Raw genomic sequence first — 114,351 nt, 5'->3', positions numbered from 1 at the left:
CTGGAACGCCGCCGCGGGCTGCCCGTGAGCCTGTCGATCCTCTATGTCGCGGCGGCGCGGCGGCTGGGCTGGAGCGCCGACGTGCTCGACGTGCCCGGCCATGTGCTGGTGCTGATCGAGGCCGAGAGCGAGCCGGTGATCGTCGATCCCTTCGCGGGCGGCGCGCGCGTCGGCGCGGAGCGACTGTCGGCGCTGCTGGAGGCGGCGCGGCCGGGGCAGGCGGTGACGCATGTCGCGGCGATGCCCAATCGCGCGGTGCTGGTGCGGCTGGTGCAGAACCAGGCGGCGCGCGCCGAGCTGGCGGGCAAGGGGCGGCGAGCGCTCGAACTCTATGGCCGGATGACGCGGTTCGCGCCCGACCAGCCGCACGGCTGGTGGGAGCGCGCGCGGCTCGAGCTGGTCGATGGCGACCATGCCGCCGCGCGCCGCAGCCTGGGCGCGATCCTGGAGATCACGCGCGAGCCCGAGCTGCGCGCGCGCGTCACCGACCTGCTGGAGCAGCTCAACGCGGCATAGCGACGGGGCTGTCCTGCCGGCGGGGCCGGATGGGGAGGCGCGGGTGCCCCCATTCCTCCCGTCTCGCCGTGCCGGGCTATGGCCATTCGTACAGCTTCCGCTCGCCGCATGCCGCTCCGTCTCCCGGGCTTGGCTCCGGATCCATGGTGCCGCGTCCGCGTGAGCCACTGTTCTCCCGGAACCATGGGTCCGGACCCATGAGGTTCATTGTCGCGGAAGCGGCTTACGTCCGTCATCCCGGGCTCGACCCGGGATCCATGGTGCCGCGAGGGCCGCCGGCGTTGCTCTCGCGGAGGAATGGATCCCGGCGCGAGGCCGGGATGACGATGAGGGAAGAGAAAGCGACCTCCCTCATCACAGCGTCTACCGTGAAAAGCAGCGGGAGATCAGACGCGCAAGGTGCAAGCCGCCTTTTTGGGTCCGGATCCATGGATCCCGGACCCAGTCCGGGATGACGGCGGTATGTGCACCGCCCGGTGCGCCTTGCCGTCGTACGCGATCGCCCTCCCCGCGCCGGGGAGGGGTGAGGCGCGCCCGGACCGGCGGGCCTTCGCGTCCGCGCCGCGCCCGATCCGCGCTTCCCGAGCGCGCGCCGCGGCGATAGGGCACGCCTCCCGCGCTTTCCGGAGACACGCATGACCGCGCTCGGCCTCGACTTCGGCACCACCAACACCGTCGCCGCGCGCGCCCGCGTCGGCGCCGCGCCCGAGCTGCTCGCGCTCGCGGGTGACGCGCCCGTGTTCCGCACCGCTCTGTGCTTCTGGCACGACGCCGCCGCGCGCGGTGGGCTGGCGGCCGCGGCGGGGCCGGCGGCGATCCGCGAATATCTCGAGTTCCCCGCGGACAGCCGCTTCCTCCAGTCGTTCAAGTCGGTCGCCGCCAGCGCTGCGTTCGACAGCGCGCCGGTGTTCGAGAAGCGCTTCACCTTCGAGGAGCTCGGCCGCCTGTTCCTCGACGCGCTCGCGCGCGATGCCGCGGGCGGGTTCGCGGGGCTCGACCGGCTGGTGGTGGGGCGCCCCGTCACCTTCGCCGGCGCGCGCCCCGATCCCGCGCTGGCGCGGCGCCGCTACGACGCGATGTTCGCGGGGACCGCGCGCGCGATCCACTATGTCTACGAACCGCTCGCCGCCGCTTATGCCGACGCCAGCACGCTGGACCGCGCGGCGACGCTGCTGGTCGCGGACTTCGGCGGCGGCACCAGCGACTTCTCGGTGGTGCGCGTCGCCGAGCCGGGCGCGGCGCGGCGCTGCGTCCCGCTCGGCCACGCCGGGATCGGCATCGCGGGTGACCGGTTCGACGCGCGGATCGTCGACCGGCTGGTGCTGCCGCTCATCGGCAAGGGCGGGCGCTATCGCTCCTTCGACAAACTGCTCGACATCCCCGACGGCTGGTTCGCCGAGTTCGCCGACTGGTCGCGGCTGGCGCTGATGCGCAACCGCCGCACGCTCGCCGAGCTCGACCGGCTGCGGCGCAGCGCGGTGGATCCCGAGGCGATCGCGCGGATGATCGCGCTGATCGAGCATGAACAGGGCTATGCGCTCTACGACGCGGTGGCGCAGCTCAAGCGCGCGCTGAGCGGCGCCGAGCGCGCGCGCTTCCGCTTCGCGGGCGAGGGCGTCACGATCGACCGCGAGGTCGCGCGCGCCGAGTTCGAGGCGTGGATCGCGGACGATCTCGCGCGGATCGCGGCGACGCTCGACCGCGCGCTGGCGCAGGCGGGGGTGGCGGCGGCGGACATCGACCGCGTGTTCCTGACCGGGGGCAGCTCTTTGGTGCCCGCGGTGCGCGCGCTGTTCGCGGCGCGCTTCGGCGCGGCGCGGATCGCGGCGGGCGGCGAGCTCACCTCGATCGCGCACGGGCTCGCGCTGATCGCGCAGGAGGACGACGTCGCGGCCTGGGCGGCGGAATAGTCGCGCTCATTCGCCCGGATGATAGCGCCGCTCGACATGATCCTTCAGCTCGTCCGGGTAGAAATAGACCGGGCGCAGCGCGCCGTCGGCGTAGCGCGAGATCTGGTCGGCGAAGTGGCGCGACGCCGGGTCGCCGCTCTGCCCGCCCGCCATCACCGCGCGCGCGCGCACCCGCGGCCCGAACTCCACCACCGCGACGAAGCTGTTGCCGCTCGTCCCGTAATAGCGCTTGGTCCCGGGCCAGCGGCGCGCGCCGAACGAGGCCAGGCTGCCCCATTGCGCCGAGGTGAAGGGTACCGCCACCGAGTCGCGCCCATCGTCGAAGTGCGGCACGATCGCGCCGTCGAGCCGCTGGAAGCGGTTGATCCGCCCCCAGGGCGTGCGCCAGTCGCCATGGTCGCGTCCGAGCCGCTCCACCGCCGCCGCCAGCGCGGCGAGCTGCGCCGCGGCGGGCACGCGCGCGGCGATGTAATCGGGCACCGACAGCCGCGCCTGCCGCGCCGCCGCGCCGACCTCGCCCCACAAGTGATCGCCCCAATAGACCGCGACGCTGGTCGCGACCGAATCGGCGCCCCAGCGATGGTCCCACCCCGCCAGCACCGCCACCGGCGCGGCCAGCGCGGCGCGGCGCGGATCGTCCGCGGGCAGCGCGCGCCACGCCGCCACCAGCCCCGGCAACAGCCGCGCGAAGGCGGGCAGATAGGGATCGAAGGCGGCGTCGCGCAGCCGCTCGGGCGTCCAGCCGCTGCGCCCCGCGAGCAGCAGGTCGGCATGCTCGCCGCGCGCGTTGGCGCCCTCCTGATCCATGTAGCGCGGGTAATCCGCGGCGCGCGGGCTGTCCGCCCCCGCCGCGCTCCACGGCCAGTCGTTGGTATTGTGGACCCAGCCGGTGCGCGGGTTGAGCACGCTCGGCAAGGTCGGCAAGGGGTGGAGCCCGTGCCAGTCGGCGCGCGGGTCGCTGCCGTCGACCGGACGGGTGTAATCGAAGCGGTCGTCGCGCCGCGGCATGAATTGCGGCATCAGGAACGCGATCTCGCCCTTGTCGTCGGCGAAGAGCGTGTCGTTGGATGAATTGGCCTTGCGCTCGGCGACGCGCAGATAGGCCGCCAGATCGGTCGCGCGGGTGCGCAGCCAGCTCTGCTCCAGCGCGGCGCGCGGCCGCCACATCAGCGCGGTGGCGATCCAGCGCCCGTCCTGCGCCGCGGTGACCGGGCCGTGATGCGTGCGATAGACGGTGAAGGCGCGCGTCGCCATCGTGCCGTCGTCGCGACGGACGCGCAGCGTGACCCGGCGCGTCGTCACCGCGCGCCACGCCGCGCCGTGGCGATAGGCCCAGCCCGTGCCGCGGCGCTCGACCCGCTCGGCGAACTCGTCGACATTGTCCGCGGTGGACGAGGTGTGCATCCAGCCCGCGTGCGCGTTGAACCCCTGGTAGACGAAGAACTGCCCCCAGGTGCTGGCGCCATAGACGTCGAGGCCGGTGTCGCTGCTCAGCTGCGCTTCCGAGCGGAAGTAGAAGCTGGTGTGCGGGTTGATGAGCAACAGCGCATGGCCGTCGCGCGTCAGCCGCGGCGCGATCGCGATGCCGTTCGATCCGGTCGGCTCGCGCGGGACACTGCCGCGCTCGACCGGGCTGGGCGGGGTCGGCCGGTCGTAGAAGCTCTGCAGCGCGCTCAGCGGGATGCGCTCGATGTCGCCGCCGATGCTGCCCTCGGAGAAGCTGAACGCCATCCAGGGTTCGTAGCGGCGCAGCACGCGCGGGCGCACCTGCGGATGCGTGGCGAGATAATGGTTGAGCCCGTCGGCCCAGGCCTGGGTGAGGTCGCGCAGCCAGCGCGGGCTCGCGGCATAGTCGGCGCGCAGCGCGGCCTCGTCGACGAACAGCCGCTGGCGCAGGTCGGCCCAGAGCGCGCCGTCACCCTCGGCCTCGGCGGTGCGGCCCAGCGCGGCGAGGTAATTGGCCTCGATCCGCGGCAGATCGTCCTCGGCCTGCGCGTAGCTCAGCCCGAACACCGCATCGGCGTCGCTGTGCCCGCGCACGTGCGGGATACCCCAATCGTCGCGGGTGATCGTCACCGCCGCGGCGTGCGCCCGCCAGCGCGCGCGCTCCCGCGCGGCGGGATCGGGGGCAGCGGCGGCGGGCGCGGCGAGCGCGGTCGCGCCCCAGGCCAGCAGGATCAGCGCGCGACGCGCGGGCGGCGGGGTGGTCGACATCGGCGCAGCCTAGGCCGCGGCGGCGCATCTTTGAAGGCGGCGCCGCCCCGATCCGGCGCCCGCCATCAGGCGGCGCGGTGGAGCAGCGGGGGCAGCGACGCCGCCGGCACCGCGGCGGAGAACAGGAAGCCCTGCAACTCGTTGCAGCCCGCATGTTCGAGGAAGGCGCGCTGCTCGCGCGTCTCGACGCCCTCGGCGCTGACCGACAGCCCCATCGCATGGCCCAGCCGCACCACCGCCTGGATGATCGCGGCGGCGTCGTCGCTCTCGCCCAGCCGGCGCGTGAAGCTCTGGTCGATCTTGATCTTGTCCACCTCGAACTTGCTGAGATAGCCGAGGCTGGAATAGCCGGTGCCGAAATCGTCGAGCGCGATGCGGAAGCCCGCGCCGCGCAGCTCGGCCAGCGCGCCGCGTACCGCGACATCGTCGTCGAGCAGGATGCTCTCCGTCACCTCCAGCTCGAACTGTTGCGGGCTTACCCCCGCCTGGCGCACCAGCGCGATCAGCTCGGCCGCCATGCCGCGCGCGCGAAACTGCACCGGCGACAGGTTGACCGCGATCGACAGCGCGGGCCAGGCGCGCGCCACCGCGCAGGCGTCGCGCACCACCCAGCTGCCCAGCGCGCCGATCAGCCCGGTCTCCTCCGCCACCGCGATGAAGGCGTCGGGCGCGAGCAGCCCGCGCGTGGGGTGATGCCAGCGCACCAGCGCCTCCAGCCCGATCACGCGGGCGCCCGCGGCGTCCATCCGCGGCTGGTAATGGACGGTCAGCTCGCGCCGCGCGGCGATGGCGGCGCGCAGGTCGCGCTCGATCGCGCGCCGCGTCTTGACGCTCTCGTCCATGTCGGCGGTGAAGAAGCGATAGGCGTCGCGCCCCTCCGCCTTGGCGCGGTACATCGCGATATCGGCCATGCGCATCAGCTCGGCGCGGTCGCCGCTGCACCGCGGGTGCGGCGCGATGCCGATGCTGGCGCCGACGAACACCTGCGTGCCCAGCACGCTGAACGGCTCGCGCATCGCCGCCACCATCGCGCCCGCGACCGCGCCGACCGCGCGCTCGTCGACGCGATCGGCGAGCAGCACCGCGAATTCGTCGCCACCGAGCCGCGCCACCACGTCGCCGCTCTCGACGCAGGATTGCAGCCGCGCCGCGACGAGCTGGATCAACTGGTCGCCGCCGAGATGGCCGAGCGTGTCGTTGACCTGCTTGAACCGGTCGAGATCGATCAGCAGCACCGCGCGCGCGCCGCCGCGATCCGCCGCGGCGGCGAGCGCCTGATCGGCGAGCGAGTTGAACAGCGCGCGATTGGGCAGCGCGGTGAGCGTGTCGTGATAAGCGAGATGATGCGCCTGCGCTTCCTTGGCCTGGAGCGCGAGATGCGCCGCGTTGAGCCGCGCCAGCGAGCGCGCGTCGCTGCGCACCAGCTTGGCGACGCTCGCGATCAACGCCGCCAGCGCGGCGAGCAAGGCGGCCAGCGCCGCCGCGGCGCTGGGCAGCATCATGTGCCAGACCGAGCGACCGGGCAGATCGGGGCGCCAGATCAGATAGCCCGCGCGCGTGCCGCGGCTCGACACCAGCGGCATCACCTGCTCGCCCGGCCGTGCCTCGGCGCGCGCGGCGATGCGTGCGTCCGCGACCAGCTGCACCCGCGCGAGTCGCCGCGCGAAGTCGCCGTCGAGGTAGCGCAGGCTGACCAGCAGCGGCCCGCGCGTCTGGCGCGCGGGCATCGCGCTCCCCTCGGGGATGATCCGCATCACGCTCATGATCGCGGGGCGCGCGCCGACGGTGACGAGGTCGGTGGCATGAACCGCGCGCGGCGAGGTGCGCGCGGTGGCGTGCGGGTGCGCCCGCCGTCCGGCGAGCCGCTCGTGCGGGTTGGGCAGGTCGGCGGCGAGCCCGCGCGCGGCAAGGATCAGCGGGCGCGCCGCGGCGGCATAATCGGCGTAGCGCGCGGGCGCGGCGCGCACGCCGTCGCGCATCACATAGCGTGGCGCGCCGTCGGTGCCGAGGATCGCGTCCATGTCGTGCGCGAAGGTGGCGTTGAGCCAGGTCCCGACATTGTCGTCGACCCAGGTCCAGTCGGGCGCGGGCTGGCGCAGCTGACGGTCGAGCAGGTTCCAGATCGCGACCCCGGCCTGGCTGAGCGCCAGCTCGTCCAGCGCGGCATCGAGCGCGAGCCGCACCTCGCGCGCCTGCCGCTCGGTGGAGACGCGATCGGCCTGATGCGCGGCGGTGCGCAGCGCGGACACGGCGAAGCCGGTCAGCCCCAGCGCGAGCAGCAGCACGGGCGCGACCACCGCCGCGATGAAGCGCGCGCCGAACCGCCTGTCAGTGGAAAAATCGCGAGATAGCAAAAGCCTGCTCCTGATCCTCCCATAAAGGCGGGAGGTCGCCAAAGCGTTAACCGACCGGCGTTCCGGTGGGCGCGAGCGCGGCGCGGGAACGCGCGCGGTCGCGCGCCGTTGGCGCGGCGTGAGCGAAAGGATCGACATGAACGCGAGCGCCCGGCTGACCACCCTCACGCGCATCGGCTTCGCGGTGCGCGGCCTGCTGTATCTCGTGATCGCCTTCCTGATCCTGCGCACCGGTCGCGCCGAGGATCCGGCGGGCGCGATCGCCTATCTGGGCGAGGGCGGCGGCCAGCTGCTGCTCGGCGCGATGGCGGCGGGGCTGGTCGGCTATGGCGTGTGGCGGCTCGCCGACGCCGCGCTCGACATCGAGCGCCACGGCGACGATCGCTCGGGCGTCGCCGAGCGCGTCGGCGCGGCGGCGAGCGGCACGATCCATCTGTTCCTCGCCTGGCAGGCGGTGCGGCTGATCCAGGGCGCGGCGCAGGCGGGCAATGGCGCGCAGGACGGCGCGCGCGCGGCGCTGGAACTGCCGGGCGGACCGGCGCTGGTGATGATCGGCGGCGCGGTGATCGCGCTCGTCGGCGTGGTGCAGCTGGTCAAGGCGGTGAAGGGCACCTTCCTGCGCTATCTCGATCCGGCGGTGGCGCGGCAGCCCTGGGCGCAGTGGAGCGGGCGCGCGGGCTATGCGGCGCGCGGCGCGGTGTTCCTGGTCAGCGCCTATTTCCTGCTGCGCGCGGGCGTCGCGTCGCGCGCGAGCGAGGCCGGCGGCATGGCGGAGGTGCTCGCCTGGCTGGAGAGCCCGCTCGACGTGCTGGTGGCGCTGGGGCTGGCCGCCTTCGGCCTGTTCGGGCTGATCGAGGCGCGCTTCCGCCGCCTCCACGACGTGCCCGTCGACGGGCTGGTGCGTCGCGTCACGATGGGGTGAGGTGCGGTGCGCGTCTACCCCAAGCCGCGCAACGTCGCGTCGAGCAGCTCGACGCCGCGCCGCGCCCGCGCCAGCTTCGCCTCCAGCTCGCGCTCATAGGCCGCCAGCTCGCGCACCGAGCGGCGGTCGTGCAGCATCGTCGCGACGCGGCGCACGCGACGCAGCTCGCGGTCGAGCAGCGCGCTCGCCGCGACGGCGTCGCCGGGGGAGGGGGATAGGGCAAGCGCGCGCACGTCGGTTCCTCGCATCGGGAGAGCGCCTTCTGCCGCGCGGATGATGCGCGCGGATGGCGGCATGTTTCAGCTTTGTCGCGCGCGTGTCGCAGCCGACCCGTTGCGGTGATCCGCCGCCCCCGCCATCATGCGCGCTCGGGCGACAGCGGCGGGAGCAGAAGCGATGGAAACGATCGGGCGCGACCTGCGCGAGATGCAGCGCGTGCCGCTCCACCCCGAGCATGTCGCCGCGATCCGTGCCGCGGGCACCGAGCGGCATTATCCCGCCGGCACCTTCCTCGTCCGCCCCGGCGACGCGGTGGAGAGCTTCGTCTATGTCGAGGACGGCGAGATCGAGGTGGTCAACAGCTTCACCGGCGAGCGCCACGTCCCCTCCACGCTGGGGCCGACCCAGTTCATGGCGGAGATCGGCTTCCTCAGCGGCGGCAGCTGGTCGATGGCGATGCGCGCCGCCCGCGACACGCGCGTGGTCGAGGTGGAGCGCGCGCGCATGCTCGAGATGATGGCGCACGTGCCCGAGATGTCGGACATCATCATCACCGTGCTGGCGGCGCGGCGCCGGCGCCAGCTCGAGTCACACGACAGTTCGCTGGTGCTGCTCGGCGAGGAGCAGGATCGCGGGGTGCGCCGCGTCGCCGATTTCGCCGCGCGCAACCGCATCCCCTACAGCAGCTATGCGCTCGGCACCGAGGAGGCGGCGGCGGTGGCGACGAGCTGCGCGGTGGACGCGGGCCGCGCCGCGGTGATCTTCGGCCGCGACCGCGTGGTCGAGGATCCCACGCCCGAGACGGTGGCGCGGCTGCTGGGCCTCAGCCGCGAGTTCGTCGACGACGAGGCGGTCGACGTGCTGGTGGTCGGCGCCGGACCGGCCGGCACCGCGGCGGGGGTCTATGCCGGCGCCGAGGGGTTGGGCGCGCTGGTGGTGGAGGACACCGCGATCGGCGGACAGGCGGGCACGTCGAGCCGGATCGAGAATTACATGGGCTTCCCCACCGGCATCTCGGGCGCGGACCTGGTGTGGCGCGGCGAGGTGCAGGCGATGAAGTTCGGCACGCGCTTCGCGATGCCGCTGCGCGTCGCCGCGCTGGACCGGCTCGACGACGGCCAGTTCTGCGCCACCTTCGACACCGGCCAGCGCGTCCGCGCGCGCGCGGTGGTGGTGGCGACCGGGGTGCAATATCGCCGGCTGCCGATCGAGCGGCTCGGCGATTTCGAGGGCAGCGGCATCTATTACGCCGCGACCGAGAATGAGGCGCGCTTCTGCCGCGACGCCGAGGCGATCGTGATCGGCGGGGGCAATTCGGCGGGGCAGGCGGCGATGTACCTCAGCCGGGTGGCGCGGCACGTGCGGCTGCTGGTGCGCGGCCGCTCGCTCGCCACCTCCATGTCCAACTATCTCACCAGCCGGCTCGAGGCCGATCCCGCGATCTCGATCGACTATGGCGCGGAGATGGTCGCGGTCCATGGCGGCGACGCGCTCGAGGCGGTGACGATCCGCCAGGACGGCGCCGAGCGTGTGGTGGAGACCTGCGCTACCTTCGTGATGGTGGGCGCGGCGCCCAACACCGCGTGGCTGGCGGATCGCGTGGCGCTCGACGACAAGGGCTTCGTGCTGACCGGGCGCGCGGCGGGCGGCGCCTCCTCTTACGCGACGTCGTGTCCGGGGGTGTTCGCGGTGGGTGACGTGCGTGCCGGATCGGTCAAGCGCGTCGCCTCGTCGGTGGGCGAGGGATCGGTGGTGATCTCGCAGGTGTGGTCCTATTTGAACGAGTGAGGAAGCGCGGTGCGCGCGAGCTTGTGCCCCGGCGGAGGCCGGGGCCCAGGTGGGAAGGTCGTCGTGGGACTCATTGTCCTCGCCGGACTTGGCCCCGGCCTACGCCGGGGCACGGGCGGTGGGGCCATCGTGCGATGGCACCAACCCGTTCACCCGGCCGCGCCGTCGTCCCGCAGGCAGGCGCGTAGCTGCTCGACGCGGTCGCCGCCGGCACCGCGGGTGAGCACCGACAGCGCGCGGCAGGTGCGCGCGCCGTCCGGTTCGGCCGCGCCCGCGACCACGAAGCCGCGCTCGCCGTCGGCGCGCTGCCACTCGGTCATCTCGCCCGTGCGCAGCGCCGCGGCCACCGCCGCCGCGCGCGTCGCCGGGCCGGGGAGCACCATCGCCGCCTCGGTGGCGTCGGTGGCGTCGGTCGCGCTGGGTGACGGGGCAGGGGTGACGCGGCGCGCGGCGCGCGGGGTCGGTGTCGTCGCGGGCGCGGGGGCGGCGACGCGCTCGGGCACCGGCACGCTGACCGAATAGGGCGCGCGCGGCGGCAGCTTGGTCGCGGCCACCGCGAGCCCGCCGACGCTGGTCGCGGCCACGACCGCGAGCAGCGCCGGCCAGCGGCGTCGCCGCGGCCGCACCAGCGCGGGCAGCCGCGCCGGCAGCGTGGTGACGGTATATTCGCGCGTGATCCGCAGCGGGCCGAGCTCGACCGTGGTGCGCCGCACCAGCGCGGTCGTCGTCGTCGCGTAGCGCCAGTCGGTATCGCCCCTCATCGCGCCACCATCGCGCGGTGCCGGCGCGCTGGCAAGCCGGCGCGCGCGGATCGGCGCGCCGGCGGCGTCCCGGCGCGGTTCAGCCGCGCCGCGCGCGATAGCCCTTGTACCACTCCACCCACAAAGGGATGCCGACCGCGATCGGCGTGGTCGGGCGGAAGCCGAGATCGTCGCGGATCGCGGTGAGGTCGGCGTAGGTGGCGGGGACGTCGCCGGGCTGCATCCCCTTGTCAATGCGGATCGCTTTCTGCCCGCACGCCTGCTCGATCAGCCCGATCAGCGTCTCCAGCTCCTCGGCCTTGTTGTTGCCGATGTTGTAGAGGCGGTGCGGCGAGACGCTGCCGCCGGCCTTGACCTGGCCGTCGTCGGCGGGCGGGTTGTCGAGCGCGGCGACGATGCCGGTGACGATGTCGTCGATATAGGTGAAGTCGCGGCGCATGTTGCCGCCGTTATAGACCTCGATCGGCTGCCCGGAGAGGATCTTGTCGGTGAAGCCCCATACCGCCATGTCGGGGCGGCCCCACGGCCCGTAGACGGTGAAGAAGCGCAGCCCCGTCTGCGGGATGCGATACAGATGCGCGTAGGTCTCGCTCATCAGCTCGTCCGCCTTCTTGGTGGCGGCGTAGAGCGAGATCGGGAAGTCGACGCGCTGCTCGACGCGGAACGGCAGGTCGGGGCTGGTGCCGTAGACCGAGGAGGAGGAAGCGTAGACCATCTGGTCGACGCGCCGCGCGCGCGCCAGCTCGAGCATGTTGACATGGCCCGCGAGATTGGACGCGACATAGGCGCGCGGGTTGGTCAGCGAGTAGCGGACCCCCGCCTGCGCGCCGAGATGGACGATCCGCTCGATCTCGGTCGCGCCGAGCGCGGCGTCGATCGCCTCATGGTCGCTGAAGTCGAGCTCGTGGAAGGTGAAGCGCTCCGCGCCGCCGTCGGCGACGATCGCCTCGAGCCGGTCGCGCTTGAGCTGGACCGGGTTGTAGTCGTTGAGATTGTCGATCCCGACGACGGTGTCGCCGCGCGCGAGCAACCGCCGCGCGACATGGCTGCCGATGAAACCGGCGACGCCGGTGACCAGAACCTGCATGATCGTCCCCTGCTAGACGATCCTGCCATCCCCGATAACGCAAATTGCTGCAAGTGCTCAGTAAGCCCGCGCGCGGCGGGGCGGGTGCGGGGGGCGCCGGGCCGCGGCGCCGTGCCGCCGCCCCGCGCCCCCCGCGCGGCTCACACGAAGTGAAAGCCGGTGTCGGTCTTGAGCAGGTGCGCCAGATCGAGCCCCTCGAGCAGCACCGAGCTGCCCGCGTCGATCGTCACCAGCACGCCGTCATGCTCCTGCGCGACGGTGGCGACCTTGTTGCCCTTGAGCAGCCCGGCGAGGTCGAGCACGTCGCCGGCGCCGAAGTCGGTGATGGTGGCATGGCCCGCCTTGGTGAAGACGAACGTGTCGCTGCCGCCCCCGCCGGTCAGCACGTCATTGCCGCCCATGCCGTTGAGGACATTGTCGCCCGCGTTGCCGATCAGCGTGTTGGCCTGGCTGTTGCCGGTGGCGCTGATGTTGCCGGTGCCGGTCAGCACCAGCGTCTCGACGAAGGTGGCGGCGAGATTGTAGCTGACCGAGGCATAGACGGTGTCATTGCCCTGCGCCTTGCCCTGGAGCTCGATCACCTTGTCGCCGACATGGTCGACATAATAGACGTCGTCGCCGGCGCCGCCGGTCATCACGTCCGCACCGCCGCGCCCGTCGAGCACGTTGTTGCCGGCATTGCCGAACAAGGCGTTGGCATCGTCGTTGCCGAAGGCGGAGAGATGCGCGTTGCCGGTGAGGCGCAGCGTCTCGACCGAGGTGCCCGCCAGGTCGAACGAGACCGAGGCATGAACGGTGTCGTTGCCCTGGCCGGCGAGCTCGATGACCTTGTCGCCGACATGGTCGACATAATAAGTGTCGTCGCCGCGGCCCCCCGCCATCGTGTCGGCGCCGCCGCGCCCGTCGATCAGGTTGTTGCCGTCGTTCCCCGTGATCGTGTCGGCGTCGGCGCTGCCATAGGCCTTGAGGTTGGCGGTGCCGGTGAGCCGGAGCGCCTCGACGTTGAGCCCGGCCATGTCGAAGTCGATCGAGGATTCCACCGTGTCATAGCCCTCGCCGGGCTTCTCGACCACCGTGTCGCCGACATGATCGACGCGATAGGTGTCGTCGCCGGTCCCGCCGATCATCATGTCCGCGCCGGTGCCGCCGTCGAGCAGGTCGTTGCCCGCGCCGCCGTCGAGCCAGTCGTTGCCGGCGCGGCCGTGCAGGAAGTCATTGCCCGCGCCACCCGAGAGCGTGTCGTTGCCGGCGTGGCCGATCAGCATGTCGACGCCGCTGCCGCCGCTGCGGTTCACCACCTTGGTGTCGTTGGCGAAGGGATCGATGCCCTGGCCGAAGATCGCCTGGAACACCTTGCCCGCGTTGGGATATTGCCCGTCCGACAGGCGCCCCTCGAAGTCGGCGTTGGAGTTCCAGTAATTCTGGTAGGTGACGTTGTGGTCCTCGAACCACTGCGCCGCCATCTCGATGAAGGCGCCCGCGGTGTCGGAATTGACGCCCCACTCGCCGACCGCGGTCGGCTTGCCGTGCGCGGCGGCGAAATCCTGCTGCCATTGCAGCCCGAACGGCTGGTTGACGAAATAGTTGAACGCCGCGACCGGGTCCTTGGGATCCCATTTCGTGTTGTAATAGAAGTCGAGCCCGATCACGTCGACATAAGCGTCGCCGGGATAGGTGCTGGCCGGGTCCATGCCCTGGCTGCCGATGTTCGGGGTCCACTCGAAGACGAACTTGTCCGACACCGAGCGGAAGGTGTCGACGAACTGCTGAAACGCGCCGACATAGGCCTTCTCATGGCCGTTGGCGGACCAGGGGAACCAGCCGTTGCCGTTCATCTCCCAACCGAGCCGGACATAGATCTTGTCGTCGCCGCCCGCCATGGCGACCATGTCCTTGGCGAGGCCGAGATACTTGTCGTTATACTGGCCCTTGGCGGCATTCTCGAGCGTGGCGCCCCAGGGAATCAGGCCGATCGACCATTTGATGTCGAGATCGGCGCCCGCGACCTGCTGCGCGATCCACTTGGGCGATTCGTTGAAGTCCCACCAGCTGCCGAACCCGCCGACGAGCTGGATCGCGTCGAGCTTGTTGTTCAGCCAGACCGCATTCTGCACGACAGATTTCATGCTGTTGTCGATATACACGGAGTTCTGCATTGCCGCCGTCCAATACGAGAGAGATTCGATTGGACGTCTATTACCGGGCAAGCGTAGAAAGCTTCGTCACCGAACGCAGTTAAGTGCGGATTATTGATGAACACGCGTCAACCATTTCCGCGGCATTCGTGACGTTAGCGGAATAAGGCGGCGATGGCCAGCGATGTTTGCCGATCGCGCGGGTGTGGACCCAAGATGTTCAATGTCGCGGAAGCGGATCACCCCGTCATCCCGGGCTCGACCCGGGATCCATGGTGCCGCGGGAGCGGGAGACGTTGCTCTCCCGGAAGGATGGATCCCGGCTCAAGGCCGGGATGACGGGGGTGGACCGGGATGATCGGGCTGGACGAACAAGCGGCCTGCCTCGTGGCAGCGCATCACGCGCGTGGGAAGCAGCGGCAGATCAGACGGCCGACGGTTCAATCCCTATCCGAGTCCGCACCCGTCGAGCCTCAGCCCGCCAGCTGCACCGGGAAGGGCCGCGGCGCGCGGCCGTGGGTCTCGATCAGCGTCACCTCGGCGCCGTCGAACACCGCCGCGGTGAGTCGCCCGCTCAGGTAGCTGCCGCTGTCGAGACAGAGCCGCCCCGGGCCGGCATAGGCCTCTTCCTTCGGGGTATGGCCGTGGACCACCAGCCAGCCGTCGCTCCGCTCGGCCTGGAGGAATTCGCGGCGGATCCACAGGAGATCGCGCTTGTCCTGCTGCTCCAGCGCCACGCCCGGACGGATCCCGGCATGAACGAACAGCAGCCGATCCTGCACCACCGACAGCTCGAGCCGCTCGAGGAAGGCGCGATGCGCCGGCGGCACCGCGGCGCGGAAGGCGTCGCGCCGCGCCGCCCAGGCGGTGCGCGATTCCTCCGCAGGCGGGGTCACGCCATAGGAGCGCAACGTGGTGTCGCCGCCGTGTTTGCTCCACCCCAATCCGCTGATCCGCCCGTCGAGATAGTCGAGCATCGCGTCCTCGTGGTTGCCCAGCAGGAAGCGACTCTCGAACGCGGGGTCCTCGGCGAAGGCGATGAGCTGGTCGATCACCTCGCGCGAGCGCGGCCCGCGGTCGACGTAATCGCCGAGGAACACCATCAGCGCGCGCCCCGGCACCGCGCGCGCGGCGCGATCGGCGCGCACCTGGTCGAGCAGCCGGGCGAGCAGATCGGCGCGGCCGTGGATGTCGCCCACGGCATAGGTCAGCCGGTCGGTCAGTGGCGGCATCGCGGTCACGCCGTCGCCGGGGTCGCGGCGGCCGCCGCACCGCTGCGCGCGCGGCGCGCCGGCGCGGGCGTGTCGCGCAGGATGAACATCGACGACATCATCACCAGCGCGATCGGGTTGAGCGGGGTCAGCAGCGTGCCTTCGAACGAATACCACAGGATCAGGATGATCGCGAAGGGCCGGCTGGGGGTGCGGTCGAACATCGAGAAGAGCAGGAAGGCATAGAGCAGCAGCCCCTGGATCAGCCCGTATTCCACCACCGCCTTGACGATCGGCCACCAGAAGGTGTTGCCGCCGCGCTCGATCTGCCCCGGGCCGACGCCCGAGAAGATCGCCGACGGTTCCAGCAGCGCGCGACGGACGCGGTCGAGCGGCTCGACGAAGCGCGAGCTGCCGCTGGTGCCCTGTTTCTGGAACTCGCCCATGCGGTTCGCCACCATGTCGAACCATTGCAGCTGGAGCGCGACGAACAGCGCGATGAAGGCGGTGGCGAGCACGGTGACGAAGGTGCGGATGTTCATCCGCGTGAACACGATCGGCAGCGCCACCAGCAACAGCGCCAGCCCGGTGCCCGCGAAGGTGGCGAACAGCGTCGCGCCGAGGAACACCGCGCGCATCATGCGGTGGAGGAACAGCAGCTCGATGATCAGCGCCAGCGTGATGAACTGCGAGATGAACGACACCTCGAGGAAGGTGATCCCCGACGGCTTCATATATTTCATGCCGAACTGGATCGGCTGGATATAGAGGAACTCGGGCACCAGATAGGCGCTGGGCACCAGCTCGTCGAGGTCGGGCCAATATTGCCAGCCGATCGTGAACTGAATCGCATGCTGGATCCACACGATCACCGCGAAGCCGAGCATCAGGTTGCTGAACAGCATGAGGCAGCGGCGATAGGTCTCCTGGGTCGTGTCGAACGCCACCAGGAAGGGCAGGTACAGCAGGAAATAGAGGCCGATGCTGCTGATCGAGAAGGTGCGGGTGAACAGCACGGTGCTGAGCGCCGAGGTGACCACGACGGCGAGGTACAGGATCGCGCGCTCGGGGCGGAAGACCGGCCGCGCGAACAGCACGCCCACCGCCAGCGCCACCAGCGCGATCGGCAGGATCACCGGGATGATCGCGCCGTCGGGGCCATAGCCGATCTTCTGCAGCACGGTGATGCCGACCAGCATCGCCGCGAAGACGCCGAAGACGACCTTCTGTTGCGTCGCTTCCTGCTCGCGCGTGTCGGGCTCGTCCGCCGCGCCGCCGCGACCGCTGCCACCACTGCCGTCCGTGCCGCTGCCGCTGCCGCTGCGCCGCACGCGGCGGCGCTGGGGCGCGGCGCCGCCCTTGATCGGCATGCCGAATTGGTCGAGCGCCGGTGGCGCGCGGCGGCCGTCGTCGGAACCCTCACTCACCGCCACCGCCCTCCATGACTGGCTAAGCTTTCCGATACACGGAAGTTTCCGATCGTGTCCATCGGCGCCCCACCGCGCGCACTGTCCCGTCCCGGCTCAGCGCCGGTGCATCCGCTCGACCGCGCTCGCGGCGGTGCGCTCGGCGAGGCGCGCGCGATAGCCGGCGCGATAATCGGGCGCGTCGGCGAGCTCGGCGGGCAGCGCGAGCGGGGCGAAGCTGGTGCTCGGCACCACGGTCGCGCCGCGCGCGCCCGCGTCCTGCACCAGCATCGTCAGCTCGTTGAGGTGCAGGAGGAAATCCGGCCCCATCAGCTGCGGGCGCCCTTCCGCCAGCGCCTTGCCCATCTCGGCGATGCCGAGGATCTTGTCCTGCGCGTAGACCTCGCGGCGGCGCAGCCAGCTCACCAATTTGTGCTTGGGCGAGTTGCCGACGCCGCGCTCGGCCTCGACCGCGTGCGACTTCCAGCGCCGCACCAGCGCCAGACGCCGTCCCTTGATGCCGAAGCGCCGCCCGATCGCTGGCTGGCTGCGCGCGCTATACGCCTTGCGCGCGCTGAGGCTGACGCGCGAGAAGCGCTCGAGGAAGACCGGCGACTGGTCGTGGAAGACGTTGTCGACGCTGATCTCACCCGCCTCGCCGATGACCCGCATCTGGTGGTCGCGCGGTGCTACCCAGCTGCACGTCACGCGCGCGGCGACGCCGCCATCGAAAGCGAGGCACGCCACGGAGAGGTCGGGCGTGGTGGCGGGGTGGAGCGGCTCGGGCGTGTTCTTGTCGGGAACGAGGCAGGTCGAGAAAGCGGTCACCGCGCGCACCGGGCCGAACAGCGCGCACAGCCAGGCGAGGTGATAGCCGATATGCTCGACGGTGCAGCCCTCCTGCAGCTCCTCGGCATAAGGGAAAGGCGCGCCGGTCGGGCTCGTCACCGTGTCGAGCCGCATCAGGTGTGCGGGATTGTCGTCGAGCTCGGCATAGACCAGCACGGGGCGGCCGATCGCGCCGTCGGCGATCGCCTTCCACAGCGTCATCACCGCGTCGGAATAGAGGTTGCACGGCGCGGCGGCGAGCACGCGGCCCCTGGCCTCGGCCAGCTCGAACAGGGCGCGGGTGCGCGCCGGCTCGGTGGTGATCGGCTTCTCGGTATAGACGTGCTTGCCCGCCTCGAGCGCGCGGCGGGTCACCTCCTCGTGCGAGGCGATGCTGGTGAGATTGATCACCACCTCGACCCGCGCGTCCGCCAGCAGCGCCTCGAGCGAGGGATAGAGCGCGAAGCCGTAGTGATCGTGCACCACCTGCGCGCGCGCGGCGTCGCGGTCGTAGACGCCGCAGATCTCGATCTCGGGATAGGCCCAGCGCGTGCGCATGTAGATGTCGAAGACATAGCCGCAGCCGACGAACGCGATCTTCATGCTTCTGTCCTTCCCGTCGATGCCGCCGTGGGACGTTCGAACCGTTCTATCCCGTTCGTCATCCCGGCCTTGAGCCGGGATCCAGGGTGCCGCGTACACACCGGCCGAGGCGCCCGGGGCACGATGGATGCCGGGTCGAGCCCGGCATGACGAGGTGGGGTCGTCTCGATGTTACCGCCCCTCGCCGATCGCCGCCGCCAGCGCGCGCACGCGCTCGGGCTGGCGCGAGCCGATCAGCGTGGTGGCGACCAGCGGCGACGCGTGCGCGCGCCGCACCGCCGCCGCGGCGTCGACGCCGGGCTGGAAACGCAGCACCTCGCGCGCGATCACCGGGATGCCGCGCGCGCGGATCGCCGCGCCGCGCGCGTCCTCGGCGATCGCCGCGATCACGTCCCACGGCAGTTCGAGCACCTCGGTCACCCCGCTCGCCAGCGCGGCGTCGAGCCCGGCGAGGTCGTCGCAGGCGATGCCGACCAGCCGCGCGCGCCCCGATGTCTTGGCCTCGGCGAGCGCACCCACCGCCTCGCCGCGCGCGATCGTCGCGGCGTCGGGGCTGTGGAGCAGGAAGGCGTCGACGTGATCGCTGCGCAGCCGGCGCAGCGAGCCGTCGAGCTCGCGCAGCAGCCCGGCGTGGCTCCAGTCGGTGCGCATCGCGCCGGCGCGCTGCGCGGTCACCGCCGCGCCCATCTGGCGCCGCGCCAGCACCGCGCGCAGCAGCGGCTTGAGCGGGCGCATCAGCCGCATCTTGGCGGAGAAAGCGTTGCCCGCCTTGGTGACGACCTGCGCGCGGTGGCGCTGGCCGCGCAGCGCGCGCCCGATCGCGCGCTCGCTGTCGCCCTGGCCGTAGATGTTGGCGGTGTCGAGCAGGGTCACGCCCAAGTCGAGCGCGAGTTGGATCAGCGCGACGCTGTCGGCGAGCGTGCTGGGATTGTTGAACGACCCCATCTTGGCACAGCCGAGGCCGAGCGGCGGGAACGCGGGCGCGGTCATCGGCGGGTCTCCGGGTGAGTGACGTCAGGTCCTCCCCCGGAGGGGGAGGGGGACCAGCCGCAGGCTGGTGGAGGGGTGTCGCGGATGGCGATGGCGTGCGCGCTCGCCGGCCGGGTCACCCCTCCGTCAGCGCTCCGCGCTGCCACCTCCCCTTGCAGGGGAGGATCAGTATGACCCCTCACCGCCACAGATGCCCCCCGCAGTCGCGGATATAGCGTCGCGCCGCCTTGCCGATCGGCGCGCGCGCCGGGCGGTCGCGGCGGCGCAGCCACGTCACGAACTGGCGCATCGCGCGCACCACGTCCATCTCGCCGCGCGCGAAGGCATAGGCATAGGGCGGGAAGGCGATCAAATTCACCCACACGTACGGCGAGGGCATGCGCAGATAGCTGATGATGAACTTGTTGGTCAGCCGGTCCGACTGCACCAGCCGTTTGGGCTTGCGCCCGGCGGGATGCTCCAGCTCCTCGCACACCACGTCGGGCTGGTAGCGGATCGTCCAGCCGCGATCGATGATGCGGTAGGAGAGCTCGATCTCCTCCAGCCCGTAGAAGAAATCGGGGAGGAAGCCGCCGGTCTCCGCGATCGTCGCGGCGCGGAACGCCACGCAGCCGCCGACGAAGCGGAAGGTGTCGAACGGCCGGGTCAGGTCGATCGACTTGTCGGTGTGCGGGATCAGGTCGGGGCGGGGGCGGGTCTCGCCGCGGACGTGCTTGCGGATCGTCACCGCGCCGAGCCGCGGCGTCGCGTCGAACAGCGCCCCGAAACGGTCGAGGAAGTCGGGCGTCTCGACGAACACGTCGTCGTCGAGCAGCACGACGACCTCGCCGCGCGCGCGCTCGAACGCGAGGTTGCGCGCGACCACGCCCTTGTTGACGCCGTCCCACAGGTGCACCGCATGCGCGAACGGGGCGAGCTGCGCGGTGCGATCGATCCGCTCGACATTGTTGTCGATCACGATCAGCTCATAATCGGCGCGCCCGGCGAGATGCCGGGCGAGCCGCTCGATCACCTCGGCGAGGATCGGCTCGCGCGCGTAGGTGAGGATCGCGATCGAGTAGCGGATATCGGTCATGCCAAGGTCTCTCGCGCGTGGCGCGCCTCGGCGGCGCGCAGCAGCAGCAGGTTGATCGCCTGGGTCACGGCGAAGGCGAGCGCCATGCCGGCGACGCCGTGGCGCCCGCCGAACCACAGGCCGAGGATGGTCAGCGCCGCGGTGACGCAGCGGATCGCCAGCATCGTCCGCCCGGCGCGACGCACGATCAGCAGCGTCTCCGACGGCAGGTTGAGCCCGAACAGAAAGAAGCCGAGCGCGAGCAGCCGCACGTTGGCGGCCGAGCCGTCATATTGCCCGTGGAACACCAGGGCGACCAGCGGCGCGGCGAACAGCGCGACCAGCGCGAGATACAGGCCGGTCGCCAGCGCGATGGTGAGCCGCGAGCGGCGCACCACGCGCGCAAGCCCGGGAAGTCCCTCGGCGGCGAACGCACGCGCGGCGCGCGGCTTGTCGATCGAGTCGATCGCCGAGACGATGCTCATCGCCGGGTTGGTCAGCGTCCGCGCCGCGGTGAACAGCGCGGCGGCGACGGGTCCGACGAGCACGCCGATCACCACCACGATCGAGGCGGTGCTGTAGACCGAATAGGGGAGGTTGGTCGCCGCGAGCCAGCTCGACTCGGCGCGGTGGCGACGCACCAAGGCGCGCACCCCGGCGCGGTCGGCGCGCGCGGGCGCGAGCCCCGGCAGCGCCAGCGCGAGCGCGGCGAGGCTGGCGAGCACCCAGGCCAGCGCGCCGCCGGGCGCGCCCAGGCCCAGCCGACCCGCCATCAGCGCGGCGAGCGCGAGCATGAAGAAATAAGCGGTCGCGCACAGCGCCACCATGTCGGCGCGGTCGATCTTGTAGAGCCAGCGCCGCGCGAACTCCCACGCCAGCATCGCGGGCGAGATCAGCGCGGTGAGCAGCAGCGGCTCGACCGCCCAGCCGCACTCGGGCCAGCGCCGCGCCGCCAGCGCGACCGCGCCGCCGACCAGCGCGGTCGCCGCCGAGAGCGCCAGCGCGAGCACGAGCGCGATCCACCACCAGTCGCTGTTCTCGGCGTGCGCGGCGCGCGGGTCGTGGTCGGCGCGGTGGTCGGTGGTGAAGGGCAGCACCGCGGCGGAGCGGTGAAAGCCCGAGATGACGTAGTGGAGCCCGATCATCATGCCGACCGAACCGAAGTCGGTCACCGCCAGCGCGCGGCCGAGCAGCGCGAAGGCGATGATGTTGCCGAGCCCCGACGTGCCCTGGTCGACCAGCGCGTAGAGCCGCGGCGCCGCGGCGGCCCCGACGCGGCGCTCGAGCGGCGCGGCCAGCGTGCGCATCGCGCGTTCGAGGCGTTGCGCCGGGATGGTCGGTCCTCCTCGTCGGGGCGGTGGTGATGGGGAAACGTTCCCCGGAAAAATGAACGGGAATTGCTTTCTTCGTCATCCCGGACCTGTTCCGGGATCCACCGTCCCGCAAACGCTTCAAGCGCGAAGTGCGCGGCGGGATGGACGGAACACGTCCGGGGTGACGTGGAAGGGCAACGCTCCGTCTCTCTCGACGGCGATCCCGAAACGAGTTCGGGATGACGACGCGCGGCGCCGGCCTGCGCCGGCGCCGCGGCGTCGTCAGTTGCTGACGTAATATTCCTTCATGTCGGTGTAGTAGTACGACGCGTCGCCATAGCCCGACTGCGCCTGCGTCTTCAGGTTGACCATCGTCATCGCCACGCCCGCGACCGAGCCGCCGACCGTCTCGATCTGGTGGAGCGCGGCGCGCACCGCCTTCACCGGGGTGCGGCGCCAGTGCGTCAGCAGCGCGAGCGAGTCGAGCTGCGGGATCATCGTGCGCGTGTCCACCACCGCGAGCACCGGCGCGGTGTCGATCAGGATCACCTCGAACTCGCGCCGCAGCGTGGCGAGCATGTCCTTGAACGCCTCGGTCTCGAAGATGCGCTGGCTCTTCTCCGCGCCCGGCGTGATCGGCAGGATCACCGCGCCGGTCTGGTCGGTGACCATCACGTCGCGCAGCGTCGCCTCGCCGTTGAGCGCGTTGGTCCAGCCGATCGCGGCGTCAGGGCACATCGCCTGGGTCACCGAGCGGCGCCGCAGGTCGGCGTCGATGATCGCGACCTTGGTCGAGGCCATCGCCAGCACGCGCGCCATCGAGGTGGTGGTGGTCGTCTTGCCCTCGCGCGGCAGCGCGGAGGTGACGCCGATCACGCGCCCGCCCTCGGTCTGCGCCTCGCGCGCGTCGAAGATCAGCGTGGTCGCGAGGCTGCGGAACGCCTCGGCATAGGACGACATCGGGTGCAGGATCACCGCCTCGGCCGCGTCTTTGGTGCGCGGCTTGTCGATCGCCGAGGTGAGCGTCGGGATCGAGTTGAGGAAGTCGACGCCGAGCAGGCGCTGGATGTCGTCGATCGTGTTGATCGTCTGCGACCAGCGCTCGCGCAGATAGGCCAGTGCCAGCGCGATCGCGATGCCCACCGCGAAGCCGACCAGCAGGTTGATCGCGAGCCGCGGCGACGACGGGGCGATCGGCGGCACCGCGGCCACCATGATCTGCGCGTCGGGCTGGACGATCGCGAGGTTGGTGTTCTGCTGGCCGACCGTGGCGAGCAGGTTCGTGTAGAGCTGGCGCGACGCGTCCGCCTTGCGCTGCAGCTCGGCGAGCTCGACGCCCGCGCGGACGTTCGAGGCGAGCCGGCCCTGCGTCTGCGCGAGGCTGCTCGCGATCGACGCGGCGCGGGCGCTGGCGGCGTCGGACTCGGCGCGGACGCTGCGCGACACGCTCGCCATCTCGCGCTCGACCGACTTGTCGAGCTCGGACACGCGCTGGCGCGCGTCGATCACCTGCGGGTTGCGGTCGCCGTAGCGCGCGCTCAGCCCGGCCAGGTCGCGCGCCGCCTCGGCGCGCTGCTGGCGCAGGCTCGACAGCGCGGTGGTGTCGACCCCGCCCGAGATCACGGTGCTGCCGCTCGCCGCCCCGCGCGCCGCGGCCTGCGCCGCCTCGCCGCGGGCGCCCGCCAGCTCGCTGTTGATCGTGTTGAGGTCGATCCCCGCGTTGACCGCGTTGGGATCGGTGACGATGTTGTTGCGCAGGCGATAGGCCGCCACCGCCGCATCGGCGTCACGCGTGCGCTGCGCGAGCAGCTCGAGCTGCTTGCTGGCGTCGGTCTTGCCGCCGTCCTCGGTCCCGGCCTTCTGCTGCGCCTGGACGACGAGATAGGCACGCGAGAAAGCGTTCGCGATGCGCGCCGCGTCGAGCGGGTTGCTGTCGGTGTAGTTGATCGTGAACAGCGGCGTCTGGCCGACGCGCGCGGTGGACACGTTGGCGAGCAGCGCGGAGGCGAGCGCGTCGACCGACTGGCCCGTCGGGTCCATCGACTTGGCGATCTCGCGCAGGCGCGCGTTGTTGGCGACCGCCTTGTCCTGCAGCACCTGCTTGGCCACCGGCAGCGAGCTGACGATCTGGAGCTGCGAGCTGATCGCGGCCTCGCGCTCCTGGTCACCCTGGGAGCGCGTGCCGCCCGTGCCCGCGTCGCGTGCCAGCGTCTCGCTCGGCGCATATTGCAGCTGCGCCGTGGCGGTATATTTCGGGGTCATCGCCTTGGTGCCGACATAGGCCAGCACCAGCATCGCCGCGACGATCGCGATGCTGATCGGCAGGTGCCGCTTCAGCCGCGAGAACAGCCCGGCGAGATCCTGCTGCCCAGGGTCACGGATAGTCTCCTGATTCATTACCTACCTGCGCTTGCTGGGACCGATGATGGCATCGCCCTGGGTCAAATCCTGAACTTCATGCTCGTGAGCGCGCGGAACTCGTTGATTCCCGGCCCGCGCTGCGTTCCCGAGCTCTGGCGCGAGCTGTACGTGGAATCGAGGCTGAGCACCCACCGCCGATTGAGCGTATATTCGAACCCGCCGGTGGCGATCACGCCCCGGTCGTTACGGTCGATGATCTTGAAGTCGCCCGTGAAGTAATCGAAGCCGAGATAGGGGACGAGGCTGCGCAGCAGCTCGTGGTTCACCCGGATCCCGCCGCGCGTCGCGATATAGCCCGGCGAGCCGCGGATCGCGGCCTCCTCGGGCTGGCGCGACACCACTGCCGAGATGGTCGTGATCGGCGACAGATAATAATCGGCGCGCAGGTCGATCGCGAGGCCGCCGATCGGCACGAACACCGGGCTGGCATAGGTGCGACGGAAATAGCCGAGGCCGCCCGCGATGCGCAGCAGGTCGGTCACGTCGGCGATCGCGCCGACGCCGCCGCGCCACTCGTCGCTGGTGCGATCGTCGAGCGGGTTGGTGGTGACATAGTCGGTCTTGCGATAGGTGCCCTGCGCGAAGATCGAATTGTCGGGGCTCAGCTGATATTCCGCGCGCACCGTGCCGCGGTACACGTCGCGGTCGCGGAACGAGAGGTTGAGCCGCGCGCCCGTCGTGCTGACCGTGTCATTGTAGCGGAAGCTGTTGAAGTCGCCGTTGAACGTCCAGCGCAACCGGTTGGTGACCACCGCCGCGCGCAGCATGCCGCGCGCCTGGTCCACCGCCACCGAGCCCGCACCGTTGACCGGGAAGTTGGCTTCCTGCTGGCTCTCATAAGTGCGGCGATAGGAGGTGGCCCCGCTGATCTGCGTGTCGCCGACCACGTCGAGCCGGCCGCTCAGCTCCGCGAGGAAGCCGTCCTCGTCGCGCGGCGACGTCCAGCGATAGCGCACGCCGCTGTAGTTGACGACGCCGCGCAGCGAGTGCCGGCCCCAGTCGCTCTGGATCGCGACCTGCGGCGAGATCGCGGCATAGGTGTCGGACCGCGCGTCCTCGGTGGCACCGACCACGTTGGTGGTGATGCCGACGCCGCCGGTGACGTCGGGATAGATGCGGAAGCTGCCGAGCGGCAGTCCGATCGGCGCGAGCTCGGGCTTGGCGCGATCGAGCACGCCCTGGTTGCGCCCGGTCTGGGTGGTCAGCGGGATCTCGGAGTCGAGCAGCTGGCCGAACACCTGCGCGCCCGCGATCCCCGGCCAGGCGATGCCCGCGGCGAGCAGCGCCACTGCGGCGGCATGGCGCGGGCGGGGCGCGCGCTGGATGTCGCGGCGCATCAGAAGTAGCGCTCGCCGACTCTGATCGTGTCGCCCGGCTGGATCAGCAGGTCGTTGGTGACCTTGACGTGATATTCGCGCGAGTCACCCTCGCGCTTGACGAACACCTCGCCCTTCTTCGCGCGATAGGTGAAGCCGCCGGCGCGTGCCACCGCGGACAGCACCGTCATGCCCTGCGCATATTCATACTGGCCGGGCGTGTTGACCTCGCCCAGGATGTAGAAGGGGCGATAGGCGACGATCGTCACCGCGACGCTGGGATTCTGCACGAACCCGTCCGCCAGCCGCGCGCGAATGTCCTCGGACACCTGGTTGACCGAACGACCCTTGGCGATCACGCGGCCGATCAGCGGCAGCGTCACGCTGCCGTCCGGTCCGACCAGCTGCTCGCCGGTGAGCTCCTGCTCGCCGTAGACCGCGATCTGCACTTTGTCGCCCGGGCCTAACAGATAGGCCGGCGACGCCGCCGAAGCGACCGGCGCAGGCGCCGTGGCCGGCCCGGTCTGCGCCGAGACGACTCCCGCATTGGCAAGCAGGATCAAACCCCACAAGGCTGTGATACGCACCGACACTGCTCCCCGTTAACGGCGCGGATACCTATCAGTGATGGTCGCGGCTCGTCAATATGGTGCGGTGCAGCACGATGTCCTGTTCTGATATGGTAAGTCTTGGTTTTTCCGTTGCATCGGGGGGGCTCTGGTCACAATCTGCGCGCCACGGACCAGTGTATGCGGTCACTTAGTCGGGGCGGCTTCCAATAGTTACGTCAATCGTTCTCGCCATGGTGGGGACCGCGGTGCTGTTGGCGTGCGCGGTGCATCCACTGCTGACCTATCCGCTCAGCCTGCGCCTGTTCGTGCGCGCGCGGCCGGCGGCCCCGGTGGCGACGCTGTCGTCGCCGCCGCCCTCGCTCGCGATCTGCATGAGCGCGTACAACGAGCAGGACGTGATCGCCGCCAAGGTGGAGCGGCTGATCGAGGTGGCGCAGGCCTATGGCCCCGCCACGATCCACGTCTATGCCGACGCGCCGCAGGACGACACGGTCGCGATCCTCGAGCGCTACGCCGATCGCATCGACCTGGTGGTGGGCGCCGAGCGCGCGGGCAAGACCTTCGGGATGAACCTGCTCGTCGCGCGCAGCCGCAGCGACTATATCCTGTTCACCGACGCCAACGTGGAGAGCCAGGTCGACGTCGCGACGCGGCTGGCGCGCTGGCTCGCCGACCCCAGCGTCGGCTGCGCCACCGCGCGACTGATCTACTCCAATTCGGACGAGACTGCGACCGCGGCGCTGGGCTCGGGCTATTGGCAGCGCGAGGAGCAGATCAAGCGCATCGAGAGCGATCGCATGGGCCTGATCGGCTGCGACGGCGCGATGTTTATGATGCGCCGCGCGCTGCACCGTCCGCCGCCGCCGCACCTGATCGACGATTTGTTCCTCAGCCTCACCATCCTGATCGCGGGCAAGCGAATCGTCAGCGCCGACGACGTCGAGGTATATGAGCGCAGCGCCACCGGCGCGAACGAGGAGAAACGGCGCAAGCAGCGGATCGCGTGCCAGGCGCTCAACGTCCACCGCGCGATGTGGCCGCAGCTGCGCCGCATGCGCTTCCTGCCGCTCTACGCTTATGTGTCGCACCGGCCGATGAAATGGCTGATGCCTTTCTTCGTCGCGGGCGCGGCGCTGTGTGCGGCATTGGGGGTGGCGGCGGCGTTCGGCTGGGCGATCGCGGGCGGGCTGGTGCTGCTCGGCGCGCTGCTGCTGGTGATCGGCGAGGTCAGCCAGGCCAAGCCGCTGTCGCTCGCCTCCTCGGCGGTGCTCAGCCTCTACGGCGTCGCCATCGGGGTGATCGAATCGGTGTTCCTGAAGAAGACCTACACCGTGTGGGATCCCGCGCTGTCGGTGCGGCTCGACCCGCAGCCGACCGCGCGCTGACGCCGTGACCCCGTGACCGAAGCGAGAGACGATATGGATCGGCCACCCCTGACCGACGCGATGCCCGACGCCGCGCCCGCCGCGGCCGCGCTGTCGCGCGCGCTGCCCGCCGAGCTGGCGATCGTCGTGCCGGTCTACAATGAATCGCGCAACGTGCCGCTGCTGGTCGCGGCGCTCGACGCCGCGCTGGCGGGGGTGCGCTGGGAGGTCGTGTTCGTCGACGACAATTCGCCCGACCGCACCGCCGACGAGGCGCGCGCGCTCGCGCTGGGCGACCCGCGCGTGCGCGTGGTGCAGCGCTTCGGCCGGCGCGGCCTGTCCTCGGCGTGCATCGAGGGGATCCTGGCCACCGCCGCGCCCTATGTCGCGGTGATGGACGGCGACATGCAGCACGACGAGCGCGTGCTCGCCGACATGCTGCGGCGGATCGCGCAGGGTGACGTCGACGTGGTGGTGGGCAGCCGCTACGTCGCGGGGGGCGGGGTGGGCGAGTGGGACCGCCGCCGCGCCGCGATGAGCCGATTCGCGACGCGGCTGGCGGGGCGGCTGACGCGCGCGCCGATCAGCGACCCGATGAGCGGCTTCTTCATGCTCCGGCGCGACGCCTTCATGGCCGCGCTGCCCAATCTGTCCACGGTCGGGTTCAAGATCCTGCTCGACATCGCCGCGTCCGCGCCCGAGCCGCTGCGCGTCGCCGAGGTGCCCTACACCTTCCGCACGCGCCAGCACGGCGAGAGCAAGCTGGATAGTCTGGTGCTGTGGGAATATCTCCAGCTCCTGCTCGACAAGTCGTTCGGCCGCTACGTGCCGGTGCGCTTCATCAGCTTCGCGATGGTCGGCGGGTCGGGCGTGTTCGTCCACTTCCTGGTGCTCTCGATCGTGCTCGAATCGCTGCTGCTGTTCGGCGACGGCGCGGCGCATCAGGGGCGCTCGTTCGCGATCGCGCAGGGTGCGGCCACGCTGGTCGCCACCACCAGCAACTTCCTGCTCAACAACCTGCTGACCTATCGCGACCAGCGCCTCACCGGGCGGCGGCTGTGGTGGGGCTGGCTGAGCTTCAACCTGGTGTGCGGCATCGGCTTCCTCGCGAATGTCGGGATCGCGCATTACCTGTACCAGCGGCAGAACTATCTGGTGGTGTCGGCGCTCGCCGGGATCGCGGTGACCACGGTGTGGAACTACGCGATGTCGTCGATCTTCACCTGGCGCAAGCGCGGCTGAGCGCGACAGGCGGCGGCGCGGGAGGGGGCAGATGGAGCCGATCGATCGGGCACGGCCTCGCCCGCCTTCCTGGCCCGACGCGCGCGGCGGTGCGGCCGCGCTCGCCGCCGCCGTGCTGGTGGCGGCGGCGATCCGGCTCGCGCTCGCCGATTATTCGCTGTGGTTCGACGAGCTCGCCTCGGTCTTCTTCGCGTCGCAGCCGCTCCACCGTCTGTGGGGCGCGTGGATGCTGCGCGAGACCAATCCGCCGCTGTTCTACACGCTGCTGCGCTGGTGGATCGACGCCGCGGGGCTGAGCGACGCGGGGCTGCGCGTGCCGGGGATCGTCGCCAGCCTCGCCGCGATGGCGGTGATCTATGTCGCGGTGGCGCGCCGCTTCGGGCGCCGCGCCGCGATCGCCGCGGCGCTGATCCTCGCGCTGTCGCCGCAGCAGCTGTATTTCTCGCACCAGGTGCGCGCCTATATCGTCCTGTACCTCGCGATCGCCGTGTCGTTCGCGGGGCTGCTCCAGGTCGCGTGCGCCACCGCGCCGCGCGCGCGCGCCTGGGGGTGGGCCGTCTATGTCGCCGGCGCGGTGGCCGGCATCTACTGCCACACCACGGGAGTGATCTGGCCCGCCACCGCGACGCTGGCGCTGATGCTGGTCGACCCGCGCTTCCGCCCGCTGCGCGGCGAGCATTGGGTCGCGCTGCTGCTCGCCGGGGTGGCGATCGCGCTGGCCGCGTCGTGGTGGCTGTGGATGACCTTCCTCCAGCTCACCAATCCCAACGGCAATCTCGGCTGGATCAAGGGGCTGGGGCTGACGAAGAGCGTCCTGATCTACGTCGCCACGCTGCTCCAGTCGCGCCAGGTCAGCCTGCTGCAACTGCCCGCGCCGCTGCTCGTCGCGGGCTTCGCCGCGCTGGGCGCGTGGCGCGGGCGCGGCGACCGCGCCACGCGGCTGACGCTCGCCTGCCTGCTGGTCGGCACCGCGCTGTTCCTGCTGCTCAACCTCAAGCAGCCGATCTTCCTCGACCGCACCATCCTGTGGCTGTCGCTGTTCCCGCTGGTGCTCGCCGCGAGCGGGGTGGGGGGGCTGCGCGGTCGCGGCTATGCCGCCGCGCTCATCGCGCTGGCGCTGGCCCTGGGGGTGAGCGTCGCGCTGACACGGCCGCATCTGGCGCGCGAGGACTGGCGCGCGGTGGTGACGCGCACCGCCGCCGATCCGCGCGCCGCGCTGCTGGTCGACGGCGAGGCGATGGCGATCGCGACGCAGATGGCGTGCCGCGTCGAGCTCGCGCGCGCCGCCTGTCCCTTCGCGGTGGTGCCGCTGGTGGCGCCCGGGCCGCAGCTCGACGGCTGGGGGCGCGGGCTCGCCGCGTCGGTCGGCGCGCGCGGCGAGCGGCTCGCGCTGGCGACCGACGCGCGCGCCTATCTGTTGCGCCGGCCGTTCCACGACGTGCTGCGCGACGTCCAGCGCGCCGGGCTGCTGCGCGACGCGCGCGCGGTCGAGCCGGAAGCGCCGGTGGTGGCGGGCCCTTACCCGCCGGCGCTGATCGACGCGCTGGCGCGGCGGACGCGCGTGGTCGACGGCGTGGTGCAGGTCGCGCGCTGAGCGCGCCGACGCGTCAGGCGGCGTCGCGCGCCTGACGTGCGATCCGGGCGGGATTGCCGACCGCGGTGGCGCCCGCGGGCACGTCCGCGAACACGATCGATCCCGCGCCGACGCGCGCGCCCGCGCCGACGGTGATCGAGCCGAACACCACTGCGTTGGGGTATAAGGTCGCGCCGTCGCCGATCACCGGATAATCGTCGCGCCGCGTCCGCCCGACCGTGACCGACTGATAAAAGGTCGCGCCCGCGCCGACGCGCACGCCCTGGCCGATCACGATCGCGACCGGGTGGGGCAGGTACAGGCCCGGACCGATCTCGCTCTCGAGGTGGAAGTGACAGCCGCTGCGCCGCGTGTTCCACGCCCAGATCAGCACGCCGATCTTGTCGACCGGCGTACCGACCAGCGCCATCGCGACGCGGTGGAGGAACACGGTGGCGAAGCCGGGATGGAAGAGAAAGGCGGTGAGCGCGCCCACCAGCCGCGTCTTGCCGGTGTTGGCGCGCAGGTCCGCGCGCACGACGTCCCAGAACGACATGTCGTCTCCCTCCCTCGCGTGTTGTCGGTCAGCCGCTGACCGACAGCGCGACCGGCTGGCCCAGCGGATATTGCGCCACCAGCGGCGCCTGGCCGATCGGCGTGTCGCCGCGCGGATCGATCGCGTCGCCGCACATCATCCGCGCGCCCTTCGCCTGCTCGCCGAGGCGCAGATAGGTGCTCGGCGTCATGCTGTTGCTCCACACCACTGCGAGCTGGCGGTCGGGCATGGTGGCGTGCAGCACGAACACGTCGGGGCGCGGCTTCTTCAGCTCCACCGCGCGCGCGTTGGCGACGATGGCGCGCGCCTGTTTGATGAAGCAGGCCGCGGGCTTGGGCTGGTCGTCATTGCCGAAAATGCCGAAATTCTGCTCCATCGCGGTCGGATCCTGCCCCTCGTCCTTGAGCTCATAGGCCCAGGAGCCGCGCAGCCACGGCAACGTCGAGGATTGCAGGATATAATGCGCGTAGTTGAACCCCTGGCGCTGCGGCGAGATGCCGCATTTGGCGTTCATCGTCGCCCAGCCGAACTCGGTGACGTAGATCGGCGTGACCTTCCCGCCGCGCTGCTGGCGCAGCAGCGCCTGCAGCTTCTGAAGACGCGTCAGCATCTCGTCGGCGGTGCGCTGCGCGGTGGGGACGCAATTGTTGTAGACGTGGACCGACAGCCCGTCCGCGCCGTTGAGCACGCCGTAGCGCACGATCGCCTGGGTCCATTGCCAGTCGGGGTCGATGCCGACCGAGCCGACCACGACGGTGGCGTCGGGATTGGCGCGCTTGGCGGCCTGCACCGCCACCTTGGACAGCGCGGCGTAATGGACCGCGGCGCGCGCGTCGGACGGGTCGCCCTCGCCGGTCAGCCGCGCCGCGGGGCGGACGCTGCCGACGCGCAGGTTCCACTCGTTCCACACCTCGAAGATCGGGTCGTAGCGCTGCGTCATCCGTACCAGCGTGTCGACGTAGCGCGCGAACTGCGCCATCTGGTCGTCGGTCAGCGGCGGCCCGCTCGACGGCAGCGGGAAGGGCGCGCCGCCGAAGCCGAACAGTGGCCGCGCCCCCGCCACGGGCATGAAGCCGCTGATCCGTCGCGGCTGCGCCAGCACCGGGGCGCCGTTCGGGGGGAAGCGGAACTGCGCCCAGACGATGCCGTCGCGATAGGAGGTCGCGCCGAGCGAGCGGAGCTGCTGCGCGGCGCGGTCGGGCGAAGTATAGCCGAGCAGCCGCACCATGCCGAAATGCGTCTGCACGCCGAATATCGCGGGGGTGTAGCCGCCGTTGCCCGACCCCGCCGCGAAACTGACCTGGGTCGTCGTCGGCGCCTGCGACCATAGCGCCGCCGCTGCCAGAGCGCCCGCCGCGATCGCGCCGGTCGCCGCAAGGGTCCATCGTACCAGGCTCATCGCCCGTCTCCTCTCGTGCTTCCCGGCGCGGCTAGAACGAGGCGCGCGCGCGGGCGATCCACCGCCAGGCTCACGCCGCCGCGTCGCAGGCCGCGAGCAACGTCGCGGCCGAGCGCTCCCAGGAGAAATGCGCGAGCCGCGCGCGGCCGCGCGCAAGCCGGTCGGCGCGCCACCCGCCATCGTCGTCGAGCGCGCGGTGCATCAGCGCGGCGAGCGCGGGGGCGTCGTGCGGGTCGAAATAATCGGCGGCGTCGCCGCACACCTCGCGCACCGGCGCGATGTCGCTGGCCAGCACCGGGCAATCGTTGCCGAACGCCTCCAGCGGCGGGATGCCGAATCCCTCGTACAGGCTGGGGAAGACGAGCGCGCGCGCGCGCCGCATCAGCGCGGTCACCTCGCCGTCGGAGAGACGCCCGGCGAGGATCACCTGCTCGGGCGCGTCGGGCATCTGCGCCGCGAACACGCCGCCGTCGATCTGGCCGACGATCACCAGCCGCGCCGCGGAGGGCTGGTGGCGCATCGCCTCGATCGCGAGGCGCAGGTTCTTGTTGCGCGTCAGGCTGCCGATGGTGAGGAAATAGGGCTGGTCGTCGCCGAGCCCGAGCCGCTGGAACACGCCGTCGTCCGGCGCGGCGTCGAGATGCTCGGCCGAGTTGGGCGCCACCACGATGTCGCTCGCGCGCAGCCCGAGCCAGTGCGCCAGCTCGCCGCGCGAGAAATCGGACACGGTGGCGATCGTCGCGCGCCGCGCCAGCAGACGGTCGACGACGCGGTGGAGCAGCACGTAGCTCTTCGAGTAATTCTCGGGGAAGCGATAGATGGCGGCGTCGTGGATCACCGCCACCTGGCGCCGCCGCGTGACCGGGCCGCTCGCCGCGAGACTGAGCGCGACGCCGTCGCGCGCGAGCCGGGCGAACTCGATCTGCTCCCAGGCATGGCCGCGCAGCCGGCCGTGATGCACCTGGCGGATCGCGCGCAGCGGCAGCTCGGGCGCGCCCGGGGGCAGCACCAGCCGGCAGTCGCGCCCCGCGGCGCCGTCGCGCGCCAGCAACGCGTCGAGCGCGAGCACGATCTGCGTCGCATAGCGCTGCACGCCGGTCATCGGCTGCTGGCGGAAGCGGCCGTTGATGAAGAGGGTCATGGTGCTACCGTCGCGTCGACCGCCGCCGCCCGGGCTCAGCGGAACGTTCCCGCGGGCGTGGTGCGCGCCGCCATCGCGGCGTCGACGAAGCGCGCGAACGAGTCGAGGAAGCGCTCGCGGCTGAACGACAGCGCGTGCGCGCGGATCGCCGCGGTGTCGAAGCCGGCCTCCTGCGCCTCGAACGCCTCGATCGCGGCGACCAGGCTGTCGACGCTCTGCTCGGCGAAGTGGAGCCCGGAGAGACCGGGCACCACCGTCTCGGTCGCGCCGCCCGAGGCATAAGCGATCACCGGCCGGCCCGAGGCCATCGCCTCCACCGGTGCGATGCCGAAATCCTCCTCGCCGGGCATCAGGAAGGCGCGCGCGCGCGCGTAATGACGCTTGAGCTCGTCGAAGGAGCATTGGCCCGCGAACTCGATCGTCGGCCCCGCCAGCTTGCGCAGCGCCGCGGTCTCCGGCCCCTTGCCGGTGATGACCAGCCGCCGCCCGAGCCGGTTGCACGCCGCGATCGCGAGGTCGATCCGCTTGTACGACACGTGGCGCCCGGTGATGAGGTAATAATCATCCACCTCGGCGGAGGGGGCGAAATCCTGCACCTCGACCGGCGGATAGATCACCTCGGCGGGGCGGCGGTAGTAACGCGCGATCCGCCCCGCGATGTAGCGCGAGTTGGCGACGAACCGGTCGACGCGCAGCGCGCTGCCGACGTCCCACAGCCGCAGCCGCGGGATCGTGACCGACAGCACCAGCCGCTTCAGCGCCGAAGCGTCGCGGCGATACTGGTGATATTGGTCCCACAGATAGCGCATCGGCGAGTGGCAGTAACAGACGTGCACCGCGTCGAGCGGCGGCATGATCCCCTTGGCGGGGCCGGACTCGCTCGAGATGATGAGGTCGTAGCCGTCGAGGTCGAGATTCTCGAGCGCCATCGGCGCCACCGGCAGCAGCGAGCGGTGGAAGCGCGCCGCGCCCGGGATCTTCTGGAGGAAGCTGGTGTGGAGCCGCTCGTCGGGGACGATCGTGCGCGCGTAATCGGGATCGGCCACCAGCGTGTGGACGTGCGCCTGCGGGAAGATCCGCAACATGGTCTTGACGACATTCTCGCCGCCGCCCGGCCCGACCAGCCAGTAATGGACGATCGCGACGCGCAGCCCCGCGAAATGCGCGCGCCACGCCGCCTCGTCGCGCAGCGTCACGTCGCCGCGTCCCGATGGGAAGGCGGGCGTCGCGCCGGTCGCGTCGGCATTGCTGCCGGCGCCCGCGCCGGGCGCCGCGCGCGGCGGCAGCGCCGCGGTGATCTCGCGTTCGACGGTCATCGCGCTCGCATCCTGCTCTTGCCTCATGCCAGACCCCCGAAGCGGCGTGCTATCGCAGGTGCGCGATCAGATTGCACGATCAAAGCCGTTCCCCGACAAGCCGTTCGTAGACCGCCAGTGTCCGTTCTGCGACGACGTCGGGATCATAATCGCGCCGGTCGACCAGCCAGCGCGCGCGTACCTGGTCGCGAAAGGCGCGATCCTCGCGCACGCGCGCGATCGCGGCGAGCAAGGTGGCGGGCGCCTCCGGATCGAACACTAGACCGCGCTCGCCGAACGCGACCATCTCGGGCAGCCCGCCGCGCGACGCCACGATCGGGATCACGCCGTGGATCCCCGATTCGAACGCGACGCGTCCCGAGGGTTCGTCCCACAAGGACGACACCACCAGCGTGTCGATCGCCGCGTAGAAATCGTCCGGCTTCTGCACGCCCAGGAAGGTGACCGGCAGGTCGGCAGCCATCTGCTTGAGTTTGTTGACATAGTCCGGCTTGCCGTCGCCGCCGATGCGCAGTCGCCAGCCGCCCGCGGGCAGGGTGCGCAGCATCGGCAGCAGCTCCTCCAGCCCCTTCTCGGGCGAGAGGCGGCCGAAGAAGCCGATCGTCAGGCACGACGGGTCGATCAGATCGGGGCGCGGCGGCACCGGACGCTTGGGCTGGTACGCGCCGGTCAGGATCGTGCTCGGCACGTCGCGCGGGAAGACGCCGTTCTCGTCGTAGATCGAGCGGATCTTCTCCGAGACGTAGATGATGTGCTGCACCAGCGGCGTGCGCCGCCGCGCCGGGGTGAGCGCGAGCGCGCGGCAGCTGCCGCACACGCCGACGCAGTTCGATTCGCCCTTGCGATGGCCTGAATTGAGACACATCAGATAATAGTCGCTGACGCGGTGGACGATCGGCACGCGCTGCTCGGCGGCGACGCGCCAGATCGTCGTGCCGATCCCCGCCATCACGTGCGTGTTGATGATGTCGGGGCGGAAGTCGCGCAGCACGCGGCGGTAATCCGCGGCCATGCGATCGCCGAGCCGATCGATCAGATGCCAGCCGATCCGCTTGGGCGCGGACTGCTCGCCGCGCAGGTAGAGGTTGCGCAGCGGCAGGCGATATTCGGGCACGCCGGTGGCCTCGTGGATGCCCTCGTGCGCGTGATCGTCGACATTGAGCACCGCCACCGCATGGCCGCGCGCCTGGAGCCCCTGCGCGAGCTGCGACACCGATACCTGCGCGCCGCCGTGGACGTGCGCGGGGAAATAATTTCTCGAGACCAGCAAGACGCGCATGATCGTTCCTCATTGCGCGCGGTGACGGGTCGGCGCCCCGGGCAGGAACGCCGAATCGGTGGGTCAGCGCGGGACGCCCGCGCCCGTAGCTCCCCGTCGGCGCGCCATTTTTGTTGCTCTGCACAACCTTGCGCCCATGGAGGCGAAGCTCTAACGAATGTCAACGATCAAAGCGGCGGTGTGCCGGCTGCTGAGCGTGCGAAGCGGGAACGCGGCGGGCCTCGCGTGATGAGGTGGAGTTCATGCAGACAGCAAGGCAGGTCGCGGCCGCTCCGGTGAGATCGGCGCGACGCGCAGATGACCGAACCGGCGTCCGCCAATGGTCGATCGGGGTGGCGCGGGACGAACGTGCGCGCGCCATCGTCGTCGCGATCTTCCTGTCGCTCGTCTTCCGCAACACCATGGCCGCGCCGATCCGCGCCTATGCCGCGCCCTTGTGGTACGTGCCCGATCTGTTCGTGCTGATCGGCTTCGGCGCGCTGACCTATGTCGGTGCGCGCGAACGGGTGATCCCCTGGCTGGTCTTCACCGGGCTGTTCGTCCTGCTGATCGTCTATGGCGTCGTGAACAACCCGCCGCTCGACGTGCTGATGCAGGGACGGCAGGTCGCTTATGTCGTGCTCGCGGCCTTCGCGGGGATCGGGGTGCGCCACGGCAATCAGCTGCTGGCGCGAGCGATCGTCGTGGCCGCGGCGGTAGCGATCATCGGCATCTACTGGGACAATTTCTTCAAGGTGCCGTGGTCGGGTGCCGCTTTCGAGGGCGCGCTGCGCACCGCGGGCGTGGCGCGCGACTGGTCGGCGAACGGCGTCCGGCGGCTGTCCGGCTTCGGGCTGGCCTCGGGCGACACCTCGATCCTGATCAGCGCGGGCGCGATCGCGATGTGTGGCCTCACGCGCAACCGGCTCACGATCGTCAGCGCGATCTTCGCCGCGCTGGCGGTCCATACCGTGCTGCTGACGACGCAGAAGGCGACCGCGGGCTGGCTGATGATCACGCTGTTCGCGGCCTTCGTCACCCCGCTCATCAACTTCAAACGCGAGGGGTTCGCCTCGGCGAAGTTCCTGCGCGTGCTGGGCATGTCCGGCTTGATCGGCTGCATCCTGGTGCCGATCCTGTTCTCGGGCGTGCGCTTCAGCGAGTTGCTGTCGGTGCAGGCGCCGACGCTGGATCAGCGCATGAACGACGTCTGGCCGGTGGCGATGTCGTACCTGTTGCGCTTCCCGCAGGCGCTGCTGGGATACGGACTGGGGGCGATCGGCGAGGTCGCGCGCGTCGACGATCTCGTCATGATCGACAACATGTTCCTGTTCACCGCGCTGCTGGTCGGCATCCCGCTCGCGCTGCTGCTGTTCGGCTTCACGCTGTACGCCTTCTGGACGGCCGCGATCCGCGACGCGGTGGATTACACCGCGCTGGCGCTGGCGACGCTGCTGGTGCTCAACGGCATCACCGCCAACATCATCGCCTCGGGTGGCGTCGGCAGCATGTTCCTCGGCATGTCGTTCGGCCTGCTGCTCCGACCGACGCGACGCAGCGCGCCGGCGCGGCAGCGCTCGCGGCGGTCGCGCGGCGAGGCAAGCGCCATGGCCGAGCCGCGATGAGGACGCCGCACGGCACGGTCCGGACGTTCGTCTGACCCTCATGACTTCACCGGCTCACAAGAAGCGCCTCGACTATGTCGATGGCCTGCGCGGGCTTGCGGCGATGCTGGTCGTCGTCGCGCATTGGTTGGAGCATTCGGTCAAGAACGACCTGTTCGCGGTCGCGCCGGCGGATCAGTCGCCTTATCTGCTGCTGTCCTTCTATCTCGGGCGGATCGGGGTGGTCGCCTTCTTCTGCATCTCCGGGTTCGTGGTGCCGTTCAGCTTCCGCACCGAGACGGGCGTGCGCGGCTTCGTCATCAGCCGCTTCTTCCGCCTCTATCCGGCTTACTGGCTGTCGCTGGCGGCGGCGCTGCTGGTCTATCCGCTGATCGGGAGCGCGGTCACCGCGCCGCAGGCGCTCGCCAACGTGACGATGATCCAGACGGTGCTGCGCCAGCCCGACGTCATCGGCGTCTATTGGACGCTGTTCGTCGAGATCATCTTCTACGCCACATGCACGCTGTTGTTCGTGTCGCACCGGCTGCATCGCCCCGGCACGCAGCTGGCGATGGTCATCGTCTTTCTGATGGTCGGACTGGCGGGTGCGCTGTTCCGCTACACGCATCCTGCCAGCGGGCTGGCGATCGGCCTCCCCACCTATCTCGCGGCGATGCATTTCGGCACGATCGCCCGACTGCGCTTCCTTGAGGGCGCGCCCATCTCGGCGCGCCGCTTCGCCGCCATCGCGGCGGGGCTGATGGCGCTGGTGTTCGCGATCAACACGCTCGGTTACGTCGCCTCCGACGACAAGGGCGCGACCTGGCTGGCGAGCAGCCTCGCTTATGCGATCGGGCTGTCGGCGTTCCTGCTGTGCATCCGCTTCCACCTCTTCGGGGGTGCCGTGCTGGCGTATCTCGGCGCGATCAGCTTCGCCGTCTATCTCTTCCACCCGCTGGTGATCAGGACGATCTGTCCGCCGCTGGCGTCGGTCGTCTCCTTGCCCGCGCTCGTCCCCGTGTCGCTGCTGCTGGTGTTCGTCACGGTCTCGATCGTGGCCGCCATCGTCTATCGCCTGGTGGAGCAGCCCGCGGTCGCGCTGGGGCGGCGGCTGATCAAGGGCAGGGCGCTACAAAGGGCAATCGCTTGATGAATGAGAAGGTCCGGCCCGCGCCGGTGGTCACGATCTGCGGCGTGGCCGGGTACAATCGCGGCGACGACGCGATCGCGCTCGCGATGGTCGAGGGGCTGCGCGCGCGGCTGCCCGCGCTCGACGCGCGCGTCGCCATGCTCACGCTCGGCGCCATCCCCGCGGCGCCCGGCGTCACCCCGTTCCTCGCGGCGCGCGGCAAGCCCGCCGGTCTGCTCGCGCTGGTGCGCGCGATCGCGGCGGCCGATCTCGTGATCCTCGGCGGCGGATCGATCATCCAGGACAAGTTCGGCGGCGGGCGCGTCAAGGGGATCCTCGGCTATGCCTGGCTGGTGGCGCGGCTGGCGCGGCTGTTCCGCCGCCCGCTCGTCACCGCGCCGATCGGGGTGGACACCGTCGCCACCGACCATGCGCGCCACGTCGCGGGCGAGCTGCTCGCCTCGGCGTGCGCGATCTTCGTGCGCGACGCGCGCTCGCTCGCCAACGCGCGTGCGATCACCGCGGGCACCCGCGCGCCCGCGCCCGAGCTGGTGTGCGACCCCGCCTTCGTGCTCGCCGGCGCGCCGCCGGCGCCCGACGGCCCGGTGATCCTGTCGCCCGCCTTCGAGGACGAATATGACGACCTGGTGATCGACATCTTCGCGCGCACCGCGGCGGAGGCGGTGGAGCGGCTGGGGCGCGACGTCGTCGTCGTCTCGATGGATAGCCGCGACGACGCGCGCGTCGCGCGGATCGTCGCGGCGGTGCCCGCGGCGCAGCGCGCGCGCGTCGATGCGTCCTATCCCGCGACGCTGGACGCCGCGCTGACCGTGCTGCGCGGCGGCTCCGCGCTGATCGCGATGCGGCTCCACGCGATGATCCTGTCCTACGGCACCGCGCCGATCGCCTGCCTCAGCCGCACCACCAAGACCGACGCCTTCATGGAAGACTATCGCGTCCCCGGCACGACGATGGAGCGCGACACGCCCGCGGCGACCGCGGCGCTGCTGGTGGCGGCGGTGGCGGACTGGCCGCAGCGGGCCGAGCATGCCGCGATCCTGGCCACGCGCCGCGCCGCGCTCGACCGCTTCTTCGACACCGCGCTGGGGCTGCTGCGCGATCGCGGGGCGCGCGGGTGAAGCCGCGTTCCAACGCGGCGATCGTCACCGCCGCGACGGTGATCGGCAGCGGGCTCAACTTCGTCGCGACCCTGGTGTGGACGCGGCTGCTCGATCCCGGCGCCTTCGGCCTCTACGCGCTGGTCTCCGCCGCGGCGGTACTGCTCAACGCGATGCTGTTCGAGTGGCTGCGGCTGGTCGGCGCGCGCACGCTCTACGATCCGGCCGAGCCGAGCGGGATCAATCCCGCGCGCGCCGACGCCCTGTTCGGGATCTACGCCGTGGTGGCGCTGGTCTTCGCCGCGGCGGTGGGCTTGCTCTACGCCTTCGGCATCGGCTTCGCCGACGTCGCGGCGCGCTGGTGGCCGGTGATGGCGGCGTTCACGCTGACCGAGATGGCGCTGACGATCATCCAGACGATCTATCGCCTGCGGATGCGCTCCTGGCCCTATTTCTGGAACGCGGTGGCGCGCTCGGTCACCTCGATCCTGCTCGGGCTCGCGCTGGTCCATTACGCCGGGCTGGGCGCGCTCGGCACGCTGCTGGGGATCGTCGTCGCGCAGGGCGTGGTGGCGGTGGCGAGCGTGCTGGCGGATCCGCTGTGGCGCGCGGTGCGGCCGTGGCGCGCGTCGCGCGCGCAGGTCACCGCCGCGCTCCAGCTCGGCTATCCGCTGATCGCGAGCTGCGCGCTCACCTATGCGGCGGGCTTCGCCGACCGCTTCCTGGTCGGCTCGACGCTCGGTGCGCATGCGGTGGGGCTCTATGCCGCACCGGTCGACCTGCTCCAGAAGACGTTGGTCTTCATGATGATGACGATCAACCTCACGGGCTATCCCGCGCTGGTGCGCGCCTATGAGGATCGCGGCCCCGCCGCCGCGGTGGCCACGCTCGACAACAATCTCCAGCTCCAGCTCGGGCTCGGGCTGCCCGCGGCGGTGGGGCTGATGGTGCTGGCGCCGGGGATCGTCCACCTGCTGCTCGGTCCCGCCTTCCGTGACGAGGGCGCGCGGCTGCTGCCGCTGGTCGGCGCCGCGGCGCTGCTGCGCTGCCTCGTCACCTTCCACCTCATGATGGCGTTTCAGGTGACGCGACGGATGAAGTGGATGATCGTCCCGCCGCTCACCACGCTGGCCGCGGTGATCCCGGCCGGGCTGATCGGCATCCGCCTCGCCGGGCTGCCGGGCATGGCGCTCGCCGCGGTGCTGGCGCAGGCGCTGTGCTACACGCTGAGCGCGATCCTGGCCAAGCGCGTGCTGCCGATCCGGCTGATCACGCCCGAGATCGCCAAGATCGCGCTGGCCGCGATCGGCATGGGGCTGGCGCTCCTGCCGTTCCGCTCGGTGACCGACCCGGTCACCACCGTCGCGCTGGTGACGCTGGGCGGGGCGGTCTACGCGGTGCTGCTGGTGGTGCTGCGCGTGCCCGCGGCGACCCGGCTGGTCGGCGCGGTGTCGGGCCGGCTGCGCCGCCGTCCCGCCTGAGCCGGGCGCGGCCGCGGCACCGGGCGGGCGTCAGCGCGCCGCGGCGACCAGCTCGTGCGAGAGCCGGACATGGTCGCGCACATAGGCCTCGGAGCTGAGCCCCGCGTCGCCCATCTGGGCCTGCGCGCGCGCCGCCATCGCCGCCGCGGCGGCGGGATCGGCGGACAGGTCGGCGATCGCCGCGGCGATCGCGCCAGGGTCGCGCGCGGGGACGTAGCGGACCGCGTCGGGCGGGAAATAGGCCTCGTGCCCGCCCACCGCGGTGGCGATCGTGGGCACGCCCAGCAGCGCCGCTTCCTGCAGCGCGGTGGAACCCGAGACGTGGAGATTGGGCTGGAGCGGCACGACGACCAGATCCGCGCCGCGGTACAGGTCGAGCAGCTCGTCGGTCGAACTCACCCCCGCGACGGTGACATGGTCGAGCCCGCGCGCCAGCTCGGGATCGGCCTTGGTGGAGACGATGCGCAGCCGCCATTCGGGGTGAGCGCGCACCGCCTCGACGAGCGTCTGCCAGTCGCGATGCTTGTCGTTGCCGACGCTGATGATCCGGCGCTCGCCGCCCGGCGCGCGCGGCGCGCGCGGCGGTTCGCGATGGTCGGCGCGGATGCCGAAGCGCACCAGCTCGCAGCGCTGCGCCGGGAACAGCGCGCGCGCCGCGGCGAGGTTGAGCGGCGAGTGGAAGGTGAGCACGTCGGCCTGGCGGATCAGCCGCCGCCACAGCCAGCGGTGGACCGGGTTGGCCTTGGGCCAGCGATCCACCAGCCACACCGCCTGCGCGAGCAGCCGCGGCGGCGCGCCGCGGTCGCGGCGGCGCAGCGCGAGCAGCGCGCAGACGCCGAGGAACTGCGCCTCGGTATGCGTCCACACCACGTCCGCGGCGAAGATGCTCGCGCGGTTGCGCCACGCGTTGACCAGATCGAAGCCGACCAGCGCGCCGACGCCGAGCCGCACCAGTCTGCCCAGCCGCCCCTCGTCGGCGACCGTGGGCGGGATCAGCGTCACCCCCATGTGCGCGGCGCGCGCATAGCCATAAGGGTCGGGCTCGTTGAGCCCCACCAACTTGCCCGCGGCGTAGAGCTGCGCCCAGCGGCGCGGGTGCTGCGCCACCGCGAGATGGACATAGACCTTCATCGGTTCGCTGGCCCCCGTCGCGATCACCCGGGGTACCTAGCGGCGCGCCGCGCGCGCGTCGAGGGCGCGGCGCGTCAGGCGAACAGCGCGAGCGGCGCGCGCCCGTTGCTCGACCAGGTCGACCAATTGGGGACGACATAGCCCATGTCGGCGTCGCTCACGCCGTGCCAGCGCAGGATCGCGCCGATATATTCCTCCTGCGAGGTGGTGGGCAGGAAGCGCCCCTCCCAGCTGATATCGTCGCTGCCGCCCAGCGTCGGGTCGGGATAGCGGCCGAACACGCCGCGCGCCGTGACCCCGCCGCCCAGCACCAGATGGTTGCTGCCCCAGGCATGGTCGCAGCCATATTGCGCATTGCCTTTGTACGTGCGGCCGAAGTCGCTCATCGTGAAGGCGGTGACATTGTCGCCCAGCCCGAGCGCGAGCATGGCGTTGTGGAAGGCGGCGAGACACACCGCCAGCTCGCGCAGCAGCGCGGCATGCGTGCCCTTGCCGGTCTCGCCGGGCGTCACCTGATTGTCGTGCGTGTCATAGCCGCCGTGCGACACGAAGAAGCTCTGCCGCGCGTGGCCGAAGGTGCCGTGCGCCTCGATCATGCGCGCGACGCGCTTGAGCTGGTTGGCGAGGTCGGAGCCGAGCGCCGCGCCGGTGTCGGGATCGACGAAATAGGCGTCCACGCTGCTCGACTGGCCCAGCACCGTCGCGGTGGCGCGGGTCATGTCATAGGCGTCGGTATAGGTCGCCGCGGTGGATTCGGTCAGCGTGCCGAGCCCCGCGCCGCTGGAGAAGGCCGCGAAGGCCTGGTCCACCGCACTGGTGCTGGTGGCGCTGCGCGTCAGCGAGCCCGTCGAGGGCAGCACGATCGACTTGGCGCGCTGGCCGATCAGCGCGACATTGTTGCCCGCGAAGCTCATCAGCGGCGGCACGCCGCCGCTCGCGGCGATGCGGTCGGTCAGCCGGCCCATGAAGCCGTCGCGGCTGACCGAGCGCGCGCGCAGTCCCTGCCAATGCTCCTGCTCGTCGCTGTGGCTCATCAGGTTGGTCGGGCGCAGGTCGGGGCGTTGCGCATAGGTGGTCTTGTCGAGCGGCACCGCCAGCGTGCCGGTGTTGAGCACCAGCGACAGCGCGTTCTGGTCCCATTTGCTCGCCAGCGGCGCCATCGCGCCGTGCAGCGCATAGCCCGATCCCGCCAGCGGCGCGAGCGACCCCGGCGCCAGCGCCACCGTCCCGCGCGAGGCGAGATAGGCGCCATAGGTCGCCGGATCGGTGGGGACGACCATGTTCCAGCCGTCATTGCCGCCGAACAGGAACACGCCCACCATCGCGCGATAGCCGCTGGCGGACGCGCCGAAGGCGGCGGTGCGGCCGAACATGCCGATCGCCGCGGCGGCGCCGGCGGTCAGAGCGGTGCGGTGGAAGTGGCGGCGCGTCATCGACATGGCGGCGGTCCTCAGCGATCGACCAGGAAATTGGGGCTGGAAGCGGCGATGTAGAGCGCGATCTGGGCGCGCTTGTGCGCCTGGATCGCGGCATTGTTGTTGCGGATCGACAGGATCGCGCTGCGCAGCGCGCCCTTCTGCGTCTCGGTGGCGGCATTGTTGAGCAGCAGCAGGTTGACCACCGCCACCAGCCGATCGGGATCCTCCGCGATCGAGTCCCAGCTGGCCCAATTGGGCTGGCTGCCGGTGAAGTTGGGCAGGCCCATGTCGAAGGTCCACTCGCCGCGCGTCGGCTCGCCCAGCACGGTCCAATTGTAGACCAGGTTGTGGATCCAGGTGGCGTTGCCCGCGCTCAGCAGCTTGGTCGCCGGGCTGACGAGCCCGGCGGTGCCCGCCAGCGGGTAATCGGGCGGGTAGAAGTTGAACACCGAGGGCGAGCCGAACACCGGCTGACCCAGGTTCGAATCGCGCTGGATGAAGGCGATGCCGTCGGTCGCCAGCCCGATCGCGCGCGCCACCCCGGTCATCACCAGCACCGGCTCGCGCACCTTGCCCGCGTCGGCGCCGTGCGGCTCGTCGCCGCGCGCCTCGGGATCGAGCAGGATCGCGCGCACCACCGCCTTCAGGTCGCCGCGCACGCCGCTGCCGTTATCCTCGAACACCGAGGCGATGCGGCCGACATAGCCCGGCGTGGGGTTCGACTTGACCAGATTCTGGATCAGCAGCTTGGCGATGCGCGGCGGGGTGGAGGGATGCTGGAAGGCGGCCTCCACCGCGATCCGCGCGCTGTCCGCCGCGCTGCTGCCCGCGGGCACGCTGGTGCCGAGGAAGGCCTTGGCGTCGCTGTCGTAGCGGGTCGCCGCGGCGGGGACCATCGGCAGCGTGTAGTCGTTGCCAGTCCAGTCGCTGCGTCCACCGCTGCGCGCATAGGTCCAGCCCGTCAGCGCGCGCGACAGGCCGCGGATGTCGTCGGCGCCGTAATTGGGCACCGCGGCGCCGCTCGCGTCGAGCACGGGCGTGCCGTCATGGTTGAGCTTGACTGGCCCCAGCGTGAAGAGCTGGAGCATCTCGCGCGCGTAATTCTCCGACGGCGCGACGCGGCTGCTGTCGGCCATCGACAGATAATGGCCCATGAAGCCGTGCAGCGTCACCTTCTGGAGCAGCGTGCCGTAATTGCCGAAGGCATGGTCGAGCAGCATCTGCTGGTAGGAGGCCAGCCCCGCGGTCTGGTCACCGCCGCCCGAGACGACGAGGATCTGCGACAGCGCGAAGGCGACGCGCTGGCGCAGCTGATCGGGGGCCATCACCGCGTCGGCGTAGAAGCGCGCGGCGACGCGGCTGCGCGAGAAATAGATCTGCTGGCACTTGGGCACGCCGGTGTTGCCGCTGCAGTAATTGGCCGGCACCCAGGTGGCGAGATCGGCATAGGTGCTGCCGCGCAGCGTGAACTGCTCGTCGATCCAGCCCGGCATGCCCAGCTCGGCGATGCGCGCGATCACCTGCGGGGTCGGCCCGAAGGTCGCCTGGCGCGCCAGCCGCACCGTGTCGGGCGGGATCGCGGCGGCGCCCGCGGCGCTCAGCACCGGCTGGCGGAAGGCGGTGAGCCCCGCGCTCCACGGCAGGTTGCTCCCGTCGGTGGTGAACAGCGCGAAGAAGCGCGCGAAGGCGTCGGCGATCGTGCTCGCCAGATCGCGCGCGACCGCGACGAGATAGTCGAAGCCGCCCGCGGGCTGTTCCGCGACCGGCGCCGGGGTCGGGGTCGCGCCGGGCAGCGGCGTCGCCGCGGGCGCGGGGGTCGGCGTCACGATCACGATATCGCCGGGCGATGACGGCGTCTGGGTCGCGGCCGGCGTGGGCGTCGGGGCCGGCGCGGGCGCGGGCGCGGGTGCCGGGGCGGGCGTCGGAGTCGGCGCGGGCGCCGGCGTCGCACTCGGGGTCGGCGTCGGCGTCGGCGTGGGGCGGGGGGTCGGCGTCGCGGCGGGAGTCGGCGTGGCCGCGGGGGTGGGGGTGACGATCACGATCTCGCCACCCGTGCCGGTCGGCGTCGGGGTCGGCGACGTGGCGGGGCCGGAGCTCGCGGGGGGGACCGCGGCCGGGGTCGGGCTCGTGCTGGGCGCGGGCACCACCACCACCGGCGCGGGCGCCGCGGCGGAGCCGCCACCGCCGCCGCCGCCACCACCGCCGCAGCTCGCCAGCGCCACGCAGGCGCAGGCCGTCAGCAATGAAGTACGTACACGTGCGCTTGCCACGCCTGCCCCGCCCGAGTTCGTTGATCTGGAAGTCGCGCGGTGACCGCGCCGGCAGAGCAATAGGCTCAGGCATTAAAGGTCAGGTTAATGGCGGCGACAGAATGTCCGCTAGGGTCTGATTCCCCCGGTTAAACCGTGTTCCCGCTTCCGCAGGAGCACGCCAACGATGCGCACCAGGTGGATCACACGCCAGGATCCCGCGCCGGGCGGGGCGGGGCTCAGATACGCGAACGGCGCCGCCCACCGGGGGGCGACGCCGCAGGCAACCTCGGTTGTCGCGCTGTCGGGCGTCAGTACGACCCGCGCTGGAACAGCACGCTCGGCACCGTATAGGCCATGATCTTGACGTTCATCGCGCACGAGCGCGCGCGGCTGTAGGTCACGTCATAGGCGACGCGGCGGCGGTACGATACGTCGTTGCGCCCGCCGACCTGCCACAGCCCGGTGATCCCCGGCCGCACCGCGCAATAATGCTCGAAATAGCGGCCGTAGCGCGCGATCTCGCCCACCACGATCGGGCGCGGGCCGACCAGGCTCATCTCGCCGCGCACGACGTTGATCAGCTGAGGCAGCTCGTCGAGGCTGGTCTTGCGCAGGAACTTGCCGATGCCGATCACGCGCGGGTCGTCGCGCAGCTTGTGGTCGCGCTCCCACTCCTCGCGCGCCTCGGCGCTGGTCTCGAGCAGGTGGCGCAGCCGCGCGTCGGCGTCGACCACCATCGAGCGGAACTTGAGGCAGGGGAAGGCGCGGCCGCCGCGGCCGATGCGCTGGTGCGCGAAGATGATCGGGCCGGGATCGAGGATGTAGATCACCGCCGCGACGATCAGCATCAGCGGCGCCAGGATGATCAGCGCGATGACCGCCAGCGTCACGTCGAGCGCGCGGCTCGCCGCGTCGTCGATCCGGCGGAGGTTCGTCGACGCCTCGCGATCCATCGTGCCGGCGGTGGACGCCGGCGCGTTGATGGTTGCTTCAAGCACGGTGATCGCTCCCTAGCCGATACGCTGCACCGCAACATTAGGTTATTCGGCTATTAATGTAACCCTCGGGTTTTTACCGTTCGTCCCGGAAAGGGTGGCGATCATCGCAGCTTGTGCCGAACCGATACGGACCGGTTCATGGTTCGTGCCGCAAGCATCTCGTCAGCAGGGATTTTTCTTACAGCGGGGTCGCCGTGGCAGCGCCGCGACTCACGCGCGGATCACAGCAGCGCGACGACGCCCCAGATGATCCCGCCCCACAGCAGCGCCGCGCCGCCGACGATCACGCCGACGCGCACCGCGCCGGGGTAGCGCTCGATCGCGGGATCGGCGAAGGGCAGCTCGACCGGCTCGGACGAGGTGAGCTGGATCACCGTGTCGGTGCGGAACGCGCCCGTGACGGTGCCCGCGGTGATCGGCGAGAGGAATTCGCAGCCATAGCCGCCGGGCACCTGGCGCACGACGCGCGCGGTGGCGCGGCCATGGCCCGCGAGCCCGATCGTCACCGTGCTGCCCAGCGTCAGCCGCGTGTCGGTGGTGACGCTGAACCCCGTCTCCGAGAGATCTCGGACATAGACGTCGCGCGCCCCGACCCGGTCGCCGCGCAGCGTCGAGGGCTGGTTGACCGGCTGACGCTCCGCGCCGCGGCGATCGTCGTCCGTCTCTGGTAACAGAACTGCCTGCAGCAGCATCGTCGCGCCTCCCGTGTGATGCGTCACGGATACGGGGCGCGACCTACCATCGGGTTAACGCGGGCTTGGTGACGCGACGGTTCGGGCGAGGGCGATAGGGCAGGATCGCCAAAAAAGGGTTAACGCGCAGGAAAGCATAGTCCGCGCGGCGCCGCATGCGCGAAGGGGCCGGACGCGACGGCGCCCGACCCCTCCGGTCACATCGGGATGACGCGGATCAGGCGAGCGCCTGGGTCGCCTCGTCGGTCTTGCGGCGGCGCATCGCCGAGCCGACCAGCGCGAAACCGCCGATCATCATCATCCAGGTCGCGGGCTCGGGCACCGCGCTCTTGACGGTGACCGCGCCGAGCTTGAAGCCGTCGACCTTGCTGTTGTCGAGGTTCTTGGCGGCGACCAGCCACAGGTTCGAGGCCTGGCCGTTGACCGCGCGGGTCTGCTGGACGTTGCTGCCGAGCAGATCCTGCTGACCGCTCAGGATATTGGCGATCGCATTGACCGACTGACCGTCGAAGCCGAGCGACTGGTTCCACGCCTTGCTGATATTGCCCCAGCGCACGCTCGCGTCCGCGTCGGTGCCGAGGTTGTTCACGTTGAACGGCGTGGTGGTGATGCTCGAGAGCTGCACCGCGCTGCTGAACTGGAAGACGATGAAGTCCTGCCCGTTCTGATTGTCGATCGTGTGGGTGCCGTTGGAGCCATTGCCATCGGCAGCATTCAGCACGCCGAGGCCGGCCGAGTAATTGCCGAGCTTCGCCGTCTGGACGGTGGTGTTCGACGAGTTGGTCGACCAGGCGGTGGCGCGAACCTTGATGGTCTGGCCGTCGAGCTGGAAGCTGTAGTCGTTATAGTTGGTCAGCGCGTTGCTGTTCGAGGTGAGATTGAGCAGATACTCGGCCGCCATCGCCGGCGTCGCTGCCACACTCGCCAGCGCCATCCCCGCTGCCGCCACCATCATCGTCATCTGCCGCATGTCGTCCCCCCAGAAACACTGTTCGTCGCATCCATGCCGGGGGGAGGAGAGTCGTTCAAGGTCAACCGTTTCGCCCCTGTGCCACTTTGGCTCAGGGCGCTCGGCTCACTTGGGCAACGGCACGACGTGCGGGGTCGAGGTCCAGGCGAAGGCGTCGAACATCCGCAACTGCTTGCCGTTGCCGAGGTCGCCGCCCGAGCAGTTGAGCAGCTTGTTGATGCAATTGTCCGTCCACATCCGCATCACCTCGTCGTCCCAGGCGCCGAACCAGTCGGCGTGGAAGGTCGAGCCCGGGCGCATCGTCGGCATCCCCGCCATCTCGTCCGAGGCGAGATGCCAGCCGCTGGTGCCGCCGTCCCATTTGCCGCTGCGGTTGAGATCGGCGTCGACCGTGTACCACGCGCCCATCGTGAAGGTGGGGATGATATAGGGGTGGTCGGCGGGGCAGCGCTCCTGCCCGTCCATGCCATAGCTGGTGTAGGCGACGTGCGAGCGATGGTCCGCGCTGTCGAGGTTCTTGCCGTCCCAGCAATTGGGGGCGTTGATGACCGCGCCGAGCTGGTTGCCCACGCCGCAATGCGTCCCCGCGGCGATCAGGTCGGCGTAATGGCCTGATTCGGCGGTTGGCCCCTGGCAATTGTAATAGCCCGCGCCGGTCGGCGGCGTGCCGTTGATCATGTCATAGCCGAACACGAAGCGCAGCCCGCGCGGCAGGTCGACACAGGCCTTGCCGATCGTCGTGCATCGCGGATCGTCGGCGGGCAGGCGCTTGTAATAGATCGAGACATAGTCGGGGCGCACCACGCCGCCCTTGCCGTTGAGCATCGCCGGCATCCAATAGGCCGAGCGGTTGAGCGCGTTGTTGCACGTGCTCTCGCCGCTGGTGCGCAGGCTGCGATAGGTCGAATTGCCGTCGGCGAGCGTGTTGCCGAAGAACTGGTGCAGGTGCGACCGTCCCGGCTGGCCCGGGAAGACGATCGGATCGTCCTTGGCCTCGTGGCTGGGCGTGCAGATGAAGCGGAAGGCGCCGACCACGTCGGGCTTGCCGCTCGCCGCGATCGCGCCCGTGCCCCATGCCGCGACCAGCTGCGCGTTGACGTCGAAATTGCTCGGGATCGAGGGATAGTCGCCCGCGACGGGCAGGCTGCCCGGTGCGACGCTGCCGGTGCCGGCGGCGGGCGTGGTCGCCGCGGGGCTCGGCGTCGGCGTCGGCGTCGGCGCGACAGTGACGGGGGCCGCGGGGGTGGTCGCCGCGGCGCCGGTCGCGGTCGAGGGGCTGCCGCCGCCACCGCCACCGCCGCCGCAGCCGGCGAGCGCCAGCGCGAGCAGCAGCTGCGGCATCATCCGCGCGCCGCGCGTCGACGTCGAGCGCGCGCGCGCGCCCAGCAGCGTCATCATCCGATCTACCTCCGCGTCGTCGCCGCGGACGAAGTCGAGTCCGGCGGCCGTGCGACCGCTCTACGGAGGTGAGGTTAGAGCCGCGTAAACGCAGAGGCTTAAGGGATTTTATCCATCTTCTCAGCGGCCTGATCGCCGCCCTGCACGTCGTCCGTCGCGGCGTCCGCGCGGTCGGCGCCCGCGGTGCGGCGCCGCGCGCGCGGCGTCCAATAGCCCATCTGCGCCGCCATCCCGGCGATCAGACCGACCGCGATCGCGTACATATATTGGGTGATGAACAGCACGAAGATCCATTCATACTTGGAATGGAGACTGACCATCACCAGCGACACCGCCAGCCCGAGCAGCACGTCGCCGCGCGGGTCGCGGCGGAAGCGCCACGCGCAGCGCAGCGCCACCCACACCGGCCACAGCAGCATCAGCACGAACACCGCCAGCCCGGCATAGCCCGTCTCCGCCGCCGCGAGCAGGAAGGCATTGTGGACGTGCGCGCTGCGGCTGCCGAACACCGCCGCCACGCCCGCGCGCTCCGAATAGCCGCCGGTGTTGGCGATCACCGCATAATGGTTGCCGCCGACGCCGAGCGGATGGTCGCGCGCCATCGCCGCGGCGGCGCGCTCGAACGCGGCGCGCTCGTCATAGTCGCCGCTGTCGTCGGTATGCTGGCTGAACCGCGCGCCCAGCGTGACATAGGCCAGCGGCGCCGCGGCGACGAGCGCGAGCACGCCCGCGAGCGCGACCGTGGTCTTGCGCGCGCTCGGCTGCCGCAGCATCGACAGCGCCAGCGTCAGCACCACGCCGATCGCGGAGAAGCCGATCGTCGCGCGCGACGCGGTCAGCACCACCGCCATCAGCCCGCCGATCGGCCCGAGCCACAGCCAGCGCGACTTGCGCGTCGCCAGCAGCATCGCCAGCGACGGGAAGATCACGAAATGGGTGAGCATGCCGAGCAGGTTCTGGTGACCCAGCGTGCCGCCCGACTGGAGCGCGCCCTGCGCGTGCGCCTTGAGCGACATCACCGCCTGGAAGCAGATGCCCAGGATCAGCCCGAGGATCAGCCCGCGCATCGCGCGCGGGTCGCGGCAGACGATCGCCACCGCGGTGATGACCAGCGCGACGCGCAGCAGCTGCCACACGTAGAAGAAGGTCGACATCGGCACGTCATTCTGTGCCATGCTGAGCAGCACCATCACCGCATAGGTCAGCACCGGCCAGCGCAGGTGCGCGCGGCGCTGGCGCGGGGGCGCGGAGAAGATCAGCGCGATCGCGATCACGTCGATCAACGTCACCTCGGTGCCCTTCACGAACCCCGGCCAATAGGCCCAGGAGATCGGCGCGAGCAGCAGGTGCCAGGTGTTGGTGACGAAGGGCAGCACGCCGAACACCGCCATGACGCGCGGCAGCTGGCGCGGGTTGGTGCGCAGCCAGCCGGTGAACACCGGCAGCAGCCCGAGCATCGCGAGCAGGGCGATCCACTTCACGCCGCGCACCCCCGCACTTCGAGGGTCGGGACGCGGGATCGAGTGACGCGGGGGCGAACCATCATGGGCCTATCGGGCGAAGCGGGAGACGAGCGGGGCGACCGCGGTGGCGATGTCGAACTCGCGCTCGACCTTGGCGCGCCCCGCCGCGGCGAGCCGATCGCCCAGCGCGGGATCGTCGCGCAGCCGCGCGATCTGGCGGCGCAGGTCGTCCCAGTCGCCCGGGCGGAACAACAGCCCCTCGGCGCCGTCCTCGATCAGCTCGGGCACGCCCGCGACGCGGCTGCCGATCACCGGCAGCCCCAGCGCCATCCCCTCCATCAGCACGATCGGCAGCCCTTCCATGAAGCTCGGCAGCACCAGCACGTCGTGGCGCGCGATCTCGGCGAGCGTCGCCGCCTCGTCGAGCCGGCCCGCGAAGCGCACGCGATCACCGAGCCCGAGCCGCGCCACCGCCGCGTCGATCGCGTCGCGCAGCGGGCCGTCGCCCACCAGCGTCAGCGTCACGTCGAGCGGCGCGATCGCCTCGAGCAGGCCGAGATGCCCCTTCTCCGCGGACAGCCGCGCGACGCACACCAGCCGGCGCCGCGGCTCGGTCGGGCGCGACACCGGCGCGGCCAGCGCGGGCGCGGCGAGATCCAGCCCGCAGCGCACCACCGCGAACTTGTGCCACTGCGCCGGCGCGGTGACGCGCATCGCCTGCGCGCGCCCGAACCAGGAGACGCAGGCGGCGAAGCGCGCGACCTCCAGCTTGGCGCCGAGCGTCAGCCCGGCGGGATAATCGGTCTCCGAGATGCCGTGGAGCGTCAGGCTCCAGGGCAGCCCCGCCAGCCGCGCGGCGAGCATCCCCACGGTCGCGCCCGCATTGGCGAAATGATTGTGGACATGCGTGATGCCGTCCTCCGCGAACTGACGGGCGAGCACCACCGCCTCGGCGAAATGGAACAGCGCCCACAGCCCCGCGCGCAGCCCCGGCGCGCGGTGGCGCAGCGCCAGCCGCAGCAGCGCCGCATAGGCACCCGGCCGCCGCACCAGCGCGCCGCCGTGCGCCGCCAGCAGCGCGCCCGCCCCGAGCGGCAGCAGGAAGCGCGTCGTCTCCGCCGAGGCGCGATCCTCGGGCGCGACCAGCTCGGCCGCGGCGGGGCGCCGGATGCTGTAGGTGCGCACGTCCACCCCGTGGCGGCGCACGCTCTCCACCTCGCGCCGGATGAAGGTGTGCGACGAGGCCGGATATTGGCTCACCACATAAGCGATGCGCGGGGCGCTGGTGAGCGCGGGGGCGGGGGCGTCGGTCACGCGCGCACGATCGTGTTGACGCGCCGCGACGCTTGCACCACCCCATGGCCGGCGGTGCACCAGCCGAGCCGCGTCGGGATCGATCGGGAAAGCAGCTTCATGCGCGGGCCAGACACCCCAGTAGGACACCGCGCGTCGCGGTCGAATCACCGCGCGCCGGATCGGCTCCGCGGTCTCTAGCAGGCAAAGCCTTAAAATCGAGGCACACGTGACGTCGAGGCACCTGAGGACAAAGTGATGCGGATCCTGTTCGCCCTGCCGGGCTTCCACCTGTTCGAGCGCGGCGCCGAGGTGGCGCTGCTGTCGCTGGCGAGCGAGCTGGCGCGCGGCGGCGACGCGGTGACCGTGATCGGCGCCGGGCAGCCGCGCCCCGACACGCCCTATCGCTTCCGCCACGCCGCGGCGGTGCGGCGCGAACGGCTCGAGCGGATGCCGCGGTTGCCCGCGCTGCGCAGCGAGACCGGGTGGGAGGAGGCGAGCTTCGCGCCCGGGCTGCTGCGCGCCTATCGCCCGCGCGACCATGACGTGACGGTGACCTGCTCCTTCCCGTTCACCAACTGGGTGCTGCGCCGCCCGGTGCTGTTCGGCAAGCGCCCGCCGCACGTCTTCGTCACGCAGAACGGCGACTGGCCCGCGGTGTCGAACGACGCCGAATACCGCACCTTCGGCTGCGACGGGCTGGTGTGCACCAACCCCGATTATCTCGAGCACAACCAGGCGAACTGGCGCTGCGCGCTGATCCCCAACGGGATGGACGCGGACCGCTTCACCCCGGGGCCGAGCGAGCGCGCGCGCTGGGGGCTGCCGGTGCGCGGCACGGTGGTGCTGATGGTCAGCGCGCTGATCGAGACCAAGCGCGTCGCCGACGGGGTGCGCGCGGTGGCGCAGCTGCCCGACGCGCATCTGGTGGTCGCGGGGGACGGCCCCGAGCGCGACGCGGTCGACAGGCTCGCCGCCGAGCTGTTGCCGGGGCGGTTCAAGCGGCTGACGGTGGGCGCGGCGGAGATGCCGCTGCTATACCGCACCGCGGACGCCTTCCTGCACCTGTCGCGCGTGGAATCGTTCGGCAACGTCTATATCGAGGCGCTGGCGTGCGGGGCGCCGGTGGTGGCGCATGACTCGCCGCGGCTGCGCTGGATCGTGGGGGACGATGCGGTGCTGCTCGACACCAGCGATCCCGCGGCGGTGGCGGCGGCGCTGCACCACGCGATCGCGTCGCGCGCGACGCTGGCGCCGCGCGGCCGCGCCCGCGCGCTGCGCTTCGCCTGGCCGCGCGTGGCAGCGCAATATCGCGGCTTCCTCGAAGAGGTGATCGCCGCGACGCGCTGAGATGGCGGCGGGGGAGGGGCGCGCGCCCAAGCAGCGCCGGCCTCGAGCGGGCACGTGGGCTAAGGCGCGGGACGTTCCTCATCATCCGTCATCCCGGACGTGTTCCGGGATCCACCCCACCGCGAGAGCAACGCGCGATGAATGTGCGGGACGGTGGATCCCGGAACAAGTCCGGGATGACGGCAGGGTTTCGCCAAGGTCCGGCGGAATCCCGCGGAAGCCGCGAGGACGAGAGTTCCGCCACCTTCCCGTCAGGGGAAGTAGCGACGGCGCCCCGCCGGCGCCGTACGCCCGCGGCCGTCACCCCGGGTCGAGCTGCGCCTCGGCGACCAGCGGCGGGGTCTGCTGGTGCTGCACCACGGTCCAATGCTCGTGCTCGATCCGCCGGTACGTCGAGGTGCAATGCGCGACATAGGTCTCGCCCCCGGCCTTCGACGCCTCGACCTTATAGGCCGCGACGATCAGCCCTTCCTGCGGGCGGACGATATGCTGCGCGCTGAAGCGCACCGAATCCCAGCGCGGGGTCTGGCCCACCGCCGCCACCGCCGCCTCGCTCTCCAGCACATAGGGCGGTTGCGGCACCACCATCAGCGCCGATTCGTCGATCGACTCGCGATAATGGTCCGCGTCGGCGGTCCACAGGCTCTCCTCGAACGCCCAGACGCGATCGTCTTCCATGCTGTCGGCTCCCGTGCTGCTGCCCCGTCCAAGCGAGGCGCGCGCGGGTTCGTTCCGTCGCGGCTCAGCCCGCCGCGCCGCGCCGCCACGGATAGCCGCTGACCCGAGGCCACAGCAGGTTGAGCGCCAGCCCGCCCATCACCAGCGCGGCGGCGAGCAGCTTCCACCCCGGCAGCGGCTCCCCCAGCAACAGCGCCGAGGTGCCCATGCCGAACACCGGCACCAGCATCGCGCTCGGCGTGATCGTCGCGGCGGGGTGCCGGGCCAGCAGCCAGCCCCAGGCGGCATAGCCGAACAGCGTGTTGCCGGCCGCCTGCCACACCACCGCGGCCCATACGCCCGGCCCGGCGCGCTGCACCGCCGCGAGGATCGGCGCCGCGCCCTCGACCAGCAGCGCGGCGGCGACCAGCGGCGGCACCGCGAAGGCGCTCGACCAGACGACGAAGCCGAGCATGTCGGTGGTGCCGCTCGCCCGGGCGACCTGGTTGCCGCCGGCCCAGCTGATCGCCGCCGCGATCGTCAGCGCGAGGCCCAGCGGGGTGGCGGCACGGTCGTTATGGACGAGGATGGTGAGGATGCCCGCGCTCGCCAGCACCAGCGCGCCGAGCTGATAGCCGCGCACGCGCTCGCCGCTCAGCGCGATGGCGAGGCCGATCGTGAAGAACACCTGGCTCTGCACCACCAGGCTCGCCAGACCGGGCGAGATCCAGCCGTCCATCGCGAGGAACAGCAGCCCGAACTGCCCCGCGCCGATCAACACGCCATAGGCCGCGAGCGAGCGCCATTTCACCTTGGGGCGCGGCACGACCAGCGCGGGCAGGAAGGCGAGCGCGAAGCGACAGGCGGCGAAGGCGAGCGGCGGCAGCACGTCGAGCGCGGCGCGGATCACGACGAAATTGGTGCCCCACACCGCCACCACCGCGAGCGCGAGCAGCAGGTGGCGCGGCGGCACCGCGGCGGGGGTGGACGTGCTCATCTCAGATTCTCGAAAGGTTCGCTTGCTCGCGCGCGAAGGGGCGATCGACGAGCATCGGCCGATGGCGGTTCATGGCCGTCATCCCGGCCTCGAGCCGGGATCCATGCTTCCGCGAGAGTGACGGCTGGCGCGCCTGCGGCACCATGGATCCCGGGTCGAGCCCGGGATGACGGAGAGATTTTCACCGGGCTACCCTGCGAGGCGATGGTCAGTCGGTCGCGACCGGCTCCCGCACCCCGTCCAGCAGGCCGAGCGCGATCAGCTCGGCGCGCAGCGCGTCGGCGCCGGCGAACAGGTGCGAGCGGATGCCGAGTGCGCGCGCGGCGGCGACGTTCGCTTCATTGTCGTCGACGAAGAAGGCCTGATCGGCGGTGAGTCCGAAGCGGCGCAGCGCGAGCCGGAAGATCGCCGGGTCGGGCTTGACCACGCGCTCGTCGCCCGAGACGACGATGTCGCGGAAGCGGTCGAACAGCGCCGTCTCGCGCGCGCGGAACGGCGCGAAGAACTCGCCCGAGAAATTGGTGATCGCGAACAACGGCACGCCCCGCGCGTCGAGCGCTTCGACCAGCGCGGGCATGCCCGCGATCGGCCCGGGGATCTGCTCGCCGAAGCGCGGCCCCCACAGCGCGATCATCGCGGCATGTTCGGGATAGCTGGCGGTCAGCTCCGCGCTGGTCTCGGCGAAAGGCCGGCCGGCGTCGTGCTGGAAATGCCACTCGCGCGTGGCGACCGTGCCCAGGAACGAGTCGAGCGCCCGTTCGTCGTCGAACAGGCGCCCGTACAGCGCGCGCGGGTCCCAGTCGTAGAGAACGTGACCGACGTCGAAGATCACCGACGTCGGGGCGCTGGCCGCCGACGTCACGTCAGGGCTCAGCCCTGGCGCGCCTTGAAGCGGCGGTTGGTCTTGTTGATGACGTAGGTGCGGCCGCGACGACGGATCACGCGATTGTCGCGGTGGCGGTCCTTGAGCGACTTGAGGCTGTTGCGGATCTTCATGGCGGTGGCGCTTCTATCGAGAGAATGAGAAAGCGCGCCGCCTAGAGAGCAGGGGGTGGAAAGTCAACCTGAGTCGGGGGGAGTGGCGGATGGGGGTAGCGGTCGCGCGCCCTTTGTCCCGTTCGCTTCGAGTGGCCGTCGAGCTTGTCGAGACGGCGTATCGAGGAGTGGCCGCAGGTGGCGCGCTCTCGACACGCTCGATCGCTACTCGAGCCGAACGGTTGGGGGGAGAGCCGTGGGCCACCGCATCCTTCTCACCCCGGCGATCCTCGCCCCCTCCGCCCCGCGGAGCTTGCGACGCGCTGCGGCGTTGCTATGGCGCAACGATCGTTTCCGCGAAGGATGTGTCATGCGTCGTGTCGTCCTCGTCCTTCTCGCCGCCGCGCCGCTGGCGGCCTGCGCCACCGGGCCGCAGCGCTTCCCGGTCGAGGCGACGCGCTTCCACTATGACGCGGTGGCCGAGCGCGGCACCGTCAGCGTCGAGCCGCTGCAGGGTGCGGGCTCGCCCAGCCTCGAGTACAAGACCTATGCCGCCGCGGTGGAGGCCGAGCTGTTGCGCAACGGCTTCACCAGCCCCGCGCCCGGTACCACCGCACGCTATATCGCCACGGTCGGCTTCACCCGCACCGACCGCCCGCTGCCGCCGCGCCGCTCGCCGGTGCAGATCGGGCTGGGCGGCGGCGGCTATTCGGGCGGATGGCGCGGCGGCAGCGGGGTCGGCGGCGGGATCAGCTTCCCGCTCGGCGGCGCGCGCGAGCGCACCGGCGTGGTGACCGAGCTGGCGGTGCGGCTGCGCCGCGGCCCCGACGCGATCTGGGAAGGGCAGGCGCAGTCGCTCACCGACACCAGCGCGCCCGACGCCGATGCCAATGCGGTGGCGGCCCGTCTCGCCGCCGCCCTGTTCAAGGATTTCCCCGGCGAGTCCGGGCGCACGGTCGAGGTGAAATGACGCTACAGATCAACGCCGCCTTCGACGGCGGCAACATCCGCCTGGTCGAGCTCAGCGGCGAGGGCGACGACTGGACCTGCGATCTCGAGATCGTGCGCGACCATCAGTCCGATTTCTACCAATGGTTCTACTTCCGTGCCGCCGGGCTGCGCGGCCGGCGGGTGACCTTCCGCATCGTCAATGCCGCGCAATCGGCCTATCCGTTCGGCTGGCCGGGCTATCGCACCCGTGCCTCGACCGATCTGGCGGCGTGGCGGATGATCGACACGCGCTATGACGGCGGCGTGCTCCACTTCGACTGGACCGGCACCGGCGACCTCGCCTGGTTCGCCTATTTCGCGCCCTTCACGATGGAGATGCACGCGCGACTGGTGGCGCGGATCGCGGCGCGACCGGGCGTGACGCACCGCGAGCTGGGCCAGACGCTCGACGGCCAGGCGATCGATTACTTCCGCGTCGGCAGCGGCGCCAAGCAGGTGTGGCTGTACGGCCGCCAGCACCCTGGCGAGTCGATGACCGAATTCTGGATGGAGGGCGCGCTCGACTGGCTCACCAGCGCCGCCGCCGCGCCGCTGCTGGCGGCGGCGACGGTGCATGTCGTGCCCAACATGAACCCCGACGGCACGCGCCGCGGCCATCTGCGCACCAATGCGGCGGGGGTGAATCTCAACCGCGAGTGGCACGCGCCCAGCGCCGAGCGCAGTCCCGAGGTGCTGTGCGTGCTGCGCGAGATGGACCGCACCGGCGTCACCTTCGCGATGGACGTCCACGGCGACGAGGCGATCCCGGCGAACTTCATCGCCGGCTTCGAGGGCATTCCCTCCTGGACCGACGCGCATGGCGCCAAATTCTACGATTTCGGCCGGCGGCTGGCGGCGCACAGCCGCGATTTCCAGACCGAGCTGGGCTATGAGCGCTCGGCGCCGGGCAAGGCCAATCTGTCGATGTCGACCAACCAGCTCGCCGAGCGCTTCGGCGCGGTGTCGGTGACGCTGGAGATGCCGTTCAAGGACCACGACCCCAACCCCGACGCGGCGTTCGGCTGGAGCCCCGAGCGCAGCCGCGCGCTGGGCGTGTCGTGCCTGGAGGTGGTCGCGGAGATGATCGACGGGCTGTGAGGGCGGAGATCCTCCCCGCCCGCGGGGAGGACCTTCAGCCTAGAGCGCCCCGCGGCGGTGCAGCTCGCCTTCCAGCTCGCCGATATAGCGGCGCAGCGATCCCACCGAGATTGGATCGGTCACCATCGCCGCGGTGCGGCGCGCACGCGCCAGCTCGTCGCGCACGCGCGTCGGCGTGGCATCCCGAAACATCCTTGCTTTTCCCCGCCCCGTTTCGCGCGCTTCATGCGTGAGCACGCTGTTATACTATTGGATGAAACTACCGTCGTTGGACGGTCCGCACCGGATCGGCGCGGACCGGCCCGCGATCATTCGCCGCCGGAGCGGTACTCCTTCAACTCGTCGCCGATGATCCGCACGACATGGAGCACGTTGGTCGAGCCGGGCGTACGGAACGGCACGCCCGCCATCACGATCACGCGGTCGCCCGCCTGCGCCAGCCCCTGGCGCAGCGCGATCCGCTTCGCCTTGGCCACCATCTCCTCGAACGATTCGACGTCGCGCGTGACGACATTGTGCGTGCCCCACAACAGCCCGAGCCGCCGCGCGGTCTCGCGATTGGGGGTGAGCACGAGGATCGGCACCGACGGACGCTCGCGCGCGATCCGCCGCGCGGTCGAACCCGAGCTGGTGAAGCAGATGATCGCCGCCGCCGAGACCGTGGCGGCGATGTTCTTCGCCGCTTCGGCCAGCGCGTCCGCGGTGGTGGGATCGGGCCGGGTCACGGTGAAGTGGATGCGATCGCCGTGCATCGGGTCGCGCTCCACCGCGTCGCCGATCGCGTTCATCATCGCGACCGATTCGACCGGCCAGTCGCCCGCCGCGCTCTCGGCCGAGAGCATGATCGCGTCGGCGCCGTCATAGATCGCGGTGGCGACGTCGGAGACCTCGGCGCGCGTCGGCGACGGGCTCTTGATCATCGATTCGAGCATCTGCGTCGCCACCACCACCGGGCGGCCCATGCGCCGCGCGGTCTCGACGATGCGCTTCTGCAAGGGCGGCACCGACTGCGGCGGCAGCTCGACGCCGAGGTCGCCGCGCGCGACCATGACGCCGTCGCACATCTCGACGATCTCCTCGAGCCGCTCGATCGCGGCGGGCTTCTCGATCTTGGCGAGCAGCGCGGCCTGGCCCTGGATCAGCTTGCGCGCCTCGGCGAGGTCCTCGGGGCGCTGGACGAACGAGAGCGCGATCCAGTCGACCCCCTGTTCCAGCGCGAACGACAGGTCGGAACGGTCCTTCTCGGTCAGCGCCGCCATCGGCACCACCACGTCGGGGACGTTGAGGCCCTTGTTGTCGCTCAGCGCGCCGCCGATCTCGACCGTGGTGACGATCCGGTTCTCATCGTGATCGGTGACGCGCAGCACCAATTTGCCGTCGTCGAGCAGCAGCCGCGCGCCCGGCTCGATCGCGGCGAAGATCTCGCGGTGCGGCAGCCGCACGCGCGTCACGTCGCCCGGCGTCGGGTCATGGTCGAGCGTGAAGCTGCTGCCATGCTCCAGCATCACGCGTTCGCCCGCGAACTTGCCGACGCGCAGCTTCGGCCCCTGGAGATCCGCCAGGATCGTCGAGGGCCGGTTGAACGTCTGCTCCAGCGCGCGGATCGATCGGATGATCTCCGCCTTGGAGGCCTGGTCGCCGTGGCTCATGTTGATGCGGAACGCGTCCGCCCCCGCCTGGAACAGCGTGGCGATCATCTCGGGCGTGTCGCTCGCCGGGCCCAGGGTGGCGAGCACGCGGACCTTGCGCGAGCGCGGGGCGATCGTTTCTGGTGTAAGGGTCATGCGCCTTCCTGCTTTGCCGCGGACGCCTTAGCGACTAACGCGCCGGGATCAAATCCGGAGATGCAGATGGATCAGCGCGACCCCCTCGACACGCTCGACGACGCGACCGCCGCGGCGGCGTTCCGCCGGCTCGTCCGCCACCTGCGCCACCGCACCGACGCGCAGAACGTCGACCTGATGGGATTGGCGGGCTTCTGCCGCAACTGCCTGTCAGATTGGGTCAGCGAATCCGGCGGGCTGCCCAAGGACGCCGCGCGCGAGGCAATCTACGGCATGCCCTATGCCGCGTGGAAGGAGCGCCACCAGCAGGAGGCCAGCCCCGAGCAGCTCGCGCGGATGAAGGAGAGCGTCGCGCGCAACGCGTGAGGGTGGGGGAGGGGGGGGCACACCCGACATCTCCCTTGTCGCGCGCACACGTCACCCGACCCGTCATCCCGGGCTTGACCCGGGATCCATGGTGCCGCGCGTGCTGCCGCCGGCGTTGCTCTCGCGGCGGGATGGATCCCGGGTCGAGCCCGGGATGACGAGGGGGAGGACCCGGGTCTCACCTCACCTCACCTCGCCTCACCTCGCCTCACCTCACCTCGCCTCACCTCGCCTCACCTCGCCTCACCTCACCTCACCTCACCTCACCTCACCTCACTTCAGCGCCCCGTCCGCGGGGAAGATCGTGACGCGCGCGCGCCGCCGGTCTAGCCTCGCGCTCCAACGAAAGGGGCAACATGCTGAGAACACTCGCCGTCACACTCGCGCTCGGGCTCTCCACCGCGGGTGCCGCGCAGCAGGCCGCGCCAGCGTCCGCCCCTTCTCCCGCGCCCGCCGCTTCTGCCGCGTCCGCGGCGCCCGCGCTGATCTACGTCCACGCCGGCCAGCTGCTCGACCGCCCCGGCGCGCCGCCGCGCGGCGCCACCACCGTGATCGTCCGCGACGGCATGGTCGCCGAGCTGCGCGACGGCTTCGTCGCGCCCCCGCCGGGCGCGCGGCTGGTCGACCTGTCGCAGCGGTTCGTGTTGCCGGGGCTGATCGATCTCCACGTCCACCTCTGGGGCATCGGGGGCGACCCGCTGCGCGAGCGGTTGACCCGGCTCAACACCGATTCGGCCGACGATCTGATGACCGCGGTGACCAACGCGCGCCGCACGCTGGAGGCGGGCTTCACCACGGTGCGCGACCTCGGCGGCGACCCGCGCGGCATCCGCGCGCTGCGTGACGCGGTGGAGCGCGGCGACGTCGCGGGGCCGACGATCGTCAACGCGGGATCGATGATCTCGGTGACCGGCGGGCACGGCGACGGCGGCAACGGACTGGCGGAGGAATGGGCCGACGCGGTCCACGCGCACCAGATCAACGTCTGCGACGGCCCCGACGATTGCCGCCGCGCGGTGCGCGCGCAGGTCGGGTTGGGCGCGCAGGTGATCAAGTTCGCCGCGACCGGGGGCGTGCTGTCGAACGTCGCGGGTGGCCTCGGGCGCGCGATGACCCCCGAGGAGATGCGCGCGATCGTCGAGACCGCGCACGCGCTCGGCCGCAAGGCGACCGCGCACAGCCATGCCGCGGACGGCACCAGGGCCGCGCTGGAGGCGGGGGTCGATTCGATCGAGCACGGCAGCTATCTCGACGACGAGGCGATCCGGCTGTTCAAGGCGCGCGGCGCCTATCTGGTGCCGACCGAGATCGCGCCGCTCGCCGCGCTGGCGCAGGCGCGCGCGGGTGCGCTGCCCCCCGCCGCCATCCCCAAGGCCGAGGCGGCCGCGGCGGCGCTCCACGCCAGCCACAGGAAGGCCTGGGCGGCGGGGGTCAAGTTCGCCTTCGGCACCGACAGCGGCGTGTCGCGCCACGGCGACAACGCCACCGAATTCGCGCATCTGGTCGATCTGGGCATGACCCCGGCACAGGCGATCCGCAGCGCCACGGTGGCCGCGGCCGAGCTGCTCGGGCGCGACGACCTCGGGGTGATCGCGCCGGGCAAGCGCGCCGACCTGATCGCGGTCGCGGGCTCGCCGCTGGCGGACGTGCGGCGGCTCGAGAAGGTCGCGTTCGTGATGCATCGCGGGGTGGTGGCCAAGGCGGAGTGAGTGGGGACGGCGTGGCCGCCGCGCCGCCGGCTCACTGCGTCCTCACCGCCACACTTGAGCCGGCGCGCGCGCGCGGATAGACGCGCCCCCTCACCCGATCAGGGTCGAACCTCGCCGTCCGCCGCAGTGCGATTCGCCTGCGCCCGCGGGCGGCGTCATCTTTTCGAGGAATATAGCGACATGGCGGAAGAGCGTGGCGAAGGCATGGGCGGCGGCGCGGTCGCGGCGGACGAGCTGCGGCTGCTGATCGAGCGCGCCGAGCGCCTGGAGGAAGAGAAGAAGGGCATCGCCGACGACATCAAGGACGTCTTCGCCGAGGCCAAGAGCCGCGGTTACGACGCCAAGGCGATCCGCCAGATCATGAAGATCCGCAAGCAGAAGCGCGAGGAATATCAGGAGGAGCAGTCGATCCTCGAGGTCTATATGCAGGCGCTCGGGATGCTCTGATCGCCGAAGTGGGTCACGATCGCTGTCACGTTAACGCCTTCTTCGCGACGTGGGTGGCATAGCCGCCGGCGAGTTCAGCGATGAGGGAATGCGACGACGGTGCTCGCGGCGCTACAATCTGGCTTTCGCCCGCGCGAGGAGCGGATCACGGTCCTGATCCCGTCGCGGATGCGGCTGGGGGCGAAGTGGGTCGATGTCGTGATCCACAACGTCTCCTCGCGCGGGCTGATGGGCGGCTGCGACGAGCCGCCCACCACGGGCAGCTATGTCGAGATTCGCCGTGGCACGATCGTGATCGTCGGTCGGGTGCAATGGGCCAAGGGGCGCTTCTTCGGCGTCAAGTCGCAGGACCGGCTGTCGGTGAAGGCGCTGGTCGACGAGCCGCGGCTCGCCAGCCGCCCGCCGCAGAAGACCGACGACGCGGGCGAGCGCCGCGCCGAGCGCCGGCTGACGCAGGAGGCGCAGCTCGCGCGCAAGGTGGAGCGCTCGCGCGCCTTCGCCTCGGCGTTCCAGTTCCTGATGATCGCGGCGGCGGGGATCACGCTGGCGGTGATCGCGGCACAGGGCGTGTACGGCGTGCTGTCGCGCCCCGCCGACGCGATCAACGCCGCGCTCGCGGGCAAATGACCCGGGGGTGACCGGCGCCGCGTGCGTGACCGGGGGCGGCTGAACGGTCCGGCGCGCGGTCGCGGCGACGGTGCCGCGACGGTCTCGTCCCGCGCGCGGCCCGCTCAGCGCGTCGGCACCGGCGTCTCACCCGAATAATCGTAGAAGCCGCGCCTGGTCTTCCGACCATACCAGCCCGCCTCGACATATTTCACCAGCAGCGGGGCGGGGCGGAACTTGGGATCGCCGGTGCCCTCGAACAGCACGCGCGTGATCTCCAGACAGGTGTCCAGCCCGATGAAATCGGCCAGCGTCAGCGGGCCCATCGGATGATTGAGCCCGAGCTGGCAGGCCGCGTCGATGTCGGGGATGGTCGCGACGCTTTCGCCCAGCGCGAACACCGCCTCGTTGATGTACGGCATCAGCACGCGATTGACGATGAAGCCGGGCGCGTCATTGGCATGGACCACGCGCTTGCCCAGCCGCGCGGCGAAGCGCTCGATCGCGGCGACGGTGGCGTCGGCGGTGGCGAGTCCGCGGATCACCTCGATCAGCCCCATCACGGGGACGGGATTGAAGAAATGCACGCCGATGAAGCGCGCCGGGTCGGGCGCCGCCTGCGCCAGCCGGGTGATCGGGATCGAGGAGGTGTTGGTCGCCAGGATCGCCTCGTCGCCGAGCAGCGTGCCCACCCCCGCGAAGATCGCGCGCTTGATCTCCTCGCGCTCGGTCGCGGCCTCGATCACCAGCGCGCAGTCCGCCATCGCGTCATAGCCCGCGACCGGCTCGATCCGCGCGAGCGTCGCGTCGCGTGTGGCGGCCTCGATCTTCTCCTTGGCGACGTCGCGGTCGAGCCGCTTGGCGATGCCGTCGCGTCCCGCCGCGGCGCGCGCCTGGTCGACGTCGGCGAGCAGCACCTGCGCCCCCGCCGCCGCGGCGACCTGCGCGATCCCCGCTCCCATCTGCCCCGCGCCGATCACGCCGATCCTGTCCATGTCCGTCTCCTGTGGCGCGTGGCGCGCTGTCCTCGGCGACGATGGCCCGGCCGCCGTCACGCTCATGGCAGCGCTCTAGCGGGACGGGGCGGGGAGGTGAAGCGAGCCGGCGCGTCCGGCCGCGATCGTCCGGCGTCCGGACCGGCGCGGAAGGCCCGGGCGGCGCCCGCCCCGGCGTCGCCCGGCGAGGCCGATCGCTCGCCTCCCACCCCGCGACATGCGGGATCGCTGACGAAAATTCACAATCATTATCAACGGTTTGTTAACCGATCGGCGCTCTAATCCCGGCGCCCCGCGCCCGTCGCGGGATCGGAGGTGTTGGATGGCGTCTCTCCTCACGGCCTTGCTGCTGTCGGCAGCGCCGGCCGCGCTCGCCACGCACGGCGACTGGATCATCGGCTGCGACAACCAGCGCGCCTGTCATGCGCTCGCGCGCGGCAGCGGCGGCGCGGAGCCGCGGCTGCGGCTGGTGCTGCGTCGCGACGGCGCGGCCGAGGCGGCGGCGCGGCTCGACGTGTCGCTGCCGCTCAGCGTCGCGGCGGGGAGCCGGGTGACGCTCGCGGTCGACGGCCGCGCGATCGCCCAACTGATCGCGCCCGGCGCGGGCGGCGGGCTGGCGCTGCCGTTCGAGGGCAAGATCGCCGCGGCGCTGCTGCGCGGGCGGCGCGTGACGCTGGTCGCGTCACACCGCCGCGTGCTCGCGGGCGCGTCGCTGAGCGGGCTGGGCGCGACGGTGCGCGCGTTCGACGCGGCGCAGTGGCGCGAGGGCAGCGCCACTGCGCTCGCCACCCCCGCCCGCGGTGCGCGCGCCGCCGCCGTCGCGCCGATCCCGCCGGTCCCCGCGCTGCCGGTGGTCGACCAGCCCGAGGTGACCGGCGCGAAGCCGCGCCGCTTCACCGCCAAGGACGCGCGCAAGCTGTTGGGGCGCGACGCCGCCGATTGCGTCGCGCCGCAGACGTGGCGACTCGACGCGGCCTATACGCTGCTGGCGCTTGAGCCGGGCTGCGCCGCGGCGCGCGGGCTCGCCGCATTGTACCTGCTCCCCGCCAAGGGCAGGCCGGTCGCCGCGACGATCGATCTCGCCACGGTCGCGGGGGCGCCGGGCTGGGACCCGGCGCGGCGCCGGCTGGTGAGCGCGGCGGGGCCGCTGCGGCAGGAATATGCGTGGGACGGCGCGCGCTTCCGCCTGGTGCTGGAGCAGCACGACGCCGCGCTGCCCGACGCCATGGGGGACGAGGATACGATCACGACCTGGCGCGCGACCGTGGCGGTACACTGAGCGACGGCGGCGGCCTGTCGCTCGACTCTGATCCCGCCGCGCCTACCCGTGCGCCCGCGCACGCGGAAGCTCTCAGGAAGGACCTCGTCATCCCGGGCTCGACCCGGGATCCATCGTGCCGCGTGCGCCCAGGCCGTTGTTCTCGCGGCACCATGGATCCCGGCGCTGGGCCGGGATGACGGCGTTCGCGCAGTGTCGCGGAGGTCTCGTGCACGCGGTAGGCCAGCGCCATAGGCGATAGCGGCGGCGACCCTAGCGAGCGTTCGCCGGAGCACGCCGACGGTTCAGATCAGCGGACTCAGCCGCTAGGCCGTCACGCGCGCGCGGCGGCGCATCCCCTCGGCGCTGGCGAGATGGTGCGCGTGGGTGATCGCCACCGCCAGCGCGTCGGCGGCGTCGGGGCCGGCGAGCCGGGCGCCGGGCAGCAGCACCGCCATCATCGCCTGGATCTGGCGCTTCTCCGCGCCGCCGGTGCCCACCACCGCCTTCTTCACGGTGGAGGGATGATATTCACCGATCGCCAGCCCGGCCCCCGCCGCGGCGAGCAGCACCACGCCGCGCGCCTGCCCCAGCTTGAGCGTCGACTGGGCGTTGGTGTTGCCGAGCACCTCCTCCACCGCGGCCGAATCGGGGCGCTCGGCGAGGATCACGTCGGTCAGCGCGGCGTGGAGGTTGGACAGCCGGCGCGGCAGCGGCATCGACGGATCGGTGCGGATCTGCCCGTTGGCGACGTGGCGCAGCCGGTTGCCGTCGGCGTGGATCACGCCCCAGCCGGTGGTGCCCAGCCCCGGATCGAGCCCGAGGATGATCATCGGCTCCTCCCCGCGGCGGGGAGGATCGCGATCAACCCAGCTTCTCCATCACCGCGTCGGAGACCTCGTAATTGCCCCACACGGTCTGGACGTCGTCATCGTCGTCGAGCGCGTCGATCAGCTTGAACAAGGTCGCCGCCTCGTCCTCGCCGACCTCGACCATCGTCTGCGGGCGCCACGCCAGTTTGGCGCCCTCGGCCTCGCCCAGCACGGGCTCCAGCGCCTTGGCGACCTCGTGCAGGTCGGCCACCGCGGTCCAGATCTCATGGCCCTCGTCGCTCGAGGTGACGTCCTCGGCGCCCGCCTCCAGCGCGGCCTCGAACACCTTCTCGGCGTCGCCCGCGCTCGCGGGATAGGTGATCAGCCCGACGCGGTCGAAGGCGTGGCTGACCGACCCGCTCGCGCCGAGGTTGCCGCCGTTCTTCGACACCGCGGTGCGCACGTTGGTGGCAGTGCGGTTGCGGTTGTCGCTCAGCGCCTCGATGATCAGCGACACGCCGCCGGGGCCGAAGCCCTCGTAGCGGATCTCCTCGTAATTCTCGGTGTCGCCCTTGCTCGCCTTGTCGATCGCGCGCTGGATATTGTCCTTGGGCATCGACTGCGCCTTGGCGGCGTTCACCGCGGCGCGCAGCCGCGGGTTCATGTCGGGGTCGGGCAGACCCATCTTGGCCGCCACGGTGATCTCGCGGCTGAGCTTGGAGAACATGCCCGAGCGCTTCTTATCCTGCGCACCCTTGCGGTGCATGATGTTCTTGAATTTGGAATGGCCTGCCATGACTGCCTCTAGCGGGTAATCCCCAGCCTTTATCCCGCGGCGGCGCGCGATGCCAGTCCGGGGCGCACCCCGCCGCGCAGCGGCAACACCACCTTCTCCGCGTCTCCGCGTCTCTGCGCGATCATCACGAACCGAACGCGCGCCGCGGGCGGAGCGCTAATCGGTTCGCGCGGAGGCGCGGAGGCGCAGAGAGGGCTCGTGAGGGGCGATGCCCTGTTCGTCATGCGCGACCCCTTCGCGTCCTCGCGTCTTCGCGTGAACACAAGATCGATGCTCACGCGAAGACGCGAAGGCGCGAAGAGGGGGGCGTCCGGGGCGGGAGACGTGCCCCCCAGGCGGAGTGAGGGCGCGCTGTCGCGCGCGTCTTGGTGCCGCATCATCGCGCTTGCCCCGACTCCGCGCCTTCGGGCACAGGCGATACCAATGACCGTCAGCGTGGACATGGGCACCGATACGTCGGGCGCGCCCGTGACAATGGATCTCGAGGAACTGCTCGCCACCCGCTTGCTCGTCCAGGGCAATTCGGGCTCGGGCAAGTCGCACCTGCTGCGCCGCCTGCTCGAGGGCTCGGCCGGGCAGGTGCAGCAGGTGGTGATCGATCCCGAGGGCGATTTCGTCACCCTCTCCGAGCGCTACGGCCATGTCGTGATCGAGGGCGCGGACTATGCCGAGCGCGAGATCGCGCGCATCGCCGCGCGGCTGCGCGAGCATCGCGCCAGCGTCGTGCTCAGCCTCGAGGGGCTCGAGGCGGAGGGCCAGATGCGCTGCGCCGCGGGCTTCCTCGGCGCTCTGTTCGACGCGCCGCGCGAGCATTGGTATCCCGCTCTGGTGGTGGTCGACGAGGCGCAGCTGTTCGCTCCCACCACCGGCGGCGAGGTGGCCGAGGACGTGCGCCGCGCCTCGCTCTCGGCGATGACCAACCTGATGTGCCGCGGGCGCAAGCGCGGGCTGGCCGGGGTGATCGCGACGCAGCGGCTGGCGAAGCTCGCCAAGAACGTCGCGGCCGAGGCGAGCAACTTCCTGATGGGGCGTACCTTCCTCGATATCGACATGGCGCGCGCGGCGGACCTGCTGGGCATGGAGCGGCGTCAGGCCGACGTGATCCGCGACCTCGCGCGCGGCACCTTCCTGGCGCTTGGCCCCGCGGTGTCGCGCCGCCCGCTCACCGTGAAGATCGGCGCGGTGGAGACGCAGGCGCGCAGCGGCAGCCCCAAGCTGGTGCCGCTGCCCAAGGCGGACAGCGTCGACGTGCAGGCGCTGCTCGACGTCACCCCCGAGGCGGCGCCGTCGCTGCCGCTGTCGTTCGATCCGCGCCCGCGCCGCGTGCCGAGCGAGGAGCTGCTCGCCGATCTCGCCGCGCCGCCCGCGCCGGGCGTGCCCGCGCCCGCGCTGCCCGATCGCTCCGAGGAGGAGGTCGAGGCGGTCTACGCCGAGGTGCTGCGCGCGATCGTCGCCGACGCGGAGAGCGCGGGACGACCCGCCGCGGTGCTGTTCCAGGACTTTCAGGTGCGCTGCCGGATGACGGGCGTGGCGCGCCCGGCGCTCGACCTCCCCGCCTTCAGCCGCCGGCTGTCGTGCGCGCGCGCGGGCATCTTCACCCCGCACGCCGAGGAATGGGCAAGCGCGCTGGCGCTGGCGCAGGGGCTGCCCGACGACATGCTCGGCGCCTTCCTGCTGGTGGCCAAGGCAGCGCGCGACGGCGAGCCGTGCCCGTCGGACGAGGCGATCGCGCATACCTATGGGACGAGTTCGCTCGGGCGGGTGAAGCGGCTGATCGGCTATATCGAGAGCCGCGACCTGTTCGTCACGCGCACCGACATGGCGGGCAAGCGCTCGATCACGATCCCGCATCTCGGCTGGACGACCGGGGCGGCGGAGGCGGCGTGAGGCGGGCGGGGGAGCGGACGCCTCCCCCGCCGCCCGACCCTGTCAGGCGGGGATCTGCTGCGAGATGCAGTGGAAGCTGCCGCCTCCCGTCAGGATCGCGTCGGCGCGCAGGCCCACCACCTCGCGATCCGGGAAGAGCGCGCGCACCGCGGCGACGCCGGCCTCGTCCTGCGGCGTGCCATAGACCGGCACCACCACCGCGGCATTGCCGATGTAGAAGTTCATGTAGCTCGCCGGCACCACCTCCTCGTCGCGCAGCACGCGGCCGGGGGAGGGGATCTCGACCACCTCGACCCCGGCGGCGCGGGCGCGCGCGGCGGCGTCCTGATAGACGCGCCAATTCGGATCGTTCTCCGCGCCCACGGGCAGCGCCAGCCGGTTCGGCCCGACGAAGCGCGCGAGATTGTCGACATGGCCGTCGGTATGGTCGTTGAGCAGCCCGTCGCCGAGCCACAGCACGCGCGTATAGCCCAGGTCCGCGGCGAGCCGGCGCTCCACCGCCTCCCTGGTCAGCGCCGGGTTGCGATTGGGGTTGAGCAGGCATTGCTCGGTGGTGACGACCAGCCCGGTGCCGTCGCCGTCGATCGCGCCGCCCTCGAGCACCCACTCGCACGGCAGCACGATCATCCCGCGCGCGCGTGCCAGCCGCGCGCCGATGTCGTCGTCTCCCGGCAGGTCGTATTTGCCGCCCCAGCCGTTGAACTGGAAGTCGCGCGCGCGCCCGTCGCCGTCGACGATCGGCGCGGTGTCGCGCAGCCAGATGTCGCCGAAGGGCTGGACCAGCACCTCGGCGAAGGGCGCGAGCGTGCGCGCCGCCGCGGCGGCCTCCGCGTCGGCGGCGACGAGCAGCACCTGCTCGCCGCGCCCCTCGGCATGGACCGCGCGCGCGAAGGCGGCGACCTCGTCGCGCGCCTGGTCGAGATCGTCCTGCCACAGCTCGGGATGGCTCGGGAAACCGATCCACACCGCCTGGTGCGGCGCCCATTCGGGCAGCGGGGTACGGGACACGGTCGTCACTCCTGTTCAGCGCGCGGTGGCGCGGCTGCGGTCGCGGATCGCGCGGAACTCGTCGCCCGCGACCCAATTGGGCCAGGCGTCGTTCTCGGCCAGCGCGCGCCCGATCGAGTAATAGAGCTGCACGTCGTGCACCGTCCCCGCCCAGTTCCAGTTCGGGTCATATTCGTCCTTGGGGCCGTGGTAACGGTGCTCCTCGTAATCCTTCGCCGCGGCGGCGCCCGCGGCCTTGCCGCCCGCGACCAGATCGTCGCCCGCGTCGAAATAGATCATCGGCACGCCGCGCTTGGCGAGGCTGAAATGGTCCGAGCGATAGTAGAAGCCCTTCTCCGGGGTCGGCTCGTCCGAGGCGTAGCGCCCCTGCGCCTTGAGCGCCGCGTCGAGGTACGCGTCGAGCTCGGACTTGCCCTTGCCGACCACCACGACGTTCTTCGCCGGCCCGGCGAGCGACAGCGCGTCCATATTGACCCCGCCGACCGTGCGCGCCAGCGGGTAGAGCGGGTTGGCGGCGTAATATTCGGAGCCGAGCAGCCCCGATTCCTCACCCGTCACCGCGACGAACACCTGGCTGCGCGCCGCCGGCCCGACCTTGACATTGGCCTCGGCGAGCGCGACCAAAGCGGCGGTGCCGCTGGCATTGTCGATCGCGCCGTTGCAGATGTCGTCGCCGTCGGGCGCCGCCTCGCAGTGGCCGAGATGGTCCCAGTGCGCGCTGTAGAGGACGTAATCGTTCGGGCGGGTCTTACCCGGCAGCACGCCGACGACGTTGCGCGACATGTGCTTACGCACCGTCTCGTCGAACGAGACCGAGGCGGTCACCCCCTTGAGCGGCACCGCGCGGAAGCCCTTGCGCGCGGCCGCGGCGGCGAGCTGGTCGAAGTCGAGCTTCTCGCGCGCGAACAGCGCCTTGGCCTGGTCGTACTGGATCCAGCCGACCGCCGCGCTCTGGTCGGCATGGCCGTTGGCGGCGTCGGCGACCTGCTGCGCGCCGGTCCAGCTCGACTGGACGACGTTCCAGCCATAGGCGGCGGGCTCGGTCTGGTGGACGATCAGCGCGGCCGCGGCGCCCTGCCGCGCCGCTTCCTCGAACTTGTAGGTCCAGCGGCCGTAATAGGTCATCGCGCGGCCGTTGAAGGTGCCGCCGACCGTCGGCGTGCGCCAGTCGGGATCGTTGACGAGGATCAGCACGGTCTTGCCGCGCACGTCGACTCCGGCATAATCGTTCCAGCCCTTCTCGGGCGCGTTGACGCCGTAGCCGACGAAGACGACGTCGCTGTCCTTCACCTCCTCGCGCGGCGCGACGCGGTAGCTGCCCACCACCATCTGCGGCCCGTACTGGAGGCTGAGCGGCGCGCCCGCGCCCTTGAAGACGAGCGGCGAGACGTTGCGCGCGGTCAGCTCGACCAGCGGCACGTCCTGATACCAGCTGCCCTTGTTGCCGGGTTTGAGCCCCGCCGCGGCGAAGCGCTTGGCGAGATAGGCGACGGTCTTCTCCTCGCCCGCGCTGCCCGGCGCGCGGCCCTCATAGGCGTCCGAGGATAACTCTTTCGTCACCTCCTTGAGCGTCTGTTCGGCGATCGGCGCGGTGGGGACCGACTGCGCCGCGGCGGCGGTCGCGACGGTGAGAGCGAGCAGGGAGAGAGAAGCGGAACGCAGACGCATGGGGGACTCCGGGGAGACGATCGCCGCCTTCTGCCAACCCGGGTCAGCGCTGTCCACGCGGGGCTTGCGGCGGACCGCGCGGCGGATAGAGTTATCGCGGGGAAAATGGGGGAATATCATGACGAAGAGGGGGAGGCGTGCGGCGATCGCGGCGCTGCTCGCGGGGGTGACCGGCCATGCCGCGCTCGCCGCGCCGACGGACAAGGGCGCGGCGACCGCCGCCGCGGCGCCGGCGGTGACCGAGGCGGCCAGGGATCTCGCGGCGCGGTTCGGCGCGCGGGAGCATGTCGGCCAGATCAGCCTCGCGCCCGACGGCGCGCATATCGCGTACATCAGCGCGACGAGCGGACGCGGCAGCGCGGTGCGGCTGATCGACGTGGCGCGCGGGCGCGAGGACGTGATCGATCTGGGCGACGGCGAACGAATGACCCCGTCGCTGTGCGGCTGGGCCTCGTCGGCGCGGCTGATCTGCAAGTTCCGCGGCATCTCGGACTATTACGACAAGCAGGTCGGCTATTCGCGCTTGTTCGCCTTCGATGCCAACGGCGGCAAGCCGCTCTATCTCGGGCGCAAGAGCCGCGGCAGCGCGCTGCGGCTCAACCAGTTCGACGGCGACGTGATCGACTGGCGCGCGGGCGACGGCTGGGTGTTGATGCAGCGCGACTTCATCCCGGAGCGCGGCGAGCTGGGCTCGAACATCGCGCCCTCCACGCGCGACGGCCTCGCGGTCGAGCTGGTCGACAGCAACACGGGCAAGGCGCAGCTGATCGAGCGCCCGGTCGCCGACGCGGTCGACTGGCTCGCCGACGGCCAGGGCAATATCCGCATCAGACAGACGATGCCGCAGCGCGACGACGGCGAGCTCAAGGGCGAGACCGTCTATAGCTACCGGCCGACCGGTCAGCCGCAGTGGAAGCCGTTCAGCCTCGCGCGCCAGGACGGGCCGAGCGTGTTCGAGCCGCTGGCGGTCGACGGCACGCGCGACGTCACCTTCGCGACGCGACGGCTCGACGGGCGCCTCGCGCTCTATTCCGTCGCGCTGGACGGGTCGATGAAGGCCGATCTGGTGTGGAGCAACCCCGAGGTCGATGTCGGTGGCATCGCGCGGATCGGGCGCCACGGCCGCGTGATCGGCGCCACTTATGTCACGGATCGCCGGCAGACCGATTATTTCGACCCCGAATACAAGACGCTCGCCGCCAAGCTGGCCAAGGCGCTGCCCAAGTCGCCGCTGATCGGCCTGGTGGGCGCCACCGCGGACGAGAGCCGGCTGCTGGTGTTCGCCGGGAGCGACGTCGATCCGGGCAGCTATTATCTCTACACCAAGGCGAAGCGGACGCTCGACCCGCTGATGTCCGCGCGTCCCGAGCTGGAGGGCGTACCGCTGGGCCAGATGACCGCGGTGAAATTCCCCGCGGCGGACGGCACGATGATCCCCGCCTATCTCACGCTGCCGCCCGGCGGTGCGAGCAAGGGGCTGCCCGCGATCGTGATGCCGCACGGCGGGCCGGCCTATCGCGACGAATGGGGCTTCGACTGGCTCGTCCAGTTCTTCGCCGCCTCGGGCTATGCGGTGCTGCAGCCGCAGTTCCGCGGCTCGACCGGCTATGGCGACGCGTGGTTCGCCAACAACGGCTTCCGCTCCTGGGAGCTGGCGATCGGCGACGTCAGCGACGCCGGGCGCTGGCTGGTCAAGCAGGGCATCGCGGACGCGGGCAAGCTCGGCATCGTCGGCTGGTCCTACGGCGGCTATGCCGCGTTGCAGAGCAACGTGGTCGATCCCGACCTGTTCAGGGCGGTGGTGGCGATCGCGCCGGTGACCGATCTCGGCCGCACCAAGCAGGAGGCACAGGGCTTCACCAACCATGCCATGGTGCAGCGGCAGATCGGCTCGGGCGAGAATGTCACCAAGGGCTCGCCCGCGCGCCACGCCGAGCGCTTCAAGGCGCCGGTGCTGCTGTTCCACGGCGACCGCGACCTCAATGTCGGCGTGGGCCAGTCGCGGTTGATGGACAAGCGGCTCCACGCCGCGGGCAAGGCGTCGACGCTGGTGGTGTACGAGGGGCTCGACCACCAGCTCGACGACGATCGCGCGCGCGCCGCGATGCTGCGCCAGAGCGACGCCTTCCTTCGCGCCGCCTTCGCGGGGAAGTGACGGCATCCGTGCAACGAAGAAGGGCGGCGCCTCGCGGCGCCGCCCCCTCCTGAAACCAACCGTCGGAAACCGATCAGCGCGAGTAGAACTCGACGACCAGGTTCGGCTCCATCTTCACCGGATAGGGCACCTCGTCCAGCGTCGGCACGCGGATGAAGCTCACCTTGGCGGCGCCGTCGGGCGCGACATAATCGGGCACCTCGCGCTCGGCGAGCTGCTGCGCCTCGAGCACCAGCGCCATCTCCTGCGCCTTGGTGCCGAGCGTGATCTCGTCGCCGACGTTGCAGCGGCGCGACGCGACGTTGCACTTCACGCCGTTGACGCGGACGTGGCCGTGGCTGACCAGCTGGCGCGCGGCCCAGATCGTCGGTGCGAACTTGGCGCGATAAACGATCGCGTCGAGGCGGCGCTCGAGCAGGCCGATCAGGTTCTGCGAGGTGTCGCCCTTCATGCGCGACGCCTCCTCATAGGCGTGGCGGAACTGCTTCTCGGTGACGTCGCCGTAATAGCCCTTGAGCTTCTGCTTGGCGCGCAGCTGGATGCCGAAGTCCGACATCTTGCCCTTGCGGCGCTGGCCGTGCTGGCCCGGGCCGTACTCGCGCTTGTTGACCGGGCTCTTCGGCCGGCCCCAGATGTTCTCGCCGAGACGACGGTCGAGCTTGTACTTGGCGCTGCTGCGCTTCGACATCAGATGTTCCTAAGCAATGGCGTACAACGTTGGTCCCGGTCATCGCGCCGCGTGATCCACGAGGTGGAAAGCGCAGGCCCGCCGCTTCACCGGGGTGCGGGGGCGATTGCGAAGCGGCGCGGGTAGCGGCGCGGCGCGGGCGAGTCAAGCCGCGCGGCGCCCCGCCGCCACCCCGAGCAGCGCCCAGGAGCGCATCGCCTCGGCGTCGTCGTGGACCGCCTCGGGCGCGCGGCGATAGTTGATCGACGCGGTCCGCCCCGCGCGCGCGTAGCGGAAGCGCTCGCACCCTTCCGCGTCCCATGCCGCGTCGCTGACCGCGTCGGCCTTGAACCACAGCGCGCCGTCGCGCGTCACCAGCGCGAAGATCACCCCGTCGAGGTACAAGGCCGCCCCGCCCATCATCCGCCGGTGGGTGACGATGCCGAGCGGCGCCAGCGCCTCCGCCACCCAGTCGATCAGCCCGCGGTCGAGCGCCATGCCGCGCTCAATGCGCCCCGCCGAGCAGCTTCAGCCCGGCGATGCACGACACCGCGCCGAGGATCAGCAGCAGCCGCAGCGGCGTCGCGGGTTCGCCGTACCAGACGATCCCGATCAGCACGGTGCCGAGCGCGCCGATCCCGGTCCACACCGCATAGGCCGTGCCCATCGGGATCGACCGCGCCGCATATTCGAGCAGCAGCATCGACAGCGACACCGCGACGAGGAAGCCGAGCGTCCAGCCGATGTGCCGGAAGCCCTCGACGTTGCGCAGACAGGTGGTGAAGCCCACCTCGAACAGCCCGCCGGCGACCAGCCAGAGCCAGGCCATCTCAGCCGCGCCCCGCCAGCGTCACCAACGCCTCGCCCTCGACCCGCTGGACGGTCCATTCGTCCTGCGCGATCGCGCCCTTGGCGCGGTAGAAGTCGATCGCGGGGGTGTTCCAGTCGAGCACCCACCATTCGAACCGCGCATAGCCGCGGTCGAGCGCGATCCCCGCCAGCCGCGCGAGCAGCGCCGCGCCGACGCCATGCCCGCGCGCCTCCGGCGCGACGTACAGATCGTCGAGCCACAGCCCGCGCCGCCCGGTCCAGGTCGAGAAGGTGACGTAGAAGATCGCGAACCCCACCGCCGCGCCGTCGCGCTCGGCGATCAGCGCCTCGGCCGCCGGGGGAGCCTCGAACAGCGCGGCGTGGAGCATCGGCTCGCTCGCCTTCACCGCGTCGGGCGCGCGCTCGAACGCGGCGAGCTCGCGCACGAAGCGGAGGATCGTGGGAACGTCGGCGGGGGTGGCGGGGCGGATCGAGGCGGTCATGCCGCTCCCTCTAGCGCACCGCGCGGCACCGCGCGACGCCGCGCGCCATAGAGGCACGCCGCCACGATGACCGCCGCGCCCGCGAGCGTGGTGGGGGCGACGCGCTCGCCGAACACCGCCCAGCCGAGCAGCGCGGCATAGACGAAGGAGGTATATTCGGTGGTGGCGAGAAAGCCCGTCTCGCCGTGCGCATAGGCCCAGCCGAGCAGGAACAGCGATCCGGTGGCGAGCGCGGCCGCCACCGCGATCTGCCACCAATGCGCCATCGGCGGCACCGTCGCGAGCCACGGCGCGGCGAGCGCGAGCAGCGCGGCGAGCACCGCGGACTGGACGAAGGCGATCTCGCGCGCGTCCGCTACCTGGCTCTGCAAGCGCGCGACGACGAGATTGCCCGCGTAGAGCACCGCCGAGACCAGGATCGCGGCGGCGCCCTGCAGCCCGTCGGGGCCGAGCGCGAGCCGCGCGTGTCCGGCGAGGATCACCCCCACTCCCGCGAGCGCGGCGAGCGAGGCGAGGACGACGCGCGCGCCGACGCGCTCGTGGAGCAACAGCGCGCCCAGCAACAAGGCGAGCAGCGGCGCGATATAGGTGAGCGCGATCGCCTGGGCCATCGGCACGCGCGCCAGTCCCCAGAAGAACAGCAGCGCCATCGCGGTGGTGATCGCGCCGCGCGCGAGGTGGAGCCGCAGCGCGCGCGGGCTCGGGCGCCGCCCGCCGCCGGCATACCATAAGGTGCCGCCGATCAGCGCGGCGAGCAGCGCGCGCCAGAACAGCGCGTTGTAGACGCCGATCGCGAGCGTGAGCGCCTTCATGAAGGCATCCATGATCGAGAACAGCCCGATCCCTGCCGCCGCCACCGCGAAGGCGAGCGCGGGCGAGAGCGGACGCGCGGCGGTCAACGGATCAGGCGCACGTCGATGCCGAGGTCGAGGTCGGTCCACCGCCGATCGGATGTCAGCACCGGCACGCCGAGCCGCTGGCCGAGGGCCAGACAGACACGGTCACCGAGCGACAGGCCGAGATGGCGGCTGAGCGGCCGCAGCCGGGCCGCACCGATCGCGTCATCGACGCCATGCTCGACGTGATCGACGGGCAGTGGACGTAAGATGCCGAGCACCATCTCGGGGGCGAGATCGTGCTCCATCGCCACGGTCAGTACCTCGGTCAGATTGACCGTGGAGAGGATGAAGCGTCCGTCATCGTCGGCCAGCAGCTCGCCACCCGGTTCACCGAGGAGGTAGGCGAGCACGACCGACGAGTCGACGACGCGGGTCACTCGCCCCAATCCGCCCGTCGCTCGCGCAGGAATTGGTCGACGGTGTAGCCCTTCATCGCCTGACGTAGCTGGGCGAGCGCCGCCGACGAATCGTCGCGCCGGAGGGCGATCCGCTCACCGTCGCTCTCCAGAGCGACGGTGTCACCGTCCTTGATCCCGAATTCGCGGCGCAGGTCCGCGGGGATGACGATCTTGCCGCCCGCGATCACCTTGGCGTGATAGGTCATGTCAGGCCCTCCAGTGCCTGACTGACCTATAACACGCGGCCTATTCCGCCGCGAGCGCCGCCGCCGCGTTCGCCGCCTCGATCTCGGCGGCCTTGGCCTCGACCAGCCGGACGATATGCTCGACCATGTCGGCGTCCTGGACGTGATGGTCGGTCACGCCGGAGAGATATACCATGTGGCGCCCGTTGCCGCCGCCGGTGATGCCGATATCGGTCTCGCGCGCCTCGCCGGGGCCGTTGACGACGCAGCCGAGCACGCTCAGCGACATCGGCGTGCGGATATGCTGGAGCCGCTCCTCCAGCGTCTGCACCGTGCGGATCACGTCGAAGCCCTGGCGCGCGCAGCTCGGGCAGCTCACCACGCGCACGCCGCGGTTGCGGATGCCGAGCGCCTTGAGGATCTCGAAGCCGACGCGCACCTCTTCCTCGGGCTCGGCCGAGAGCGAGACGCGGATCGTGTCGCCGATGCCGAACCACAGCAGCGAGCCCATGCCGATCGACGACTTGACCGTGCCGCCGATCAGCCCGCCCGCCTCGGTGATGCCGAGGTGCAGCGGGCAGTCGACCGCGTCCGCCAGCTGCTGATAGGCCGCCACCGCGAGGAACACGTCGGACGCCTTCACCGCCACCTTATATTCGTGGAAGTCGTGGTCCTGGAGCAGCTTGATATGATCGAGCGCGCTCTCGACCAGCGCCTCGGGGCAGGGCTCGCCATATTTCTCGAGCAGGTCCTTCTCGAGGCTGCCCGCGTTGACGCCGATGCGGATCGCGCAGCCATTGGCCTTGGCGGCGCGCACCACCTCGGCGACGCGGTCGGACGAGCCGATGTTGCCCGGGTTGATCCGCAGGCACGCCGCGCCCGCGTCCGCCGCCTCGAGCGCGCGCTTGTAGTGGAAGTGGATGTCCGCGACGATCGGCACCTTGGCGGCGCGCACGATCTGGCCGAGCGCGGCGGTGGAGGCGGTGTCGGGGCAGCTGACGCGGACGATATCGGCGCCGGCATCCTCGCAGCGGCGGATCTGGTCGATCGTGGCGCGCGCGTCCTCGGTGGGGGTGTTGGTCATCGTCTGCACGGTGACCGGCGCGCCGCCGCCGACGGGGACGTTGCCGACCATGATCTGGCGGCTCTCTCGGCGCGCGATGTCGCGCCACGGACGGATGGACATGGCCTTGCCTATACATGCGCGGCGCGACGGTTGGAAGGCGCGCGCTTGCCTAGGCGCGTCCCGAACGGAGGAGGGCGGAGGGCGGGCCTTCTCGTGTGGAAGCGGGCCGGCACGGCGCCGTTCTCCCTCCGCTTCGGTGGATCGATGCGTGATGGGTCGTGCGCCCCACCATCGTCATCCCGGCCTCGCGCCGGGATCCATTTTTCCGCGAAAACAACGTTGGTGGCTCTCGCGGCAACATGGATTCCGGGTCGAGCCCGGGATGACGGGGGGGCAGGGTTCCTTGAGGAGGCGGGGTGAGGCGCGGCTGCCGAGTTTGCCCCAGCGACGCTGGAGCGTGGTCCGGCGACCGCCGGCGCCCAGCGCCGCGAGGGCGAGGTTCGTGGCACTGGGCTCCTGCGTGCGCAGGAGCACGCGCGTGCCTCGGCCGGGGCGGATCGAAGTCGGCGGGCGGGAGGGGACGGCACCGGCACGCTTAATCCCGCCGGGCTCGCGCGGAGCGCGGCCGTCACCGCCCCGCCTCGCGTAACCGCGGCGTTAATGCTAGGCCGGGCCGCGATGCAGCGTCACTATGGCCTCGACTGGCTCCGCATCGGGGCGTTCGCGATCCTTATCCTCTATCACGTCGGGATGGTCTTCGTGCCGTGGGATTTCCACGCCAAGCTCCCCGGCGCCTGGTGGGTCGCGGTGCCGATGATGGCGTCCAACCCGTGGCGGCTCGCGCTGCTGTTCGTCGTCTCCGGCTACGCCAGCCGCGCGCTGATGATCCGCAACAAGAAGCCGTGGCGCTTCGCGCGGCAGCGCTCGCTGCGGCTGCTCGTCCCGCTCGTCTTCGGCGTGGCGGTGATCGTCCCGGTCCAGCCCTGGGTCGAGCTCGGCGAGAAGTTCGGCTATCCGCACGGCTTCGTGCATTTCTATCTGCACGATTACTGGCGCTTCGGGCTGCTCGGCCCGCTCGCGCTGCCGACCTGGAACCACCTGTGGTTCGTCGGCTATCTGTGGGTCTATACCATCGTGCTCGCGCTCGGCGCGGGGCTGCTGCCCGCGCGGGCCACCGACGCGGCGCAGCGCGGCTTCGCCTGGACGATGCGCGGGCCGACCTTGCTCGCGGTGCCGATCGGCTGGATGGTGCTGGTCAATTTCGTCCTCTTCCCCGGCGCGCGCGAGACCCATGCGCTGGTCGACGACTGGGTCGCGCACGCCAGCTACTTCCCCGCCTTCCTGTTCGGCTATGCGCTCGCCTGCGCGCCGCGGACGCTGGCGGCGTTCGTGCGCCAGTGGAAGGTCGCGGCGGCGCTCGCGCTGGCGGCCTATGCGCTGGTGGCGGGGATCGAGATCCGCTGGCCGGGCAACACCATGCCCTCGCCCTGGGGAGTGACGTTCTCGATCGCGCGCGCGGTGGAGGGGTGGAGCGCGGTGGCCGCGCTGATCGGCTATGCCGATTCGCACTGGAACCGCGACCAGCGCTGGCGCCCGATGCTGACCGAGGCGGTGTTCCCCTTCTACATCGTCCACCAGTCGATCATCGTGCTCGCCGCGGACCGGCTGCGCCCGCTCGCGCTGCCGGGCTGGGCCGAGTTCGCGCTGCTGGTCGGCGCGACGGTGGCGGGCTGCTGGGGCTTCTACCTGATCGGGCGCGCGATCGGGCCGCTGCGACCGCTGATCGGCTTGCGCCGCCATGCCTCGCGGCGCACCCATGTCGACCCGCGCCCCGCGCTGGTGTGAGCGAGCGGCGATGACGGAGGACATAGTGGACGAGCGGGTCACGATCGCGGTGGCGGACGGGGTCGCCGACGTGCGGCTGGCGCGCGCGGACAAGATGAACGCGCTCGACCCCGCGATGTTCGCGGCGCTGGCGCAAGCGATCGACCGGCTCGCCGCGCTGCCGGGACTGCGCGCGGTGGTGCTGTCGGGCGAGGGGCGCGCGTTCTGCGCCGGGCTCGACATCGCGGCGATGGCGGCGGGCGACGCGGGGATCGCGCTCGACGCGCGGCGCGACGACGGCAGCAACGCGGTCCAATATGTCTGCACCGGCTGGCGCGCGCTGCCGGTGCCGGTGATCGCGGCGGCGCATGGCGTCGCGTTCGGCGGCGGCTGCCAGTTGCTCGCGGGCGCCGACCTGCGCGTCGCGCATCCCGCGACGCGGCTGTCGATCCGCGAGACGCATTGGGGCCTCGTCCCTGACATGGGCGGCTATGCGCTGTGGCGCGGCAGCGTGCGCGACGACGTGCTGCGCGAATGGGTCTATACCGCGCGCGAACTGAGCGCGGACGAGGCGCAGGCGGCGGGGCTAATCACCTATCTCGATCCGGAGCCGCGCGAGCGCGCGCTCGCGATCGCGCGCGCGATCGCGGCGCGCAGCCCCGATGCGGTGCGTGCCGCCAAGCGCCTGTTCGCGGTGGCGGCGGACGCGGACGCGCGCGCGATCCTCGCGGCGGAGAGCGCGGAGCAGATCGCGCTGCTGGGCGCGCCCAACCAGCGCGAGGCGGTGCGCGCTGAGCTGGAGCGGCGCGCGCCCGCGTTCACCGACCCGCCCGAGCGCCGTTAAGCATCGCCCGCCCCGCCGTGGGACGCGTGCAACACGATGAACGCGACGTTGTTCCACGTTCATGCAACCGCGCTAAGGACGACACGTTACGACGCCAACACGAATGTTCGAACGGGAGATTGAAGTCATGCGTAAGCTGATGCTGGCCTTCGGTGCCGCCGCGATGGTCGCGCCGACGCTGGTCGCCACCACGGTCGAGGCCGACGCGCAGCGGCGCTACAAGTACCGCGAGTGGCGCGGCAACGACGGCCGGCTGCGCTGCCGCAAGCCCGACGGCACCACCGGCCTGGTGGTCGGCGCGGTCGCGGGTGGCCTGCTCGGCCGCGCGGTCGACACGCGCGGCGACCGCACGCTGGGCACCGTGCTCGGCGGCGTCGGCGGCGCGCTGGCGGGCCGCGAGATCGAGCGCAGCGGAAAGCGCCAGTGCCGCTGATCGGCGCGGCGAACGGTTGAGCTTTTTACCTCGATCGACGTTGGGAGGGCGCGGTCCGCGATGGCGGGCCGCGCCTTTCTCTTATCCGTCTTTCATCCGGAGAGCATGATATGCCTACGCGCAGTGGTTCGGCACGCTACGAAGGTCTCGGCAAGGACGGCAAGGGCTGGACCTCGACCCAGTCCAAGGCGCTCGACGACCAGCCCTATGGCTTCGGCACGCGCTTCGGCGACGAGCCCGGCACCAACCCGGAGGAACTGATCGCGGCGGCGCATGCGAGCTGCTTCACCATGGCGCTCAGCTTCGCGCTCGCGGGCGCCGGCTATGCGGACGGCACGCTGGAGACCAGCGCGCGCGTCGCGGTGGAGAAGGACGGGGAGGGCTTCACCATCACCTCGTCCAAGCTCGACCTGGTCGCGCGCGTGCCCGGCATCGCGCCGGAGGAGTTCGAGCGGATCGCGCGCGACGCCAAAGCAAATTGCCCTGTTTCCAAAGTGTTGAACGCGGAAGTGACACTGACCCATAAGTTGGAGTCGTAAGTGTCTCTGAAATGAACGGTAAGTAGTTTTCGGTTCACGCAACCGGGGCGCGGCGGCGCCGTTCATGCGGCATCACTCTGTGGGAGATCAGTGATGCGTATCATCTTCGCCGCCGCGCTCGCCGCCACCGCTCTGGCCAGCGTCCCCGCCGCCGCCGCTCCGCAGGACCCGCGCCGCGCCAACCGCGAGTATCGCGACGACATGCGCGACGCGCGCCGCGAGTATCGCGAGGACATGCGCGACGCCGACTCGCGCCGCGACGTCCGCAACGCGCGCCGCGAATATCAGGACAATGTCCGGGACGCGCGGCGTGACCGCAACGACCGCATCCGCGACTGGCGCCGCTCGGCGCGCTACGACTATAATCGCTACGAGCCGGGGCAGCGCGCTTATTATGCCGACCGTTATTATCGCGACGGCCGTTACTATCGCGCCCGCGCGCTGGGGCGGAACGACCGCATCTATCGCGGCTATGACAACCGCTATTACTGCCGCCGCAACGACGGCACGACCGGGCTGATCGTCGGCGGGCTCGCGGGTGGCGCGCTCGGCAACATCATCGCCAGCGGCGGGTCCAAGCTGCTCGGCACCGTGATCGGCGCGGGCGGCGGCGCGCTGCTGGGCCAGTCGGTCGATCGCGGCCGGGTGGTCTGCCGCTGAGGCATGAGCGCCGCGGCGTTCCAGCGCCGCGCCGCGGACCGCGCGGTGGGGGCATGGCGCCCGCCGCGCGGTCCTTCCTTGAAGCCTCTCCCGGTGGCGCATAGAGAGCGGTGCCGACCCACTGCTGAGAGGCTCCCCACCGATGAAGACCCGCGCCGCCGTCGCGTTCGAGGCCAAGCAGCCGCTCGAGATCGTCGAGCTCGACCTCGAGGGACCCAAGGCCGGCGAGGTGCTGGTCGAGATCATGGCGACCGGCATCTGCCACACCGACGCCTATACGCTCGACGGGCTCGACAGCGAGGGGCTGTTCCCCAGCGTGCTCGGCCACGAGGGCTGCGGCGTGGTGCGCGAGGTGGGCGCGGGCGTCACCAGCGTGGCGCCGGGCGACCATGTCATCCCGCTTTACACGCCCGAGTGCCGCCAGTGTAAATCGTGCCTGTCGGGCAAGACCAATCTGTGCACCGCGATCCGCGCGACGCAGGGCAAGGGGCTGATGCCCGACGGCACCACCCGCTTCAGCTACAAGGGCCAGCCGATCTACCATTATATGGGCTGCTCGACCTTCTCCAACTTCACCGTGCTGCCCGAGATCGCGGTCGCCAGGATCCGCCCCGACGCGCCGTTCGACACCAGCTGCTACATCGGCTGCGGCGTCACCACCGGGGTGGGCGCGGTGGTCAACACCGCCAAGGTCGAGCCGGGCGCGACCGTGATCGTGTTCGGGCTCGGCGGGATCGGGCTGAACGTGATCCAGGGCGCCAAGCTGGCGGGCGCGCATCGTATCATCGGCGTCGACATCAACCCCGACCGCGAGGACTGGGGTCGCCGCTTCGGCATGACCGACTTCGTCAACCCCAGGGACGTGGGCGAGATCGTGCCGCACCTGATCGCCATGACCGACGGCGGCGGCGACTATACGTTCGACTGTACCGGGAACACCGTGGTGATGCGGCAGGCGCTGGAGAGCGCGCACCGCGGCTGGGGCGAGTCGATCGTGATCGGCGTCGCCGAGGCGGGCAAGGAGATCGCGACTCGCCCGTTCCAGCTCGTCACCGGGCGGGTATGGAAGGGCACCGCCTTCGGCGGCGCGCGCGGGCGCACCGACGTGCCCAAGATCGTCGACTGGTACATGGACGGCATGATCCAGATCGACCCGATGATCACGCACCGGCTCAGCCTCGACGAGATCAACAAGGGCTTCGACCTGATGCACGCCGGCGAGAGCATCCGCAGCGTGGTGGTGTATTGAGGCGAGCAAGTCCTCGGTACGGCAGGGCTGTCGCACATGAAGGTGTGACGCACCGGGCGCTTCACGCCCCGCCGTCATCCCGGACTGGAGCCGGGATCCCTTGGTCCCGACCCAGAAAGCGGCTTGCTCTTCATCACCGTCATCCCGGCCCCGCGCCGGGATCCATGTTTCCGCGAGAGCAACGCGGGCGGCTCTCGCGGCACCATGGATCCCGGGTCAAGGCTCTCCTGAGCTTGTCGAAGGGCCCGGGATGACGGAGGTAAGCTGCATCCGCGACGATGAGCTTTTTGGGTCCACCCATGTTTCCGCGAGAGCAACGCGGGCGGCTCTCGCGGCGCGATGGATCCCGGGTCATGCCCGGGATGACGGGGCGACATGGGGCGAGCGGGCGCTGTACGACATGCCGGAGGCGATCGCTTTCCCCGCCAAGTGGGAAGGAGCTTGGGAGAGAAGGCCGATGTTCAGCCACGTCATGCTCGGCACCGACGACGTTGCCGCCGCCCAGACCTTCTACGACGCGACGCTGGGCGCGCTCGGCGCCGCGCCGGGCGTGATCGACGAATGGGGGCGGCTGGTCTATGCGCACGACGGCGGCCGCTTCCTCGTCACGCGCCCGATCGACGGCCAGCCCGCCAGCCACGCCAATGGCGGGACGCTCGGCTTCCGCTCGACCTCGCCCGAGCAGGTCGAGGCGTGGCACGCCGCGGGTGTCGCCAGCGGCGGTACCGCGATCGAGGCGCCGCCGGGCGTGCGCCACGTCACCGGCGGGCGCGAGCTGTACCTGGCCTATCTGCGCGACCCCGCGGGGAACAAGGTCTGCGCGACCTGTCGCGTCGCCTGAACGGAGGAGCAAGCATGGAGACCGTCTCGACCGCGCGCGCACACGGCGGCACGCAGGGCGTCTATCGCCACCGCAGCAGCGCGACCGGCACCGACATGACCTTCTCGGTCTATGTCCCCGATCACGCGCCGGGGGCGACGCTGCCGGTCGTCTGGTATCTCTCCGGGCTGACCTGCACCCATGCCAACGTCACCGAAAAGGGCGAGTATCGCGCCGCCTGCGCGCGCCACGGCCTGATCTTCGTCGCGCCCGACACCAGCCCGCGCGGCGACGAGGTGCCCGACGAGGACCGCTGGGACTTCGCCCAGGGCGCGGGCTTCTACGTCGACGCCACCGCGGCGCCCTGGTCGACGCATTACCGCATGTGGTCCTATGTCACCGAGGAACTGCCCGCGCTGGTCGCGGCCGAATTCCCGGTCGACGCGGCGCGCCAGTCGATCATGGGCCATTCGATGGGCGGCCACGGCGCGCTCACCGCGGCGCTGTGTCATCCGGGGCGCTATCGCGCGGTCTCGGCCTTCGCGCCGATCGTGGCGCCGACGCAGGTGCCGTGGGGCGAGGCGCTCGACCGCTATCTCGGCGGCGACGCCGCGGCGCAGCGGCGCCACGACGCGGTCGCGCTGATCGAGGACGGCGCCCGCGTGCCCGCGCTGCTGGTCGATCAGGGCGAGGCCGACGCCTTCCTCGCCGAGCAGCTCCGCCCCGAGCTGCTCGCGCGGGCCTGCGCCGCCGCGGGCATCCCGCTCGAGCTGCGGATGCGCGCGGGGTACGACCATTCCTATCTGTTCGTCTCGACCTTCATGGGCGACCAGCTCGACTGGCACGCGGCGCGGCTGGCGTGAGCCGCGCACGACGCCGCGCTGGACAGCCGCGCCGTGCGCGGGCAGGCAGCGCGGCATGACCGAGATCCTCGCCGGCCCCGATTGCGTCACGATGGCGGAGGTGCGCGCGGGCGTCGACGCGCTCGACCGCGAGCTGGTCGCGCTGCTGCGGCGCCGCTTCGATTACATGGACGCCGCCGCGCGCATCAAGCCCGAGCGCGGGCACGTCCGCGACGAGGCGCGCAAGGCGCAGGTGATCGCGCAGGCGCGCGCCGCGGCGGAGGCGCAGGGCCTGCCCGGCGCGGCGATCGCCGCGCTATGGGACCAATTGGTCGAGGCGTCGATCGCCTATGAGCTGGCGGCGTTCGACCGTCGCGTCGGCTGACGCCGCAAACGCTCGCCGCTCACACCTTGGCGGCGTAGATCATCCGGCCCGGCCCGAGCCGCTCGAACACCTCGGCCAGCTCGCTCTCGCCCACCGCGAAACAGCCCTGGCTGCGCCCGAGCATCCCGCGCTGGCGGATCATCTCGGGGTTGGCGTACCAGGCGGCATGGACCACGATCGCGCGCGACAGCGCATTGTCGTTGGTGCGATCCAGCCCGATCAGCCGCTGCGACCGCCCGTGCTTGCCGACGTAATAATCCGCCGCGACGAACGCGCCCTCGCACGAGGCGTTCGAGCCGTCGGTATTGGAGAAGCGCTGGAGATAGCCGGTATGCGACGGGTCCGACCCGCTGCCGTGCGCGACCAGCTTGGAGACGGTGCGGCCACTCTCCAGGTTGATGAGGTGGAAGCGCGGCTCGCTCGACCCCGCGCTGAAATCGGCCACCGCGATCCGGTCGCGCTGCGCGATGCGGTCGCCGTGGCGCTCCAGCGCGGCCATGGCGCGCTGGAGCAGCCGCGGATTGACCCCCGGCGCCGAGATCGCATGGGGCTGCGCCGGCGCGGCCATCATCGGGCGCGGCGCCGGGGCGTGCGGCGTGTCGAAGAAATCGTGCGGCACCAGATTCTCGGGCGTGCCGCGACGCGCGCGATCGCGCATCCCCGCCGACACCGCGCCCGGGATCATCAGAGCACCCGCGAACAGTCCACCCGTCTTCAACAAAGCACGGCGCGAATGCACCCGGTCGTGCGTGTTCATCATGACTTGCGTTAATCCCCGCTCCATTGGCCGGGATATAGCATGGACCTGGTTAACGATCGTCAACGTTTGCGGCGTGCCGTGCGGTCGTTCCGATCACTTGCCGCGAAAGCGCAACGCTTCGTCGCTGGCACCAAAAGGCTAATGGCGCGTTTGTTGCATCCATGAGGCCCGCATGCGGTGCGCGGCGGGCCGGGACACGACGACGATGGAGGCCTTATGCGGCGATTCGCGGCAGCTCGAATCGTGCGATCCCTCGCGCCCGTGGCGGTGGCGCTGGCGCTGGCGGGCGCCGGAGCGGCCCGCGCGGGGACGATGGACGATCTCGCCATCACCGAGGCGGCGGCGACCATGCCGCCGGGCAAGTTCCTGTGGGCGGACGATCCCGCGCGCGGCGGTGCGGTGAGCGTGCTGATCTCGCTGCCCGACCAGCGCGCCTATGTGTTCCGCGGCGAGAAGATGATCGCGGCCTCGGCGGTGTCGACCGGGCGCGACGACAATCCCACCCCGCTCGGCCGGTTCACGATCCTCCAGAAGAAGGCGATGCACCGCTCCAACCTCTACGACGACGCGCCGATGCCGTACATGCAGCGGCTGACCTGGGACGGTGTGGCTCTCCACGCCGGGCGCAACCCGGGCTTTCCCGCGTCGCACGGTTGCGTCCGGCTGCCCGCGGCCTTCGCCAAGAAATTGTTCGACGCCACCGCGCTGGGCGCGACCGTGGAGGTGACCGACGAGGCCTATGTCGCCGGCGCCGCGATGGAGCCGGGCGGCGGGAGCGGAGGCCTGGACGGGGGCGGGGGCGCGGAGCTGGCGCGGCGCTAGCCGCCGCCACCGTCGCGCGCGGTGGACGGACCGTCCCGTCGCGCGGCCGGCTCGGGCTCGATCACCCATTCGTGATTCTCCAGCAGCCAGGCGGGGACCGCCCGGCGGTCGGGATCGCGCGACGGCTCGTAGCGGAAGCGGCGCTGGATCAGCCGGCAGGTCGTCGCGTCCAGCGTGGCATTGCCGCTGGAGCGCAGCACCTCGCAGTCGCGGACGCGCCCGTCGGTCCAGACCAGGAACTTGACCGTCACCGTCCCCTGGAACCCGGCCTCGCCGACGTCGGGTGGGTAGTCCGCGTCGGTGAGCCGCCCGCGCTTCCACACCGGGGGCGTATCGGCGCCGCCGCCGCCGCCGTCACCGTCGCCCCAGCCGCCGCTACCGGTGCCGTCGCCGACGCCGCCCGCGCCGGTGCCGGGGCCGACGCGCTCGGTGGCGCCCTGCGTCGGTGCGTTGCCCGCGAACGGCTTGAGCGCGACGGTGATCGGCGGCGGGGGCAGCGGCACCACCACGATCGGGCGCGGCGCGGCGACCTGGGTGGCGCGGCTGCGGATATTGGCGGGCGCGGCGCGCCCCGAGCGGCGCGGGCTGGCGGCGCGCTGCGCGATCGCGCGACGCTCGGGGCGCGGCGGCGGCGGGGTGACGCGGAACAGGGCGAGCCCCTGGTCGACGCGCGCGCGCGCCGCCCCGCCCGCCAGCCCCGCGAGCAGCGCCCAGCCGAGCAGCGCGACCAGCGCCGCCGCGGCCAGCGCCGCGCCCCATCGCCCGTGCCGAGGTGCCGCGTACATGCGAGCGATATGGGGCGGCGGCGATGAATTGCGCGTGAGCGAGGCAGAGCACCGATCCTCCCCGTCGCTTCAGGGAGAAGGGGGGCCGGCGTCCCACCGCGATCGCCGCGCGCGTGACGTAAGCCAGCCCCGGTCGTCATCCCGGGCTCGACCCGGGATCCATGGCGCCGCTAGAGGGGCGGGCGTTGCTCTCGCGGAGGAATGGATCCCGGCGCGAGGCCGGGATGACGGTGATGGGAGAAGCGCGCGCGCCGGGACGGTCGGCCGTCGCCCGACCCGGCGGGCGGCGTCAGCGGCGTCCGCCAAACTTGCGCTGCGTCTTGCCGAAACGGGTCTTGCGCGTCCCCGGCTTGCCCTCGTTCGAGCGGCCCATCAGCGGCGCCTTGTGCTGCTCCACCGGCAGGCCGAGCTCCTCCTGCTCGAGCTGGCGGATCTCGTCGCGCAGCCGGCCCGCCTCCTCGAACTCGAGGTCCGACGCGGCCTTGCGCATCTTCTTCTCGAGCTCCTCGATATAGGCGCGCAGGTTATGGCCGACCATGTGCGGCCGCTCGTCGTCGATCTCGACGGTGACCTGATCCTTCGAGGCGACGTGCGCGATGATGTCGCCGATGTTGCGGCGGATCGTCGTCGGCGTGATGCCGTGCTCGCGGTTGTACGCCTCCTGCTTTTCGCGGCGGCGCGCGGTCTCGTTCATCGCGCGCTCCATGCTGCCGGTGATCCGGTCGGCGTAGAGGATGACGCGCCCGTCCACGTTGCGCGCGGCGCGCCCGATCGTCTGGATCAGCGAAGTCTCGGAGCGCAGGAAACCCTCCTTGTCGGCGTCGAGGATCGCGACCAGCCCGCATTCGGGGATGTCGAGCCCCTCGCGCAGCAGGTTGATGCCGATCAGCACGTCGTACACGCCCAGCCGCAGGTCGCGGATCAGCTCGATGCGCTCCAGCGTCTCGACGTCCGAGTGCATGTAGCGGACCTTGATTCCCGCCTCGTGCATATATTCGGTGAGGTCTTCCGCCATCCGCTTGGTCAGCGTGGTGACGAGGGTGCGATAGCCTTTCTCGGTGGTGGCGCGGCACTCGACGATCAGGTCCTGCACCTGCTCCTCGACCGGCCTGATCTCGACCGGCGGGTCGATCAGCCCGGTCGGGCGGATCACCTGCTCGGCGAAGACGCCGCTGGACTGTTCCATCTCCCAGCTGCCCGGCGTCGCCGAGACGCACACCGTCTGCGGGCGCATCGCGTCCCACTCGTTGAAGCGCAGCGGGCGGTTGTCGATCGCCGAGGGCAGGCGGAAGCCGTATTCGGCCAGCGTGATCTTGCGGCGGTGGTCGCCGCGCGACATGCCGTTGATCTGGCCGATCGTCTGGTGGCTCTCGTCGACGAAGAGCAACGCATTCTCGGGCAGATATTCGAACAGGGTGGGCGGCGGCTCGCCCGGCAGGCGGCCGGTGAGGAAACGGCTGTAATTCTCGATGCCGTTGCAGCTGCCCGTCGCTGCGATCATCTCCAGGTCGAAGTTGGTGCGCTGCTCCAGCCGCTGGCGCTCGAGTAGTTTGCCCTCGATCTCCAGTTCCTTGAGCCGCTCGCTCAGCTCGTGGCGGATCGCCTCCGCGGCCTGCTTCATCGTCGGCCCGGGCGTGACATAGTGCGAGTTGGCGTAGATCCGCACCGTGTTGAGCGAGGCGCTCTTCTTGCCGGTCAGGGGATCGAACTCGACGATCTCCTCGATCTCGTCGCCGAAGAAGGACACGCGCCAGGCGCTGTCCTCATAGTGCGACGGGAAGATCTCGAGCGTGTCACCCTTGACGCGGAAGTTGCCGCGCTGGAACGCGGCGTCGTTGCGCTTGTACTGCAGCGCGACCAGCTTGCGCACGATCTCGCGCTGGTCGACGCTCTGGCCCTTCTTGAGGTCGAAGATCATCGCCGAATAGGTCTCGACCGAGCCGATGCCGTAGAGGCACGAGACCGAGGCCACGATGATGACGTCGTCGCGCTCGAGCAGCGAGCGCGTCGCCGAGTGGCGCATCCGGTCGATCGACTCGTTCACCGAGCTCTCTTTCTCGATATACGTGTCGGAGCGCGGGACATACGCCTCGGGCTGGTAGTAATCGTAGTAGCTGACGAAATATTCGACCGCATTGTCGGGGAAGAAGCTCTTGAACTCGCCGTAGAGCTGCGCCGCCAGGATCTTGTTGGGGGCGAGGATCAGCGCGGGGCGCTGCATCTCCTCGATCACCTTGGCCATGGTGAAGGTCTTGCCCGAGCCGGTGACGCCGAGCAGCACCTGGTCGCGCTCGCCCGCCTTGGCGGCGTCGACCAGCTCGCGGATCGCGGTCGGCTGGTCGCCGGAGGGCTGATACTCGCTGACGAGGGTGAAGCGACGGCCGCCCTCGACCTTCTCCGGGCGGTTGGGACGGTGCGGGACGAAGTCGGTGCCGGTCTCCGGCTCGGCAAGGGACGTACGGATCTGGATCGCCATGCCGCTGATATGGGCGCGGCAAGGGGCGGGGGGAAGGGCGGGAGTCTGGATCCTGCCCGCTCGCGGGTGGGCTATCGCAGATGATGGTGTGACGCGCCGGGCGCTTCCCTTCCCGCCGTCATCCCGGACTGGATCCGGGATCCATGTTTCCGCGAGAACACCGGCTTTTGCCTATGCGGCGGCATGAATCCCGGGTCGAGCCCGGGATGACGGACCGGCATCGGGCGGGCGGAGGCTGTGCGACTTGCCCTTTGCGATTGCCCAGTCATGCCGGGGAGGGCTTTGCTGCCTCTTGCTCACGCGCCAGCGTCACGCTACTGCAAGTCAGTCGCAAATCAGAGAGGTGCCGATGTACCGCTTCCTCGACCGGCCGCTCGACCAGCTCGACGAGCATCTCCACTTCCTCGTCAGCGCGATGCGTCACTGGACGCTGGTGACGCGCGCGGGCCGCTGCGCCTGTCGCGCGCTCGCCCCGGCCTTCGCCTGGCGCGGGGTCAATGCCGCGCTGCCCGATTTCGCCGCGGCGATGACCGCGTTCGATCGCGAGGGAAAGCGCTGGCTCCGCTTCGGCGCCGCGACCGCGCGCACGGTCAGCGACGACGAGGCGGTGCTGCTCGCGCTGGTCGACGCCGCGATGCGCGGCGAGCGCGACGCCGCGCAGCGGATCGCGGCGACGCTCGTGACCGAGCCCGCGCTGGCGCGTACCGTCACCGCGGTGGAGTGGGTGGCGCTGCGCTTCCTCCAGGCGCCGCTGGCACAGCGCGACGGCGCGCCGCGACAAGCCTGACCGCGCGCGCCCCAAGCCGACCTATAGTTGACCCTGCGCGTCCCGGGCCATAATGCGCCCCATTCGCACGACATTCCCCGTATTCAGACCGGATCGCCGATGACCGACCTCCGCGCGCCAGTGCTTATTCCCGACTCCACCGCCTTCCACAGCGTGGCGGTCACCTGGGTGCGTCACTGGAACGAGCATCTGTTCAGCTTCGCGGTCGAGCGTCCCGCCTCGTTCCGCTTCCGCTCGGGCGAGTTCGTGATGATCGGCCTGCCCGGCGTCGAGGGCGAGGACGGCAAGGCCGCCAAGCCGGTGATGCGCGCTTACTCGATCGCCAGCCCGGCCTGGGCGGAGGAGCTGGAGTTCCTCTCGATCAAGGTGCCGGGCGGCCCGCTCACCGGGCGGCTGCAGCAGATCGAGACGGGCGACCAGGTCTATCTCGGCAAGAAGCCGACCGGGACGCTGGTGCTCGACGCGTTGCTCGGTGGGCGGCGGTTGTTCCTGCTCTCGACCGGCACCGGGCTGGCGCCGTTCCTCAGCGTGGCGCGCGACCCCGACGTGTACGAGCGCTTCGACGAGGTGGTGGTGGTTCACGGCGTCCGCCGCGTCGACGACCTCGCCTGGCGCGAGATGCTCGAGGCGAAGCTGGCGGAGGATCCTTTGGTGTCGGAGCAGGCGGCGGCGCAGTTCCGCTACCTGCCGACGGTGACGCGCGAAGACTTCCCCGTGCAGGCGCGCATCCCCGCGCTGATCGAGGACGGCCGCCTGTTCGACGGGCTCGGCGGCGAGGCCACGTTCGATCCGGAGAATGACCGCGTGATGCTGTGCGGCTCCACCGCGATGATCCGCGAGGTGGCGTCGATGCTGGAGCATCGCGGGCTGGTCGAGGGCTCCAACGCCAACCCCGGCCAGTTCGTGATCGAGCGCGCCTTCGTCGACTGAGCGCGGGAGTGGAAGGTCCCCGGCCACCCGATCAACCTTTGACTTTCGTCATCCCGGACTTGTTCCGGGATCCATTTTTCCGCGAGAGCAACGCCGGCGGCTCCCGCGGCACCATGGATCCCGGGTCGAGCCCGGGATGACGGAAGTAAGCCGCTTCCGCGACAATGAACCTTTTGGGTCCGGAGCCACCGTTCCGCGAACTCATGGCGGGTTGCTTCTGCGGTGGAGTGGATCCCGGAACAAGTCCGGGATGACGGAAGATAAGGAACGTTCCGCGACGTTCGCCAAGGTCCCGCCTTCGCCGGGGTGACGCAAGAAGTGGGTAGGACCGGCGTCCGGAGCGATACGGCGACCCCGTTCTCAGGCCCAACCGCGCGCTGGCGACTCCGCCGCGCTTCCTCTACGCTCGCGCGAAAATGGAGGAGAGAGGCGATGGCGACGCTCGCGTCGGTGGACACTTCGGCCTATGCGCCCGGCGAGTGGGAGGCGCGGGTCGATCTCGCCGCGGCCTATCGGCTGGTCGCGCTATACGGCTGGGACGATCTGATCTTCACCCATCTGTCCGCGCGCGTGCCCGGGCCGGATCATCATTTCCTCATCAACCCATATGACATGATGTTCGAGGAGATCACCGCCTCGACGCTGGTCAAGATCGACGTCGACGGCCAGCCGGTCGGCCGCTCGGACCATCCGGTCAACCCGGCGGGCTTCACCATCCACTCGGCGATCCACATGGCGCGCGACGACGCGCACTCGGTGATGCACCTGCACACGCCGCATGGCCAGGCGGTGTCGGCGATGGCGTGCGGGCTGCTGCCGCACACCCAGACCGCGATGATCGCGAGCCACGACGTCGCCTATCACGATTATGAGGGCATCGCGACCGACCTCGCCGAGCGCGAGCGGCTGGTCGCCGACCTCGGCGCCAAGAACGCGATGATCCTGCGCAACCATGGCACGCTGGCGGTGGGCAATTCGGTCGCGGCCTGTTTCCTGCGGCTCTATTTCCTCGAGCGCGCGTGTCAGGCGCAGGTGCTGATGCTCGCCGCGGGGCACGACGCGCTCAACCCGCCCCCCGACGGGGTCGAGGAGAAGGTCGCGCATCAGGCCAGCCCCGCGGGCATGGGGATGGTGGCGCAGGCGCTCGCCTGGCCCGCGCTGCTGCGCAAGCTCGACCGGGTCAGCCCGGGCTATCGCGACTAAGCCGCGCTGCGCCGCCACGCGCGGCTCAGCCGCCGCGGAAGCGCAGGCCCAGCCACAACGTCCGCGGCGCGGCGCGCTCCACCACGTCGGCGCCGCTGATCCCCGCCTCGACCCGCTCGTCGAACAGATTCTCCGCGCGCGCTTCCACCGCCACCGTGCGGGTGAGCGGCAGCGCGAGATACCCGTCGAGCGTCGTCGCCGGCGCGAGCGCGCGCCGGTTCTGGTCGTCCTCATATTGGCGCGCGACGTGGCGCAGCGTCGCCGAGGCGGCGAGCCGCTCGCGCCGCCACCCGAGCGTCGCCGAGAGCTGATCGAGCGGCGTCTGCGCCGGGCGCAGCCCGTCGAGCGCGGCGGCGCTCCCGCTCGCCGACACGCGCGGATCGACATGGCTCCATGACGCCCCCGCGGTCAGCTCGCCCAGCGTCCAGCGCGCGTCCAGCTCGACCCCGCGCAAGCGGATCGAATCGAGGTTCTGCCGCACGCGATACGCCCCCGCGACGAAGCCGACGCCGGGGAAGGTGCCCGGCCCCGTCCCCGCGGTGACGTTGGCGATCGCGTCGTCGAGCCGGTTCCAGAACACGGTCGCGGTCAGCGCCAGCCCCGCCACCGGCGCGAGCGTCACCCCGCCGTCGATCCCGGTCAGCGTCTCGGGCGCCAGCGCGGCATTGGCCGCGGTGGCGTCGGCGCCGACGCGGAACGGGCGGTAGAGTTCGTTGAGCGTCGGCAGCCGCCAGCCGCGATAGCCCGCCGCGCGCAGCGTCACCGCGTTCAGCGGCGTCCAGGCCGCGCCGACGCGCCCGGTCGCCTGGCTGCCGCTGCGGTCGGCGAAGCGCGCGTCGGTCAGCGCCGTGCCCGCCGCGAGCGGGGCCTCGCGCAGGAAGCCGCCGTCGATCCGCCACCAGTCGACCCGCCCGCCCGCGGTCAGCGTCAGCGTGCCGAGCGTCGCGCTGGCGTCGGCGAAGGCGCCGAGCGTGCGCTGCTCGCCCCCGGCGACGCGCCGCCGCGTCGGCGCGGCGTTGACGAAGGTGTAGAGCTCCTGCGTCCGCCCGCTGACGTCGCGCCACTCGGCGCCGAGGCGCAGCTCGCGCCCGTCCCCCACCGGCGGCGCGATCTCGAGCCGCGCGCCGGTGCCGGTCGCGGGCGTGTTATACTGGTTCAGCGTCTCGGTCGCGCGGCTGCGCGCCGCGTCGACGCTGGCGAAGCGCGAGGCGAAGGCGCGCGTCTGGAGATAGGCCAGCGCGCTGAAGCCCCAGCGCCCGCGTCCGACGAGCCGCAGGCTGGCGTCGGCGCCCTCGCTGCGATTGTCGGTGAAGGCGGTGCCGCGCTCGCGCGTGTCGGTGAAGGCGGAGACATTGGCCTGGAGCTCGACCGCGGGCGCGACCGCGATCACCCCGCGCACCGCGCCCGAGGCCTGCTCATAGGGGGCGGCGCGATCGGCCGGGCCGCGGTCGGCGCGCACCGTCGGGACGAAGCCGTCACCGCGCTGGTACGCGCCCGAGAGGGTGGCGAAGCCCGCGCCGCGCGTGAGCGTCGCCGAGGCGTTGGCGTCGAGCGAGTCGCGGCTGCCGTAGGCGAGCGACGCCATGACGGGGGCGAGCTGGCGCGGGTCGGCGCTCTCCAGCTCCACCGTGCCCGCGAGCGCGCCGGCGCCGAGATAGCCGCTGCCCCCGCCGCGCGTGACGCGCACGCGGCCGAGCCGGTCGGTGGCATAAGCGGGGAAGGGCACCCATCCGCCGAACGGGTCGGTCTGCGGCACGCCGTCGAGCAGCAGCAGCGCGCGGCTCGACGCGTTGCCGCCGATGCCGCGCAGGCTGATCCCCTGGCTGGTCGGGTTGGCCGAGCGCGAGTCGGAGCGGCGGAACTGCTGCAGTCCGGCGACGTCGGCGAGCACGCTCTCGAGCCGGTCGCTGGCATTGGTGCGCAGCCGCTCCTGATCGATCGTGACGATCGAGAAGGCGCGGTCACCGGCGCGCTCGTCGAGCCCGCGGCCGGTGACGACCACCTCGGGGGACGGATCGGACGCCTCCTGCGCCGTGGCCGCAGCGGGGAGGAGAAAGGCGACGGGGATCAGGAGCTTGCGCATGCGCGCCCACGCCTAGCCGAGCGCGCGCGCGGGGGCGAGCGGCCAATGGTCGGGGTTGCCAAACGCGCGGGCGCGGGGCGCGTCGGTCGCTCCCCCGCCGTCATCCCGGGCTTGGCCCAGGGTCCTTGGGTCCGGACCCGCAAGGCGGCTTGCATCTTCGGCCGTCTGATCTGCCGCTGCTCTTCGCGGGTGATACGCTGCGATGAGGGAGGCCGCTTTCCCTTCCCTCATCGTCATCCCGGCCTTGCGCCGGGATCCATTCCGCCGCGAGAGCAACGCCCGCGGCGCTCGTGGCACCATGGATCCCGGGTCGAGCCCGGGATGACGGGGCAAGCCGCTTCCGCGACAATGAACCTTGTGGGTCCGGACCCATCCCTCCCCCCCAGAGCGACATAAGCGGCGTTTGCGGCACCCTGCCTCCCCGGTCAGGCCCGAGACGACGGATAGGAGCGGCGCTCCCTCGCGCCGCGCCCGCTGCGCTAGAACTTCCAGCCCAACGTGCCCTGGACGGTGCGGCGGTTGCCGTACCAGCACCATTGGTAATTGGCGAAACACGAGGTGAGATAGCGTTTGTCGAAGACATTGGCGGCGTTCACCGCGAGCGTCAGCCCGCGCAGCCCCGGCGCGAGCTGCTCCAGGTCGTAGCGCACCAGCGCGTCATAGACGGTATAGCCCGGGCTGTTGAGCGGGCGCGCCTGATCGGGCGCGAGCGTCGGGGTGTAGACCCCGGCATAGGTCTCGTTGACGTGCCGCACCGCGCCGCCCAGCGTCAGGCCGGTGAAGGGGCCCCCCGGCGCGGTCCAGTCGAGGTTGAGCGAGGCGCCGCCGCGCCCCACCGTCTCCAGCCCGCGCCGGACCCGCGACGGGTCCTGCGGATCGCTGGTGACGCGCACGCGCTGGCGGCTGAACGCGCCGCGCAGGCTAAAGCCATAAGGCAGCGGCGCAGAGCCCTCCACCTCGACGCCGGTCGAGCGCACCTCGCCGGTCTGCCGCGAGATCGAGAAATCGGGCGTGGAGGTCAGCACGTTGGTCTGGTCGATGCGGAACCAGGCGGCGCTGAACAGGATCGGGGTGCCGGGGACGCTGAACTTGGCACCGGCCTCGATCTGCTTGCCCAGCGACGGGTCAGGCAGGCCGAGCGTCCCGTCGTCGCGCACCACCGTCCCGCTCTGCGGCTCGAACGACGTGGAATAGCTGGCGTAAGGCGCGAGCCCGAACGGCAGCGTGTAGAGCGCGGCGGCGCGCCAGGTGAATTTCTCGTCGCGCTGCGCGTCTCCGGCGTTCTGGCGGCCCCGGGCCCAGTCCTGCCGCCCGCCCAGCGTCACGCGCAGGTCGCCCAGCGCCATCTGGTCCTGCGCATAGACGCCCTGCTGGCGCTGCCGCGCGACCGTGCGATAGGGCGCGGTCCCCGGCACCGTCTCGGGGGTGCGCGGCGCGCCGACCGTGCCGTAGACGGGCGCGTAGACGTCGATCGCGGGCGCGGTGCCGAAGGCGACGAACTGGGTCGAATGCGCCACCTGGCGGTCGACCCCGAACAGCAGCCGGTGCTCGATCGGCCCGGTGCGCAGCGTGCCGCTCAACTGATTGTCATAGGTCCAGTTGTTGAGCTCCTCGTCCGAGGCGTAGGACGAGCGCGCGAACAGCCGCTGCGTGGCGTCGACCGGCGCACCCTGGCCATAGATCAGCCCCAGCCGCGCGGTGACGTTCTGATAGCGGCCCGAGGCGCGGAAATTCCACCCGCCGCCGAAATCGTGGCGGAAGATATAGGTGCCCGCGGCCTGCTCGCGGCGGAAGCGATTGTCCGCCTCGCCCGCGTCGAAGCGCGTCGAGATGCGGCCGTTGGGATTGTCGACCAGCGTGCCCAGCGTCGGGAAGGCGCCGTAGGACCCGTTCTCCGGATCGTCCGAATAGGCGCCCAGCAGCGTGAAACTGGTCGAACCGCTGGCGCCGATCGTGACCGCGGCCGAGGCGGTCTGGCGCTCGCGCCGGCTGAACCGCTGCTGCGTGTCGGCGCCGTTGGCGCTGCCATAGACGCGCCAACGCACGTCGTCGCCCGCGCTGCCGCCCAGATCGGCGTCGATGCGATACAGGTCATAGGTGCCATAGGTCGCCGCGACCGCGCCGTAGAGCGGCGAGTCGATCGGCAGCTTGCTCGACTGCGCCACCAGCCCGCCCGGCGAGGACTGGCCGTAGAGGACCGAGGCCGGCCCCTTGAGTACCTCGAAGCGATCGAGGCGCGAGACGTCGACCTGCGGCACGGCATAGCCGGTGGGGCTGCCGAACTGGCGCAGCCCGTCGAGAAACACCGCGGCGTCGAACCCGCGCAGCTTGAACTGGTCGTACACTTCGGCGCTGGAGCCGCGCGTCTCGGGCGTGACGCCCGCGACGAAGCGCAGCGCCTGGTTGAGGTTCTGCAGCCCGAGGCCGGCGATGTCGCTGGCGGTGACGACGGTGATCGACTGCGGGGTCTCGGCGAGCGGCGTGCTGGACTTGGTGCCCGAGGCGGCGGTGTCGCGCGCCTGCACGCCGGTGACGACGATATCGTCGCCGATCGACGACTGCGCGGTGGCAGGCGCGTCCGCTGGGGCCGCGTCCGGCGCGTCGGCGCCGTCGCTGGCCGCGGTGCGGACGGCGGGTGAGTCGGAGGCGGCGAGCGCGGGGAACGGAGAGAGCGCGGTGCCGACGAGCAGCATGCAGGCGAGACGATGACGCATAGATAACCCCTTCTGCGCGCGCCGTATCGCTTGTGCAAACGACTATCAATAGCTCTTTTGTGTGACACGGTCGCGTCGCGATGCGGCGAGGGCGGCTTGTGTCGCTGCTGGCCGGTGGGTATGACGCCGCTCGTCCAAAATTCGCGGCGTGTTGGAATTCCAACATAGCGGAGGTTGGAACGGCCGGTGGGGAAAGCCAGAAAACGGCGTTTTCCCGCGGGTATGCGGGTATAGCACAATGGTAGTGCAGCAGCCTTCCAAGCTGAATACACGGGTTCGATTCCCGTTACCCGCTCCACGCTTCGACGCTCCCCGATAGCCGCGCCTCGCGCAGGATCTCGCGGCACGCAATGCACCCCGGTTGAGCCGTGCTCCTGCGCCCGCAGGAGCGTCCCGCTGTCACGCCACGTGGATCACACCTAGAACGCCTTCTTCCTATATCGTGGCTTGCGCTTGCCCGCCCGACCGGGATCGAGCTTGTCCCACATGCCTTCGGAGAAAGGGATGGGCGCCTTCTTCCGCAATGCCAGTCTGTTGGTGGAAAGGCTGTCGGACAGGCTCTTCGCCTGTTGCGACGAGATCTTGCGCGGCTCGGCGCGATCGAGCTGGCGATGCAGCGGTCCCATCTCGCTGTAGATCGCGCTGACCGCCATCAACGTCGCGCGCTGGTTGCCGGACAGGCTGGTCCAGTGGAACCGCTCATATTGGTCGCCGGGATCGTCCGATCGACACAGGCCGCCCGGGCCCTCGACGATGTTCCATCCCTGCCAGGTGACATGCTCGTGCAGCACGTCGCGTTCCTCGCCGCCGATGCGGCCCGCCTTCATCTCTTCGACGAGATGGCTCGCATTGTCCGCGCCCGCGACGTGCAGGAAGCGTTCGGCCGTGCTCCAATGTTCGCCTTCCACCAGGCCGTTCCACACGGTGGTGAGGCAGCGGAGCGGGATGACGTGATGCCAGGTCAGGTCGATGTCCGGCTCGAGCCCTCGCGTATGCTTCCACGACGATGGCGCGTCAGCCCGCCCGATCCCGTCGAGCTTCCCGTTGCTTTCGTCCGCCAAAACAAGCGCTCCGCTGTCATCCTCGTCTGGCGACCGACGCTCCGGACATCGCGTGTCAGGAAGATGACCGGCGGACTTCAACTGAAATCAACGCCGCTGGCGGTTCGGCGCGTCCGCATCGCTTCGACCGGCTGGCCTTCGACAACCGGGTTTCGGCCAGATGCTTCTGCCGCCCGATCTGCCCGCCGGCGTTGTGAGCAACATCTGCATCCCGGAGCAGCTGCGAACGCCGGTCGCACCGCGCTTAAATATGACATAGAGACACTGCCACTGCGTGGCCGGCAAGCCGGACACTCTCGCGCCGCTACGCGTGTGAGCCACGACGCCCACGCCAAACATGCCACACAATAAAGTATGATCTAATATTGACCTTCGCGCCGCAGCGGCTAGGCTGGGGAACGACGTCGCCGAGCGGCGCATCCATCGGGGCCGGGGGGAAGTTCGTGACACGCGCGCCGCAGTCGAGCCACGATCCCGGCGCCAGCGCGCTCCCCGCCGACCGTATCGTGCAGATCGAGGCGCTCCCCGTGCTGCCGCGCTGGCTCTTCGTTCGCGTCGAGACCGCGCAGGGCGCGGTCGGCTGGGGCGAGGCCACGCTCGAGGGTCATGTCGAGGCGGTCACCGGCGCGCTCGACGCGATGCGCGACCGCCTGATCGGCCACGATCCCGACCGGATCGAGGACGCCTGGCAGCTCTGCCACCGGCTCGGCTTCTATCGCGGCGGGCCGGTGCTGCTCTCCGCGATCGCGGGGGTCGACCAGGCGCTTTGGGACATCAAGGCGCGCAAGCTCGGCGTCCCCGTCTATCAGCTGCTCGGCGGGCGCGTGCGCGATCGCATCCCCGTCTATGCCTGGATCGGCGGCGATCGTCCCGCCGACGTCGCCGAGGCGGCGCGGGCGCGGATCGCGCAGGGCTTCACCGCGGTGAAGATGAACGGCACCGAGGACATCGGCTGGCTCGACAGCCCGCGCGCGGTGGACGCGCTCGCCGCGCGGATCGGCGAGGTGCGCGCCACCGGGATCGACGTCGGGGTCGACTTCCACGGCCGCGTCCACCAGCCGATGGCGCGCACCATCCTCCGCGCGATCGAGCCGCTCGGCCCGCTCTTCGCCGAGGAGATCGTGCTGGGCGACAATCCCGACGTGTTCGCGCGGCTGGCGGGGTTCAGCAGCGTGCCGCTCGCGCTGGGCGAGCGGCTCTACAGCCGCTGGGACTTCCGCCCCTTCTTCGAGAGCGGCGCGCTCGACATCGCGCAGCCCGATCTCGCGCATGCCGGCGGCCTGTCCGAGGGGCGCCGCATCGCCGCCATGGCCGAGACCTATGACGTCGCCTTCGCGCCGCACTGCCCGATCGGCCCGATCGCGCTCGCCGCCTGCCTGCACCTCGCCGCGGCCACGCCCAATTTCGTGATCCAGGAAGTGTCGATGGGGATCCACTACAACGCCGCCTCGGCCGATCTGACCGCGCTGATGCGCAACCCCGAGCTGTTCGCGATCGAGCGCGGCAGCATCGCGGTGCCCGAGCGCCCCGGTCTGGGGGTCGAGATCGACGAGGCGGCGGTGCGCGCGATGGCGGCGACCCCGCATCGCTGGCGCAACCCGGCGTGGCGCGGCCCGCACGGGGAGCTGCGCGAATGGTGAGCGCGCGCGGCGTGATCGTCACCGGCGGGCTCGGCGACATCGGCAGGGCGGTGGCGCGCCACTTCGCGCGCGAGGGCGCCGCGCTGCTGCTGCTCGACGCGCGCGACGCCGCCGCGCCGGAGGCCGAGCAGGTCGCGGCCGAGCTGCGCGCGCTCGGCGCCGCGGCGGTGCTGGTGCGGTGCTGCGACGTCGCCGACGCGCCCGCGATCGCCGCCGCGGTGGCCGAGGCGGAGGCGGCGTTCGGCGCGCTGCACGTCGTGGTCAACGTCGCCGGGATGATGATCTACAAGCCGATCGCCGAGCTGGCGCCCGAGGACTGGCGCCGGCTGCTCGACGTCAATATGGTCGGCGCGGCGCTGCTGATCGGCGAGGCGTTCCGGCGGATGCGCGCGGGCGGCTGCGTCGTCAACGTCGCCTCGGTCCACGCGCGGCGCACCTCGCCGCTGGTGGCGCCTTACGCCGCGGCCAAGGCGGCGCTGGTCAGCCTCACCCGCTCCGCCGCGATCGAGGGCAAGCCGCTCGGCATCCGCGTCAACGCGGTGCTGCCCGGTGCGATCGACACCGCGATGCTGCGCGCCAGCCCCAACATCCGCTCGGGGGCGGAGGTGATCGACCCCGCCGACCTGGGCCAGCCCGAGGACGTCGCCGCGCTGGTCGGCTTCCTCGCCTCGGACGCGGCGCAATTCGTCACCGGCGAGGATGTCGTCGCCGACGGCGGGCGGATGGGGAGGCTGTAGATGCACGGCGGCGATCTGGCGCACCACGGCGGCGCGGCATTGCCCGCGGGCGCGACCGGGGCGGTGTGGCGCGCGGCGGCGGTGTCGGCGCTCGGCGGGCTGTTGTTCGGCTATGACTGGGTCGTGATCGGCGGCGCCAAGCCCTTCTACGAGGCGGCGTTCGCGCTGGCGACGCCGTGGCAGCAGGCCTGGGCGGTGAGCTGCGCCTTGGTCGGCTGCCTCGTCGGGGCGAGCGGGTCAGGGGTGCTGGCGGATCGCCACGGCCGCCGTCCCGCGCTGCTCGCCGCGGCGGTGATCTTCGCGGTGTCGTCGGTCGGCACCGCGCTGGCGGGCGGGTTCGCCGCCTTCGTCGCGTGGCGGATCGCCGGCGGGGTGGCGATCGGCATGGCCTCGGGGCTGTCGCCGCTCTACATCGCCGAGATCGCGCCCGCGCGCAGCCGCGGCCGGCTGGTGGTGCTCAACCAGATCGCGGTGGTGCTGGGGTTGCTCGCGGCGCAGATCGTCAATTGGCTGATCGCCGAGCCGGTGCCGGTGGGGGCGGACGCGGCGGCGATCGCGGCCTCGTGGAACGGTGTCGCGGGGTGGCGCTGGATGTTCGCCGCGGCGGCGGTGCCCGCGGCGGCGTTCGTGCTGGGCTGCCTCGTCATCCCCGAGAGCCCGCGCTGGCTGGCGCGGCGCGGCCGCTGGGACGATGCCGCGGCGGTGCTGCGCCGGCTCGGCGGCGTCGCGGCGGCCGGGCCGGCGCTCGACGAGATCCGCGCGGCGCTGGCGGCGGCGCCGGGGCGGCGGCTCGGCGCGGTGGTGGCGGAACCGCGCTTCCGCCGCGTGCTGGTGATCGGGATCGTCCTGGCGGTGCTGCAGCAATGGTGCGGGATCAACGTGATCTTCAACTACGCGCAGGAGATCTTCGCGGGCGCGGGCTATGCGGTGTCCGACACCCTGTTCAACATCGTCATCACCGGCGCGGTGAATTGCGTCTTCACCCTGGTGGCGCTGGGAACGGTGGAACGCTGGGGGCGGCGCCGGCTGCTGCTGATCGGCTGCGCCGGGCTGACGCTGATCTATGCCGCGATCGGCGGCGCCTATGTCGCGGGGGTGCAGGGCTGGCCGCTGCTGCTGCTGGTGGTGGCCGCGATCGCGACCTATGCGATGACGCTGGCGCCGGTGACCTGGGTCGCGCTGGCGGAGATCTTCCCCGGCGAGGCGCGCGGCGCGAGCATGGCGGTGGCGACCACGGCGCTATGGGCCGCGTGCTTCGTGCTGACCTACACCTTCCCCTTGCTCAACGCCTGGGCGGGGACGGGCTTCACCTTCTGGTGCTACGGACTGGTGTGCGCGGCAGGCTTCGTCTTCATCTGGCGCCGCCTGCCCGAGACCCGCGGCAAGACGCTCGAGCAGATCGAGCGCGACTGGCGATGAGCCGCGCCTGACGCGGAGGTGGCGACGGTCCGGTCGTCGCCCCGTCGCCGTGCCGCCGAGGCGCCGCCCCGGCTATTCGGTCACCTTGGTGGTGTAGCGCGGCGTGCCGATGCCCTGCGCGATGGACGCGCGCGCCATCGCGATGTTGAGCTCCTGGAACGCCAGCACCATGTCGGTCGCCGCCGCCAGCCCCGCGCCCGGCGCCAGCGTGACGCGCACCCCCTCGGCCACCGGCGCCGCGCCGCTGGCGTCGACCACCACCAAGGTCGCGCCGGTGCGCGCCACCGCCGCCGCGGTCGGGGGCACCAGCGCGGCGTCGGGTCCCGCGCTGCGCAACAGGATCACGCCGATGCCGGGGCGCAGCAGCTCGAACGGTCCGTGGCGGAACTGTCCGCCCTCGAAGCCGATCGCGGGCAGCCGCGCCAGCTCCATCAGCGACAGCGCCGCGCTCTCCGCGGTGCCGTGCATCGCGTGCCAGCCCGCGACGACATAAGCGTCGCACCCCGCCAGCGCCGCCGCGGCCGCGCGCATGTCCGCCACCGCCCCCGCAGCGAGCACCGCGCGCAGCCCCGGCTGCGGCGCGCCCAGCCGCTCCAGCACCGCGCCGTGCATCGCCAGGCTCAGCACGATGCTGCGCGTCGCGGCGAAGGCATGTTCGGTGCCGCCCGTCGCGACGATCGCGGCGCGCACCGCGCGTGCCAGCGTGCTCGCTGGCTCGAGCGTCAGCGCGAAGCGCTCCTCCGCCCCCGCGGCGCGCGCGAGCAGCGCGCGGATCTCGCCCGACTCGCCCGATTGCGACAGGAACAGCGCGGTGCGCGCGCGATCGGGCAGCGGCGCCATCAGCGCCGCCGAGGCGATCATCGTGCGCGCGTCGAGCCCGAGCGCGCGGTACAGCGGCGCGACGATGCGGTTGACGTGCTGCGACCCGCCCATCGCGTAGAGCAGCAGCGTCCCCGTCCGCCGCGCGCTCTCCGCGATCGCCGCCGCGGCGGGGCCGGGATCGTCGAGCGTGGCGAGCGCGTCGCCGCGCTGGCGCGCCATCTCCGCCAGCATCGCCTCGAGTCCGGGATGGTCGGTCATCGCCTCTCTCCCTCGCGCCGCGGTCACGGCCGCAGCGGATGTTTGCCCGCGACGAGCAGCAGCTCCAGCGCGCCGCGGATCAGGTCGCTCATCCGCGCCCCCGCCACCGCCGGCTCGCCCGCCAGGATCGCGTCCGCCACGCGCTTGTGGTCGCGCGCGCTCGCACGGGGCACGCCCTTGTACTCGTTGGTGCGGCGGATCGAGAAGCGCAGCGTCGTCTCCACCAATCCGGTGAACTGGCGCATGAAGCGGTTGTTGCTCGCCTCCAGCACCGCGACATGGAAGGCGATGTCGGCGTCGAGCGCGTCGCCCTCGCCCTGGTCGGCCGCGAACATCCGCTGGATCGCCTCGCTGATCGCGCGGCGCTGCGGCCCGGTGGCGGAATGCGCCGCCAGCGTCGCCGCGCGCGGTTCGATCGACATGCGGATCTCGGTGAAGTCGATCAGCAGGTCGATCGAGAAATCGCGCTGGAGCATCCAGCGCAGCACGTCGGGATCGAGCAGGTTCCAGCTGCCCTCGGGCTGCACCACCGTGCCCGCGCGCTTGCGCGCCAGCAACAGCCCCTTGGCGGTCAGCATCTTCACCGCCTCGCGCAGCACCGGGCGGCTGGCGTCGTAGCGCTGGCACAGCTCGGCCTCGGTCGGGAAGGGCTGGTCGGCGCGATAGGATTGGGTGACGATCGCCAGCCCCAGATCGTTGACGATGCTGGCGGTGAGGTTGCGCCCCTCGTCCGGCGCGCCGCCCTCCGCGCGCGGCCGCGCTGCTGCTGGATCGGTCATCCGCCGTGCCTAGCCGAGCGCGTCGCGCGGCGCGACCCCGAAGCGGAGCCGGGTCTCGGAGCGATAGCGCTGCCCCGGATCGAGCCGCGTCGCGGGAAAGTCCGGGCGGTTGCACGCGTCGGGCCAGGCCTGCGCCTCGAGGCACAGTCCGGCGTGGGGCGCGAAGGCGCCGCCCAGCCAGCCCGCGGCATAGAGCTGCAACCCCGGCTGGTCGGTGGCGAGCGTCATCGTGCGCCCGCTCGCGGGATGGTCGAGCCACGCCACCGCGCGCAGCCCGGCGCCGTTGAGGCACAGGTTGTGATTGCCGCCGCGCGCCAGCCGCAGCTGGGGGTCGTCGCTGGCGAGCAAGGCGTCGAGCCGGCGCGCGCGCCGCAGGTCGAGCGGGGTGCCCGCCACGGCGCGCGGCGCGCCGGGCAATTGCGCGGCATCGACCGGCAGGAAGCGATCGGCGTCGACGCGCAAGCGATGGTCCGCGATCGTGCCGCCGGTGCCCGACAGGTTGAAGTAGACATGCGAGACGAGGTTGACATGGGTCGGCCGCGTCGTGGTGGCGGTATAGACGACCGCGAGCTCGCCCGCGTCGGAGAGCGTGAAGGTGGCGTCGACGTCGAGCGCGCCGGGGAAGCCCTGATCGCCGTCGCGGCTGTGGTGGCGCAGCACCGCGCGCGCCGGCCCTGCCTCCACCACCGCCCAGTCGACGCGATCGAAGCCGAGCGGGCCGCCGTGGCGCTGGTTGGCGCCCTCGTTGGCGGCGAGCGGGTAGCGGACCCCGTCCAGCACGAAGGCCGCCCCCGCGATCCGGTTGGCGACGCGCCCGCAGGTGGCGCCGAGATAGGCGCCGCCGTCGGGCAGCGCCTCGGCGCGGGTGGCGGCAGGATCGTCGAAACCGAGCACGACGCGCGCGACCCGGCCGTCGCGATCGGGCGCGTCGACCCGCGTCAGCCGCGCGCCGAACGGGTCGAGCGTCGCGCGCACGCCGCACGCGGCCGTGAGCAGCAGCGGGGTGGGGGGCGGGGCGGGGGCGTCACGGGTCATGCGCGCATCCTGGCGGGTGATCGGCCTGTTTCAACCGGCGGGGTGCTCCCGCGGACGGGGGACCGTTGCAAGAGCCTTCCGGTGCGAAACCCTTCCGTTGCGAAGCCCTTAGGTTGCGAAACCCTTCCGCTGCGATACCCTTCCGTTGCGAAACCCTTCCGCTGCAAAACCCTTCCGTCATCCCGGACTTGGTCCGGGATCCACCGTGCCGCACACTCATAGCGCGCTACTCTTGCGGAGGAGTGGATCCCGGACCAAGTCCGGGATGACGGAAGAGAAGGAACGTGCCGCGACTTTCGCAACGGTCTCGCGGACGCAGGAGGCCAGCGTTACCAGCGTCTTGCCGGCGGTCCCGGAATCGGGCGTTCGCCGGAGCACGGCTCGCTCGAAGGCGCGGCACGGCCGCTCAGAAATTCGCGCGCAGACCCAGCGAGATGCGGCGCCCCTGGTCGGACACGGTGATGAGCCGCTCGGTGAAGCGCGAGTAACTGCGGAAGCGTTCGTTGGTGAGGTTGAGCACCTCCCCGAACACCGCTACCCGGTCGTTGATCTTGACCGATCCGCTCAGGTCGATCTGCTCATAGCCGAAGATATTCTCGGGCTGGCTCTGCGGCCCGAAGGTCTGGCGCAGGAACGGCGCGCGCCAATTGTACGCGCCGCGCAGCTGGAAGCGATCGTCCTCGTAGAAGGCCACCAGATTGGCGGTGTCGGACAGGCCCTCGACGTTGAAGGTCTGGTTGCTCAGCGAGGGGTCGAACCGGATCGAGCTCTTCACCAACGTGTAATTGGCGCTGGCGCCGAGATGATTGAACGGCGCCGGCAGGAAGTCGAACGTCACCTGCACCGCGCCCTCGACGCCGTAGACGTCGCCGTCCTGCGCATTGTACGGCCGGTTGGCGATGAAGGTCAGGCCGAAATATTCCTCCGGCTGCTGCCCCGAGATGATGAAGTTCTGCAACTTCTTGTAGAAGCCGGTCACGCTGGCGTAGCTGGCGCGCGAGAAATAATAGTCCGCCGACAGATCGGCGTTCCACGCGAGGAACGGCTTGAGATAGGGATTGCCGCCGCTCACCGTGTTCGAATTGGGCGGGCGGAAGACGAAGTCCTGGCTCAGCCCGAGCCGGCTCAGCGTCGGACGGGTCAGCGTGCGCGACCCCGCGAGCCGCAGCACCAGCTTGTCGGTCGCGTCGAGGCGGAAGTTCACCGTGGGCAGCACATAGGTATAGCTGTTGCTGGCGTCGACCGGGACGGTCGGGCTGTAGACCGGCACCGCCGCGGTGGGATCGGCGGGGTTCTGGATCACGTCGAGCAGGGTCACCGAGAAACCCTTGGCCAGCACGTCGGTATGGACCAGCCGCGCGCCCAGCATCGCGCTCCACCGGCTGCTGCCCAGATCGCCCTTGAACAGCGTCTGGAGATAGGCCGCATAGGTGTTCTCGCGCACCGAGCCCGAGCCGCGGTCGCGATCGATCGGATCGAGGCTGTTGTTGTTGCCGCGATACACCGCGAGGAAGCGGTTGCGCGCGTCGATCGCGGACTGCGACCCGTCGCCGACCTGGCTCACCGCCGCGTCCGAGCCGTAATAGGACACCAGCGCGTCGCGGTCATAGGTCAGCCAGGTGAGGTCGCGCCCCAGCACGTTGGCGCGGAAGTCGGTGAACAGCGATCCCGGCGCGACCGCCTGATAGCCGCAGTAGAAACAGCCCAGCGGCTCGGGCGATTCGCGCACCACGCTGGTCTTCTTGCGGTTGGTGAAGAGCAGCCCGGCCTGGAGCTTGTCGAGCAGCCCGCCGATCTCCCAGGTGGCATCGACGGTGCCCTGGTTGACCGTGTCGCGGTTGCGCCCGCCGCGCTCGGAGCAGCAGTGCAGCCGCGGCGCCGAGCGGTCGTTGGTGGCGAGCGTGTCGGTGATCGTCGGCAGCCCGCCGGGGCCGTCGAGCGTGACGCGCGGGCTGACCCCGATCTGGCGCGTGCCGACGACGTAGAAGAGCTGGTCCGAATCGTTGCGCGTGTTCGAATGCGCCGCGTCGGCGACGATCGTCAGCGCGTCCGCGGGCTTCCACTCGACGTTGAGCCCGAGCTGATAGGTGCGCGCGTCCTGCGGGTTGGTGGCGAGGATGTTGTCCGACGCCAATCCTGAGGTGGCGGTGGCGGGGCGGACGGTGAAATCGGTCACGGTGCGGTTGGCGTTGACCGTCGCCGACGTGACGCGGTCGGGATCGGAATAATAGCCGAGCTGGTTGGTGACGCTCTTCGTCTTCTGCTGGGTGTAGAGCGCGTCGAGGCGGAACTTGAGCGCGTCCGACGCGAAATAGTCCACCGCGAAGGTCCCGCCGATCCGCTCGCGATCGTTGTAGGTGGAGGTGAAGTTGAGCGTGCGCGGCATCGCCACGCCCTCGCCGCCGGCGGGGCGCGAGTCGCGCACGCCATCGCCGTTGGTGTCGATATTCTGGTCGGTGATCCAGCCGTCGGTGGAGATGTTGCCGAGCCGCGAGATGCGCTTGTCGTAGATGAAGCTGGCGAGCACGCCGAAGGTGCGCTCGTCGTTGGCGCCGCTGATGACGCCCGAGATCACCGGGCTGATCGTGTCGGACGTGTTGTCGTGGCGGCCCGCCGCGCTGCCGGCGAAGCGGAAGCCCGCGCGATCGGTCGGGCGCGCGGTGCGCAGGATCACGGTGGAGCCGATCCCGCCCTCCTGCAACCGCGCCTCGGAGGATTTGTAGACCTCGGCGCCGCTGATCAGCTCGGACGACAGGATGTCGAACGAGAAGGAGCGCCCGCCGCCCTCGGTGGAGAGCAGCCGGCCGTTGAGCAGCACGGTGTTGAACTCGGGGCCGAGCCCGCGGACGGTGATGCCGCGCCCCTCGCCGTTGACGCGATCGACCGACACGCCGGGGATGCGCTGGAGCGACTCGGCGATGTTGGCGTCGGGGAAATTGCCGATGTCCTCGGCGGAGATGGCGTCGACCACGCCGATCGTGTCGCGCTTGAGCTCAAGCGCGCTGGCGAGACTGGCGCGGATGCCGGTGACGACGATGTCCTCCGCCGCGCCCTCGGGCGCGACCTGCTCGCCCGCGGAGGGCTGGGTCGGCGCGGTGGCGGGCGGCGTCGCGGGGGCGTCCTGCGCGGCGGCGGGCGCGGGCAGCGCGGCGAGCAGGCCGAGCGCGGCCCCCGACAGCAGCGCGGCGGTATATCGTGCGTGCGGCATCATCGTCTCCCCAATCGGCTCTGTGGCCGTGCGGCAAACAAATATGATATTAAGGTGGCTGTCCAGCGGAATCTGCGCGCGTCGCCGTAATGGGTCGCGGTTCGCTGGATCGGGCACTGGCGCCGGGCGTGAAAGGAGGGGCTTGGCCTGGGGTTCATCAGCGCGGCGCCGGCACCCCTTCTCCGACGAGGATCGTCGTGACCCCACGTCATCCCGGCCTCGCGCCGGAATCCATCGTGCCGCGAACGCCTAAGCCGTTGCTCTTGTGGCACCATGGATCCCGGCGCGGGGCCGGGATGACGGCGGGGGGAAGGGCGACGTGACCATCATGCGATCACGCCCCGGGCGGGCGGATGACGGCCGGGGATAGAGGGGGCGACCATCCAAACCGCCGCGCTATATATCCTACTTATTCGCCTCAGCGCACCCGTGTCAGGATCATGCCGACCCCCTGGAGATCCCCGCGCAGCGTGATGTCGACGCCATGGTTCATCCAATAGGCCCCGGTCGCGCTCGGCGGGATCGTGGCGGGGAGCGGCGTCGAGTCCATCGCCTCGATGCGATACACCGCCTCGGGATCGAGCCCGCGCAGCGCGATCGTCGGCATCACGTCGAGCTTGTGCGTCGCACCCACCAGCGTGAACAGCGCCGCCTGCGCGCGGTCGGGCGCGACATACAGGTTGGTCCAGCGCGGGTCGGCCGCGCTCTCGCGGTTGAGCCGGTACAGCGCGCCGCGCTGCACCGTCTCGCGGATGCGCTTGTACGAGGCGACGTAATAGCGCGCGGTCGCCATCTCCGCCTCGCCCCATTTGTTGAGATCGGTGCCGATCCCCAGCCCGCCCTGCATCGCCGACAGGAAGCGGAACGGCAGCGTCGTCTGGCGCCGGTTGACCCAATTGGGGCTGTCGGTCACCCAGGCCATCATCGTCGCGGGGGCATAGGCCTGGGTATAGCCGTCCTGGATCAGCAGCCGGTCATAGGGATCGGTATTGTCCGACGGCCACATCTGATCGGTGCGCGCCATGATGCCGAGATCGACGCGCCCGCCGCCGCCCGAACAGCTCTCGATCTCGACGCGCGGGTGGCGCTGCCGCAGTTCGTCGAGGATGTAATAGAGGTTGCGGACATAGGCGACGTAGATCGTCTGCTGGTCGGCGACGTCGGCGTCGGGCCAGCCCGGCTCCGACCAGTTGCGGTTATAATCCCATTTGAGGAACGCGATGTCGTTCTGCGTCAGCAGGTCGTCGAGCACCTTGAGGACATGGTCGCGCACGTCGGTGCGCGCGAGGTTGAGCACCAGCTGGTTGCGCCCCTCGGTGCGCGGACGGCCCTTATATTGCATCGCCCAGTCGGGATGCGCGCGGAACAGGTCGCTGTCGGGATTGACCATCTCGGGTTCGACCCACAGGCCGAAATCCATCCCCAGCGCCTTGACCCGATCGATCAGCGGCTTGAGCCCGTTCGGGAATTTGCGCGGATTGACGGTCCAGTCGCCGAGCCCGGCGTGATCGCTGTCGCGCGCGCCGAACCAGCCGTCGTCCATCACGAACCGCTCGACCCCCAGCGTCGCGGCGCGGGTGGCGAGGGCGAGCTGCTCGGCCTCGTTGACCTTGAACTCGGTGGCTTCCCAGCTGTTGTAGAGCACCTTGCGCAGCGCGGGCGCGTCGCCGTCGCGGTGCGGCAGCACCTGCTCGCGCTCGAAGCGGTGGAACAGCCGCGACGCTCCGCCGCGCCCCGCGTCGGAGAAGCCGACGTAGAAGACCGGGGTCTCCAGCCGCGCGCCGGGGCGGAGCCGGTAGGCGAAGTCGAACGGGTTGAACCCGCCGACGATCCGCACCCGCCCGGTGACGTCCTGGTCGAAGGACAGCCGCCACGATCCGCTCCACGCCAGCGCCCCGATCCAGGCGGGGCCGCTCTCCTCGTTGGTGTCGGCGCGGGTGATCTGGAACCAGGGGTTGTTCTCGCTCCCGGTCGAGCCGCGGCGGCTCTCCAGCACGGTCGCGCCCGCGCGCAGCGGGCGTTCCTGCAGCGTCCATTCCGCGGCCCAGCGCCCGGTGGAATAATGCAGCCGGTAATCATAAGCGACCGGCAGCGTCAGCCCCGCCGCGGCGGCCTGGTCGATCCGCACGTCGCCGGTGCCGCGATTCTCGATCACCGCGGCGCGCGCCACCACCCCGGTGGCGCGGTCGATGCGATAGGTCAGCGTGACGAACAGCGGGCGGTCGAGGTCGCTCAGCACCACGCTGATCGTGTCGCCCTCGATCCGGTGCGAGCGATAATAGAGGACGAGGTCGCGGTTGCCGTCGGGATAGGTCACCTTGAGCGCGGGCTCGGCGTAGAGGCCGCCGCCCTGGCCGGCATATTCCTGCGGCACCACGTTGGTGGCGACGTCGAACCCGCTCAGCCCCGACAGTTCGGGCGCGGCGAGCGGCGCGCGGTCGGGCAGGCGCTTGCCCCAATAGACCGATTGCAGGATGCCCGCGGCATTGACCTTGAAGGCGTAGGTGACGTCGCCCCCGTCGAGCCGGAAGATCCGGCTGGCCGCGTCGTAGCGCGCCTGCGCGCGTGCGGTGGACGGCAGCGCCGCCGCCAACGTCAGCCCCAGCCCCAGCAGCACGCGAATCGCCATCCGGCCCCCTCCTGTCGCATCGCTCCCTATACATATCATACTTTATGGCAAGCCGGCGGATGGCCGCTCGCGGGAGATGAGCGATTAAAGTAAGACTTTATTCAGAAGCTGTAGATCAGCGACAGGCGGCTCAGCGTGTCGGTGCTCAGGCGTCCGTCGGGGGGCTCGCTCTCATATTGCACCGTATAGGAGGCGCGCGCCGAGAGCGGGCCGAGCAGCTTGGCCTCGATCGCGCTGACGCTGCGTACCGTGCTGTTGTAGCGCTCGAGATAGGCCGAGGCTTCCTGGGTGATGCTGAGCCCGCTCAGCACCGTCCAGTTGAGGTTCATGCTGCCGCGGCCGGCGAGGCTGCTCTGCATCAGCCCGTCGGTGAAATCGGTCTGACGGAAGGCGGGGCCGGCCTCGAGGTCGAGCGTCAGGCCCGAGCGCCGCAGCACGCCGTAGCCGATACCGCTGGAGATCGCGAAACGGCTGTCGTAGCCGAGGAAGCGGTCCGATTCATATTGCGCGTTGCCGTAGATATAGGCGCGGTCGTTGATCTTGTAATTGGGCTGGTAGCCCGCGGTATAGCGCGCGCGGCTGGTGACGCCGTCGGTGCGCTGGAAATCGGCCTGGGCGACGACGCGGTGGCGCCAGCGCAGTCCCTCGCGCGTGAGGTCGAGCGAGCCGGTCAGGCCGGTGATGTTCGAATTGCCCGAGGAGACGAAGCCGCCCGCCTCGATCCGTCCCGACCAGAGCTCGAACGCGCTGGCCTGCTGGAGCCGCTCGTTGCGCGCGCGCGCGCGCGCGGTGCGCCACTCGGTCGCCCGGCGCAGCACCAGGTCGGCCGCGCCCGGATCGCCCGCGCGCGCATATTTGACCAGCGCGTTGACCGCGGCCTCGTCGTTGGCCTCCATCGCGGCGTCGAGCATCCCGCGCATCTCGGGCGAGATCTGCGGCCCGGGGATGCGCGCCAGATCGACCCCCACCGGGCCGAGGAGCGGCTCGGGCACGGTGAGCGGCGCGTCGATCGCCACCGGCGCGAGGTCGCGCTCGGGCAGCGGCGCGGGGCGACGCGCGCGCGCACGGCGGCGTCGCGCGGGCTGGCGCGCCGCGACCGTGACGGGCGCGGCCGCGGCGATGGTCGGCACGACGGGGAGCGCGGCGGAGAGAAGCAGGGCCAGGACCATGACGTGAGGGTATCTACCTTCGAATGCGGCGACAGCGCGGCGGTGGCGCGGCGTTCCTTCGCCCATCTGCCCGATCGCGCGACCGCCCGGCGCCCCTCCACCACCGGCCAGTTCACGACCGCGATGGCCCGCGCGCACGAGCGCGGTCAAGGGGGTGCGCCGGCTTCGTTCCGCCGCGTCGCCATCTTGTCGGACTAGAACCGCCATTACGGGTCCGCGATGCCGGCGTCGCCGACTGGACTTTTGTGGGAGTAAAACTAGGCTGACGTCCAGCGCTCGGGCAAAGGCGCGCATGACCGGAATGGGCGCGGCACCCGCGGCCGAAGGGGAGGGATCGATGGACGAGCTGCGCCTGAGCCGACGCGGGATGCTCGCTGCCACGTTGGCCGGTGCGGCCGGTGCGGCCGGTGCGGCCGGCGTCGCCGCCTCCAGCAGCGCCGCGCAACAGCCTTCTTCCGCCGCCAGCGCGGCACCGCCGTCCGCTGACGCCGCGCGCCTCCTCGCGCCGCGGCCGCCGATGGGGTGGAACAGCTGGAACAGCTTCGCCACCACGATCACCGAGGCGCAGGCGCGCGAGACCGCGGCGATCATGCGCGAGAAGCTGCTGCCGTTCGGCTATGACGTCTTCACCGTCGACATCCAATGGTATGAGCCCAACGCGACCAGCTACGAGTACAACCAGGTCGCCACGCCGACGCTCGACGCGCACGGCCGCGTCATCCCCGCGCCCAACCGCTTCCCGTCGAGCGCGGACGGCTCGGGCTTCACCGGGCTCGCCGCGGCGGTGCACGCGATGGGGATGCGCTTCGGCATCCACGTGATGCGCGGCATCCCGCGCGAAGCGGTGAAGCGCAACCTGCCCGTGCTCGGCACGAAGCTGCGCGCCGCCGACGTCGCCGACACGTCGAGCATCTGCGCGTGGAACCCCGACATGTA

98 protein-coding genes, 1 tRNA gene and 1 pseudogene (1 of these 100 only partly in view) are annotated in these 114,351 nt (G+C 71.1%); 40 read left to right on the top strand and 60 right to left on the bottom strand.

Translation table 11 applies throughout. From position 1 onward, the window contains the following. A protein-coding gene (locus tag EV292_RS12390) for a transglutaminase-like domain-containing protein (protein WP_132909537.1) crosses the window boundary here: on the top strand, positions 1-516 show its 3' portion. It extends 282 nt beyond the left edge of the window; the window shows 516 of its 798 coding nt (coding positions 283-798); the start codon falls outside the window, past its left edge; it ends in the stop codon at positions 514-516. A 635-nt stretch (positions 517-1,151) separates the two neighbouring features. Next, positions 1,152-2,426, top strand: a complete 1,275-nt coding sequence (locus EV292_RS12385; protein WP_132909536.1) for an Hsp70 family protein — start codon at positions 1,152-1,154, stop codon at positions 2,424-2,426. Between the two features lie 6 nt (positions 2,427-2,432). On the opposite strand, the gene EV292_RS12380 is transcribed toward EV292_RS12385, so the two are convergent. Both EV292_RS12380 and EV292_RS12375 read right to left on the bottom strand, forming a co-directional pair. Next, positions 2,433-4,640, bottom strand: a complete 2,208-nt coding sequence (locus tag EV292_RS12380) for a penicillin acylase family protein (protein WP_132909535.1) — start codon at positions 4,638-4,640, stop codon at positions 2,433-2,435. Positions 4,641-4,705: 65 nt separating this feature from the next. Further along, on the bottom strand, positions 4,706-6,994 hold the full coding sequence (locus tag EV292_RS12375; protein WP_165927096.1) for an EAL domain-containing protein: 2,289 nt from the start codon (positions 6,992-6,994) through the stop codon (positions 4,706-4,708). Between the two features lie 136 nt (positions 6,995-7,130). On the opposite strand from EV292_RS12375, the gene EV292_RS12370 reads away from it, so the two are divergent. Then, positions 7,131-7,916: a DUF1206 domain-containing protein gene (locus tag EV292_RS12370; protein WP_132909533.1), complete on the top strand. Its 786-nt coding sequence runs from the start codon at positions 7,131-7,133 to the stop codon at positions 7,914-7,916. A gap of 14 nt (positions 7,917-7,930) precedes the next feature. On the opposite strand, the gene EV292_RS12365 is transcribed toward EV292_RS12370, so the two are convergent. After that, positions 7,931-8,164, bottom strand: coding sequence for a hypothetical protein (locus tag EV292_RS12365; protein WP_132909532.1), 234 nt, complete (start codon positions 8,162-8,164; stop codon positions 7,931-7,933). A gap of 148 nt (positions 8,165-8,312) precedes the next feature. Here EV292_RS12365 and EV292_RS12360 point away from each other — a divergent pair, with 148 nt between their 5' ends. Further along, on the top strand, positions 8,313-9,923 hold the full coding sequence (locus tag EV292_RS12360; RefSeq protein WP_132909531.1) for a cyclic nucleotide-binding domain-containing thioredoxin-disulfide reductase: 1,611 nt from the start codon (positions 8,313-8,315) through the stop codon (positions 9,921-9,923). Between the two features lie 149 nt (positions 9,924-10,072). On the opposite strand, the gene EV292_RS12355 is transcribed toward EV292_RS12360, so the two are convergent. From EV292_RS12355 to EV292_RS12305, 12 genes are all read right to left on the bottom strand, one after another. Beyond that, on the bottom strand, positions 10,073-10,684 hold the full coding sequence (locus EV292_RS12355; RefSeq protein WP_132909530.1) for a hypothetical protein: 612 nt from the start codon (positions 10,682-10,684) through the stop codon (positions 10,073-10,075). A 79-nt stretch (positions 10,685-10,763) separates the two neighbouring features. Next, a complete protein-coding gene (locus EV292_RS12350) occupies positions 10,764-11,771 on the bottom strand; it encodes an NAD-dependent epimerase/dehydratase family protein (protein ID WP_132909529.1) in 1,008 nt (335 codons plus the stop codon). A 140-nt stretch (positions 11,772-11,911) separates the two neighbouring features. Continuing rightward, on the bottom strand, positions 11,912-13,927 hold the full coding sequence (locus EV292_RS12345; RefSeq protein WP_132909528.1) for a glycosyl hydrolase: 2,016 nt from the start codon (positions 13,925-13,927) through the stop codon (positions 11,912-11,914). 452 nt (positions 13,928-14,379) lie between these two features. After that, complete coding sequence (locus tag EV292_RS22645) at positions 14,380-15,138, bottom strand: metallophosphoesterase family protein (RefSeq protein ID WP_165927095.1); 759 nt, start codon at positions 15,136-15,138, stop codon at positions 14,380-14,382. Between the two features lie 5 nt (positions 15,139-15,143). Next, a complete protein-coding gene (locus EV292_RS22640; RefSeq protein WP_165927094.1) occupies positions 15,144-16,544 on the bottom strand; it encodes a hypothetical protein in 1,401 nt (466 codons plus the stop codon). A gap of 96 nt (positions 16,545-16,640) precedes the next feature. Beyond that, positions 16,641-17,954, bottom strand: a complete 1,314-nt coding sequence (locus EV292_RS12335; protein WP_132909526.1) for a Gfo/Idh/MocA family oxidoreductase — start codon at positions 17,952-17,954, stop codon at positions 16,641-16,643. Between the two features lie 171 nt (positions 17,955-18,125). Then, complete coding sequence (locus EV292_RS12330) at positions 18,126-18,944, bottom strand: aldo/keto reductase (protein ID WP_132909525.1); 819 nt, start codon at positions 18,942-18,944, stop codon at positions 18,126-18,128. Positions 18,945-19,122: 178 nt separating this feature from the next. Next, positions 19,123-20,019 carry a glycosyltransferase gene (locus EV292_RS12325; protein ID WP_132909524.1) on the bottom strand — a complete coding sequence of 299 codons (897 nt, stop codon included), beginning with the start codon at positions 20,017-20,019 and terminating at the stop codon, positions 19,123-19,125. Next, positions 20,016-21,305, bottom strand: coding sequence for a hypothetical protein (locus EV292_RS12320; RefSeq protein WP_132909523.1), 1,290 nt, complete (start codon positions 21,303-21,305; stop codon positions 20,016-20,018). The genes EV292_RS12325 and EV292_RS12320 overlap by 4 nt, the downstream gene beginning before the upstream one ends. A 288-nt stretch (positions 21,306-21,593) precedes the next feature. Next, a complete protein-coding gene (locus EV292_RS12315; protein WP_132909522.1) occupies positions 21,594-23,708 on the bottom strand; it encodes an AAA family ATPase in 2,115 nt (704 codons plus the stop codon). 44 nt (positions 23,709-23,752) lie between these two features. Then, positions 23,753-25,069, bottom strand: a complete 1,317-nt coding sequence (locus EV292_RS12310; protein WP_132909521.1) for an outer membrane beta-barrel protein — start codon at positions 25,067-25,069, stop codon at positions 23,753-23,755. Then, on the bottom strand, positions 25,069-25,635 hold the full coding sequence (locus EV292_RS12305) for a polysaccharide biosynthesis/export family protein (protein ID WP_243693748.1): 567 nt from the start codon (positions 25,633-25,635) through the stop codon (positions 25,069-25,071). The genes EV292_RS12310 and EV292_RS12305 overlap by 1 nt, the downstream gene beginning before the upstream one ends. Positions 25,636-25,883: 248 nt before the next feature. On the opposite strand from EV292_RS12305, the gene EV292_RS12300 reads away from it, so the two are divergent. From EV292_RS12300 to EV292_RS12290, 3 genes are read left to right on the top strand one after another with little or no spacing between them, the layout of a single operon-like run. Further along, on the top strand, positions 25,884-27,005 hold the full coding sequence (locus EV292_RS12300) for a glycosyltransferase (RefSeq protein WP_165927093.1): 1,122 nt from the start codon (positions 25,884-25,886) through the stop codon (positions 27,003-27,005). Positions 27,006-27,065: 60 nt separating this feature from the next. Beyond that, a complete protein-coding gene (locus tag EV292_RS12295) occupies positions 27,066-28,226 on the top strand; it encodes a glycosyltransferase family 2 protein (protein WP_132909778.1) in 1,161 nt (386 codons plus the stop codon). Between the two features lie 31 nt (positions 28,227-28,257). Continuing rightward, complete coding sequence (locus EV292_RS12290) at positions 28,258-29,820, top strand: glycosyltransferase family 39 protein (protein WP_132909518.1); 1,563 nt, start codon at positions 28,258-28,260, stop codon at positions 29,818-29,820. A gap of 13 nt (positions 29,821-29,833) precedes the next feature. Here EV292_RS12290 and EV292_RS12285 read toward each other — a convergent pair whose 3' ends face one another. From EV292_RS12285 to EV292_RS12265, 5 genes are all read right to left on the bottom strand, one after another. Then, on the bottom strand, positions 29,834-30,355 hold the full coding sequence (locus EV292_RS12285; protein WP_132909517.1) for a hypothetical protein: 522 nt from the start codon (positions 30,353-30,355) through the stop codon (positions 29,834-29,836). Between the two features lie 28 nt (positions 30,356-30,383). Beyond that, a complete protein-coding gene (locus EV292_RS12280; protein WP_132909516.1) occupies positions 30,384-31,754 on the bottom strand; it encodes a hypothetical protein in 1,371 nt (456 codons plus the stop codon). A 70-nt stretch (positions 31,755-31,824) separates the two neighbouring features. Next, positions 31,825-32,895, bottom strand: a complete 1,071-nt coding sequence (locus tag EV292_RS12275; RefSeq protein ID WP_165927092.1) for a glycosyltransferase family 1 protein — start codon at positions 32,893-32,895, stop codon at positions 31,825-31,827. 35 nt (positions 32,896-32,930) lie between these two features. Further along, complete coding sequence (locus EV292_RS12270; protein ID WP_207913419.1) at positions 32,931-34,211, bottom strand: glycosyltransferase; 1,281 nt, start codon at positions 34,209-34,211, stop codon at positions 32,931-32,933. A gap of 79 nt (positions 34,212-34,290) precedes the next feature. After that, positions 34,291-35,490 carry a glycosyltransferase family 4 protein gene (locus EV292_RS12265; RefSeq protein WP_132909515.1) on the bottom strand — a complete coding sequence of 400 codons (1,200 nt, stop codon included), beginning with the start codon at positions 35,488-35,490 and terminating at the stop codon, positions 34,291-34,293. 332 nt (positions 35,491-35,822) lie between these two features. Here EV292_RS12265 and EV292_RS12260 point away from each other — a divergent pair, with 332 nt between their 5' ends. Genes EV292_RS12260 through EV292_RS12245 form a run of 4 tightly spaced genes read left to right on the top strand, consistent with a single transcriptional unit; the run spans position 35,823 to position 40,801 of the window. Continuing rightward, positions 35,823-37,094 (top strand): hypothetical protein, encoded by a 1,272-nt coding sequence (locus tag EV292_RS12260; protein ID WP_132909514.1) that lies wholly within the window; start codon positions 35,823-35,825, stop codon positions 37,092-37,094. A gap of 40 nt (positions 37,095-37,134) precedes the next feature. Then, complete coding sequence (locus tag EV292_RS12255; RefSeq protein ID WP_132909513.1) at positions 37,135-38,223, top strand: acyltransferase; 1,089 nt, start codon at positions 37,135-37,137, stop codon at positions 38,221-38,223. Beyond that, positions 38,223-39,341, top strand: a complete 1,119-nt coding sequence (locus tag EV292_RS12250) for a polysaccharide pyruvyl transferase family protein (protein WP_132909512.1) — start codon at positions 38,223-38,225, stop codon at positions 39,339-39,341. Before EV292_RS12255 ends, EV292_RS12250 begins: the two co-directional genes overlap by 1 nt. Beyond that, complete coding sequence (locus tag EV292_RS12245; RefSeq protein WP_132909511.1) at positions 39,338-40,801, top strand: lipopolysaccharide biosynthesis protein; 1,464 nt, start codon at positions 39,338-39,340, stop codon at positions 40,799-40,801. Before EV292_RS12250 ends, EV292_RS12245 begins: the two co-directional genes overlap by 4 nt. A 30-nt stretch (positions 40,802-40,831) precedes the next feature. On the opposite strand, the gene EV292_RS12240 is transcribed toward EV292_RS12245, so the two are convergent. From EV292_RS12240 to EV292_RS12230, 3 genes are read right to left on the bottom strand one after another with little or no spacing between them, the layout of a single operon-like run. Continuing rightward, a complete protein-coding gene (locus EV292_RS12240) occupies positions 40,832-41,959 on the bottom strand; it encodes a glycosyltransferase family 4 protein (protein ID WP_243693747.1) in 1,128 nt (375 codons plus the stop codon). Positions 41,960-42,006: 47 nt separating this feature from the next. Then, positions 42,007-43,371 carry a DUF1501 domain-containing protein gene (locus EV292_RS12235; RefSeq protein WP_132909510.1) on the bottom strand — a complete coding sequence of 455 codons (1,365 nt, stop codon included), beginning with the start codon at positions 43,369-43,371 and terminating at the stop codon, positions 42,007-42,009. An 11-nt stretch (positions 43,372-43,382) separates the two neighbouring features. Continuing rightward, positions 43,383-45,176: a DUF1800 family protein gene (locus EV292_RS12230; protein WP_207913418.1), complete on the bottom strand. Its 1,794-nt coding sequence runs from the start codon at positions 45,174-45,176 to the stop codon at positions 43,383-43,385. A 46-nt stretch (positions 45,177-45,222) separates the two neighbouring features. On the opposite strand from EV292_RS12230, the gene EV292_RS22910 reads away from it, so the two are divergent. Then, positions 45,223-45,663: a hypothetical protein gene (locus tag EV292_RS22910; protein ID WP_207913417.1), complete on the top strand. Its 441-nt coding sequence runs from the start codon at positions 45,223-45,225 to the stop codon at positions 45,661-45,663. A 247-nt stretch (positions 45,664-45,910) separates the two neighbouring features. On the opposite strand, the gene EV292_RS12225 is transcribed toward EV292_RS22910, so the two are convergent. The 6 genes from EV292_RS12225 to EV292_RS12200 all read right to left on the bottom strand — a co-directional run bounded on the left by EV292_RS12225 (position 45,911) and on the right by EV292_RS12200 (position 52,437). Next, positions 45,911-46,600, bottom strand: coding sequence for a sugar transferase (locus EV292_RS12225; RefSeq protein WP_243693746.1), 690 nt, complete (start codon positions 46,598-46,600; stop codon positions 45,911-45,913). A 221-nt stretch (positions 46,601-46,821) separates the two neighbouring features. Beyond that, positions 46,822-47,292, bottom strand: a complete 471-nt coding sequence (locus EV292_RS12220; RefSeq protein WP_132909508.1) for a PilZ domain-containing protein — start codon at positions 47,290-47,292, stop codon at positions 46,822-46,824. A 217-nt stretch (positions 47,293-47,509) separates the two neighbouring features. Further along, entirely contained in the window at positions 47,510-48,262 is a 753-nt protein-coding gene (locus tag EV292_RS12215) for a PEPxxWA-CTERM sorting domain-containing protein (RefSeq protein WP_132909507.1), read from the bottom strand. Positions 48,263-48,367: 105 nt separating this feature from the next. Then, complete coding sequence (locus EV292_RS12210) at positions 48,368-49,660, bottom strand: DUF1996 domain-containing protein (protein WP_132909506.1); 1,293 nt, start codon at positions 49,658-49,660, stop codon at positions 48,368-48,370. 98 nt (positions 49,661-49,758) lie between these two features. Next, positions 49,759-51,141 (bottom strand): O-antigen ligase family protein, encoded by a 1,383-nt coding sequence (locus EV292_RS12205; protein WP_132909505.1) that lies wholly within the window; start codon positions 51,139-51,141, stop codon positions 49,759-49,761. Positions 51,142-51,210: 69 nt separating this feature from the next. Beyond that, entirely contained in the window at positions 51,211-52,437 is a 1,227-nt protein-coding gene (locus EV292_RS12200) for a glycosyltransferase (RefSeq protein ID WP_132909504.1), read from the bottom strand. A gap of 237 nt (positions 52,438-52,674) precedes the next feature. On the opposite strand from EV292_RS12200, the gene EV292_RS12195 reads away from it, so the two are divergent. Next, complete coding sequence (locus EV292_RS12195) at positions 52,675-53,766, top strand: glycosyltransferase family 4 protein (RefSeq protein WP_132909503.1); 1,092 nt, start codon at positions 52,675-52,677, stop codon at positions 53,764-53,766. A 300-nt stretch (positions 53,767-54,066) separates the two neighbouring features. On the opposite strand, the gene EV292_RS12190 is transcribed toward EV292_RS12195, so the two are convergent. The 4 genes from EV292_RS12190 to ykgO all read right to left on the bottom strand — a co-directional run bounded on the left by EV292_RS12190 (position 54,067) and on the right by ykgO (position 56,416). After that, positions 54,067-54,444 carry a DUF4440 domain-containing protein gene (locus EV292_RS12190; protein WP_132909502.1) on the bottom strand — a complete coding sequence of 126 codons (378 nt, stop codon included), beginning with the start codon at positions 54,442-54,444 and terminating at the stop codon, positions 54,067-54,069. Between the two features lie 64 nt (positions 54,445-54,508). After that, positions 54,509-55,420, bottom strand: coding sequence for an EamA family transporter (locus tag EV292_RS12185; protein WP_132909501.1), 912 nt, complete (start codon positions 55,418-55,420; stop codon positions 54,509-54,511). A 208-nt stretch (positions 55,421-55,628) separates the two neighbouring features. Beyond that, positions 55,629-56,282 carry an HAD family phosphatase gene (locus EV292_RS12180; protein WP_207913416.1) on the bottom strand — a complete coding sequence of 218 codons (654 nt, stop codon included), beginning with the start codon at positions 56,280-56,282 and terminating at the stop codon, positions 55,629-55,631. Positions 56,283-56,290: 8 nt separating this feature from the next. Then, positions 56,291-56,416 carry a type B 50S ribosomal protein L36 gene (gene ykgO, locus EV292_RS12175; protein ID WP_003046794.1) on the bottom strand — a complete coding sequence of 42 codons (126 nt, stop codon included), beginning with the start codon at positions 56,414-56,416 and terminating at the stop codon, positions 56,291-56,293. 349 nt (positions 56,417-56,765) lie between these two features. Between ykgO and EV292_RS12170 the strand changes: the two genes are divergently transcribed. Next, positions 56,766-57,365 carry a DUF4136 domain-containing protein gene (locus EV292_RS12170; protein ID WP_132909499.1) on the top strand — a complete coding sequence of 200 codons (600 nt, stop codon included), beginning with the start codon at positions 56,766-56,768 and terminating at the stop codon, positions 57,363-57,365. Next, positions 57,362-58,483, top strand: coding sequence for a M14-type cytosolic carboxypeptidase (locus EV292_RS12165; protein WP_132909498.1), 1,122 nt, complete (start codon positions 57,362-57,364; stop codon positions 58,481-58,483). Before EV292_RS12170 ends, EV292_RS12165 begins: the two co-directional genes overlap by 4 nt. Positions 58,484-58,522: 39 nt before the next feature. On the opposite strand, the gene EV292_RS22635 is transcribed toward EV292_RS12165, so the two are convergent. Beyond that, the gene (locus EV292_RS22635; RefSeq protein ID WP_165927091.1) at positions 58,523-58,675 is read right to left on the bottom strand and encodes a hypothetical protein; all 153 of its coding nucleotides are present in this window, start codon (positions 58,673-58,675) and stop codon (positions 58,523-58,525) included. 116 nt (positions 58,676-58,791) lie between these two features. Beyond that, positions 58,792-60,267, bottom strand: a complete 1,476-nt coding sequence (gene pyk, locus EV292_RS12160; RefSeq protein ID WP_132909497.1) for a pyruvate kinase — start codon at positions 60,265-60,267, stop codon at positions 58,792-58,794. A 60-nt stretch (positions 60,268-60,327) separates the two neighbouring features. Between pyk and EV292_RS12155 the strand changes: the two genes are divergently transcribed. The 4 genes from EV292_RS12155 to EV292_RS12140 all read left to right on the top strand — a co-directional run bounded on the left by EV292_RS12155 (position 60,328) and on the right by EV292_RS12140 (position 63,416). Next, entirely contained in the window at positions 60,328-60,633 is a 306-nt protein-coding gene (locus tag EV292_RS12155; protein WP_132909496.1) for a DUF1244 domain-containing protein, read from the top strand. A gap of 356 nt (positions 60,634-60,989) precedes the next feature. After that, a complete protein-coding gene (locus EV292_RS12150) occupies positions 60,990-62,342 on the top strand; it encodes an amidohydrolase family protein (protein WP_132909495.1) in 1,353 nt (450 codons plus the stop codon). A 180-nt stretch (positions 62,343-62,522) separates the two neighbouring features. After that, on the top strand, positions 62,523-62,789 hold the full coding sequence (locus EV292_RS12145; protein WP_132909494.1) for a DUF2312 domain-containing protein: 267 nt from the start codon (positions 62,523-62,525) through the stop codon (positions 62,787-62,789). Positions 62,790-62,888: 99 nt separating this feature from the next. Beyond that, positions 62,889-63,416, top strand: coding sequence for a PilZ domain-containing protein (locus tag EV292_RS12140; RefSeq protein ID WP_132909493.1), 528 nt, complete (start codon positions 62,889-62,891; stop codon positions 63,414-63,416). Between the two features lie 104 nt (positions 63,417-63,520). Here EV292_RS12140 and EV292_RS12135 read toward each other — a convergent pair whose 3' ends face one another. Then, on the bottom strand, positions 63,521-64,390 hold the full coding sequence (locus EV292_RS12135) for a 3-hydroxyacyl-CoA dehydrogenase NAD-binding domain-containing protein (protein ID WP_132909492.1): 870 nt from the start codon (positions 64,388-64,390) through the stop codon (positions 63,521-63,523). Positions 64,391-64,712: 322 nt separating this feature from the next. On the opposite strand from EV292_RS12135, the gene EV292_RS12130 reads away from it, so the two are divergent. Next, the gene (locus EV292_RS12130) at positions 64,713-65,669 is read left to right on the top strand and encodes a DUF1176 domain-containing protein (RefSeq protein WP_132909491.1); all 957 of its coding nucleotides are present in this window, start codon (positions 64,713-64,715) and stop codon (positions 65,667-65,669) included. A 305-nt stretch (positions 65,670-65,974) separates the two neighbouring features. On the opposite strand, the gene ruvC is transcribed toward EV292_RS12130, so the two are convergent. Together ruvC and EV292_RS12120 are read right to left on the bottom strand one after the other, a co-directional pair. Beyond that, complete coding sequence (gene ruvC / locus EV292_RS12125) at positions 65,975-66,481, bottom strand: crossover junction endodeoxyribonuclease RuvC (RefSeq protein ID WP_132909490.1); 507 nt, start codon at positions 66,479-66,481, stop codon at positions 65,975-65,977. A 31-nt stretch (positions 66,482-66,512) separates the two neighbouring features. Further along, the gene (locus tag EV292_RS12120; protein WP_132909489.1) at positions 66,513-67,256 is read right to left on the bottom strand and encodes a YebC/PmpR family DNA-binding transcriptional regulator; all 744 of its coding nucleotides are present in this window, start codon (positions 67,254-67,256) and stop codon (positions 66,513-66,515) included. A gap of 423 nt (positions 67,257-67,679) precedes the next feature. Between EV292_RS12120 and EV292_RS12115 the strand changes: the two genes are divergently transcribed. Beyond that, positions 67,680-69,143 carry an ATP-binding protein gene (locus EV292_RS12115; protein ID WP_132909488.1) on the top strand — a complete coding sequence of 488 codons (1,464 nt, stop codon included), beginning with the start codon at positions 67,680-67,682 and terminating at the stop codon, positions 69,141-69,143. 42 nt (positions 69,144-69,185) lie between these two features. On the opposite strand, the gene EV292_RS12110 is transcribed toward EV292_RS12115, so the two are convergent. Both EV292_RS12110 and EV292_RS12105 read right to left on the bottom strand, forming a co-directional pair. Then, positions 69,186-70,151, bottom strand: a complete 966-nt coding sequence (locus EV292_RS12110; protein WP_207913415.1) for an agmatine deiminase family protein — start codon at positions 70,149-70,151, stop codon at positions 69,186-69,188. A gap of 15 nt (positions 70,152-70,166) precedes the next feature. Continuing rightward, the gene (locus EV292_RS12105; protein WP_132909486.1) at positions 70,167-71,819 is read right to left on the bottom strand and encodes a M28 family peptidase; all 1,653 of its coding nucleotides are present in this window, start codon (positions 71,817-71,819) and stop codon (positions 70,167-70,169) included. A gap of 118 nt (positions 71,820-71,937) precedes the next feature. Between EV292_RS12105 and EV292_RS12100 the strand changes: the two genes are divergently transcribed. Continuing rightward, a complete protein-coding gene (locus tag EV292_RS12100; protein WP_132909485.1) occupies positions 71,938-73,974 on the top strand; it encodes an alpha/beta fold hydrolase in 2,037 nt (678 codons plus the stop codon). Positions 73,975-74,047: 73 nt separating this feature from the next. Here EV292_RS12100 and rpsD read toward each other — a convergent pair whose 3' ends face one another. The 8 genes from rpsD to ispG form a co-directional block, all read right to left on the bottom strand. Beyond that, entirely contained in the window at positions 74,048-74,662 is a 615-nt protein-coding gene (gene rpsD, locus EV292_RS12095; protein ID WP_132909484.1) for a 30S ribosomal protein S4, read from the bottom strand. A 144-nt stretch (positions 74,663-74,806) separates the two neighbouring features. After that, a complete protein-coding gene (locus tag EV292_RS12090) occupies positions 74,807-75,139 on the bottom strand; it encodes a TfoX/Sxy family protein (protein WP_132909483.1) in 333 nt (110 codons plus the stop codon). Between the two features lie 7 nt (positions 75,140-75,146). Beyond that, a complete protein-coding gene (locus EV292_RS12085; protein ID WP_132909482.1) occupies positions 75,147-75,470 on the bottom strand; it encodes a multidrug efflux SMR transporter in 324 nt (107 codons plus the stop codon). 1 nt (position 75,471) lies between these two features. Then, a complete protein-coding gene (locus EV292_RS12080) occupies positions 75,472-75,954 on the bottom strand; it encodes a GNAT family N-acetyltransferase (protein ID WP_132909481.1) in 483 nt (160 codons plus the stop codon). Then, complete coding sequence (locus EV292_RS12075) at positions 75,951-76,853, bottom strand: DMT family transporter (protein WP_132909480.1); 903 nt, start codon at positions 76,851-76,853, stop codon at positions 75,951-75,953. The genes EV292_RS12080 and EV292_RS12075 overlap by 4 nt, the downstream gene beginning before the upstream one ends. After that, complete coding sequence (locus EV292_RS12070) at positions 76,850-77,230, bottom strand: type II toxin-antitoxin system VapC family toxin (protein ID WP_132909479.1); 381 nt, start codon at positions 77,228-77,230, stop codon at positions 76,850-76,852. The genes EV292_RS12075 and EV292_RS12070 overlap by 4 nt, the downstream gene beginning before the upstream one ends. Continuing rightward, positions 77,227-77,457 carry an AbrB/MazE/SpoVT family DNA-binding domain-containing protein gene (locus tag EV292_RS12065; RefSeq protein ID WP_132909478.1) on the bottom strand — a complete coding sequence of 77 codons (231 nt, stop codon included), beginning with the start codon at positions 77,455-77,457 and terminating at the stop codon, positions 77,227-77,229. The genes EV292_RS12070 and EV292_RS12065 overlap by 4 nt, the downstream gene beginning before the upstream one ends. 40 nt (positions 77,458-77,497) lie before the next feature. After that, positions 77,498-78,622: a flavodoxin-dependent (E)-4-hydroxy-3-methylbut-2-enyl-diphosphate synthase gene (gene ispG / locus EV292_RS12060; protein ID WP_132909477.1), complete on the bottom strand. Its 1,125-nt coding sequence runs from the start codon at positions 78,620-78,622 to the stop codon at positions 77,498-77,500. Between the two features lie 558 nt (positions 78,623-79,180). Here ispG and EV292_RS12055 point away from each other — a divergent pair. The 9 genes from EV292_RS12055 (at position 79,181) to EV292_RS12015 (ending at position 86,098) form a co-directional block, all read left to right on the top strand. After that, complete coding sequence (locus EV292_RS12055; RefSeq protein ID WP_132909773.1) at positions 79,181-80,347, top strand: acyltransferase; 1,167 nt, start codon at positions 79,181-79,183, stop codon at positions 80,345-80,347. Positions 80,348-80,357: 10 nt separating this feature from the next. Continuing rightward, the gene (locus EV292_RS12050) at positions 80,358-81,170 is read left to right on the top strand and encodes a crotonase/enoyl-CoA hydratase family protein (protein WP_243693745.1); all 813 of its coding nucleotides are present in this window, start codon (positions 80,358-80,360) and stop codon (positions 81,168-81,170) included. A gap of 127 nt (positions 81,171-81,297) precedes the next feature. Further along, entirely contained in the window at positions 81,298-81,603 is a 306-nt protein-coding gene (locus EV292_RS12045; protein ID WP_132909476.1) for a glycine zipper 2TM domain-containing protein, read from the top strand. A 110-nt stretch (positions 81,604-81,713) separates the two neighbouring features. After that, positions 81,714-82,142: an OsmC family protein gene (locus EV292_RS12040; RefSeq protein WP_132909475.1), complete on the top strand. Its 429-nt coding sequence runs from the start codon at positions 81,714-81,716 to the stop codon at positions 82,140-82,142. 93 nt (positions 82,143-82,235) lie between these two features. Continuing rightward, positions 82,236-82,802, top strand: coding sequence for a glycine zipper 2TM domain-containing protein (locus tag EV292_RS12035; RefSeq protein ID WP_132909474.1), 567 nt, complete (start codon positions 82,236-82,238; stop codon positions 82,800-82,802). Positions 82,803-82,944: 142 nt separating this feature from the next. Next, positions 82,945-84,051, top strand: coding sequence for an S-(hydroxymethyl)glutathione dehydrogenase/class III alcohol dehydrogenase (locus EV292_RS12030; RefSeq protein WP_132909473.1), 1,107 nt, complete (start codon positions 82,945-82,947; stop codon positions 84,049-84,051). A 457-nt stretch (positions 84,052-84,508) separates the two neighbouring features. Further along, positions 84,509-84,892, top strand: coding sequence for a VOC family protein (locus EV292_RS12025; protein ID WP_132909472.1), 384 nt, complete (start codon positions 84,509-84,511; stop codon positions 84,890-84,892). Positions 84,893-84,906: 14 nt separating this feature from the next. Next, entirely contained in the window at positions 84,907-85,734 is an 828-nt protein-coding gene (gene fghA / locus EV292_RS12020) for an S-formylglutathione hydrolase (protein WP_132909471.1), read from the top strand. A gap of 55 nt (positions 85,735-85,789) precedes the next feature. After that, positions 85,790-86,098, top strand: a complete 309-nt coding sequence (locus tag EV292_RS12015) for a chorismate mutase (protein ID WP_132909470.1) — start codon at positions 85,790-85,792, stop codon at positions 86,096-86,098. Positions 86,099-86,117: 19 nt separating this feature from the next. Here the strand turns inward: EV292_RS12015 and EV292_RS12010 are convergent, their stop codons facing one another. Next, the gene (locus EV292_RS12010; protein WP_132909469.1) at positions 86,118-86,858 is read right to left on the bottom strand and encodes a murein L,D-transpeptidase catalytic domain family protein; all 741 of its coding nucleotides are present in this window, start codon (positions 86,856-86,858) and stop codon (positions 86,118-86,120) included. A gap of 216 nt (positions 86,859-87,074) precedes the next feature. Between EV292_RS12010 and EV292_RS12005 the strand changes: the two genes are divergently transcribed. Further along, a complete protein-coding gene (locus tag EV292_RS12005) occupies positions 87,075-87,680 on the top strand; it encodes a L,D-transpeptidase family protein (protein ID WP_132909468.1) in 606 nt (201 codons plus the stop codon). Here the strand turns inward: EV292_RS12005 and EV292_RS12000 are convergent. Next, positions 87,677-88,465 carry an energy transducer TonB gene (locus tag EV292_RS12000; RefSeq protein ID WP_132909467.1) on the bottom strand — a complete coding sequence of 263 codons (789 nt, stop codon included), beginning with the start codon at positions 88,463-88,465 and terminating at the stop codon, positions 87,677-87,679. The genes EV292_RS12005 and EV292_RS12000 overlap by 4 nt on opposite strands. A gap of 289 nt (positions 88,466-88,754) precedes the next feature. Next, positions 88,755-90,941 carry an excinuclease ABC subunit UvrB gene (uvrB, locus tag EV292_RS11995; RefSeq protein WP_132909466.1) on the bottom strand — a complete coding sequence of 729 codons (2,187 nt, stop codon included), beginning with the start codon at positions 90,939-90,941 and terminating at the stop codon, positions 88,755-88,757. A 349-nt stretch (positions 90,942-91,290) separates the two neighbouring features. On the opposite strand from uvrB, the gene EV292_RS11990 reads away from it, so the two are divergent. The 3 genes from EV292_RS11990 to EV292_RS11980 all read left to right on the top strand — a co-directional run bounded on the left by EV292_RS11990 (position 91,291) and on the right by EV292_RS11980 (position 93,861). Beyond that, complete coding sequence (locus EV292_RS11990) at positions 91,291-91,728, top strand: hypothetical protein (RefSeq protein WP_132909465.1); 438 nt, start codon at positions 91,291-91,293, stop codon at positions 91,726-91,728. Positions 91,729-91,827: 99 nt separating this feature from the next. Then, positions 91,828-92,658 carry a ferredoxin--NADP reductase gene (locus EV292_RS11985; RefSeq protein ID WP_132909464.1) on the top strand — a complete coding sequence of 277 codons (831 nt, stop codon included), beginning with the start codon at positions 91,828-91,830 and terminating at the stop codon, positions 92,656-92,658. Between the two features lie 432 nt (positions 92,659-93,090). After that, a complete protein-coding gene (locus tag EV292_RS11980) occupies positions 93,091-93,861 on the top strand; it encodes a class II aldolase/adducin family protein (protein ID WP_132909463.1) in 771 nt (256 codons plus the stop codon). A 25-nt stretch (positions 93,862-93,886) separates the two neighbouring features. Here the strand turns inward: EV292_RS11980 and EV292_RS11975 are convergent, their stop codons facing one another. Together EV292_RS11975 and EV292_RS11970 are read right to left on the bottom strand one after the other, a co-directional pair. Continuing rightward, the gene (locus tag EV292_RS11975) at positions 93,887-95,944 is read right to left on the bottom strand and encodes a TonB-dependent receptor (RefSeq protein WP_132909462.1); all 2,058 of its coding nucleotides are present in this window, start codon (positions 95,942-95,944) and stop codon (positions 93,887-93,889) included. 479 nt (positions 95,945-96,423) lie between these two features. Then, positions 96,424-98,658: a TonB-dependent siderophore receptor gene (locus EV292_RS11970; RefSeq protein WP_243693743.1), complete on the bottom strand. Its 2,235-nt coding sequence runs from the start codon at positions 98,656-98,658 to the stop codon at positions 96,424-96,426. Between the two features lie 224 nt (positions 98,659-98,882). On the opposite strand from EV292_RS11970, the gene EV292_RS11965 reads away from it, so the two are divergent. After that, a tRNA-Gly gene (locus tag EV292_RS11965) sits at positions 98,883-98,956 on the top strand. 121 nt (positions 98,957-99,077) lie between these two features. Here the strand turns inward: EV292_RS11965 and EV292_RS11960 are convergent. After that, positions 99,078-99,800, bottom strand: coding sequence for a hypothetical protein (locus tag EV292_RS11960; RefSeq protein WP_165927090.1), 723 nt, complete (start codon positions 99,798-99,800; stop codon positions 99,078-99,080). Positions 99,801-100,222: 422 nt separating this feature from the next. Between EV292_RS11960 and dgoD the strand changes: the two genes are divergently transcribed. From dgoD to EV292_RS11945, 3 genes are read left to right on the top strand one after another with little or no spacing between them, the layout of a single operon-like run. Next, positions 100,223-101,359 carry a galactonate dehydratase gene (gene dgoD / locus EV292_RS11955; RefSeq protein WP_132909770.1) on the top strand — a complete coding sequence of 379 codons (1,137 nt, stop codon included), beginning with the start codon at positions 100,223-100,225 and terminating at the stop codon, positions 101,357-101,359. Then, entirely contained in the window at positions 101,353-102,096 is a 744-nt protein-coding gene (locus tag EV292_RS11950) for an SDR family oxidoreductase (protein ID WP_165927089.1), read from the top strand. The genes dgoD and EV292_RS11950 overlap by 7 nt, the downstream gene beginning before the upstream one ends. Continuing rightward, positions 102,097-103,515 carry a sugar porter family MFS transporter gene (locus EV292_RS11945; protein WP_132909460.1) on the top strand — a complete coding sequence of 473 codons (1,419 nt, stop codon included), beginning with the start codon at positions 102,097-102,099 and terminating at the stop codon, positions 103,513-103,515. It abuts the gene before it with no gap. A 72-nt stretch (positions 103,516-103,587) separates the two neighbouring features. Here EV292_RS11945 and EV292_RS11940 read toward each other — a convergent pair whose 3' ends face one another. The 6 genes from EV292_RS11940 to EV292_RS11915 form a co-directional block, all read right to left on the bottom strand. Continuing rightward, positions 103,588-104,595: an aminotransferase gene (locus EV292_RS11940; protein WP_132909459.1), complete on the bottom strand. Its 1,008-nt coding sequence runs from the start codon at positions 104,593-104,595 to the stop codon at positions 103,588-103,590. 23 nt (positions 104,596-104,618) lie between these two features. Next, the gene (locus tag EV292_RS11935; protein WP_132909458.1) at positions 104,619-105,374 is read right to left on the bottom strand and encodes a FadR/GntR family transcriptional regulator; all 756 of its coding nucleotides are present in this window, start codon (positions 105,372-105,374) and stop codon (positions 104,619-104,621) included. Between the two features lie 9 nt (positions 105,375-105,383). After that, positions 105,384-106,409 (bottom strand): aldose epimerase family protein, encoded by a 1,026-nt coding sequence (locus tag EV292_RS11930; RefSeq protein WP_132909457.1) that lies wholly within the window; start codon positions 106,407-106,409, stop codon positions 105,384-105,386. A gap of 406 nt (positions 106,410-106,815) precedes the next feature. After that, a complete protein-coding gene (locus tag EV292_RS11925; protein WP_243693741.1) occupies positions 106,816-109,617 on the bottom strand; it encodes a TonB-dependent receptor in 2,802 nt (933 codons plus the stop codon). 418 nt (positions 109,618-110,035) lie between these two features. After that, a complete protein-coding gene (locus tag EV292_RS11920; protein WP_132909455.1) occupies positions 110,036-112,246 on the bottom strand; it encodes an alpha-galactosidase in 2,211 nt (736 codons plus the stop codon). A 101-nt stretch (positions 112,247-112,347) separates the two neighbouring features. Beyond that, on the bottom strand, positions 112,348-113,415 hold the full coding sequence (locus tag EV292_RS11915) for a DUF481 domain-containing protein (protein ID WP_243693740.1): 1,068 nt from the start codon (positions 113,413-113,415) through the stop codon (positions 112,348-112,350). A gap of 337 nt (positions 113,416-113,752) precedes the next feature. Here EV292_RS11915 and EV292_RS11910 point away from each other — a divergent pair. Continuing rightward, a pseudogene (locus tag EV292_RS11910) lies at positions 113,753-114,351 on the top strand (alpha-galactosidase); the annotation flags it as partial.

Origin of the sequence: Sphingomonas sp. BK235 (assembly GCF_004345855.1) — a bacterium.
In the GTDB taxonomy this organism is placed as follows: domain Bacteria; phylum Pseudomonadota; class Alphaproteobacteria; order Sphingomonadales; family Sphingomonadaceae; genus Sphingomonas.
Note: the sequence above shows the minus strand (reverse complement) of the source record. Positions and strands in the feature narration are given on the sequence as shown.

What these genes read in the sequence shown, in the direction of transcription:
- EV292_RS12385 (WP_132909536.1), top strand. Translation starts at nt 1,152, where the DNA reads ATGACCGCGCTCGGCCTCGACTTCGGCACCACCAACACCGTCGCCGCG.
- EV292_RS12080 (WP_132909481.1), bottom strand. Translation starts at nt 75,954, where the DNA reads ATGACCGCCTCGATCCGCCCCGCCACCCCCGCCGACGTTCCCACGATC.
- EV292_RS12325 (WP_132909524.1), bottom strand. Translation starts at nt 20,019, where the DNA reads ATGACCGATATCCGCTACTCGATCGCGATCCTCACCTACGCGCGCGAG.
- EV292_RS12235 (WP_132909510.1), bottom strand. Translation starts at nt 43,371, where the DNA reads ATGTCGATGACGCGCCGCCACTTCCACCGCACCGCTCTGACCGCCGGC.
- EV292_RS11940 (WP_132909459.1), bottom strand. Translation starts at nt 104,595, where the DNA reads ATGACCGACCATCCCGGACTCGAGGCGATGCTGGCGGAGATGGCGCGC.
- EV292_RS12100 (WP_132909485.1), top strand. Translation starts at nt 71,938, where the DNA reads ATGACGAAGAGGGGGAGGCGTGCGGCGATCGCGGCGCTGCTCGCGGGG.
- EV292_RS12320 (WP_132909523.1), bottom strand. Translation starts at nt 21,305, where the DNA reads ATGCGCACGCTGGCCGCGCCGCTCGAGCGCCGCGTCGGGGCCGCCGCG.
- EV292_RS12365 (WP_132909532.1), bottom strand. Translation starts at nt 8,164, where the DNA reads ATGCGAGGAACCGACGTGCGCGCGCTTGCCCTATCCCCCTCCCCCGGC.
- EV292_RS12335 (WP_132909526.1), bottom strand. Translation starts at nt 17,954, where the DNA reads ATGAAGATCGCGTTCGTCGGCTGCGGCTATGTCTTCGACATCTACATG.
- EV292_RS12295 (WP_132909778.1), top strand. Translation starts at nt 27,066, where the DNA reads ATGCCCGACGCCGCGCCCGCCGCGGCCGCGCTGTCGCGCGCGCTGCCC.
- EV292_RS12285 (WP_132909517.1), bottom strand. Translation starts at nt 30,355, where the DNA reads ATGTCGTTCTGGGACGTCGTGCGCGCGGACCTGCGCGCCAACACCGGC.
- EV292_RS12190 (WP_132909502.1), bottom strand. Translation starts at nt 54,444, where the DNA reads ATGGAAGACGATCGCGTCTGGGCGTTCGAGGAGAGCCTGTGGACCGCC.
- EV292_RS12255 (WP_132909513.1), top strand. Translation starts at nt 37,135, where the DNA reads ATGACTTCACCGGCTCACAAGAAGCGCCTCGACTATGTCGATGGCCTG.
- EV292_RS12380 (WP_132909535.1), bottom strand. Translation starts at nt 4,640, where the DNA reads ATGTCGACCACCCCGCCGCCCGCGCGTCGCGCGCTGATCCTGCTGGCC.
- EV292_RS12055 (WP_132909773.1), top strand. Translation starts at nt 79,181, where the DNA reads ATGCAGCGTCACTATGGCCTCGACTGGCTCCGCATCGGGGCGTTCGCG.
- EV292_RS11980 (WP_132909463.1), top strand. Translation starts at nt 93,091, where the DNA reads ATGGCGACGCTCGCGTCGGTGGACACTTCGGCCTATGCGCCCGGCGAG.
- EV292_RS11920 (WP_132909455.1), bottom strand. Translation starts at nt 112,246, where the DNA reads ATGGCGATTCGCGTGCTGCTGGGGCTGGGGCTGACGTTGGCGGCGGCG.
- EV292_RS11930 (WP_132909457.1), bottom strand. Translation starts at nt 106,409, where the DNA reads ATGACCCGTGACGCCCCCGCCCCGCCCCCCACCCCGCTGCTGCTCACG.
- EV292_RS12085 (WP_132909482.1), bottom strand. Translation starts at nt 75,470, where the DNA reads ATGGCCTGGCTCTGGCTGGTCGCCGGCGGGCTGTTCGAGGTGGGCTTC.
- ruvC (WP_132909490.1), bottom strand. Translation starts at nt 66,481, where the DNA reads ATGATCATCCTCGGGCTCGATCCGGGGCTGGGCACCACCGGCTGGGGC.
- EV292_RS12000 (WP_132909467.1), bottom strand. Translation starts at nt 88,465, where the DNA reads ATGTACGCGGCACCTCGGCACGGGCGATGGGGCGCGGCGCTGGCCGCG.
- EV292_RS12355 (WP_132909530.1), bottom strand. Translation starts at nt 10,684, where the DNA reads ATGAGGGGCGATACCGACTGGCGCTACGCGACGACGACGACCGCGCTG.
- EV292_RS11915 (WP_243693740.1), bottom strand. Translation starts at nt 113,415, where the DNA reads ATGGTCCTGGCCCTGCTTCTCTCCGCCGCGCTCCCCGTCGTGCCGACC.
- EV292_RS11975 (WP_132909462.1), bottom strand. Translation starts at nt 95,944, where the DNA reads ATGCGCAAGCTCCTGATCCCCGTCGCCTTTCTCCTCCCCGCTGCGGCC.
- EV292_RS12275 (WP_165927092.1), bottom strand. Translation starts at nt 32,895, where the DNA reads ATGACCCTCTTCATCAACGGCCGCTTCCGCCAGCAGCCGATGACCGGC.
- EV292_RS11985 (WP_132909464.1), top strand. Translation starts at nt 91,828, where the DNA reads ATGACCGACCTCCGCGCGCCAGTGCTTATTCCCGACTCCACCGCCTTC.
- EV292_RS12290 (WP_132909518.1), top strand. Translation starts at nt 28,258, where the DNA reads ATGGAGCCGATCGATCGGGCACGGCCTCGCCCGCCTTCCTGGCCCGAC.
- EV292_RS12330 (WP_132909525.1), bottom strand. Translation starts at nt 18,944, where the DNA reads ATGACCGCGCCCGCGTTCCCGCCGCTCGGCCTCGGCTGTGCCAAGATG.
- EV292_RS11990 (WP_132909465.1), top strand. Translation starts at nt 91,291, where the DNA reads ATGTACCGCTTCCTCGACCGGCCGCTCGACCAGCTCGACGAGCATCTC.
- EV292_RS11950 (WP_165927089.1), top strand. Translation starts at nt 101,353, where the DNA reads ATGGTGAGCGCGCGCGGCGTGATCGTCACCGGCGGGCTCGGCGACATC.
- EV292_RS12150 (WP_132909495.1), top strand. Translation starts at nt 60,990, where the DNA reads ATGCTGAGAACACTCGCCGTCACACTCGCGCTCGGGCTCTCCACCGCG.
- ispG (WP_132909477.1), bottom strand. Translation starts at nt 78,622, where the DNA reads ATGTCCATCCGTCCGTGGCGCGACATCGCGCGCCGAGAGAGCCGCCAG.
- EV292_RS12170 (WP_132909499.1), top strand. Translation starts at nt 56,766, where the DNA reads ATGCGTCGTGTCGTCCTCGTCCTTCTCGCCGCCGCGCCGCTGGCGGCC.
- EV292_RS12040 (WP_132909475.1), top strand. Translation starts at nt 81,714, where the DNA reads ATGCCTACGCGCAGTGGTTCGGCACGCTACGAAGGTCTCGGCAAGGAC.
- EV292_RS12030 (WP_132909473.1), top strand. Translation starts at nt 82,945, where the DNA reads ATGAAGACCCGCGCCGCCGTCGCGTTCGAGGCCAAGCAGCCGCTCGAG.
- EV292_RS12360 (WP_132909531.1), top strand. Translation starts at nt 8,313, where the DNA reads ATGGAAACGATCGGGCGCGACCTGCGCGAGATGCAGCGCGTGCCGCTC.
- EV292_RS12130 (WP_132909491.1), top strand. Translation starts at nt 64,713, where the DNA reads ATGGCGTCTCTCCTCACGGCCTTGCTGCTGTCGGCAGCGCCGGCCGCG.
- EV292_RS12345 (WP_132909528.1), bottom strand. Translation starts at nt 13,927, where the DNA reads ATGCAGAACTCCGTGTATATCGACAACAGCATGAAATCTGTCGTGCAG.
- EV292_RS11935 (WP_132909458.1), bottom strand. Translation starts at nt 105,374, where the DNA reads ATGACCGATCCAGCAGCAGCGCGGCCGCGCGCGGAGGGCGGCGCGCCG.
- EV292_RS12220 (WP_132909508.1), bottom strand. Translation starts at nt 47,292, where the DNA reads ATGCTGCTGCAGGCAGTTCTGTTACCAGAGACGGACGACGATCGCCGC.
- fghA (WP_132909471.1), top strand. Translation starts at nt 84,907, where the DNA reads ATGGAGACCGTCTCGACCGCGCGCGCACACGGCGGCACGCAGGGCGTC.
- EV292_RS12010 (WP_132909469.1), bottom strand. Translation starts at nt 86,858, where the DNA reads ATGATGAACACGCACGACCGGGTGCATTCGCGCCGTGCTTTGTTGAAG.
- EV292_RS12015 (WP_132909470.1), top strand. Translation starts at nt 85,790, where the DNA reads ATGACCGAGATCCTCGCCGGCCCCGATTGCGTCACGATGGCGGAGGTG.
- EV292_RS12120 (WP_132909489.1), bottom strand. Translation starts at nt 67,256, where the DNA reads ATGGCAGGCCATTCCAAATTCAAGAACATCATGCACCGCAAGGGTGCG.
- EV292_RS12065 (WP_132909478.1), bottom strand. Translation starts at nt 77,457, where the DNA reads ATGACCTATCACGCCAAGGTGATCGCGGGCGGCAAGATCGTCATCCCC.
- EV292_RS12195 (WP_132909503.1), top strand. Translation starts at nt 52,675, where the DNA reads ATGCGGATCCTGTTCGCCCTGCCGGGCTTCCACCTGTTCGAGCGCGGC.
- EV292_RS12315 (WP_132909522.1), bottom strand. Translation starts at nt 23,708, where the DNA reads ATGAATCAGGAGACTATCCGTGACCCTGGGCAGCAGGATCTCGCCGGG.
- EV292_RS11945 (WP_132909460.1), top strand. Translation starts at nt 102,097, where the DNA reads ATGCACGGCGGCGATCTGGCGCACCACGGCGGCGCGGCATTGCCCGCG.
- EV292_RS22635 (WP_165927091.1), bottom strand. Translation starts at nt 58,675, where the DNA reads ATGTTTCGGGATGCCACGCCGACGCGCGTGCGCGACGAGCTGGCGCGT.
- EV292_RS12215 (WP_132909507.1), bottom strand. Translation starts at nt 48,262, where the DNA reads ATGCGGCAGATGACGATGATGGTGGCGGCAGCGGGGATGGCGCTGGCG.
- uvrB (WP_132909466.1), bottom strand. Translation starts at nt 90,941, where the DNA reads ATGGCGATCCAGATCCGTACGTCCCTTGCCGAGCCGGAGACCGGCACC.
- EV292_RS12045 (WP_132909476.1), top strand. Translation starts at nt 81,298, where the DNA reads ATGCGTAAGCTGATGCTGGCCTTCGGTGCCGCCGCGATGGTCGCGCCG.
- EV292_RS12280 (WP_132909516.1), bottom strand. Translation starts at nt 31,754, where the DNA reads ATGAGCCTGGTACGATGGACCCTTGCGGCGACCGGCGCGATCGCGGCG.
- pyk (WP_132909497.1), bottom strand. Translation starts at nt 60,267, where the DNA reads ATGACCCTTACACCAGAAACGATCGCCCCGCGCTCGCGCAAGGTCCGC.
- EV292_RS12370 (WP_132909533.1), top strand. Translation starts at nt 7,131, where the DNA reads ATGAACGCGAGCGCCCGGCTGACCACCCTCACGCGCATCGGCTTCGCG.
- EV292_RS12270 (WP_207913419.1), bottom strand. Translation starts at nt 34,211, where the DNA reads ATGACCGTCGAACGCGAGATCACCGCGGCGCTGCCGCCGCGCGCGGCG.
- ykgO (WP_003046794.1), bottom strand. Translation starts at nt 56,416, where the DNA reads ATGAAGATCCGCAACAGCCTCAAGTCGCTCAAGGACCGCCACCGCGAC.
- EV292_RS12210 (WP_132909506.1), bottom strand. Translation starts at nt 49,660, where the DNA reads ATGATGACGCTGCTGGGCGCGCGCGCGCGCTCGACGTCGACGCGCGGC.
- EV292_RS12135 (WP_132909492.1), bottom strand. Translation starts at nt 64,390, where the DNA reads ATGGACAGGATCGGCGTGATCGGCGCGGGGCAGATGGGAGCGGGGATC.
- EV292_RS22645 (WP_165927095.1), bottom strand. Translation starts at nt 15,138, where the DNA reads ATGCCGCCACTGACCGACCGGCTGACCTATGCCGTGGGCGACATCCAC.
- EV292_RS12145 (WP_132909494.1), top strand. Translation starts at nt 62,523, where the DNA reads ATGGCGGAAGAGCGTGGCGAAGGCATGGGCGGCGGCGCGGTCGCGGCG.
- EV292_RS12025 (WP_132909472.1), top strand. Translation starts at nt 84,509, where the DNA reads ATGTTCAGCCACGTCATGCTCGGCACCGACGACGTTGCCGCCGCCCAG.
- EV292_RS11925 (WP_243693741.1), bottom strand. Translation starts at nt 109,617, where the DNA reads ATGCCGCACGCACGATATACCGCCGCGCTGCTGTCGGGGGCCGCGCTC.
- EV292_RS12105 (WP_132909486.1), bottom strand. Translation starts at nt 71,819, where the DNA reads ATGCGTCTGCGTTCCGCTTCTCTCTCCCTGCTCGCTCTCACCGTCGCG.
- EV292_RS12250 (WP_132909512.1), top strand. Translation starts at nt 38,223, where the DNA reads ATGAATGAGAAGGTCCGGCCCGCGCCGGTGGTCACGATCTGCGGCGTG.
- EV292_RS12155 (WP_132909496.1), top strand. Translation starts at nt 60,328, where the DNA reads ATGCAGATGGATCAGCGCGACCCCCTCGACACGCTCGACGACGCGACC.
- EV292_RS12035 (WP_132909474.1), top strand. Translation starts at nt 82,236, where the DNA reads ATGCGTATCATCTTCGCCGCCGCGCTCGCCGCCACCGCTCTGGCCAGC.
- EV292_RS12165 (WP_132909498.1), top strand. Translation starts at nt 57,362, where the DNA reads ATGACGCTACAGATCAACGCCGCCTTCGACGGCGGCAACATCCGCCTG.
- rpsD (WP_132909484.1), bottom strand. Translation starts at nt 74,662, where the DNA reads ATGTCGAAGCGCAGCAGCGCCAAGTACAAGCTCGACCGTCGTCTCGGC.
- EV292_RS12115 (WP_132909488.1), top strand. Translation starts at nt 67,680, where the DNA reads ATGACCGTCAGCGTGGACATGGGCACCGATACGTCGGGCGCGCCCGTG.
- EV292_RS11970 (WP_243693743.1), bottom strand. Translation starts at nt 98,658, where the DNA reads ATGCGTCATCGTCTCGCCTGCATGCTGCTCGTCGGCACCGCGCTCTCT.
- EV292_RS12185 (WP_132909501.1), bottom strand. Translation starts at nt 55,420, where the DNA reads ATGAGCACGTCCACCCCCGCCGCGGTGCCGCCGCGCCACCTGCTGCTC.
- EV292_RS12265 (WP_132909515.1), bottom strand. Translation starts at nt 35,490, where the DNA reads ATGCGCGTCTTGCTGGTCTCGAGAAATTATTTCCCCGCGCACGTCCAC.
- EV292_RS12350 (WP_132909529.1), bottom strand. Translation starts at nt 11,771, where the DNA reads ATGCAGGTTCTGGTCACCGGCGTCGCCGGTTTCATCGGCAGCCATGTC.
- EV292_RS12090 (WP_132909483.1), bottom strand. Translation starts at nt 75,139, where the DNA reads ATGGCGCTCGACCGCGGGCTGATCGACTGGGTGGCGGAGGCGCTGGCG.
- EV292_RS12310 (WP_132909521.1), bottom strand. Translation starts at nt 25,069, where the DNA reads ATGCGCCGCGACATCCAGCGCGCGCCCCGCCCGCGCCATGCCGCCGCA.
- EV292_RS12050 (WP_243693745.1), top strand. Translation starts at nt 80,358, where the DNA reads ATGACGGAGGACATAGTGGACGAGCGGGTCACGATCGCGGTGGCGGAC.
- EV292_RS12005 (WP_132909468.1), top strand. Translation starts at nt 87,075, where the DNA reads ATGCGGCGATTCGCGGCAGCTCGAATCGTGCGATCCCTCGCGCCCGTG.